Source organism: Shewanella sp. FDAARGOS_354 (genome assembly GCF_002209245.2).
GTDB lineage: Bacteria > Pseudomonadota > Gammaproteobacteria > Enterobacterales > Shewanellaceae > Shewanella > Shewanella xiamenensis.
In genome coordinates this window covers 4,007,843-4,123,185 of sequence record NZ_CP022089.2, presented here as the reverse complement: position 1 = coordinate 4,123,185, position 115,343 = coordinate 4,007,843, and the positions used below count along the sequence as shown (strand labels likewise).

At 47.4% G+C, this 115,343-nt stretch carries 99 protein-coding genes, 4 tRNA genes and 3 pseudogenes (2 of these 106 running past the window's edge); 64 read left to right on the top strand and 42 right to left on the bottom strand.

What is annotated here, in order from left to right; genetic code table 11:
• Nucleotides 1-1,188, bottom strand: partial view of a 2-isopropylmalate synthase gene (gene leuA / locus CEQ32_RS18605; protein WP_055647674.1) — the 5' portion only. Its footprint begins 381 nt before the window's first position; the window shows 1,188 of its 1,569 coding nt (coding positions 1-1,188); it begins with the start codon at nt 1,186-1,188; the stop codon falls past the left edge of the window.
• A gap of 495 nt (nt 1,189-1,683) precedes the next feature.
• Between leuA and CEQ32_RS18595 the strand changes: the two genes are divergently transcribed.
• Entirely contained in the window at nt 1,684-3,462 is a 1,779-nt protein-coding gene (locus CEQ32_RS18595) for a diguanylate cyclase domain-containing protein (protein ID WP_088586581.1), read from the top strand.
• Here CEQ32_RS18595 and recQ read toward each other — a convergent pair.
• Entirely contained in the window at nt 3,444-5,267 is a 1,824-nt protein-coding gene (gene recQ / locus CEQ32_RS18590; protein WP_037428886.1) for a DNA helicase RecQ, read from the bottom strand. The two genes, CEQ32_RS18595 and recQ, sit on opposite strands and share 19 nt — an antisense overlap.
• 275 nt (nt 5,268-5,542) lie before the next feature.
• Between recQ and CEQ32_RS18585 the strand changes: the two genes are divergently transcribed.
• Nucleotides 5,543-6,007: a thioesterase family protein gene (locus CEQ32_RS18585; protein ID WP_011718513.1), complete on the top strand. Its 465-nt coding sequence runs from the start codon at nt 5,543-5,545 to the stop codon at nt 6,005-6,007.
• On the opposite strand, the gene CEQ32_RS23235 is transcribed toward CEQ32_RS18585, so the two are convergent.
• Nucleotides 6,004-6,126 carry a hypothetical protein gene (locus CEQ32_RS23235; RefSeq protein WP_258195979.1) on the bottom strand — a complete coding sequence of 41 codons (123 nt, stop codon included), beginning with the start codon at nt 6,124-6,126 and terminating at the stop codon, nt 6,004-6,006. The two genes, CEQ32_RS18585 and CEQ32_RS23235, sit on opposite strands and share 4 nt — an antisense overlap.
• A gap of 98 nt (nt 6,127-6,224) precedes the next feature.
• Between CEQ32_RS23235 and rarD the strand changes: the two genes are divergently transcribed.
• The gene (gene rarD, locus CEQ32_RS18580) at nt 6,225-7,112 is read left to right on the top strand and encodes an EamA family transporter RarD (protein WP_088586580.1); all 888 of its coding nucleotides are present in this window, start codon (nt 6,225-6,227) and stop codon (nt 7,110-7,112) included.
• 52 nt (nt 7,113-7,164) lie between these two features.
• Here rarD and CEQ32_RS18575 read toward each other — a convergent pair whose 3' ends face one another.
• The 5 genes from CEQ32_RS18575 to radC all read right to left on the bottom strand — a co-directional run bounded on the left by CEQ32_RS18575 (nt 7,165) and on the right by radC (nt 10,634).
• On the bottom strand, nt 7,165-7,683 hold the full coding sequence (locus CEQ32_RS18575) for a PH domain-containing protein (RefSeq protein WP_088586579.1): 519 nt from the start codon (nt 7,681-7,683) through the stop codon (nt 7,165-7,167).
• Nucleotides 7,684-7,786: 103 nt separating this feature from the next.
• Nucleotides 7,787-9,106 (bottom strand): amino-acid N-acetyltransferase, encoded by a 1,320-nt coding sequence (gene argA, locus CEQ32_RS18570; protein ID WP_055647679.1) that lies wholly within the window; start codon nt 9,104-9,106, stop codon nt 7,787-7,789.
• 312 nt (nt 9,107-9,418) lie between these two features.
• Nucleotides 9,419-9,592 (bottom strand): 50S ribosomal protein L33, encoded by a 174-nt coding sequence (rpmG, locus tag CEQ32_RS18565; RefSeq protein ID WP_006079871.1) that lies wholly within the window; start codon nt 9,590-9,592, stop codon nt 9,419-9,421.
• 6 nt (nt 9,593-9,598) lie between these two features.
• Nucleotides 9,599-9,835: a 50S ribosomal protein L28 gene (gene rpmB, locus CEQ32_RS18560; protein WP_006079870.1), complete on the bottom strand. Its 237-nt coding sequence runs from the start codon at nt 9,833-9,835 to the stop codon at nt 9,599-9,601.
• A gap of 121 nt (nt 9,836-9,956) precedes the next feature.
• Entirely contained in the window at nt 9,957-10,634 is a 678-nt protein-coding gene (gene radC / locus CEQ32_RS18555) for a RadC family protein (protein ID WP_088586577.1), read from the bottom strand.
• Nucleotides 10,635-10,753: 119 nt separating this feature from the next.
• Here radC and coaBC point away from each other — a divergent pair, with 119 nt between their 5' ends.
• From coaBC to folE, 5 genes are all read left to right on the top strand, one after another.
• Nucleotides 10,754-11,986, top strand: a complete 1,233-nt coding sequence (gene coaBC, locus CEQ32_RS18550; protein ID WP_088586576.1) for a bifunctional phosphopantothenoylcysteine decarboxylase/phosphopantothenate--cysteine ligase CoaBC — start codon at nt 10,754-10,756, stop codon at nt 11,984-11,986.
• On the top strand, nt 11,983-12,441 hold the full coding sequence (gene dut / locus CEQ32_RS18545; protein WP_011624324.1) for a dUTP diphosphatase: 459 nt from the start codon (nt 11,983-11,985) through the stop codon (nt 12,439-12,441). The genes coaBC and dut overlap by 4 nt, the downstream gene beginning before the upstream one ends.
• 31 nt (nt 12,442-12,472) lie before the next feature.
• Nucleotides 12,473-13,066, top strand: coding sequence for a nucleoid occlusion factor SlmA (gene slmA, locus CEQ32_RS18540; protein WP_011073926.1), 594 nt, complete (start codon nt 12,473-12,475; stop codon nt 13,064-13,066).
• Between the two features lie 135 nt (nt 13,067-13,201).
• The gene (locus CEQ32_RS18535; RefSeq protein ID WP_055647680.1) at nt 13,202-15,187 is read left to right on the top strand and encodes an alpha/beta hydrolase family protein; all 1,986 of its coding nucleotides are present in this window, start codon (nt 13,202-13,204) and stop codon (nt 15,185-15,187) included.
• Nucleotides 15,188-15,736: 549 nt separating this feature from the next.
• Complete coding sequence (gene folE / locus CEQ32_RS18530) at nt 15,737-16,387, top strand: GTP cyclohydrolase I FolE (RefSeq protein ID WP_037422910.1); 651 nt, start codon at nt 15,737-15,739, stop codon at nt 16,385-16,387.
• A 93-nt stretch (nt 16,388-16,480) separates the two neighbouring features.
• Here folE and pyrE read toward each other — a convergent pair whose 3' ends face one another.
• Together pyrE and rph are read right to left on the bottom strand one after the other, a co-directional pair.
• Nucleotides 16,481-17,128 (bottom strand): orotate phosphoribosyltransferase, encoded by a 648-nt coding sequence (gene pyrE / locus CEQ32_RS18525; protein ID WP_037422911.1) that lies wholly within the window; start codon nt 17,126-17,128, stop codon nt 16,481-16,483.
• Nucleotides 17,129-17,224: 96 nt separating this feature from the next.
• Nucleotides 17,225-17,938: a ribonuclease PH gene (gene rph / locus CEQ32_RS18520; RefSeq protein ID WP_011073930.1), complete on the bottom strand. Its 714-nt coding sequence runs from the start codon at nt 17,936-17,938 to the stop codon at nt 17,225-17,227.
• A gap of 209 nt (nt 17,939-18,147) precedes the next feature.
• Between rph and CEQ32_RS18515 the strand changes: the two genes are divergently transcribed.
• The 3 genes from CEQ32_RS18515 to CEQ32_RS18505 all read left to right on the top strand — a co-directional run bounded on the left by CEQ32_RS18515 (nt 18,148) and on the right by CEQ32_RS18505 (nt 20,701).
• Nucleotides 18,148-19,011, top strand: a complete 864-nt coding sequence (locus tag CEQ32_RS18515) for a YicC/YloC family endoribonuclease (RefSeq protein ID WP_037422912.1) — start codon at nt 18,148-18,150, stop codon at nt 19,009-19,011.
• A gap of 341 nt (nt 19,012-19,352) precedes the next feature.
• Nucleotides 19,353-20,099: an iron-sulfur cluster repair di-iron protein gene (gene ric, locus CEQ32_RS18510; RefSeq protein ID WP_088586575.1), complete on the top strand. Its 747-nt coding sequence runs from the start codon at nt 19,353-19,355 to the stop codon at nt 20,097-20,099.
• A gap of 98 nt (nt 20,100-20,197) precedes the next feature.
• Nucleotides 20,198-20,701, top strand: coding sequence for a helix-turn-helix domain-containing protein (locus CEQ32_RS18505; protein WP_047537623.1), 504 nt, complete (start codon nt 20,198-20,200; stop codon nt 20,699-20,701).
• 8 nt (nt 20,702-20,709) lie between these two features.
• On the opposite strand, the gene CEQ32_RS18500 is transcribed toward CEQ32_RS18505, so the two are convergent.
• From CEQ32_RS18500 to lptM, 7 genes are all read right to left on the bottom strand, one after another.
• Nucleotides 20,710-21,288 (bottom strand): HupE/UreJ family protein, encoded by a 579-nt coding sequence (locus tag CEQ32_RS18500; RefSeq protein WP_023266363.1) that lies wholly within the window; start codon nt 21,286-21,288, stop codon nt 20,710-20,712.
• 115 nt (nt 21,289-21,403) lie between these two features.
• Nucleotides 21,404-22,126: an HAD-IA family hydrolase gene (locus tag CEQ32_RS18495; RefSeq protein ID WP_088586574.1), complete on the bottom strand. Its 723-nt coding sequence runs from the start codon at nt 22,124-22,126 to the stop codon at nt 21,404-21,406.
• Nucleotides 22,126-23,025 carry a tyrosine recombinase XerC gene (gene xerC / locus CEQ32_RS18490; RefSeq protein ID WP_172590938.1) on the bottom strand — a complete coding sequence of 300 codons (900 nt, stop codon included), beginning with the start codon at nt 23,023-23,025 and terminating at the stop codon, nt 22,126-22,128. The genes CEQ32_RS18495 and xerC overlap by 1 nt, the downstream gene beginning before the upstream one ends.
• 41 nt (nt 23,026-23,066) lie before the next feature.
• Nucleotides 23,067-23,702 (bottom strand): DUF484 family protein, encoded by a 636-nt coding sequence (locus CEQ32_RS18485; protein WP_037430216.1) that lies wholly within the window; start codon nt 23,700-23,702, stop codon nt 23,067-23,069.
• A complete protein-coding gene (gene dapF, locus CEQ32_RS18480; protein ID WP_037430212.1) occupies nt 23,699-24,526 on the bottom strand; it encodes a diaminopimelate epimerase in 828 nt (275 codons plus the stop codon). The genes CEQ32_RS18485 and dapF overlap by 4 nt, the downstream gene beginning before the upstream one ends.
• 69 nt (nt 24,527-24,595) lie before the next feature.
• On the bottom strand, nt 24,596-25,840 hold the full coding sequence (gene lysA, locus CEQ32_RS18475) for a diaminopimelate decarboxylase (RefSeq protein ID WP_088586573.1): 1,245 nt from the start codon (nt 25,838-25,840) through the stop codon (nt 24,596-24,598).
• A gap of 42 nt (nt 25,841-25,882) precedes the next feature.
• Nucleotides 25,883-26,077: an LPS translocon maturation chaperone LptM gene (gene lptM / locus CEQ32_RS18470; protein ID WP_037422991.1), complete on the bottom strand. Its 195-nt coding sequence runs from the start codon at nt 26,075-26,077 to the stop codon at nt 25,883-25,885.
• A 67-nt stretch (nt 26,078-26,144) separates the two neighbouring features.
• Here lptM and cyaY point away from each other — a divergent pair, with 67 nt between their 5' ends.
• Nucleotides 26,145-26,477 carry an iron donor protein CyaY gene (cyaY, locus tag CEQ32_RS18465; RefSeq protein WP_088586572.1) on the top strand — a complete coding sequence of 111 codons (333 nt, stop codon included), beginning with the start codon at nt 26,145-26,147 and terminating at the stop codon, nt 26,475-26,477.
• A 36-nt stretch (nt 26,478-26,513) separates the two neighbouring features.
• Here the strand turns inward: cyaY and CEQ32_RS18460 are convergent, their stop codons facing one another.
• Complete coding sequence (locus CEQ32_RS18460; RefSeq protein ID WP_047537602.1) at nt 26,514-28,928, bottom strand: class I adenylate cyclase; 2,415 nt, start codon at nt 28,926-28,928, stop codon at nt 26,514-26,516.
• A 202-nt stretch (nt 28,929-29,130) separates the two neighbouring features.
• Between CEQ32_RS18460 and hemC the strand changes: the two genes are divergently transcribed.
• From hemC to CEQ32_RS18440, 4 genes are read left to right on the top strand one after another with little or no spacing between them, the layout of a single operon-like run.
• On the top strand, nt 29,131-30,063 hold the full coding sequence (hemC, locus tag CEQ32_RS18455) for a hydroxymethylbilane synthase (protein WP_037430190.1): 933 nt from the start codon (nt 29,131-29,133) through the stop codon (nt 30,061-30,063).
• Nucleotides 30,064-30,067: 4 nt separating this feature from the next.
• Nucleotides 30,068-30,808 carry a uroporphyrinogen-III synthase gene (locus CEQ32_RS18450; RefSeq protein WP_088586571.1) on the top strand — a complete coding sequence of 247 codons (741 nt, stop codon included), beginning with the start codon at nt 30,068-30,070 and terminating at the stop codon, nt 30,806-30,808.
• A gap of 60 nt (nt 30,809-30,868) precedes the next feature.
• Nucleotides 30,869-32,098, top strand: a complete 1,230-nt coding sequence (locus CEQ32_RS18445; protein ID WP_088586570.1) for a uroporphyrinogen-III C-methyltransferase — start codon at nt 30,869-30,871, stop codon at nt 32,096-32,098.
• Nucleotides 32,095-33,261 (top strand): heme biosynthesis HemY N-terminal domain-containing protein, encoded by a 1,167-nt coding sequence (locus tag CEQ32_RS18440; RefSeq protein ID WP_088586569.1) that lies wholly within the window; start codon nt 32,095-32,097, stop codon nt 33,259-33,261. Before CEQ32_RS18445 ends, CEQ32_RS18440 begins: the two co-directional genes overlap by 4 nt.
• A gap of 419 nt (nt 33,262-33,680) precedes the next feature.
• Here CEQ32_RS18440 and CEQ32_RS18435 read toward each other — a convergent pair whose 3' ends face one another.
• Complete coding sequence (locus tag CEQ32_RS18435) at nt 33,681-35,291, bottom strand: IS1634-like element ISSpu7 family transposase (RefSeq protein ID WP_011787758.1); 1,611 nt, start codon at nt 35,289-35,291, stop codon at nt 33,681-33,683.
• Between the two features lie 127 nt (nt 35,292-35,418).
• Here CEQ32_RS18435 and CEQ32_RS18430 point away from each other — a divergent pair.
• From CEQ32_RS18430 to CEQ32_RS18400, 7 genes and pseudogenes are all read left to right on the top strand, one after another.
• A pseudogene (locus CEQ32_RS18430) lies at nt 35,419-36,048 on the top strand (ATP-binding cassette domain-containing protein); the annotation flags it as partial.
• The gene (locus tag CEQ32_RS18425) at nt 36,045-37,427 is read left to right on the top strand and encodes an HlyD family type I secretion periplasmic adaptor subunit (RefSeq protein WP_088586568.1); all 1,383 of its coding nucleotides are present in this window, start codon (nt 36,045-36,047) and stop codon (nt 37,425-37,427) included. The pseudogene CEQ32_RS18430 and the gene CEQ32_RS18425, both read left to right, overlap by 4 nt.
• A 159-nt stretch (nt 37,428-37,586) precedes the next feature.
• Nucleotides 37,587-38,510, top strand: a complete 924-nt coding sequence (locus CEQ32_RS18420; protein WP_069455281.1) for an IS5-like element ISSpu11 family transposase — start codon at nt 37,587-37,589, stop codon at nt 38,508-38,510.
• Nucleotides 38,511-38,569: 59 nt separating this feature from the next.
• The gene (gene aggA / locus CEQ32_RS18415) at nt 38,570-39,937 is read left to right on the top strand and encodes a type I protein secretion system protein AggA (RefSeq protein ID WP_122040774.1); all 1,368 of its coding nucleotides are present in this window, start codon (nt 38,570-38,572) and stop codon (nt 39,935-39,937) included.
• Nucleotides 39,934-40,539 (top strand): OmpA family protein, encoded by a 606-nt coding sequence (locus CEQ32_RS18410; RefSeq protein ID WP_023265410.1) that lies wholly within the window; start codon nt 39,934-39,936, stop codon nt 40,537-40,539. The genes aggA and CEQ32_RS18410 overlap by 4 nt, the downstream gene beginning before the upstream one ends.
• An 18-nt stretch (nt 40,540-40,557) precedes the next feature.
• Nucleotides 40,558-41,265: a transglutaminase-like cysteine peptidase gene (locus CEQ32_RS18405; RefSeq protein ID WP_023265411.1), complete on the top strand. Its 708-nt coding sequence runs from the start codon at nt 40,558-40,560 to the stop codon at nt 41,263-41,265.
• A gap of 8 nt (nt 41,266-41,273) precedes the next feature.
• On the top strand, nt 41,274-43,193 hold the full coding sequence (locus CEQ32_RS18400; RefSeq protein ID WP_088586566.1) for an EAL domain-containing protein: 1,920 nt from the start codon (nt 41,274-41,276) through the stop codon (nt 43,191-43,193).
• Between the two features lie 193 nt (nt 43,194-43,386).
• Here CEQ32_RS18400 and CEQ32_RS18395 read toward each other — a convergent pair.
• The 4 genes from CEQ32_RS18395 to CEQ32_RS18380 all read right to left on the bottom strand — a co-directional run bounded on the left by CEQ32_RS18395 (nt 43,387) and on the right by CEQ32_RS18380 (nt 43,900).
• Nucleotides 43,387-43,463 (bottom strand) — tRNA-Pro (locus CEQ32_RS18395).
• A 53-nt stretch (nt 43,464-43,516) separates the two neighbouring features.
• Nucleotides 43,517-43,593, bottom strand: a tRNA-Pro gene (locus CEQ32_RS18390).
• Between the two features lie 102 nt (nt 43,594-43,695).
• Nucleotides 43,696-43,771: transfer RNA gene (locus CEQ32_RS18385), tRNA-His, on the bottom strand.
• 52 nt (nt 43,772-43,823) lie between these two features.
• Nucleotides 43,824-43,900 (bottom strand) — tRNA-Arg (locus CEQ32_RS18380).
• Nucleotides 43,901-44,107: 207 nt separating this feature from the next.
• Here CEQ32_RS18380 and CEQ32_RS18375 point away from each other — a divergent pair.
• The gene (locus CEQ32_RS18375) at nt 44,108-46,738 is read left to right on the top strand and encodes a diguanylate cyclase domain-containing protein (RefSeq protein WP_037427718.1); all 2,631 of its coding nucleotides are present in this window, start codon (nt 44,108-44,110) and stop codon (nt 46,736-46,738) included.
• A 20-nt stretch (nt 46,739-46,758) separates the two neighbouring features.
• Here the strand turns inward: CEQ32_RS18375 and rep are convergent, their stop codons facing one another.
• Complete coding sequence (gene rep / locus CEQ32_RS18370; RefSeq protein ID WP_037423389.1) at nt 46,759-48,774, bottom strand: DNA helicase Rep; 2,016 nt, start codon at nt 48,772-48,774, stop codon at nt 46,759-46,761.
• Nucleotides 48,775-49,099: 325 nt separating this feature from the next.
• On the opposite strand from rep, the gene CEQ32_RS18365 reads away from it, so the two are divergent.
• The 6 genes from CEQ32_RS18365 (at nt 49,100) to CEQ32_RS18340 (ending at nt 55,135) form a co-directional block, all read left to right on the top strand.
• Nucleotides 49,100-49,672 carry a TetR/AcrR family transcriptional regulator gene (locus tag CEQ32_RS18365; protein ID WP_037423387.1) on the top strand — a complete coding sequence of 191 codons (573 nt, stop codon included), beginning with the start codon at nt 49,100-49,102 and terminating at the stop codon, nt 49,670-49,672.
• Nucleotides 49,673-49,692: 20 nt separating this feature from the next.
• A complete protein-coding gene (locus CEQ32_RS18360; protein ID WP_037427715.1) occupies nt 49,693-50,811 on the top strand; it encodes an efflux RND transporter periplasmic adaptor subunit in 1,119 nt (372 codons plus the stop codon).
• 13 nt (nt 50,812-50,824) lie between these two features.
• On the top strand, nt 50,825-53,914 hold the full coding sequence (locus CEQ32_RS18355) for a multidrug efflux RND transporter permease subunit (protein WP_088586565.1): 3,090 nt from the start codon (nt 50,825-50,827) through the stop codon (nt 53,912-53,914).
• A 116-nt stretch (nt 53,915-54,030) separates the two neighbouring features.
• Nucleotides 54,031-54,285 (top strand): ubiquinone biosynthesis accessory factor UbiK, encoded by a 255-nt coding sequence (ubiK, locus tag CEQ32_RS18350; RefSeq protein ID WP_023266071.1) that lies wholly within the window; start codon nt 54,031-54,033, stop codon nt 54,283-54,285.
• Between the two features lie 93 nt (nt 54,286-54,378).
• Nucleotides 54,379-54,711 carry a hypothetical protein gene (locus CEQ32_RS18345; protein ID WP_069454098.1) on the top strand — a complete coding sequence of 111 codons (333 nt, stop codon included), beginning with the start codon at nt 54,379-54,381 and terminating at the stop codon, nt 54,709-54,711.
• 58 nt (nt 54,712-54,769) lie between these two features.
• Nucleotides 54,770-55,135, top strand: coding sequence for a hypothetical protein (locus CEQ32_RS18340; RefSeq protein WP_088586564.1), 366 nt, complete (start codon nt 54,770-54,772; stop codon nt 55,133-55,135).
• Here the strand turns inward: CEQ32_RS18340 and CEQ32_RS18335 are convergent.
• Entirely contained in the window at nt 55,132-56,298 is a 1,167-nt protein-coding gene (locus CEQ32_RS18335; protein WP_088586563.1) for a winged helix-turn-helix domain-containing protein, read from the bottom strand. The two genes, CEQ32_RS18340 and CEQ32_RS18335, sit on opposite strands and share 4 nt — an antisense overlap.
• A 235-nt stretch (nt 56,299-56,533) precedes the next feature.
• Here CEQ32_RS18335 and CEQ32_RS18330 point away from each other — a divergent pair, with 235 nt between their 5' ends.
• From CEQ32_RS18330 to CEQ32_RS18310, 5 genes are all read left to right on the top strand, one after another.
• A complete protein-coding gene (locus CEQ32_RS18330; protein WP_088586562.1) occupies nt 56,534-57,061 on the top strand; it encodes a hypothetical protein in 528 nt (175 codons plus the stop codon).
• 162 nt (nt 57,062-57,223) lie between these two features.
• The gene (gene creD, locus CEQ32_RS18325) at nt 57,224-58,702 is read left to right on the top strand and encodes a cell envelope integrity protein CreD (RefSeq protein ID WP_088586561.1); all 1,479 of its coding nucleotides are present in this window, start codon (nt 57,224-57,226) and stop codon (nt 58,700-58,702) included.
• A 117-nt stretch (nt 58,703-58,819) separates the two neighbouring features.
• The gene (locus CEQ32_RS18320) at nt 58,820-59,602 is read left to right on the top strand and encodes a phosphatase PAP2 family protein (RefSeq protein ID WP_069454095.1); all 783 of its coding nucleotides are present in this window, start codon (nt 58,820-58,822) and stop codon (nt 59,600-59,602) included.
• Nucleotides 59,603-59,784: 182 nt separating this feature from the next.
• Nucleotides 59,785-60,285: an Lrp/AsnC family transcriptional regulator gene (locus tag CEQ32_RS18315; RefSeq protein WP_037427707.1), complete on the top strand. Its 501-nt coding sequence runs from the start codon at nt 59,785-59,787 to the stop codon at nt 60,283-60,285.
• Between the two features lie 336 nt (nt 60,286-60,621).
• A complete protein-coding gene (locus tag CEQ32_RS18310; protein WP_088586560.1) occupies nt 60,622-61,986 on the top strand; it encodes a sodium-dependent transporter in 1,365 nt (454 codons plus the stop codon).
• A gap of 87 nt (nt 61,987-62,073) precedes the next feature.
• Here CEQ32_RS18310 and CEQ32_RS18305 read toward each other — a convergent pair whose 3' ends face one another.
• Nucleotides 62,074-62,949: a Tim44 domain-containing protein gene (locus tag CEQ32_RS18305; protein ID WP_069454093.1), complete on the bottom strand. Its 876-nt coding sequence runs from the start codon at nt 62,947-62,949 to the stop codon at nt 62,074-62,076.
• A gap of 184 nt (nt 62,950-63,133) precedes the next feature.
• Between CEQ32_RS18305 and CEQ32_RS18300 the strand changes: the two genes are divergently transcribed.
• Complete coding sequence (locus CEQ32_RS18300) at nt 63,134-64,165, top strand: IS630 family transposase (RefSeq protein WP_069453395.1); 1,032 nt, start codon at nt 63,134-63,136, stop codon at nt 64,163-64,165.
• 269 nt (nt 64,166-64,434) lie between these two features.
• Here the strand turns inward: CEQ32_RS18300 and CEQ32_RS18295 are convergent, their stop codons facing one another.
• Together CEQ32_RS18295 and CEQ32_RS18285 are read right to left on the bottom strand one after the other, a co-directional pair.
• Entirely contained in the window at nt 64,435-65,643 is a 1,209-nt protein-coding gene (locus tag CEQ32_RS18295; protein ID WP_001206290.1) for an IS4-like element IS10A family transposase, read from the bottom strand.
• 1,373 nt (nt 65,644-67,016) lie between these two features.
• Nucleotides 67,017-67,292, bottom strand: coding sequence for a DUF6980 family protein (locus tag CEQ32_RS18285; protein WP_226871845.1), 276 nt, complete (start codon nt 67,290-67,292; stop codon nt 67,017-67,019).
• A 142-nt stretch (nt 67,293-67,434) separates the two neighbouring features.
• On the opposite strand from CEQ32_RS18285, the gene CEQ32_RS18280 reads away from it, so the two are divergent.
• A complete protein-coding gene (locus tag CEQ32_RS18280; RefSeq protein ID WP_088586559.1) occupies nt 67,435-67,617 on the top strand; it encodes a hypothetical protein in 183 nt (60 codons plus the stop codon).
• Between the two features lies 1 nt (nt 67,618).
• Here the strand turns inward: CEQ32_RS18280 and CEQ32_RS18275 are convergent, their stop codons facing one another.
• From CEQ32_RS18275 to ilvC, 7 genes are all read right to left on the bottom strand, one after another.
• Entirely contained in the window at nt 67,619-67,879 is a 261-nt protein-coding gene (locus CEQ32_RS18275; protein ID WP_088587011.1) for a hypothetical protein, read from the bottom strand.
• Nucleotides 67,880-67,913: 34 nt separating this feature from the next.
• The gene (locus tag CEQ32_RS18270; RefSeq protein ID WP_088586558.1) at nt 67,914-69,047 is read right to left on the bottom strand and encodes a pyridoxal-phosphate-dependent aminotransferase family protein; all 1,134 of its coding nucleotides are present in this window, start codon (nt 69,045-69,047) and stop codon (nt 67,914-67,916) included.
• Between the two features lie 137 nt (nt 69,048-69,184).
• Entirely contained in the window at nt 69,185-70,843 is a 1,659-nt protein-coding gene (gene ilvA / locus CEQ32_RS18265; protein WP_088586557.1) for a threonine ammonia-lyase, biosynthetic, read from the bottom strand.
• A gap of 1 nt (nt 70,844) precedes the next feature.
• Complete coding sequence (gene ilvD, locus CEQ32_RS18260) at nt 70,845-72,704, bottom strand: dihydroxy-acid dehydratase (RefSeq protein ID WP_088586556.1); 1,860 nt, start codon at nt 72,702-72,704, stop codon at nt 70,845-70,847.
• An 81-nt stretch (nt 72,705-72,785) separates the two neighbouring features.
• Nucleotides 72,786-73,046: an acetolactate synthase 2 small subunit gene (gene ilvM / locus CEQ32_RS18255; RefSeq protein WP_037423344.1), complete on the bottom strand. Its 261-nt coding sequence runs from the start codon at nt 73,044-73,046 to the stop codon at nt 72,786-72,788.
• The gene (gene ilvG / locus CEQ32_RS18250; RefSeq protein WP_069454087.1) at nt 73,043-74,716 is read right to left on the bottom strand and encodes an acetolactate synthase 2 catalytic subunit; all 1,674 of its coding nucleotides are present in this window, start codon (nt 74,714-74,716) and stop codon (nt 73,043-73,045) included. The genes ilvM and ilvG overlap by 4 nt, the downstream gene beginning before the upstream one ends.
• A 578-nt stretch (nt 74,717-75,294) precedes the next feature.
• Nucleotides 75,295-76,773, bottom strand: a complete 1,479-nt coding sequence (gene ilvC / locus CEQ32_RS18235; protein ID WP_047533967.1) for a ketol-acid reductoisomerase — start codon at nt 76,771-76,773, stop codon at nt 75,295-75,297.
• Between the two features lie 196 nt (nt 76,774-76,969).
• Between ilvC and ilvY the strand changes: the two genes are divergently transcribed.
• Nucleotides 76,970-77,842, top strand: a complete 873-nt coding sequence (ilvY, locus tag CEQ32_RS18230; RefSeq protein WP_069454085.1) for an HTH-type transcriptional activator IlvY — start codon at nt 76,970-76,972, stop codon at nt 77,840-77,842.
• A 56-nt stretch (nt 77,843-77,898) separates the two neighbouring features.
• Here ilvY and CEQ32_RS18225 read toward each other — a convergent pair whose 3' ends face one another.
• Nucleotides 77,899-79,215 carry a hemolysin family protein gene (locus CEQ32_RS18225; RefSeq protein WP_088586553.1) on the bottom strand — a complete coding sequence of 439 codons (1,317 nt, stop codon included), beginning with the start codon at nt 79,213-79,215 and terminating at the stop codon, nt 77,899-77,901.
• A gap of 167 nt (nt 79,216-79,382) precedes the next feature.
• Here CEQ32_RS18225 and CEQ32_RS18220 point away from each other — a divergent pair, with 167 nt between their 5' ends.
• Complete coding sequence (locus CEQ32_RS18220) at nt 79,383-80,222, top strand: substrate-binding periplasmic protein (RefSeq protein ID WP_069454083.1); 840 nt, start codon at nt 79,383-79,385, stop codon at nt 80,220-80,222.
• Here CEQ32_RS18220 and CEQ32_RS18215 read toward each other — a convergent pair.
• From CEQ32_RS18215 to CEQ32_RS23230, 3 genes are all read right to left on the bottom strand, one after another.
• Nucleotides 80,185-80,598: a YkgJ family cysteine cluster protein gene (locus CEQ32_RS18215; RefSeq protein ID WP_037423422.1), complete on the bottom strand. Its 414-nt coding sequence runs from the start codon at nt 80,596-80,598 to the stop codon at nt 80,185-80,187. The genes CEQ32_RS18220 and CEQ32_RS18215 overlap by 38 nt on opposite strands.
• Before the next feature lie 103 nt (nt 80,599-80,701).
• Nucleotides 80,702-82,540, bottom strand: a complete 1,839-nt coding sequence (locus tag CEQ32_RS18210; protein WP_226871844.1) for a sensor domain-containing diguanylate cyclase — start codon at nt 82,538-82,540, stop codon at nt 80,702-80,704.
• A 13-nt stretch (nt 82,541-82,553) separates the two neighbouring features.
• Nucleotides 82,554-82,676 (bottom strand): hypothetical protein, encoded by a 123-nt coding sequence (locus tag CEQ32_RS23230; RefSeq protein WP_264291145.1) that lies wholly within the window; start codon nt 82,674-82,676, stop codon nt 82,554-82,556.
• Nucleotides 82,677-82,757: 81 nt separating this feature from the next.
• On the opposite strand from CEQ32_RS23230, the gene CEQ32_RS18200 reads away from it, so the two are divergent.
• Entirely contained in the window at nt 82,758-84,371 is a 1,614-nt protein-coding gene (locus tag CEQ32_RS18200) for an IS1634-like element ISShes12 family transposase (protein ID WP_011715680.1), read from the top strand.
• Here CEQ32_RS18200 and CEQ32_RS18195 read toward each other — a convergent pair.
• Nucleotides 84,368-85,339: an ABC transporter substrate-binding protein gene (locus tag CEQ32_RS18195; RefSeq protein ID WP_088586552.1), complete on the bottom strand. Its 972-nt coding sequence runs from the start codon at nt 85,337-85,339 to the stop codon at nt 84,368-84,370. The genes CEQ32_RS18200 and CEQ32_RS18195 overlap by 4 nt on opposite strands.
• Before the next feature lie 355 nt (nt 85,340-85,694).
• Here CEQ32_RS18195 and recG point away from each other — a divergent pair, with 355 nt between their 5' ends.
• The 8 genes and pseudogenes from recG to CEQ32_RS18155 all read left to right on the top strand — a co-directional run.
• A complete protein-coding gene (gene recG / locus CEQ32_RS18190; RefSeq protein ID WP_069454081.1) occupies nt 85,695-87,770 on the top strand; it encodes an ATP-dependent DNA helicase RecG in 2,076 nt (691 codons plus the stop codon).
• Nucleotides 87,771-87,945: 175 nt separating this feature from the next.
• Nucleotides 87,946-88,839 (top strand): DUF3014 domain-containing protein, encoded by an 894-nt coding sequence (locus CEQ32_RS18185; RefSeq protein ID WP_088586551.1) that lies wholly within the window; start codon nt 87,946-87,948, stop codon nt 88,837-88,839.
• Nucleotides 88,840-89,205: 366 nt separating this feature from the next.
• Nucleotides 89,206-89,946 carry a beta-ketoacyl synthase chain length factor gene (locus CEQ32_RS18180; RefSeq protein WP_088586550.1) on the top strand — a complete coding sequence of 247 codons (741 nt, stop codon included), beginning with the start codon at nt 89,206-89,208 and terminating at the stop codon, nt 89,944-89,946.
• Entirely contained in the window at nt 89,939-90,796 is an 858-nt protein-coding gene (locus CEQ32_RS18175) for a lysophospholipid acyltransferase family protein (RefSeq protein WP_037427684.1), read from the top strand. Before CEQ32_RS18180 ends, CEQ32_RS18175 begins: the two co-directional genes overlap by 8 nt.
• The gene (locus CEQ32_RS18170; protein ID WP_011074022.1) at nt 90,774-91,028 is read left to right on the top strand and encodes a phosphopantetheine-binding protein; all 255 of its coding nucleotides are present in this window, start codon (nt 90,774-90,776) and stop codon (nt 91,026-91,028) included. Before CEQ32_RS18175 ends, CEQ32_RS18170 begins: the two co-directional genes overlap by 23 nt.
• Before the next feature lie 9 nt (nt 91,029-91,037).
• Nucleotides 91,038-91,286: an acyl carrier protein gene (locus CEQ32_RS18165; protein WP_011074023.1), complete on the top strand. Its 249-nt coding sequence runs from the start codon at nt 91,038-91,040 to the stop codon at nt 91,284-91,286.
• Nucleotides 91,286-91,834: a hypothetical protein gene (locus tag CEQ32_RS18160; protein ID WP_088586549.1), complete on the top strand. Its 549-nt coding sequence runs from the start codon at nt 91,286-91,288 to the stop codon at nt 91,832-91,834. The genes CEQ32_RS18165 and CEQ32_RS18160 overlap by 1 nt, the downstream gene beginning before the upstream one ends.
• A pseudogene (locus CEQ32_RS18155) lies at nt 91,831-93,021 on the top strand (AMP-binding protein); the annotation flags it as partial. The gene CEQ32_RS18160 and the pseudogene CEQ32_RS18155, both read left to right, overlap by 4 nt.
• 14 nt (nt 93,022-93,035) lie before the next feature.
• Here CEQ32_RS18155 and CEQ32_RS18150 read toward each other — a convergent pair.
• On the bottom strand, nt 93,036-94,244 hold the full coding sequence (locus tag CEQ32_RS18150; protein ID WP_001206290.1) for an IS4-like element IS10A family transposase: 1,209 nt from the start codon (nt 94,242-94,244) through the stop codon (nt 93,036-93,038).
• 105 nt (nt 94,245-94,349) lie between these two features.
• Here CEQ32_RS18150 and CEQ32_RS18145 point away from each other — a divergent pair.
• The 16 genes and pseudogenes from CEQ32_RS18145 to CEQ32_RS18070 form a co-directional block, all read left to right on the top strand.
• A pseudogene (locus tag CEQ32_RS18145) lies at nt 94,350-94,532 on the top strand (aconitate hydratase); the annotation flags it as partial.
• Nucleotides 94,525-94,899: a thioester dehydrase gene (locus tag CEQ32_RS18140; RefSeq protein WP_088586548.1), complete on the top strand. Its 375-nt coding sequence runs from the start codon at nt 94,525-94,527 to the stop codon at nt 94,897-94,899. The pseudogene CEQ32_RS18145 and the gene CEQ32_RS18140, both read left to right, overlap by 8 nt.
• 20 nt (nt 94,900-94,919) lie before the next feature.
• Entirely contained in the window at nt 94,920-96,728 is a 1,809-nt protein-coding gene (locus CEQ32_RS18135) for a glycosyltransferase family 2 protein (protein WP_181159777.1), read from the top strand.
• A complete protein-coding gene (locus CEQ32_RS18130) occupies nt 96,725-98,290 on the top strand; it encodes an HAL/PAL/TAL family ammonia-lyase (RefSeq protein WP_088586547.1) in 1,566 nt (521 codons plus the stop codon). Before CEQ32_RS18135 ends, CEQ32_RS18130 begins: the two co-directional genes overlap by 4 nt.
• Nucleotides 98,287-98,721, top strand: a complete 435-nt coding sequence (locus CEQ32_RS18125) for an acyl-CoA thioesterase (RefSeq protein WP_088586546.1) — start codon at nt 98,287-98,289, stop codon at nt 98,719-98,721. The genes CEQ32_RS18130 and CEQ32_RS18125 overlap by 4 nt, the downstream gene beginning before the upstream one ends.
• Nucleotides 98,718-99,539, top strand: a complete 822-nt coding sequence (locus CEQ32_RS18120) for an outer membrane lipoprotein carrier protein LolA (RefSeq protein WP_088586545.1) — start codon at nt 98,718-98,720, stop codon at nt 99,537-99,539. The genes CEQ32_RS18125 and CEQ32_RS18120 overlap by 4 nt, the downstream gene beginning before the upstream one ends.
• Nucleotides 99,539-102,043, top strand: a complete 2,505-nt coding sequence (locus CEQ32_RS18115) for an MMPL family transporter (RefSeq protein ID WP_088586544.1) — start codon at nt 99,539-99,541, stop codon at nt 102,041-102,043. Before CEQ32_RS18120 ends, CEQ32_RS18115 begins: the two co-directional genes overlap by 1 nt.
• The gene (locus CEQ32_RS18110) at nt 102,044-103,369 is read left to right on the top strand and encodes an NAD(P)/FAD-dependent oxidoreductase (RefSeq protein WP_088586543.1); all 1,326 of its coding nucleotides are present in this window, start codon (nt 102,044-102,046) and stop codon (nt 103,367-103,369) included.
• 4 nt (nt 103,370-103,373) lie between these two features.
• Nucleotides 103,374-104,135 (top strand): DUF3261 domain-containing protein, encoded by a 762-nt coding sequence (locus CEQ32_RS18105; RefSeq protein WP_088586542.1) that lies wholly within the window; start codon nt 103,374-103,376, stop codon nt 104,133-104,135.
• A 103-nt stretch (nt 104,136-104,238) separates the two neighbouring features.
• On the top strand, nt 104,239-105,456 hold the full coding sequence (locus CEQ32_RS18100) for a beta-ketoacyl-[acyl-carrier-protein] synthase family protein (protein WP_055647373.1): 1,218 nt from the start codon (nt 104,239-104,241) through the stop codon (nt 105,454-105,456).
• 5 nt (nt 105,457-105,461) lie between these two features.
• Nucleotides 105,462-106,004: a hotdog family protein gene (locus CEQ32_RS18095; RefSeq protein WP_055647372.1), complete on the top strand. Its 543-nt coding sequence runs from the start codon at nt 105,462-105,464 to the stop codon at nt 106,002-106,004.
• A 100-nt stretch (nt 106,005-106,104) separates the two neighbouring features.
• The gene (locus tag CEQ32_RS18090) at nt 106,105-106,830 is read left to right on the top strand and encodes a 3-ketoacyl-ACP reductase FabG2 (RefSeq protein WP_055647371.1); all 726 of its coding nucleotides are present in this window, start codon (nt 106,105-106,107) and stop codon (nt 106,828-106,830) included.
• Nucleotides 106,831-108,093: a beta-ketoacyl-ACP synthase gene (locus CEQ32_RS18085; protein ID WP_055647370.1), complete on the top strand. Its 1,263-nt coding sequence runs from the start codon at nt 106,831-106,833 to the stop codon at nt 108,091-108,093.
• A 10-nt stretch (nt 108,094-108,103) separates the two neighbouring features.
• Complete coding sequence (locus CEQ32_RS18080) at nt 108,104-108,847, top strand: hypothetical protein (RefSeq protein ID WP_088586541.1); 744 nt, start codon at nt 108,104-108,106, stop codon at nt 108,845-108,847.
• Nucleotides 108,848-109,041: 194 nt separating this feature from the next.
• Nucleotides 109,042-109,284, top strand: coding sequence for a type II toxin-antitoxin system Phd/YefM family antitoxin (locus CEQ32_RS18075; RefSeq protein WP_011621139.1), 243 nt, complete (start codon nt 109,042-109,044; stop codon nt 109,282-109,284).
• An 8-nt stretch (nt 109,285-109,292) separates the two neighbouring features.
• Nucleotides 109,293-109,592: a type II toxin-antitoxin system RelE/ParE family toxin gene (locus CEQ32_RS18070; RefSeq protein WP_088586540.1), complete on the top strand. Its 300-nt coding sequence runs from the start codon at nt 109,293-109,295 to the stop codon at nt 109,590-109,592.
• A 397-nt stretch (nt 109,593-109,989) separates the two neighbouring features.
• On the opposite strand, the gene hhe is transcribed toward CEQ32_RS18070, so the two are convergent.
• A protein-coding gene (gene hhe, locus CEQ32_RS18065; protein WP_088586539.1) for a DUF4011 domain-containing anti-phage protein Hhe crosses the window boundary here: on the bottom strand, nt 109,990-115,343 show its 3' portion. The gene runs 358 nt beyond the window's last position; 5,354 of the gene's 5,712 nt are visible here — the last part of the coding sequence; its start codon lies beyond the right edge, outside the window; the stop codon is at nt 109,990-109,992.

Sequence of the window (115,343 nt, the reverse complement as noted above, 5' to 3'; positions counted from 1 at the left end):
TAACTGCTGTAATTGATAAAAGTTATCTTCTGCGGCTTGTGTCTCCATGAAGGCTAAGGCTTCTAAGTCATAATCGAAGACTTGGCCCTTTTTATCCGCCAATTTTAAAAACTGTTCATACAGGGCATCCAAGTTGTAATCCTGCTCGCTGTAGCCCATTTCCTCCATGCGATGCTTAATCACATGACGGCCGGAGCGCGAGGTCATATTCAGATTGTTACGATTCAGGCCGATGCTCTCTGGCGTCATAATTTCATAAGTGTTTTGCGCTTTTAACATGCCATCTTGGTGAATCCCCGACGAATGGGTAAAGGCATTAGCGCCAACAATCGCCTTATTCGACTGGATTGGCATATTGCACAACTGGCTGACTAAATTTGAGGTTCGGTGAATTTCCTTCGCATTGATCCCCGTTTCAAACCCTAGCAGGTTCTTACGGGTCGCTAAGATCATGGCGATCTCTTCTAAAGAGCAGTTACCCGCACGCTCACCAATCCCATTCATGGTACATTCGATTTGGCGCGCGCCATGCTGCACAGCAGTAATCGAATTGGCGACCGACAGACCTAAGTCATCGTGGCAGTGAACCGAAATAATGGCTTGGTCGATATTCGGTACGCGATTAAACAAAGTTTGAATAATGCTGCCAAACTCGCTTGGCACTGTGTAGCCCACAGTATCTGGGATATTGATGGTGCGAGCCCCCGCGTGAATCGCCGCTTCCACCATACGGCACAAATTATCAATCGGCGTACGCCCCGCATCTTCGCATGAAAATTCAACATCATCGGTAAAACGACGGGCATATTTCACTGCACCGACCGCCATTTCCAACACTTGCTCGAATGAACGTTTTAATTTGCTCTCAACATGGATGGTCGAGGTGGAGATAAACGTATGAATGCGGAACTGATCAGCCACCGATAATGCTTGAGCGGCAGCATCAATATCTTTTTCCAAGGCGCGGGATAATGCGCACACTCGGCTATTTTTAATGGTGCGAGCAATGGTTTGCACCGACTCAAAATCACCGGGGGAAGATACGGGAAAACCGACTTCCATCACATCGACACCGAGACGTTCCAACGCCATGGCGATCTGTAACTTTTCTTTGACCGACAAGCTTGCCGCTAACGCCTGCTCGCCATCACGTAAGGTGGTATCAAATATAATGACTCTGTTAGACATCGGGTTTCTCCATGGAACGTCACCGTTCATTATTTAACTTTTGCCGTATTCAGATACAAAAAACCCCGCAACATTGGTGCGGGGTTTTTGAGTGTTTTGCCTATCTATCGAGCGAGCAACACTAAGACCTCCGCGTTTGTGGCGCGAGAGAGAGAAGGAGGAGGTCGAGTTTGCTGCTAATTCTATTCATTTAAATTAAATATTTATTCTGTTGATTGAATATTGCTTTGGTTAATATTTAACTTGCTTGACTAAATGTGTCAACCCCAATTTTTTTCATGTTACTTAATATATCTGCTGCAAAATGGCAGAAACAGATATGTTTGTCTCAAGGTTGTATTGTTAATCCCTTGCAATACAAGATAAATAAATTAAATGCTGCACCTCAAACTTTTAACAAAAAAATCATTTTTTATGCAAAAATAACCTGATACACGTTATAATCCTCGCCCGAAGTTACGGATACTAGAATAAATGCACGGTATGGAGCAAAAAATGGATTTTCGCGTCTTAGCGCTGAGCCTATTATTGTGGCTTGTGCCATTATGGGCTTGCGCTAATGAGCAGTTAGATAAATTGACATCGGAAGTTTATCAGTATCCAACCAAGGCTTTGGCACAAATTACCGCATTAGAAAAGCAGCAACAAACTGATAATACCAGCAATATTGATAAGCTTCGCCTCAGTATATTGAAGTGTCAAAACCTGTTACAACTCGGTGAAAATGAAGCGGCGATTAATCTTGCGCAAATGGGTGAAGCCCATGCTAAACAGCTTAAGTTAGATCAAGCGCGCCCCTATTTTTTGAATTGTCAGGCCGATGCCTATCTAAATTACGACAATATTAAAGATGCATTACCCATACTGGACTCCGCAATTACTCTTGCTAGACGCTACCAGCAGCCACAAGCCCTTATCGATGCACTCCGCTTAAGAGGGCAACTGGATACCAATACGGAGAATTTTTCCTCCGCAATTGAAGATTTACGCATCGCTATTGATATCTATCCCGATATCCATACTCAAACGCAAAATTGGGTCTGGCCGCCAGAGGGTTATGTCTATGCTGCGATGGGGAGTTTACTCTATGCCACCGAAGATTTACCCCAAGCCATGTATTACACTAGATTGGCATTAAAAAGTGCTGATGCCCAAGGAAAAGTCCGGCATGTACTGCTGAGCAATGCCGCGCGGATTGCACTAGATAATGGTGAGCGTGAATATAGTGATCAACTAGAAAAACAAGCCAAAACTTTACTACCAGAAATAGGCTCCCCACTTGAACTCGCCTACAGCTATGCCATTCTGGCTTCAATTTCTCTTGATAAAGGCAAAATTGATACGGCCGAAGAGTATATCTCCATTGCAATGAACACTTTTAAGCAGCAAAAGCAACAGGTTGCCATGATGCGTTCGACTCGTTTACTCGCTCAAGTACGATTTGCACAACATAGGGATGAAGCAGCGCTAACACTCATGCACTCTGCCATTGAACAAGGCGAAACGCTTAAGCAATACACTGATCTTAAATGGTTTTATGGTATATTGAGTGATTATTACCACACTCAAGATAACTACAAACTCGCCTACGAATTTTTACAAAAGCGCTTCGATGCCGCAGAACTGGCTAACGAATCAATAAACAACATGCGAATTTTGCAGTTTAAAGCCAGATTAAATCAGCAGGGATTACAGCAACTCAGCGCAGATGATCCACAGAGCAATCCCACCTTACTGGATGAGCTGAATGTAGATTGGGCCTTTAGCACCTTGTTTTTAGTGAGCATGACACTCTTAGGTGGCGCCATTTGGTACTTTATTGATAAGCAAAATAAACACGCCCCATCACCTGACACCAAATCCAAGCGCCTTGCACCTATTCAGCAGCTTGAGCTCACCCTGCATAGTGCCAAACAGGGCGCTTATCCACTGACATTATTACTTTTTAATGCTAGCCAAATTCGCCAAGTCGATCTGCCAACCTTGATCGATAAATTACAAGATAAACTCCGTGAGCAAGACATACTATTACGGTATTCGATGGATGAAATTGTGATAGTGCTACCTTACACCTCCGCCCGCGGCGCACAACGAGTCGTCAACCAATTAACGCCCACAATTCAAACATCACAAGGATCAAGCAAGGTCAATATCGGGATTGCAGTGATGCAACAGTTTGATACGTTGGATTCTTTAGTGAAACGTGCCAACATCAATCAACTCAGCAAACTCAAGGTGACCGATACACAAAACGACTACTCCCCCGCTAAATAAGCGGCTATTTCGTCGAGGAACTCACCGCCAAATCGACTGAGTTTACGTTCCCCCACGCCATTAACTGCCAGCATTTCCCCAGGGCTTGTCGGCATCATAGCCGCCATTTCCGCTAAAGTAGCATCGTTAAACACCAGATAAGGCGGCACATCCTGCTCTTCGGCAATGGTGCGGCGCAGTGTTTTAAGGCGGGCAAATAACTTGCGATCATAGTTAAGCGGCACTCTCGACTGTGTCGTTTTACGCTTTATGCTGGTGAGTTGGATACGCGGCTCTGCCAACATCAGCGCCACCTCGCCCTTAAGGATCGGTCTTGCCGAAGGATTTAAAGTAATGGACGAGCCTCGAGTAATATCTTGACTCGCTAAGCCCAAATGGATCAGTTGGCGAATAACACTCAGCCAATATTCATGGCTCTTATCTTTACCAATCCCCCAAGTGCTGAGCTTATCGTGGCCACGATCAACAATCGCGGCGCCCTTGGAGCCACGCAATACTTCAATCAAATGATTAATACCAAAGCGTTGTCCGAGTCGATAAATACAAGAAAGCACCTTCTGCGCATCCTCGGTGCCGTTATAACGCTTAGGCGGGTCAAGACAAATATCGCAGTTCCCGCAGGGCTCTAACGCGCTCTCATCGAAGTAATGCAACAGCACTTGGCGCCGACAGGTTTGTGCCTCGGCAAAGGCGGCCATGGTATTGAGTTTATGGAAATCCACCTGCTGCTGCGGTCCTGGCTCAGACTGCTCGATAAGATGGCGCACTCGCCCAATATCGGCAGGATCGAACAGCATAAAGGCTTCGGCCTCGAGTCCATCACGGCCCGCTCGGCCAGTTTCTTGATAATAGGCTTCGATACTCTTAGGGATATCGTAATGCACCACAAAGCGCACGTTCGATTTATTAATCCCCATACCAAAGGCAACGGTCGCAACAACAATATCTATTTGATCTTTAAGGAAGCTATCCTGCACTTCGCCGCGCTCTTCTGCCGTCATGCCCGCATGGTAAGCCTTAGCATGAAACCCTTGCAGGGTGAGCCTTTCTGCCACCTCATCCACACGGCGACGACTGCTGCAGTAGACAATGCCGCTACTGCCATTTTGTTGCAGTAAAAACTGTCGTAATTGATTCGCGGCATTGAGCTTTTCGGCAACCGTATAGCGAATATTGGGCCGATCGAAACTCGATAGTAATCTAAAGGGATTAATCCCTAGGCGCTCACAAATATTTTGTCGCGTCGCCTGATCCGCGGTGGCGGTGAGCGCCATCATTGGCACATGGGGAAAGAGCTGCTTTAACTGCCCAAGGGCGGCATATTCGGGTCGAAAATCATGTCCCCACTGGCTGATGCAGTGCGCCTCGTCAATAGCAAACATCGACAGCGGCAGTGACTGCATGCGCTCGATAAAATCAGCCGTCAGCAACCGCTCAGGGGACACATACAGCAGTTTTAGCTCGCCTCGATGCAACTGCCTAAGCACCTCTACACTCTGCTCCCGCGGCTGCGATGAGTTTAAATAGGCGGCATTGACCCCCGTCTGCAACAGGCTGTCGACCTGATCTTTCATCAATGAAATCAGCGGTGATACCACGATAGTGATGCCAGGCATCAGCAGTGCTGGCAACTGGTAACACAGACTCTTACCGCCGCCGGTGGGCATGATCACCAGGCAGTCCTCACCACTGCATACACGTTCGATAACCTCGCGCTGACCGTCCCTAAAGTCACGGTAACCAAACACCTGCGCCAGGCGTTGAGACAGCGGATCATCATGTATGTCGAGTAACTGAGTTTCCATGGATCTTCTAGCTAAAAAGTAAGGGCGCCTATTCTAAAGGACAGAATCGCTCCTGTCTTGCGCCATCTTGCCCAAACTGGCCCACGCCAACAATCAGATAATAGGTTTAGCCTACATCCACAGCTCATCACAACACCTAAGACGATTTGCCTGCACAGCGGCTTAAGTTGCATTAGACATAGGCTTAGCGGTAGATTAATTGCTCTAAGTCGAATGCCATTGCGCCCGCTTCGACCCTATTCTAAGAAGCCCTACAGCCTACAAGGACGAACTGCATGACAAACCCAATTCAAGCCGAAGTACTCAAACGTGTTGCCGAAGTGTTTGACCAGCACGTACCGTTTCATAATTTATTGGGTCTGGATATCAAGCGATACGACATAGATGGCGTTGAAGTGGTGATCAATATGAAGCCAGAGCTCATTGGCAATATTCATCAACAAATTCTCCACGGTGGTGTCACCGCCACAGTGCTTGATGTCGTAGGAGGGCTCACCGCCTTTGCAGGACTGGTCGCTAGCCGTGATGATTGGACGGTTGAAGAGTTACAGCAACGGCTGCAAACCTTAGGCACTATTGATATGCGTGTCGATTATCTGCGCCCCGGGCGTGGACAGATTTTCACAGGCACCGGCAGTGTGATCCGAGCCGGCAATCGCGTCTCGGTCTGCCGAATGGAGTTACACAATGAGCAAGGAACCCATATCGCCTTCGGCACTGGCACTTATATGGTGGGCTAGTCCGTTGTCACCCATCGTTTTTTCAAGATTGATTTACCGCATTCAACATCAATAAACAAAAGGGAAACACCTTGATTCTTCAGCTGTTTCCCCTCTTCTTTTTGTTGAGCACTCGCCATTAGAGACATCCTGTAACGAAAAAGGCGGCTGTACACACCTTGAGTCAATTCCCATAGCCTCCTACAATCGCCGTCCTGTTATCCTTCGAAGATGTCTCATGCCTGATACCGAATACCGCAAAGGGATCCTACTTGCCGTCAGTGCTTACTGTATGTGGGGATTTGCGCCCTTATATTTCAAACTACTCCACCATGTTTCGGCGACCGAAATTTTACTGCATCGGGTGATCTGGTCATTTGTATTTATGGTGATCATCATGCTGTTTATTGGCGGTTTTGAAAAACTGCGCCAGCTGTTTAAACAGCCAAAACAACTGCTTGTACTGACAATCACCTCTCTGTTAATTGCAGGTAACTGGTTGATTTTTATCTGGGCAGTGAATAATGATCATATGCTCGATGCTAGCCTAGGCTATTTTATTAACCCATTACTCAATGTACTGCTCGGCATGCTGTTTTTAGGGGAAAGATTACGCAAGTTGCAATGGTTTGCCGTCGCGCTGGCGAGTACTGGCGTGCTGATCCAATTAGTCTCATTCGGCTCGATCCCTATTGTCTCCCTCGCCTTAGCGGGCACCTTCGGGGTATATGCGCTGCTGCGTAAAAAGGTCAACGTGGATGCTAAATCGGGTCTGCTAGTCGAAACCGCCATCCTACTACCGGTCGCATTGGTTTATCTGGTCGCAACCTTAGATAGCGCCACGGCGAATATGCTCACCAACGATTGGCACCTTAATTTATTGTTGATAGCAGCCGGGATTGTTACCACGATTCCACTATTGTGTTTTGCCGGTGCAGCGGTACGTATTCCATTGTCTATGCTCGGCTTTTTCCAATATATCGGCCCGAGTATTATGTTTATCCTCGCGGTAACCTTATTCAATGAACCCTTCGATGCCGAGAAGAGCATCACCTTTGGTTTTATCTGGAGCGCCCTGCTGGTGTTCACCTTCGATATGGTCTATAAACGCAAAACGGCGCGATAATATCGCGCTGTAGCCAATGGTTACAAAAGTAGTGGTAAGTATACTGAATCTGCTACTTTTGTAGTTGGGCTAAAAATTTCTCGCCCTCGGGCACAGACAAGAGCAGATTGTAGCCTCGTGTCGTTGGCACTAACACTAGCTCGGATTTATCCGTCACTGCCACAAATGCCTTGCCCTTCCCCTTCAAATTAAACCAGCCAAGTTGATACCCAGGCATACCGATACCATTGGTTTTAAAGCTGGGCGCTAAATCCGCCTCCTGCTTCAAGTCGATAAGACGCGCCTGCTCGACTAACAGTTCGGAACGCGCTAATTGCACTTTATAGAAGGGAATATCGAGTTTTAGTTCGGTGTCGGTTAACGCGATTTCAGCATTATGGGATTGATAAAACACCCAAGAAAATCCGCCAATCATTACTAACAAGATGCCTAAGCTCGCCGATTTAGCCACTTTCGGCATAGGTTTAACCCACAACATCCACAGTACGCCTGCTAAACCTAACAACAAGATAATAAAGCTTAAAATTGAAGTTTGAGTCAGAGGCGCGAGGGAGAAAAACTGAGTCACCATGGTGGGCAGTCCTTAAGGAAGAAAAGCTTAATCTGCCAACAAAGACATATTATGTCAACAAAAATGCCAGCGTTAGGCTGGCATCTTATCAAGCGTAAAAAGCTTACAGATCAAGGGCGAGAATTTTAGAGCGGCGCTGATAGTTATACAACTGCTTTTTCTTCTGCGGCAATGCATCCACATCTTCAATCACAAAGCCATGTTCTAAGAACCAGTGAATGCTGCGGGTAGTCAAGGCAAACAAACGGGAATAACCCCGATGACGCGCCTGACCTATGATGTTTTTCAGCAGCAGACTGCCCCTATCCGCATCGCGATAATCTGGATGCACCACTAAACAGGCAAACTCACCGGCGTTATCCTCCTCGAACGGATACAGGGCCGCGCAGCCAATCACTAAGCCGTCTCGCTCAATCAACATAAACTGCTCGATCTCAATCTCAAGCTGCTCACGGCTTCGGCGCACCAAAATCCCTTGCTCTTCCAGAGGACGGATTAAATTCAATATGCCGCCAATATCGCTAATCGATGCGCGGCGCAGGCGCTCAGCGCTTTCTGTCACGATTTGCGTGCCTATGCCTTCGCGGGAGAACAACTCCTGCAGCAAGGCACCATCATCAAGATAGCTAACCAAATGACAACGGGGTACCCCATTACGGCACGCATCAATACTCGCCTTGAGGAAAGCCATCGTGCCCACACAGGCAGAACCTTGCTCAGCAAGCTTAGTCAGAATATTTTGCGCATCATTTGGCATTAATTCGGCAATCACATCGCCATTGCGATCGAGGATGCCATTTTGCGAACTAAAGCCAATCATCTTGTCGGCCTTAAGCTTGATAGCAACCTGAGTGGCAATCTCTTCGGCCGTGAGGTTAAAGCTTTCGCCAGTGACGGATGCAGCAATCGGCCCCATCAACACGATACAGTGGTTATCGAGCTGACGCTTAAGCCCTTGAGTATCGATACGGCGCACTTTGCCGCTTAGACAAAAATCCACACCATTATCGACGCCCAGTGGCTGAGCAATCACAAAGTTACCGCTGACTAAGTTAATTTGCGCACCTTGCATCGGCGTATTGCTTAAACTCATCGATAAACGCGCGGTAATATCAAACTGTAATGCACCCGCGACTTGCTTAATGACTTTGAGTGAGTCTTCATCCGTGATACGTACACCTTCGTGGTAGGCGGGTTCAATCCCATTGGCGGCTAACGCTGCATCGATTTGCGGCCTCGCGCCATACACCAACACCACTTTAATACCCAAACTGTGTAACAACGCCACGTCATTCAAAATGCCGCGAAATTGATTTTGTGCTAAAGCCTCGCCACCCAACATCACCACAAAGGTTTTCCCTCTATGGGCATTAACGTAAGGGGCAGAATGACGAAATCCATCAACCAGTTCAGTGGTACGCACGCGTTGTTTACACCTCATATTTAAGCTGGTACCCCCAAAATGGCTTACCAGGAGTGAATAACGAAAACCCGCGTATAGTATTGCATTTTAATTCACCAATAAAGAATTTATTCTCATTAAAATGCAGTTTTAATACAACAAAGTGCTTATATTTTCAAAAAATTGCACTTTTGATAAATGATTACATTTTTTTAACCAAATATGATTTAGTCGCAATCGCCAAATATGGGACAGATTTATCTCATCTTGATGACGAAAAGCCAAAAAAAAGCCCCTTAGATAAGGGGCTTTTCTCGAAACACTAAACAAGGATTACTTGATTTTTGCTTCTTTGTAGATAACGTGCTGACGAATAACTGGATCAAATTTTTTGATTTCCATTTTTTCTGGCATGTTACGCTTGTTTTTTTCAGTTGTGTAGAAGTGACCAGTTTTAGCTGTAGAAACTAATTTGATCTTCTCACGATTACCTTTAGCTTTAGCCATGATCTATTACACCTTCTCGCCACGGGCACGAAGTTCAGCAACAACAACTTCAATACCTTTCTTATCGATCAGACGGATACCTTTAGTAGATACACGTAACTGTACGAAACGTTTTTCTTCTTCTAACCAAAAACGGTGGTTTTGTAGGTTAGGTAAAAAACGACGACGGGTCGCGTTTTTTGCGTGCGAACGGTTGTTACCAACCATCGGCTTCTTGCCAGTAACTTGGCATACTCTTGACATGTCAATCTTCTCCAAAAACAATTTTAACGCTCGAGCATTAATGTGCCTCGTATGGCCGTCGCCCGAGGCACAAAGAGGGCGCATTTTATACACGATCACAGAGTGAAGATCAAGTGTTAGATTAATTAATCCAGCCTCGTTCCGCGAAGGAAACTATCTCTCGATCACCAACAACCATATGATCCAACAGGGATACATCTATGGTTGCCAACGCATTTTTTAATCGCTCAGTTATTCGTCTGTCAGCCTGACTGGGCTCGGCAATACCAGACGGATGATTGTGACACACTATGACGGCAGCAGCCTTTTTCTCCAGCACTAAGCTCACCACTTCACGTGGGTACACTGAGGCTGAATCTATTGTTCCGCGGAATAATTCGACGAACTGAATCACTCTATGCTGGCTATCCAGCAGCAAAATTGCGAACACTTCATAGGAGCGGTCAGCTAATTGTCTCATTAAATAATCCCGAGTTAAATCGGGATTTGTCAAAACCTGACCTCTCTGCAGGTTTTCTTGTGCCACACGCCTCGCTAATTCAGCCGCGGCTTGAAGCTGGGCGTATTTTACAGGTCCCACGCCAGGAAGTCGACACACCTGATGCTTTGGTGCGCAAAGTAAGCTTCTTAAACCACCAAATTCTTGAATAAGTGAGCGGGCAAGGTCTACGGCATTCAGCCCAGACAGGCCATTACGCAACAACACCGCCAGTAATTCGGCATCCGAGAGATGACTAGCGCCTTTTAGCAATAACTTATCCCGCGGCCCTTCTCCCTCTAGCCAATCCTTAATCGCCATGTGACCTCCTGTCGTCGCATATTTTTACTTTAGCAAGTATGGACGAGATTTTTTGAACTGGGACAGTCACGCCAATTCATCGCTTTGTGGTATGGTTGGCGACATTATTTCAATCTCGGATGATGTCTGTGAGCCTGATAACAAAAAACGTCCTACTGGGTATTGGTGGCGGCATTGCGGCCTACAAAAGTGCGGATTTAGTGCGCCGCTTAAAAGAACGCGGCTTTGATGTACGTGTGGTAATGAGCCAAAGTGCGATGGAATTTATTACCCCACTCACACTGCAAGCCTTATCAGGGCATCCTGTATCATCGAGCTTACTCGATCCCGCCGCCGAAGCGGCGATGGGGCATATTGAACTGGCGCGATGGGCCGATTTAGTGATTATCGCCCCTTCTACAGCAAATCTTATCGCCCGAATCAATGCAGGCATGGCTGATGAATTAATCACAACCACTTGTCTTGCCACTGAAGCGCCAATTGCGCTCTGCCCTGCGATGAATCAGCAGATGTATCGTAATCTCGCCACTCAAGCCAATTTAGCCAGTTTACAAAGCCGTGGTTACACCCTGTGGGGACCGGCAAGTGGCAGTCAAGCTTGCGGTGAAGTGGGCCCTGGCCGCATGCTCGAACCGCTCGAAATTGCCGAACTTGCGAGTCGCTTTTTTGCAACAAAAGATGTCTATGCTGAACAGGAGTCACAACCGCTAGCAGGCCAATCGGTACTGATCACCGCAGGCCCAACCCGCGAAGCCATCGATCCTGTACGCTATATCTCTAATCACAGCTCAGGCAAGATGGGCTTTGCCTTAGCGAAGGCCGCGGCCGATATGGGCGCCGATGTGACCTTGGTCGCAGGACCCGTAAATTTAGCCACCCCAGAAGGGGTGACACGAATCAATGTTGAATCGGCACAGAATATGCTCGATGCTGTGATGGAGAATGTTGATAATAAAGATATTTTTATCGGCTGTGCGGCGGTTGCTGACTATCGCGTCAGCGATATTGCCACCAGTAAAATCAAAAAGTCAGCGGAAGAAATGCAACTTGCGCTGGTGAGGAATCCTGATATCTTAGCGACGGTCGCAAGCTTGGCAAACCGTCCTTTTATGGTGGGATTTGCCGCAGAAACCCATGATGTAGAAGCCTACGCCCGCGATAAACTCAAACGTAAAAATTTGAATATGATCGCGGCAAACGATGTATCCGTTGCTGGTCTAGGCTTTAACGCCGATGCCAATGCCCTGCGCGTATTCTGGCCACAGGGTAGTCAAGATTTGCCTGCTACCGATAAACTCACGTTGGCTCGGCAATTACTTTCGTTGATAGTGAAAGAAAAACAACACAAATGAAAACACCGATTGAATTAAAGATCCTCGATTCCCGTATTGGCTCTGAATTCCCGCTGCCTGCCTATGCCACACCAGGCAGCGCAGGCATGGATCTTCGCGCCATGATAGATACCACCATGACGATAGCCCCGGGAGAAACTCAGTTAATCCCAACGGGTATCGCCATCCATGTAGCAGATCCAGGCCTTGCAGCAGTGATTTTACCGCGTTCAGGCCTTGGGCATAAGCACGGTATCGTCCTTGGAAATCTGGTTGGGCTTATCGATTCGGATTATCAGGGGCCCTTAATGGTCTCTTGTTGGAACCGCAGCGATACCCCATTTACCTTAGAAATCGGTGATCGTCTCGCACAACTGGTGTTTGTCCCTGTGGTACAAGCACAATTCAAACTCGTTGATGAGTTCGATAGCTCAGACCGTGGTGAAGGTGGATTTGGCCATTCTGGCACTAAATAACCTGAATCGTTATTGAGCGAAGGATACTGCAATGGCTGTAAGCCCAAAAATTAATCGTCGTGAACACATACTGCAATGCCTAGCACAAATGCTAGAAACCAGCCCAGGACAACGTATTACCACCGCTAAACTCGCCTCAGAAGTCGGCGTATCGGAAGCGGCACTCTATCGCCACTTCCCGAGTAAGGCACGGATGTTCGAAGGGTTAATTGAGTTTATTGAAGAGTCATTACTCTCTCGTATCAACATCATCATGGATGATGAAAAAGACACCATGAAACGCTGTCAACTGGTGCTGCAACTACTGCTGATTTTTGCCGAGCGTAATCCAGGGATCTCGCGCGTCCTCAATGGTGATGCGCTTTTAGGTGAAAATGAGCGTCTGCGTAGCCGCATTAGTACGCTATTTGCAAAAATAGAAACTCAACTTAAGCAAATTTTGCGGGAAAAGACCCTGCGAGAAGGCAAAGGCTTTAATTTAGATGAGGCTATTTTAGCTAATTTGCTGTTAGCCTTCGCAGAGGGGCGAATTGCTCAATTTGTCCGCAGTGAGTTTAAACTAAAACCCACACAACACTTCGATGAACAGTGGCGCTTTATTCAGCATCAGCTGTTGCAAAGCTAATGATTTATCAACATAAAGGACGGTAATCACCGTCCTTTCTTTTATCCCCTACTCCTTGTATCGGTATTTCTTTTGTTTTAATCTCGAGTAAACATTTACAAAACAAAAACCACAATAATATTACAAGGATGTCAGATGAAATCTTTGCCATTTGCTGCATTGGCCGTAATTTGCTTGCCTATTATGCCTTTCAGCACATTAGCGGCCGAAACCTCGGCCACAAATGCCCTGTCACAATCCCAATTATTCAGTCGCGGTAACGAGTACTCTAACGTCAAAATCTCGCCTACCGGCAAATACTTAAGTGCAATCACCAGTGTCGAAGGCAAGAATGTCCTCTTAGTACTCGATGCACAAACCAAAAAATTGCTTAACGCAATTCGCTTCCCGAGCAACGCGCAGGTAGGCACCTATGAATGGGCCAATAGCGAGCGCATAGTACTGGCAAAAGAATACCTTAAGGGCTGGAGCGATGTGCCCCAATACTACGGCGAATTAATGGCGGTTAATGCCGATGGTTCTCGCCCAAAATATTTATTTGGTTATAAAAGTAGCGAGCAACAAACAGGATCGAATCTCAAGAAAAATACTCCTATAAGTGCTACCGCCTTTATTCTCGATCCCCTGCCTGATGACGAGCGTTATATGTTAGTCAATGCGATCCCATGGGGTGGTGCCCCCAACTTTACTGAAACACTTCAGGATGTTTACCGCGTTGACTTATTTAGCGGGGTTCGTAAACGTATAACAGGCTCCCCCATTGGCCGAGCACGCTTTATGACAGACCATGAGGGTGAAGTCCGCTTTGTGGCAGGGGAAGATGGCAAAAACATCACTAAAGTCTTTTACCGCAAAGATGGCGAATGGATAAACACCGACAAACTTAACCTTGGCTTAAGTGATTTTACGCCTATCTCTTTCGCTGATAATAAAAATACCATCTATGCTGCGGGTCGCGTGGGCACTGAAACCTTAGGCGTCTATCGCATCAACCTCGAAACAGGCGAGAAGGCCGAGATCATTCAAGATGAGGTTGTAGATCCGAGCAACTTCTGGATCAATGGCACAAACAAACAGCTCTATGCCGTTGAATTTGAAAATGGCTATCCCAGTTATGCATTTGTCGATAACAACGATAGCCACGCCAAACTACTCAAGGATTTAATTGCAGCTCTACCCGGGCATCAAGTACGGATTGTCAGCGAAACCCGTAATGGCGAGCAACTGGTGGTGATTGCATTTAACGACCGCAATCCCGGTGATTACTATTTGTTTGATACTAAAAAGCTCAAGCTAGAGTATCTAGCCACCGCTCGCAAATGGCTCGACCCAGAGCAAATGGCGGAGGTTAAACCCATTAGCTTCACCAACCGCGATGGCCAGAAAATCCATGGCTACTTAACCTTACCCTTCGGCAAAGAAGCCAAAAATCTCCCTTTGGTCGTCAATCCCCATGGTGGCCCCCATGGTATTCGTGACTGGTGGGGCTTTGACCCTCAAAATCAATTACTCGCCCAAAATGGTATCGCGGTATTACAGGTTAACTTCCGTGGCTCAGGTGGTTATGGCAAGCGTTTCGAGCGAGCTGGCTATCAAAAATGGGGCTCGGATATTCAGCACGATATTATCGATGCGACTCAATATGTGATTGACCAAGGCTTTGCCGATAAAGAACGAGTTTGTATCGCAGGCGGTAGCTTTGGCGGCTATAGCGCCCTACAAAGCGCAGTATTAGCCCCCGATATGTTTAAATGCGCGGTTGGGTTTGCTGGTGTGTATGATCTGGAGTTGATGTTTGATGAAGGTGACGTCGCCAGAACACGTTCAGGCACAAGCTATCTTAAGGACGTACTCGGCCAAGACAAAGCCACCCTAAAAGCCATGTCTCCCTCAGAGAACGTTGCTAAATTAAAAGCGAACCTCTTACTGGTTCACGGTGGTGACGATGAGCGAGCGCCGATTGAACAATTAGAATCACTAGAAAAAGCCCTCAAAGCCCATAATTATCCTTACCAAAAACTGGTGATGGATAACGAAGGCCATGGTTTTTATAACGATGAGCATAGAGCCAAATATTACGATCAGATGCTGAGCTTCTTAAAAACCAACTTAAAACTTTAGTACTCACTAAAATAACTAGGGCGTGTTGACGTTTCGAGATTAAATTTTGTTCGTTCTGGCAAGCACGTGCTCGTGAAACGAGGAATGATGTGTAGTTATTCTACTCAAATGACGAGCGGCTCTTATGACAGAAAGTAAGAGCAAGGGCTTGCCAGACGACCCCTTCGGGCAGCATTTGGCTGGCTTTTCTGCCGCGTTATCGTCCGTTTATGTAGAATAACTACACAGCACGGACTTTGCCTTGCATAAAAGCCAGCCACATTGCTGCAAAAATAATCCTGAAACGTCAACACGCCCTATTATCTTCATCAAGATAATAATGTTTTAACGCCCCGAGGAGCCGATAATCGATAAGGACTATCGGCTTTTTCATCTTCAGCGTGAGCGTTTTTTGGTATGAATTATCCGCAATTCGCGCTATTCTCCCCCACCTTGTTCTTACCCAGATAAGAACCAGTCGATTTGTACCTGAGTTCACCCATTGTACAAACTCAGTTTAGGGTGCTAGGTTTTCAGTGATAGCCGCTACTGAAGTAGTGGAGGATAAAAATGTCATTAAGTGAAGCAGCAGTAAAAGTACAAGCCGCCCTGCAAGAGCGCGGACTTGAAACCCCCATGCTCCCCAGTGTGTTTACTCCTGAAGAGCGTAAGGACAAGATTGAACACCATATGAAGGAAATTCTGACGCTTATGTCACTGGATCTTTCTGATGACAGTCTTGCCGATACCCCACGCCGCATCGCCAAAATGTATGTCGACGAAATCTTCTCCGGTCTAGATTATGCTAACTTCCCGAAGATCACTGTGATTGATAACAAAATGGGCTTTGATGAAATGGTGCGCGTACAGGATATTAGCCTGACCAGTACCTGTGAACATCACCTTGTCACTATTGATGGCACAGCAACCATTGCGTATCTTCCACGTAAAAAAATTATTGGTTTATCAAAGATTAACCGCATTGTACGTTTCTTTGCCCAACGTCCTCAGGTACAAGAGCGTTTGACTCAGCAAGTGTTAGTCGCGCTGCAGACCTTGCTCGAAACTAAAGATGTTGCGGTTAAAATGGATGCGGTGCATTACTGCGTAAAATCCCGCGGCGTAATGGACTCCACTAGCTCCACCACCACTACGGCCTTAGGTGGCATTTTTAAATCCAACCCCGCGACCCGCGCCGAGTTTTTACACCAGTCGAAGTAAGACCTTACTTTGTGTGAGATATAAAAAAACGCTGCCATTCTTATTGAATTGCAGCGTTTCTGTTTTAGCGGTTTATAACACGCTTAAGCCTTATTAGGCCTCGATGCCATACTGCTCACGGTATTGGCTTACCGCTGCTAGTTGCGCTTCCATACCTGGTTTTTCAGATAAATAGCGGATCAGATCCGCAAGCTTGATGATCGCCACAATACCACAGCCAAAATCACGCTCGACCTCTTGGATGGCTGACAATTCGCCCTTGCCCTTTTCTTGCCTATCCAGCGCAATTAATACGCCTGCCAGCTGCGCTTGATGAGCTTCGATGATTTCCATCGACTCACGGATCGCCGTTCCCGCAGTGATCACATCGTCCACCAGCATCACCCGACCTTTAAGCTCGCTACCGACTAAGCTACCGCCCTCACCGTGATCTTTTTTCTCTTTACGGTTAAAGCAGTAGGGAATATCGATATCGTGATGTTCGCACAAAGCCACCGCTGTCGTGGTCGCAATCGGAATACCTTTGTAAGCTGGGCCAAACAACAGATCGTACTCTATGCCAGAATCCACTAACGCCGCCGCATAAAAACGCCCTAAACGGGCTAAATCACGGCCAGTATTGAATAAACCCGCATTAAAGAAATAAGGACTGATACGGCCCGATTTAAGGGTAAACTCGCCGAATCGCAACACCTGACGCTCTAGGGCAAATTCAATAAACTCACGTTGATAGGCTTTCACAATCTCTCCTTACGACTTTAACGTTCTATTTTTATTGGGTTATAGCAAAATTGATTTAATAAAAAGCCCCATAACGGGGCTTTTTATCAATAACAATTAATTTAATGCGGCTTTCTGCACATCGACGATTTCGCGAATACTGTTCTTCGCTAAACCAAGTAGCTCAATCAACTCTTCGTGAGTAAACGGTTCACCTTCGGCAGTACCTTGAATTTCGATAATCTTACCGGTTTCTGTCATTACCACGTTCATATCGGTTTCGGCTGCGCTGTCTTCAACATACTCTAGGTCGCTTATCGCTTCACCGTTGTAGATACCCACGCTGACCGCAGCGATTAAGAACTTAAGCGGGTTAGATTTAATAATGCCTTTACCACGAGCCCAGTTAAGCGCATCCACTAAGGCGACACAAGCACCAGTGATTGACGCGGTGCGAGTACCGCCATCAGCTTGGATCACATCACAATCGATGACAATGGTGTTTTCACCCAGCGCTTTCATATCCACACAGGCACGCAACGCACGGCCGATAAGACGTTGAATTTCTTGCGTGCGGCCAGATTGTTTACCACGAGCGGCTTCACGATCCATACGGCTATGGGTTGAGCGTGGCAACATGCCGTATTCCGCCGTTACCCAGCCTTGGCCCTGACCTTTAAGGAAACGCGGTACACCCTCAGTAAAACTGGCGGTACAAAGCACTTTAGTTTCGCCAAATTCGACTAACACAGAACCTTCGGCATGGGCCGTAAATTGGCGAGTGATAGTAATGGGGCGTGTTTGTGCTGGCGTTCTGTTACTTGGACGCATGCGAAATTCCTGTATTCTGAGTCATTGACCGATTTTGGCTGCATATTATAGGGTTTTGTGCCTATAGATGCCATGCTTAGGGTGATTCTCTAGCAAACTCGTCACACAAACACCTAATCCTCCTCGCGAGTAGTGGTATGCCTTTAATCCTAAAGCCATTGACTCTATAATCGCCTCTCATTATGACGATTAAACCACTAGGACAACCCATGATCCAAAGCATGACAGCCTACGCTCGCATTGAGCACAAAGCACAATGGGGCACTGCCTCTTGGGAAATTCGCTCAGTCAACCAGCGTTATCTCGAAACTTACCTACGTCTGCCAGAACAATTCCGCAGCTTCGAGCCCGTTTTACGCGACCGCCTGCGTAAACGCTTAAGCCGCGGTAAAGTCGAGGTCAATTTACGCTACGAATTAGCCGATAACAGCAATAACGAACTTAAATTAAACCAAGGGTTAGCCAAACAGCTACTCGACGCCGCTAGTTGGCTCAAACAAGAAGCCGGACAAGGCGAAGTCAACCTCACCGATATTTTGCGCTGGCCAGGAGTACTTTCTAGTGCTGAGCAGGATATGGACGCGGTTGGTGCCGATTTAATGACCGCCTTCGACTTAGCTATCGACCAATTCATTGAAGCCCGAGGCCGTGAAGGCGCAGCCATCAAAGACATGCTCTTAAGCCGTTTAGACGGCGTCAGCGAGCAAATCGCCGTTGTACGCGAGCATATGCCTAAAGTCATGGAATATCAGCGCGATAAACTCACCAATCGTCTCGCCGAAATCAAAGGTGAACTCGATCCCGCCCGCATCGAGCAGGAGATGATCTTGTTAGCGCAAAAACAAGATGTGGCAGAGGAAATGGACAGGCTCGAAGCCCATGTTAACGAAGCCCGCCGCATCCTCAAAAAAGGCGGCAGCGAAGGTCGCCGTTTAGATTTTATGATGCAAGAATTTAACCGCGAATCGAACACCCTCGCCTCTAAATCCATCAGCACCGAAATCACCGCCGCCGCCGTCGAGCTCAAAGTGCTCATCGAACAAATGCGCGAGCAGATCCAAAACGTGGAATAACCTCCTCATTTCTTCAGCAATTTGCTTTTAATGCCCTACTCTTAGGGCGTTGAAAGCATCTTTGTAGTTTCATTTATCATCAGATACTTAATATTCGATGAGCCTTAGATGATACGCAAAGAATGGTAAATTCAATACGCCACACAGTTCCAAAAACATACTAATTAGATAAAACATCGACTCATCTTTATCAGCCTCTACACCCTACTCCTTTGGGAATAATTCAGACAATTTAATGTGACAGCCGCAGCAAATCCTGACTAAATTAGTCAGGATTTATTGCATCACAATAAAGCTGCAAATAATATGCATGTAAATTATTTGTGCTTTGGAGTGTTGCAATGTCATCAACTAGCTTTTCGTCAGCGTCTCACGTTGAACAACCATCAGCCCCTTTATCGCCATGGCTTGAGCGTAAAGTTGGCGAGTTGGTCGCGGAGGATTTTCGCCGCGCCCATGTGTTTAGCCAATTTGGTATCGATTTCTGCTGTGGCGGTGGTCGAGCACTGATCAGTGCCTGTGAGCGAGCACAAGCCGACCCAAATAAAGTCGTCGCCGCATTAGAGTACATGACACATTCAGGAGCTAAAGAAGATGAACTTAATCAACTGCCACTTGAGCAACTAATTGATTATATTGAGCGTACTCACCACCAATATGTCCGTGCTAAAGCACCGTTATTGCTGGAATACTCAGAAAAGATGGTACGCGCCCATGGCGAGCATTATGCCGAAATTGTTCCATTTGCAGGTTGGGTTCGTGCGTTGATAGAAGATTTAATGCCGCATTTGATAAAGGAAGAAAATATCCTCTTTCCTGCGATTCGGGCGATGAGTCAAGGCGAGCAAGTGCAGGGTTGTTTTGGTCATATAGGTAACCCGATCAATGCAATGCAACACGAGCACGAAGAAGCAGGATTGATTTTACAAAAGCTACATGAGTTAACCAACGACTTTACGCCTCCCGAATATGCCTGTACTACTTGGCGGGTTTGTTATGCAACGCTCGCAGAATTTGAGGCGGACCTGCATAGGCACATTCATTTAGAAAACAACATTCTCTTCCCTAAGGCGCTGCAACTCGCCTAATAAACAAGATTGATTAACCACCAAGGTCAGCATAACTGCTGGCCTTTGTGATTTTGGCGTGTTACAAAAAGTGGTGTGCTACGCAAGGAGCCGCCGCCATGACATACCCAACATTCGCACTCGATGATATTGCTTCTCTACACGAATCAGCCCAAGTAGAATTTAAACTCGCAAGAGGCCGTGATGGTCAAGGTCAATTACCTGAAGATATTTGGGCAACCTATAGCTCCTTCGCCAACACCTTAGGCGGAGAGATTATTCTTGGGGTACGCGAAGATCGTGGCCATTTCACCATTGAAGGCATCCCTAATCCGCTACCCGTATTACAAGAATTTTGGGAGATCCTCGATGACCCTAGCCGGATAAGCTGTAATATTTTAGCGATTTCTGATGTGCAGCTGATTGAAATTATGAATAAAAAGCTGATAAGGATTCGTGTCCCGCTCGCACCAGAGCACCTAAAGCCAGTATTTATAGGCACCGATGCTTATACGGGGACTTATTTTCGGGTTGGAGATGCCGACATGCATGCCAGCCGGAGACAGGTTACACAGATGCTACGCCGCGCCCATCACTGCAATAAGCTGATAAAGGCGCGGTAGTGCTTTTTCTAAAAACCAGCGAGTAAATAGCCACCCATGGCGGCAATTGCCACGCCAGATACGCGCATTAAGCTGCGTTGCCCAGTGACGCGCTGCATGCCTAGCCCTAGCATAACGCCACCTAAATGGATAACCGCAGTACCAAATAAGAAACCAAAGGCGTAAAGAACTGGGCTGGCAAGTTCAGGCATTTCCATGCCGTGGGCATGACCGTGGAAAATCGCAAACACGCCGACAAATGCCATCGCAAACAACAGCGGTAATTGGCGGTCAAAGGCAATCGCTAACCCAAGCAACAGTACTGACAAAGCAATGCCAATTTCAACAAAGGGCACCGGAATGGCATAAAGCCCCAGTATTCCACCAACCAACATAAAACACACAAAGGCTAAGGGCACAGTCCAAATCGCGCGACCACCGAGCTGCGTACTGAGCATGCCCACACTTAACATGGCAAGGAGATGGTCAAAACCTAAAACGGGATGATTAAAGCCCGCCATAAAACCCCCACCGGAGTGGATTTCGTGCGCCGACGCAGGGGCTATAAACGATAGACTCAAGAGGAGCAACAGACTTAAACGCACCATAGCAGTTCCTTGTTAGTGAAGACGTAACAACTGAGTTAAACAAATGCTAATACTCTACGGCAAAACGATATGCCAATCCTTGATCCCTATCACTTTAAATAGGCTGCTATTCTTTTTAAGGCAATAACATTTCCTGTAATGAATCGAGAGTGGCAATTTCCATATGGGGTAAGAGTGCAGCAATCGGTAACGATGCCACACGGCCAAAACTGGGATTTAACCAGACAGACTGACATCCCGCTAAACGCGCACCGCGAACATCGGCATTCATACTATCGCCAACGTGCAGCAGTTGATCTAAGCCGATATCTAACCTTTCACAGGCCTGTGAAAACATATCTTTAGCAGGCTTCATCCTTACACCACTACCAGGATGCAGCACAAATTCAAACACATTACTTAAGCCGATACGCTGTGCGTCCACATTACCATTAGTGATGCCAATCAGCCTAAAATGGACCGATAAACGCGTGAGCAGCGCCAAGACGTCGTCTGAAACCTGAAAATGGCTTCGATGAAAATAAAAACAAGCTAAACCTTCCTGCGCGCCCCGTTTTGCCTCAGGCTCACTATAACCGAGCAGTAAAAGGCCTTTATGCAGAGTTGCAATTCGCGCCGCCGAGGTGTCATGAGCAAGGGCCGGATTTTGCTGTAGTAGTTGCAACTTGAGCATTCGCCATTGCTGCGGTTGCCAAGCTTGAGTCAGCGGATAAGCCTGATGCAAAAACTGCATTAACTCAGCTTCGGCATTGAGAATGTGGGGTTCGTTATCGTATAGGGTATCGTCGAGATCGAAGCTAATCGCACGAATATTCTGGGGTCTAAGATAACAACGCATTATTTATCCTGTTGTTTTTTCGCTCTAGGATGGGCGTTATCATACACCTTAGCTAAGTGTTGGAAATCTAAACTGGTATAAATTTGCGTGGTAGACAGGTTTTCGTGGCCTAATAATTCCTGCACCGCCCGTAAATCGGCACTGGATTCCAGCATATGTGTGGCGAAAGAATGGCGCAGCTTATGAGGATGCACCCGCATAGAAAGCGCCTGTTCCTGCCCCCATTTGCTCATGCGCGCCTGAATGCTGCGATGGGATAAACGCTTGCCCTTTTCGGTGACAAATAATGCGTTATCTTCACAGGGGATTTGCCTGCGGCACTCAAGCCAAGCGCCTAAGGCATCAATAGCATAACGACCAACGGGGACGATACGCTCCTTGTTGCCCTTACCTAATACCCGCACTTCACGCTGATCATATTGCACACTGGATAAATCGAGCGCTGCGAGTTCTGCTAAACGTAACCCGCTGGAATAGCATAGCTCCATAATGGCTTTATCACGCAGTGTTAGCGGATCATTGCCTTCAATCTCAAGCAAATGAGTGAGGGAATCGACATCGATATTTTTCGGTAAAGGCTTAGCTTGCTTGGGCGCACTCAGCCCCTTGGCAGGATTGAGTTCTATCACGCCTGCGCGCAGTAAAAACCCTCCCCACTGTTTTACTGCCGATAACCATAATGACAGCGAGCGCGGACTCAGTCCCTTGCGGTGTAACTTAGCAAGCACTTGTTGCCAATGCTCACGCCCGACATTGAGCAGGTCAACACCTTCGGGCAGTAACTCGCTTCCCCGCTGCAACTCGTACATATAATTGCGAACCGTATGCGCCGATAACTGACGTTCAGACTGCATATAGGTTTCAAATTGCTGTAAATAGGAGTGACAACGCGCGGGCATATCATTAGCTGGCGAGTTCATATTGGACTCCTCATCAGGGCTTAGAGTTTGGCGAGCATATGTGCCAGCAATCGCCGAAGTTGCTCGAGCAGCATATTGTCCATATCGGGATGAAAATGGGTGGCATCGTGGCTGGCAACTGCAAAAATGACAGGAATATCATCAGCTAGTTTAACTAATGCCACCGAGCCGACCTCACTGCCAAATAAGCGTTTCGCCTCTTGTTGTGTCAGACGACCAAAATAGTAATTCTTGCGTAAACGCTGCGCCCAAATCGCCTTCATCTCAATATCGGCCTCTAACACACTGATAAGACGCACATGGGTAAAATTAAACTGCGCCTTTAAATTATCAGCCAGCACTTCTTTAAGGGATTCTAAGTTAACGCAATTGAGTAGCTTAAAAGACAGTTCAGTATTAAATCGGAATATCTTTTCATTACGTGCAGCCATGGCCAGTAAACTGGTGATTTCTTCTTCGAGTTGCCCAACCCGCAGGCGCAACAACTCTTGACGTCGTTCGACTAAGGAAATCGCACCGCGCTCCAAATGGGGCAAACGCATCGCCAATAACAGCTCGGGATACCGATTAAAAAAGTCAGGATTATCGAGTAGATATTCGCGAATAATCAACTCATCAAAGGGAAGATTGGTCTGCGGCATCAAAGGCTCGGTCATAACTGAATTTGTCCATCATAAACGTGCTGCGCAGGGCCTGTCATCCACAGCGGTTTGCCTTCACCTTCCCAATTGATGGTTAAGCTGCCGCCCGGTAAATCCACTTGTACTTGTTGATCGAGTTTACCTTGAATTTGTCCGACTACTACGGCAGCACAAGCACCTGTGCCGCAGGCTAAAGTCTCAGCCGCACCACGTTCGTAAACTCTAAGCTTGATATGACCCGAGTTCACCACCTGCATAAAACCAACGTTTACTCCGCGCGGGAATCGCTCATGCTTGGTGAGTAACGCACCGATTTCGGCGACATTCGCGCTGGTAACATCTTCCACATCGAGCACGCAATGGGGATTGCCCATGGAGGCCGCACCACACAAAAAGGTTTGTTGCGGCGTTTGCAGCAGATAGGTTTTTTCGGCCTTTTTGGCTTTAAAGGGGATTTGGCTAGGTTCGAGCACGGGCACGCCCATATTCACAGTGACAGTACCATCGCGCTCAAGGCGCAGTGTCATCTTACCCGCAGAGGTACTTACACGAATTTTATTCTTATTCGTCAGCCCCTTATTACGGACAAACCGCGCAAAGCAACGGGCGCCATTGCCGCAGTTTTCGACCTCACCACCGTCGGCATTAAAGATGCGATAGTGAAAGTCGAGGTCGGGATCATAGGGTGGCTCAACCAGCAAGAGTTGGTCGAAACCGATGCCAAAGTTACGGTCAGCTAAACGGCGGATCTGCTCAGGCGAAAAGAACACGTTCTGCGTGACACCATCGACCACCATAAAATCGTTGCCAAGTCCGTGCATCTTAGTGAATTGGATCAAGATACTTATCCTTTAAGCCTAGGCGCCGCGATAACTAGCCAAGCGCCTGAATCAATATAATTTTCTAGTTTACGGCAGGAGCTGCTCACCTTGCCAGAGCTGCGCTAATTTTTCTCGCTCTCGCACCAGATAAGCCTTATCGCCATCCACCATGACCTCGGCCGCACGCGGACGAGTATTATAGTTCGACGCCATGGCAAAACCGTAAGCACCACTGGAGCGCACAACCAGTAAATCCCCCGCCGCAATCGCGAGTTGTCTGTCCTTACCTAAAAAGTCACCGGTTTCGCACACAGGTCCTACAATATCAAATACTTGCGTATCTTCATCCCGTGGATTCACCGGAATGATATTTTGCCATGCACTATAGAGTGCAGGCCGAATTAAGTCGTTCATGGCACCATCAACAATCGCAAAACGTTTGTCACTGTTTTCTTTGAGGTACAGCACCTCAGTCACAAAAATCCCCGCATTGGCAGCAATCGCACGGCCCGGTTCGAAAATCAGTTTGAGCTTGCGATGACCTAAACGCTTTAGCAGTGCAGCGGCGTACACATCAGGATGCGGTGGCGTTTCATCATCATAGGTCACCCCTAAACCGCCACCGACATCAAAGTGCTCAATCACTATCCTTTGCTCGGCTAGGCGGTCAATGAGCGATAGCATTCTGTCCATTGCATCGAGAAACGGCTGAATTTCAGTGAGCTGTGAGCCGATATGGCAATCAACCCCTTTTACCTGCAAATGCGGCAGCGCATGGGCGCGAGCAAATACAACTTCGGCCTCATCCATGGCGATACCGAATTTATTTTCTTTAAGACCCGTCGAAATATAAGGATGCGTACCGGCATCGACATCGGGATTCACCCGCAGTGACACTGGAGCAACTTTACCTAAGCGGCCGGCAACATCGTTAAGTTGTTCAAGCTCAGCACTCGATTCAACGTTAAAGCAGTAGATACCAAGATTTAATGCCTGCTCCATTTCGGCAACGGTTTTACCCACGCCCGAAAACACCACTTTGGCAGGGTCACCACCGGCTTCAATCACCCGCGCTAACTCGCCGCCCGAGACAATATCAAAACCACTACCTAAACGAGCCAATACGTTCAGTACGGCTAAGTTCGAGTTGGCTTTCACCGCGTAACACACTATATGTGGATGGTCGGCAACTGCATTATTAAAGGCATGCCAGTGACGTTCGAGCGTCGCACGGGAATAGATATACAGTGGCGTGCCATACTGCTGGGCTAAATCATTGACCCGACAGCCTTCTGCGTACAGGGTATTATCTTGGTAGAGAAAGTGATCCAATGTCCGATTCCTTACTGCGCTTTGTAGTAATTATGCTGATTATTATTGTGTTTTTTCAGTTTCAGCTTGAGGCTCCGCGGCTTGTACAGGCGTAGCATCACGCTTAGCTGGCTTATTTTTTTTAGACTGAGTCGCCTCTACTGGAGAGGATTTATACAGGGGGCCCTTTTGACCACAGGCTGTAATGAATAGGCTACCAATCAATAACAATAAAAACAGTCTCATTTTTCTCAACATCTGTGCATCTAGTGACTAATCATCTTATAATCGCACCCATCTTGACGAAAGCAAAGGACAGAAATGCATGGCCATGACAGATACAGAATTTCACCAGCTCGCCGATGACATGTTCCAAGCGATAGAGACCGCTATCGAAACCGCAATTGATGAACAAGATGCCGATGTGGATATTGATACCAGTGGTAACGTGTTACAGCTAGAATTTGTCGATGGTTCGAAAATCGTAATCAACAAACAGGAACCTTTGCATGAAATTTGGGTAGCAACGCGTTTTGGTGGCTATCACTTTGGCTATGTAGAGGGGAAATGGCTTGATGGTCGTAATGGCGGCGAGTTTATGCCCTTTGTGCAGGACTCGATTCTACGCCAAAGCGGTATCGAACTCAGCCTCTCCTAAGCCGCGGCTTTATTCCTAAGCGGGAGGTCGCTCCCGCTAAAACTCCACATTGGCGTTATTGATATCCACCCCAAAGGGCATCACGGTTAGCTCACCCGCCACCCGTACTAAATGGAAAAACTGCGGAATATTAAACCGTGCTTTTGATGCATAAAATTCATCAAAAACATAGTGATGACTCACTTTGTTGACCAGTTCGCTCATATCTGAACCAGACTGCACATAATGACTCAGCTGATTTTCCTCATCGAGAATAAACACATCTAAGCTATCGGTGCGTTGCCGCAGAAAGTACTGGATCGCTCCCTTGGCGGCAAAGTTCTGAATGATTTTCGGCATGCTCGAAAAAGGGTCATCCCCCAACTCTGGCCGAGGCAATTGTACTAAATGACTACGAGCAAGTTGCTGATAAAAAGATTTGGCATCACTCAAGTCCTGATAGGCCATCCCCAAAGGATTAAAAAAGATCCCGTAACGGGTATGACTAATCTGCAGCGGCTGCACTAAGGTGCTCGATTGTTGCACCTGTTGACAGAGTCGCACCGTTTGTTTAAGCAAGTTTTTCACCGCTAACTTAAGTTGTGGCCTGAGCTTTTGCGAACAGCTAATCACATCCATATCCACGGGATGAGTCGCTCGCCTTAGCCCTGGTGTGACAAACGCGAGTGCCTGCAATACTGCGGTTTCGCCCTCAAAACGATGACACTGCCACTCCCCCCAACTATTAAGGCAAATAGCATCGAGGGCGCCGAGCATATTTTCCTGCTTACGACCCAATGAAAACACGTTGGCATTCATGACATCGACCATCATCTCTTGCCCTTGCCAATGGATAGTAGGATCACAGTCGAGGTTTAAGATAAAAATGAGTTTTCTAAAATGCCAAGGCTGACATAGGTCAAGCTTTGAGACCCGCCAATCATGATCGATAAAATTAAGTAATCGTTTTGAAGCGTCGGTCAACCTTCGGGATTTAATCTTACTCTGGCCAAACTCATACCATTTGGTTTCTGGCGTCGAAACCCCATTTAAGCAAGCCCAAATCATCAGCGCTGACGGGCTTTTCCCTTTGCAAATAGCAGATTCACCTAACAGATTCTGCGGCTTTGGCCCCTGGCGGTAGAGGTAATATTGATTTTCCTTGTTACTGGACACCATGGTTACTTCAGATTCAGCGACCGAGTGGCTCCAGAGCAAATTCAGCTTGGCGATTTGGTCTTCATCTTGGCTAAAGTAAGTATGTAGTTTGCGAGTGAGCATCCCCAACTCTTCAATCCTGAGTCCTTCGTTTAACTCATGGGTGGAGGCGAAACGCAGCAAGGTTTGATAACTCGCCAGCAGCAATTCATTAAGTTGCTCATTAAACCAATTGAGCTGGCCACTATGCCAATGCTCACAATCATCTAAGGTAGTAATTAAACTGTTGGGCCACTGCCACTCTTGCACCAACTTTTGCATTTTGGCATAGCGCCAATCTTTACCTTGGTCAGACACACTTAAGAACACGCCACATTTTAGATAAAAACAGCGGCGCACAATTTCCAGCCGACGACTATCATTCTGCTTTAATAAATAGGCTTCAATCGCCTCATAAATTGCGTAATAAGCATCGTTAGCAGTAGAAAAATCCCCTGCTAAGGTCTTTTGCCAAAGCCGGTCACACAGTAACTGAGAATGGGGATACTCACTGGCATAAGCCTCAAGCAAAAGTACTTTAATCAACGCTTTATGCGGCTTATTTAAGCCTTTATAAAGCTGCCAAAGCGAGGCACCAAAATACTCGCTTGCCGGTAACTCGTGCACATTACCAAGATATAGCAATTCAGGATTGAGCTTAGCATCAGGCCACCATGCAATAGTTTTACCCGCCAAGCGAATTTGGCTGCGATAAAACTCCTCAAGCAACAGCCAATGCTGCGTACTGCCACTGTGCTCATGAGCCATAGAAGACTGGCAACCGGTACGCTGTGAGATATCACCACAAAATTGCAGTGGATGAACCAAGTAAAAATTCACCTCAAACTGATACTCTGCAAACCAAGCGGTTAGTCGTTCCGTTTTTAATTTAACCAAGGCTAAGTCGTCATCACACAAATCCTCATGATGGACTAGCCACACATCCACATCACTTTTTGCATTCTGACCAAAGCTAGCTGTACTGCCCATGGCATATATCCCTTCGAAGGCATAACAATCCATGTCATTAGGTATAAAAGGCAGCTTAAACACATCACAAGCCTGGGCTTCTATTAAGCCCGCCTTGTAACCATAAATACCGCAAGGCGTATTAGGATCAACGTATCCCGGATACTGAACGCTATTCTGTTGAAGTAAAAAGGGGATCAAACGGAACAAATGCTTTTGCAACGGAGACAACAAGGCTAAGGCCCGTGCAATACGAACCTGATTAAGTCTTTCTGCAATATCAGGAAACTGGCCTTGCTGATCCATCCTAGAACACGACACTTAAGCACAATTGAGAAGTGTGCTCATGTTAACACTTTTGCAAAGCTGAGCAACTAAATGAGATATCCATCACACTTTTATACGATTTAGAACACCGCCGACTTCAAAGAATCGATACGGCTTCCTTACATTCGCGAATAGCCAATGTTAGCATTGGCGCAACTAAGATCTCGGATGGAAACTAGGCATGTCTGAAAACCGCATACGTATCGCTACCCGCAAGAGTCCGCTAGCCATGTGGCAAGCTGAATTTGTTAAAGCAGAATTAGAACGCGTTCACCCAGGTATTGTGGTGGAGCTATTGCCAATGAGCACTAAGGGCGATGTTATCTTAGACACGCCATTAGCGAAAGTTGGTGGTAAAGGCTTGTTCGTCAAAGAACTCGAAGTCGCCATGCTCGAAGACCAAGCCGATATCGCCGTACACTCCATGAAAGACGTGCCAGTAGATTTCCCCGAAGGCTTAGGGCTGGAAGTGATTTGTGAACGCGAAGATCCACGCGATGCCTTTGTGTCTAACCTTTATAAGTCAATCAGTGAGCTGCCACTCGGTGCCACGGTAGGCACCTCAAGCCTACGCCGTCAGTGCCAACTGCGCGCCTCACGCCCAGACCTGATTATCAAAGATCTGCGTGGCAACGTCGGTACTCGCCTCGCGAAACTCGATAACGGCGAATACGATGCGATTATCCTGGCTGCAGCGGGTTTAATTCGCCTGAAATTATCTGAGCGTATTGCCAGCTTTATTTCTGCCGAAGAATCCTTACCCGCAAACGGTCAAGGTGCTGTCGGTATCGAATGTCGTACCAATGATGAGCGCGTTAAAGCATTATTGGCACCATTAGAACACTTAGAAACGCGCTACCGAGTCATCGCCGAGCGCGCCATGAATACTCGCCTCGAAGGTGGTTGCCAAGTTCCTATTGGCGCCTTTGCCGAAATAGATGGTGATGAGATGACACTGCGCGGCCTCGTTGGTAATCCAGATGGTAGCGAAATCATCGAAGGCGTGATCACAGGTCCAAAGACCGAAGCGACGCAACTCGGTGTTGCCCTTGCTGAAGAACTACTAAGCAAAGGCGCCAAAAGCATCCTCGACGCTGTTTACGCCAAAGCCTAAGACGATGAAAGTCTTACTGACGCGCCCCGAGGGGCGCAATCAGTCGATGGTCGATGCCTTGAATGAAAGAGGCATCGACCACTGCGTGACGCCACTGCTCTGCGTTGAGGCCACGCCCCCTCTGCCGCCAGACTCTTCGCATCCACTCGCTAATGTCGATATGGTTATCTGTATCAGCGCCAATGCCGTCAGCTTTGCTGATGCTGCGTTTAAAGTCGATACTGCCCAAGTTAAAGACTGGCCAAGCGTACCTTATTTCGCCGTAGGTCATGCGACTTGGGAAGCGCTGCAAGAGAAGGGAATTGAAGCTCTGGAAGCACCGGATGATTGTCAGCAAACAGAAGGCTTGCTGACATTGCCTGCACTGCAACATATCCAAGGCAAACATATCACTATCATTCGTGGTGTCGGTGGTCGTGAAGCCCTCGCTGAGCAACTGAGTGCCAGAGGCGCGAAGCTGCGCTATTGGGAAGTCTATCAACGCGCTTGCCCACCACTCGATGGCGCCGCGGTTAGCCAACACTGGCGAGACTTAGGGATAGATACTATTGTCGTGACGAGTGGTGAAGTACTAGATAATCTGATTAATCTAGTGCCAAAAGAGTTATTTGCATGGCTGCGCTCATGTCATATCATAGTCCCCAGTAACCGAGTAGAAGCTCAAGCTCATGCCTTTGGTATAACCCAAGTCACCAATGCCAATGCCGCCAACAGCAAAGCCGTGCTAAACGCCCTTAAACTCTAAGTGCTATTTAGCCCGATTTTACTCGAATTTCGGCAGTAGCATGATTTTAAGGACTGTTAAATGGATAACAACAAGCACGACGCCCAAAGCCCAGAGTCACAGGCTATCCCAGTTCTCGCCACATCGGTCAATACCGATGACGCTGCACCACACAACCAAGCTTCTGAGTCACAGGCGAGCAAGCCTGAAGAACAAGAAGTCAAACCTACCGGCACTAAGTCGCAAGCCAGCAAACCCGAATCGACCCAAGCTGCTCGCCAAGTGGTGCAAGTGAATCGTAGCTCATGGGCTATTCGTTTTGGTGTACTACTGGCCTTAGGCTTGACCGTTTGCACCATAGGTGGTGGCTATTTGCTGTATCAACAAATGCAGCAACAACTTCAACTGCAAGAGACGAAAAATCTAGCCCTGCAAGATCAGTTGCAGCAGGCTTTACTCGTCCCAAATCAGCGTCTTGCACAACTTGAGCAACAACAACTCGCAGATGCAAAAACCTTCCAAGAGTTATCTAAGCTTGCCACAGATCAAAACCAGTTACAGGACAGACTAGAGAAACTGGCCCAGCGTAGCCCAACCCACTGGATGGCCTCAGAAGCCGAATATCTAGTAAACATGGCTGGACGTAAGCTTTGGCTCGAAAAAGATCCACGCACGGCAACCGATTTATTAAAATCCGCGGATGAAACTATTGCCGCGATGAACAACCCCGCATTACTGCCAATCCGTAAGGCATTGGCAAAGGATATTGCGGCGACCACCAATATTAAGAGTGTGGATATTGAAGGTGGTGTATTAGCACTCGATGCCTTAATCGACCAACTTGACAAATTGCCGCTAAATCGTGCCGATGCTGAAGCAAGCACGGCTGAAGATACGACCATTTCCGGCGATCTTAACGATTGGCAAAGTAATCTGAGTAAAACCTGGAAGGCGTTGACTCAAGATTTTATTACTATTCGTCATCGCACCGCCGATGCGCCAGCCCTACTTGCTCCAGAGCAACAATGGTATTTGGTTGAGAATATCCGCCATAAACTGCTGCAATCACAACTGGCACTCTATCGCTATGATAGAGCCGCTTATCATCAATCACTGATGATGGCGCGCCAGTGGATCCAAACCTATTTTGATGTTCAAGCGCATCAAACTAGCGAGGCCATTGCCGAAATCGACAAGTTGGCAACACTCGATCTTGACCCTATTACGCTGAAATCCTTTGCCGCTAAACCGCTGTTATTACAATTAACCAGCTATGGTGAACTCACCTCTGCAGAGGAACCGCAGCTATGATTAAGGCATTAATATTTCTTGGTATTATACTTTTAGGCCTGTGTATCAGTCCCTGGATTGTTGGCAATACTGGCTATGTGTATATTGCCGCGGGTGATTACCAGCTTGAGACCAGTTTAGTTTTTGGCATCGTCATGTTAATCGTGTTTTATGCCCTATTCCAAGTGCTGGAATGGTTAGTGATCACTGTGATTAATCTGCTGCTACGTAGCCGTTTTATCCCGCAGCATTGGCGTCGCCGCTCCGCCAAAAAACACACCCTCATCGGCGCACTTGCCATTGCCGAAGAAGATTGGCCTGCGGCAGAGCGCGCCATGATTAAAGGGGCCGACAACGGTGAACTGCCAGCATTAAATTTGTTAGCCGCTGCACGTGCTGCTCAACATCAAAATAAAATTGCCGAACGAGATCAATATCTTGCCCGCGCTGAAGCCCAGCCTATGACGGCCAATGCGGTAGCTACCACTCGTACCCGTTATTTACTCAAACAAGGTGAATTAGCCTTAGCCAGAGCCGAGCTCGATAAGTTAGCCCCAACTAGCAAGAGTAAAGCCCCTGTGCTGAAACTCGCCCTCGAGTTATATCGCGCCCAGGAAGATTGGGAAGCGCTTAAGCTATTGCTCCCAATACTGAAGAAACGTCAGATCTTAGAGGATGCAAAGTTAAATACGCTGAATGTTGAAACCCATTGCGCCCTATTAAAAGCGGCGAGTCTAAAAGGGGAAGAAGCTCTAGAACAATGCTGGCAATGGCTTTCACGCGATGAACGTAACCAGTCTGAGTTTTTAGCGATTTATGCCATGGGCTTGTGCCGCTTCAATCGTAAAGACCAAGCGCTTAAATTACTCTCGAAAAAGCTACGTAGCTCGCCAGAGTCTGCACTGTTAGAAGTTATCCCACAGCTCGTCACCGCCCATGACGAAGAGATCCGCAAACAATTGCTCAAGCATGAAATCACCCATGAGAACAATGCTGATTACCAACGGTGTTTAGCGCTACTCTACCAACAAACCCGGGATATGAAAGAAGCCAAAATCCGCTGGCAGAATGTTTGTCGTCTTGCTCCGAGTAAAGACTCTTGGCTGGCGTTAGCACGTATTCAAGAGCAACTTGGCGAACAAGGTCATGCTAACCAAAGCTATCGTCAGGCAGTAAACCTATAATTTCTATCAACCGCAATCCATTAGGCGGATTGCGGTCCCTCCTCATTCAACCTTGAACATACTTGCCGCACATCATTTATAAAATATTAAACCCGATCTTAAGAATAGTTTGTTATTAATATGTTTATTTTGATAGTTAAGAGACACTAAATGCAGTTTCTTTTGCGTTTTAAGATACTACATCTAGTTCTGTCACTTTTAAGTGCCATTTTTTCGCACTCCACCCCTTAAAATCCAGTTATAGCAAGCCATTCCGGCGCGTCAAAAAATTGACTTACACACGCGACCAAGCTAAAATTTAGCCACTTGTATCACAATTCAGCGTATTTGTTGAATTTGTGCATCTTCGGATTAACACACTTTGGCTGTTGGGAGCTAATTATGGGATCGATCATTACAACCGACATTCCGCAGCTAATTTAGGAATAAACTACCTCATAGAATCTACCGAGTAATTTGAGTAGTTGTGTTTGGTGATCTTGAAGTCCAGTGATGAACCTTTGGCCGTTAATCTCTAGCGTATCTATGCCTTCGAATTGCAAGAAGACCCAACGTGCCGTCGGTCTGGAGGTCGTCTTGTTCTTTACCATACTTGGGAAGAACGCTTCGGTTTGTGCGAGTTGTTCTCTGATTTTGTGTTCTAAACTAGCGTAAACAAGCAAGCTCAACGTCATTATCATTAGCAACGCTTCAATGCGCTCAGGCTTTTTCAAGAAGATGGAAGAGGTTAAAAACTCAGGGCTTTTTAGAAAACGGAAGCCGCGCTCGACTTTTTGTTGCGATTTGTAATGTGCTAGAAGAGCCGCCATGGTGAGTGCTTCATTGTCGGTGTCATTCGTCGCGAGGATAAACATGCCTACTTTGAGCTTAGCCAGTTTTACTTTTTCTAGGTCGGTGAAGGGGGCGGCTTCGATAAAGTATTGGTATCCTGTCGGTGCTTCATCTGTCTTTGGGCGGCCCGAATGAGAGTAAGTCGGCTGTTTGATGAGAGTGCCTTGTTCAAACCCAAGTAAGTCACATTGTTTCTTGAAATCGTTAAACGCTAATTCTGCGTCAACTTCACAAGCGAATGGTTTTTTACTTAGCTTTTCCAACGCTTTGATTTCTTTTGCTATGTTTTTCTCTAAGTTCTTGAAGAAAGTGATTTCTTCCCGCTTGGTGGCCTGTTCACTGTGAACGAGCAACCAACGTTGATTGACCTTTCCGTAATCCGAGTCTATCCAACATCCTGAGTAGCCATGACCGATAGTGCTTAATTGCTCTGGCTCTAGCGCAAGTAGTGCTTGTTTTGCGAGCTTGATGGTCATGGGGACACGGGTAATGAATTTTTGATTTTGCTCATCTAGCGAGGAGATGCTTTCTTCGGTGTACAAAGCGGCATCAGCGATAAAGTAACGACTATTTTGCGCGGCTTTTAGGCAATGTATGTGTCTTTTAGTGACTTCAGCGAATGCCTTGGCATCATTGGTGTTACCACTCAGTGCTTGCATGTAAACAGGAATACCTGCTTGGTTTTCACAGATGAGTTCAAGCACGACTTGGTTAAGCTCTGGCCTATGATCCCGACTATAACCTCTTACAAGCTTAATCACGTTGGTGTTTTCATCTTGTGCATACTCACCATCAACGTGGAAGCTAGTGATATCAAGATGAACAGAATCGGTCGTCAAGCCCAGTTTATCAACAACACGCTCAGCAATAACCTGATAGAGCGCTGAGACATCGGCTTCGTATAGAGCATCTAATGTGCGGCCTAGTACATCATCAGTCAGGTGGTGTGCTTCAATGTCTTTGGCGAGTAGCTTAGATACAGGCTTGGTCTTAAAAAAGTCCGAGAACATGTGCAGTGTTCTGCTATGAAAGCCAAGTCCATTTAGGAGCATGGCCAATACCGCGTCACCATGAGAAACATTGTGGTCAGAATATTTTGGGATAACGGCATCTATCATCCGTGGCAGGCCAATTTCGTGACAAAAGGCGGCAATGAGACCAAGGTGATCTAAGCGTTTAATAACAGGATGGGTAGACATATTTTGAGACCGTCAAATAGCAGTAATAGATCAAAACTGTCGATCGCGGTCAAGATGGTGTCGTAGTTTTTATGAAAAGCTGATCGCCAGATCACACTATTTAAATTCTGGAATTAGCTGCGGAATGACGGTTGCAATTATCGGTCGTAATGGCTCAGGTAAAAGTACCTTGGCCAAACTTCTCGTTGGACTGTTCCAACCCACAACCGGTAGCCTACGCTACGATGGGGTCGATTCGGCGCAAATTCATCCTAGCGATCTGCGCCGTAACTTTGGTTACTTACCGCAGGACGTCACCCTCTTCCACGGTACCATAAGAGATAACATTCTCTTTGGTACTCGCCAAGTGACAGAGCATCAACTTATCCGTGCAGTACAGCTTTCAGGTGTCAGTCAGTTCACCCATTTGGAGGCTGAAGGCCTAGATCAACAAGTTGGCGAAGGCGGTATGTCTCTTAGTCGTGGACAAAGACAAACCGTTGCCCTCGCACGGGCGACTCTTAATGACCCGCCAGTATTGTTAATGGATGAGCCTACAGCGAGTTTAGATGCGAGAGCAGAACAACAGTTTATTCGCTCAATGCAAAATGTCAGCAAGGATCGAACCTTGCTATTAATTACTCATAAAATGCATTTATTACAATTAGTTGACCGTATTATTGTGCTTGAAAGGGGACATGTTGTTGCCGATGGTCCTAAAGCTGAAGTGTTAGAAAAACTCAATTTTGGCCTTGTAAATGGAGGCTCCAGACAATGAGTAAAAATCTAACGGCAAATGATTTAGACATGGTTGATGATGTTTACGGTGCCATGATGACCGATGCCCCAAGTGGACATAGGCTCATCATATGGGCATTAGCTGCCATGGTTGTGTGTTTTCTACTTTGGGCAGGTTTTGCCAAACTGGATAAGGTGACTACCGGGACAGGTAAAGTGATCCCTTCTTCTCAAGTTCAAGTCATTCAAAGTCTTGACGGCGGTATCATGCAAGAACTCTTTGTGAGAGAGGGTGATATTGTCACTAAAGGTCAGCCACTGGTACGGATTGATGATACCCGCTTTCGCTCCGATTTTGCCCAGCAAGAGCAAGAGGTCTTTGGCTTAAAAACCAATGCCATCCGTATGCGCGCAGAATTAGATAGCATTCTTATCTCTGATATGACTTCTGACTGGCGTGAACAAGTTAAAATTACCAAAAAAGCTTTAGTATTTCCCGATAGTATTCATGAGGCAGAACCTGCCCTAGTGAAAAGACAACAGGAAGAATATAACGGTCGCTTAGATAATCTGAGCAACCAATTAGAAATTCTGGTTCGTCAGATACAACAAAGGCAACAAGAAATCGATGACCTTGCCTCAAAAACGACGACCTTAACAACCAATATGCAGTTGATTTCTAGGGAGTTAGAGCTTACGAGGCCTCTGGCTAAAAAAGGGATTGTGCCCGAAGTTGAATTACTTAAACTCGAACGCGCAGTGAACGATGCTCAGGGGGAATTAAACTCATTGAGACTGCTTAGACCGAAACTGAAAGCTGCATTAGATGAAGCAATATTAAAGCGCCGTGAAGCGGTATTTGTTTACGCTGCAGATCTTCGTGCGCAGCTTAACGAAACACAAACCCGTTTATCCAGAATGAACGAAGCACAGGTGGGAGCCCAAGATAAGGTTAGCAAAGCGATTATTACCTCCCCTGTAAACGGCACCATTAAGACAGTGCATATCAACACCTTAGGAGGCGTGGTTCAACCCGGAGTTGATATAGTCGAAATCGTGCCATCTGAAGACCAGTTACTTATAGAAACCAAGATCTTACCTAAGGATATTGCGTTTTTACATACCGGCTTACCTGCAGTAGTTAAGGTGACTGCCTATGACTTTACCCGTTACGGTGGTCTTAAAGGTACAGTAGAGCATATTAGTGCCGATACATCACAGGACGAAGAAGGAAATAGCTTCTACCTTATAAAGGTAAGAACCGAAGAATCGAGTTTAATAAAAGACGATGGCACAGAGATGCCAATTATACCGGGGATGTTAACTAGCGTTGACGTTATCACCGGACAAAGATCCATCCTTGAGTACATTTTAAATCCAATTTTAAGGGCTAAGGACACAGCGCTCAGAGAGCGTTAAGCCTGTTATAAACCGGGAGGTTTGCAATGAAGACTTTAGTAAGACGACAATTTCAATGTTCAAAAATAGCGGTTCTGCTGGCTTTGTTTCCTAAATCAGTTGAACTAAAACCATAGCTGGTGATCTGATCGACATAGCCCATCAACTCGCCCATCAATCGTGTCAAAACCTCAATATAAAACAATCAACTGGAAGCAATACAATCAAGCCCTGATCAATCGTGGCTCACTTACCTTCTGGATTGATGAGGACGCTATCGCCCAGTGGAAAGCTAAGGCCGAGCAACCAAGGAAAGGTCGACCACGCGTATTTAGCGACTTAGCCATTACCACCGCGCTGATGGTTAAACGTGTTTTCTCGATGCCACTACGAGCGTTACAAGGCTTTATCAACTCGGTGTTTAAACTGGCTGATATTCCGCTTTCGTGCCCACATTACACTTGCATCAGCAAACGCGCTAAAACCGTCAAGATTGCTTTTAAAACCAAGACGCGTGGCACCATTGAGCACTTGGCTATCGACTCGACAGGCTTGAAGGTTTATGGCGAAGGTGAGTGGAAAGTGAAGAAACATGGCACAGATGGCAAGCGCCGCGTGTGGCGTAAGCTGCATATCGCTGTCGATACCCATAGCCATGAAATTATTGCAGCGGAACTGAGTTTATCCGGTGTCACTGACGCTGAAGTTATGCCGAATTTGCTCAAGCAAACCCATCGCAAAATCCGCAATATCTCAGGTGATGGTGCTTACGACACAAGAGCCTGTCACGATGCCGTTCGTAGAAAACGGGCTTTAGTACTCATTCCACCGAGGGAAGGTGCCGCGCTCTGGGAACAAGGTCATCCGCGTAACTTAGCGGTCAGTTGGCAACAGCTTCATGGTTCAAATAAACAGTGGAAAAAACGGTATGGTTATCATCGGCGGTCAATCTCAGAAACAGCAATGTACAGAGTGAAGCAACTACTTGGTGGCAGATTGAGCCTGCGAAATTATAACGGTCAGGTAGGAGAAACTTACGCGATGATAAAGGCGTTGAACAAACTCACTGGGCTAGGCATGCCTGAAACTTACCGTGTAGTTTAATATTCAAACGATTATGAGGAGCTTTGCTCGCTGAATCGATTTAGGAAACAAAGCCGGTTCTGCTGTCAGCTATCTTGCTTCCACTATCGGCTCAAAGCCAAACGCTTGAGCAAGCGGTTGCGCACACGCTCGATACCAACCCAGATCTACGAGTGGCGTTTAACCGATTCAAAGCGAGAGAAGAGCAAGTAAATCAGGCAATTGCTGGTTATATGCCAACAGTCGATCTCACTGGTGGCTATGGCTACGAGCAGACGGATAGCGTATCAACGCGTCGACGCAAAAATGTCGGTGATGTTGATAGCAATGGCGTCGCGGAACTCAACCGTGGTGAGTTTGGTATTAGCCTAAAACAAATGCTTTTTGATGGTTTTTATACCAGCAGTGAAGTTGACCGTTATAGCTTTGAAGCCAGTGCAGACCAGTGGGCCTTACTTGCTGCGGCTGAAGATATGGCATTGGATGTCAGCAAAGTCTATCTCAACTACCTTCGTACTGATGAAGTGTTGAAGCTGGCTGAAAAAAATCTTAACAGCCATAAAGAAATTTATGATCAAATCAAGCAACGTACTGATTCAGGTCTAGGCTCAACAGCCGATCTATCACAAATATCAGGACGTCTTGCAAGGGCAAATGCGAATGTGATTTCTGCCCGAAATAATTTGCTCGATGCTAAAGCGCAATTTATCCGAGTCGTGTCTGCCGACCCAGTTGACTTAATTCAACCCGTTCCAGATGCCGATATGTTACCAAAGGATTTAAACAGTAGCTTAGCAGACGCAGATAAAAATCATCCTATCCTTAAATCTGCAGCAAACGATATTCGTGCTGCTGAAAATGAGCGTTCATCCGCCCAAGCCAACTATTATCCGCAAGTTTCGTTAGAGCTAAACGGTAGCTGGAACAATGATGTGGGTGGCGAAGATGGCGTAAGTGAATTAGCGAGCCAAAATGTAGGTGGTTATAGCAATGACATCGTCGCTATGGTGCGAGTCAGATACAACCTATTCGCTGGCGGTAAAGATCTTGCTCGCGAAAAGGAATCTGCTTACAAACTGGGTGAAGCGAAAGAAATCCGTCAACGTGCACAAAGGGAAGTCATTGAAGGGGTAAACCTTGCATGGAACGCCTACGAAATGTTAGCGCCTCAAAAGCAATACATTCGCGACCATGTCATCGCAGCCAAAGACACTCAGTCCGCCTATGCGCAACAATTCAATCTCGGCCAACGCAGCTTGCTCGACTTACTGGATACTGAGAATGAGTTATTCGAAGCTCGCAAGGACTACTTACAGGCTGAATATGATGAAATCATTGCGAAATACCGTGTACTAAATGCGACAGGCCGCTTACTCGACTCACTGAAAGTGACTCGTCCAGAAGCATGGCGTGGCGAACGTAACTACGAAGGAGGAGCTAACCAATGAAAACCACAATCCTTTTCCTTAGCGTGGCGCTTTTAGCAGGTTGTTCCATGCGTGATACTGTCAATATTGATGATATGACAACAACTCAAGCATACGATCTTTCCGATAAGGATGGTGATGGCGTTATCGAAGCCCGTGAGCGCTGTAATGATACAGCCAAAGGAGCGGGCACAGATAACTACGGTTGTGGTCAGATCAAATCAATCAATGAGCGTAAGGAAATTAATGTATTATTTCCTAATAACTCAGCATATATAGCACCAGAGTATTACCCGCAAATCGAAGAAGTTGCTATTTTCTTACGTCAATATCCAACGACTAAAGTGACTATTGAAGGTCACACTAGTCGTACAGGTACTGACGAACGCAATGCGGTATTATCACAAGAGCGGGCAGATGCCGTTACCGCGGTACTGGCCGAACGTTTTGGTATCGACAGAAGTCGATTGACTGCAATAGGATATGGCTCAAGTCGGCCAGTCGTTCTAGAACGAACACCCGAAGCAGAAATTCGTAATCGTCGAGTCGTTGCAGAAGTGACGGGAGACGATACGGCGACAGATATGAAATGGACGATTTATTCCGTCGATAACGCAAAATAAGGTCTAACAGAGTAGGTTATGAACGGCAGGCCAAAGGGTACAAGTGCATTTATTCGAGCCTGCCGCTCTAGCCTTGTTGCATCTGCATTAGGGATTAGCTTTCTATATGCGTCTCCAACCCAAAAACTTGATGAAGCGAAAATCACCTCAACGTTAGAAAAACGCTATGGTGAACGTGCAGGGATGCGAGCACGGGCTTGGTTTAAAGTATTGGCAGAGGCAAGCACGGTTGACGAAAAGGAAAAGCTATTGAAAGTGAACAACTTCTTTAACTTATTCCGTTTTGTTGATGACATAAAATTATGGGGAGAATCAAACTATTGGGCCACTCCGATGGAGTTCATTGGGGTCAATGGTGGAGATTGTGAAGATTTTTCAATCGCCAAGTATTTCACACTGCTTCAGTTAGGTGTTCCCGAAGATAAGATGCGGATCACTATGGTTAAAGCCACAAGCGTGAATCAGTATCATATGGTATTGGCTTACTATGATACGCCTTCATCCATCCCTCTAGTACTCGATAATCTCGACCATGTCATCAAACCCGCAACACAACGTAAAGATCTCATACCCGTTTACAGTTTTAACGGTAAACAGTTATGGCTAAATAAAGAACAGGGACGAGGCGTTTTAGCTGGCTCGTCAACACGACTCGAAAAATGGAATGACCTTAACCATAGGTTAGGGGTTGATCGCCTAAGACAACCCAAATTAAAACTGGAGTAGCACCCAAGATGACACTGTTTAGACAGATTTATTCGCTGCTTTTTAGCCTGTTTTTGTTAGTAGTAGCAAGCCTTGGCTATGTGCAATTCACTGAGACTCAAAGCTTTTTAACCAAGCAAATGGAATCGGATCTAAACAACGCCAGTACTTCGCTTGGATTAATGCTTACTCCTGCACTTGAAGCTGGCGATACTGCGGCTGCCGAAACCTTAGTTAACGTTATTTTTGAAGGCGGCTATTATCAAAATATCAAGTTGACTTGGATGGTTGATGGCAAACAACAGGAATGGAATAACCCGCTAAAAATTGAAGATGTGCCCCAATGGTTCATCAATTTAAAACTATTTAAGACAATCAAAAAAGAAAGCACTATTACCTCTGGATGGTTACAACTGGCTCAACTAGAAATCACTGCGCACCCAGGTTTTGGTTACCATGAATTATGGCGAATTATGTCAAATACCATTATCGCCTTTTCATTGCTGTTTTTAGTCGCAATTTTTACTGCAAGATTAGGATTAACTTGGATCCTAAAACCACTCCACGCTTTATCTGATCATGCTAAAAAGATTGCTGCGCGCCAGTTTGGCCCCGATATGCCCTTGCCTAAGACCACAGAACTCAAAGATCTCGTTACCGCATTCAACAGTATGTCAGCTCAACTTAAACAACTCTTCCAATCGCTCGATGAAGAAGTTGGTACTTTACGTAAAAAGAATCTCACAGACCCCGCCTCTGGACTGCCTAACCGCCAATATGTGGTGAGCCGTCTCAATGGCTGGCTAAGCGAACCAAGTAGCGGTGCCCTATTTTTAGCTAAGCTAGACTGGCTCGAAGAAGTTCACAGTAAATATGGCTATCAGGTTCGCGATGAAACCATTCGCCTATTGGCCGAAAAACTAGTTCAGCAATTAAATGAGATCACACCTTCTGTGATTGCACGAATTGCCGCATTTGAGTTTTCCTTCCTAGTTACCGATGTCGAGCACGATCAAATTAGCAAATACCTGCAAACGCTGATCCGCACCATTAACCAAGAAATTTCTAAAGCGGGCTGTAAACCCAATGAAAACTTCGCCATTGGTGTCGCTGAACGTATTGGCCAAATGAAGGTATCCGATATTCTTGCCCAAGCAGACAACGCCCTGCAAAAAGCACTCAAAGAAAATAAGACCTTCCATTGGTTCGAGACAACCGAACAACAGCTTTTCACCCGAGAACAATGGCGCGATAACCTTAGCCACGCCATTAGCAACAAAAAATTCAAGTTTCGTTGGCAACCGATCCAATTTTGTAATGGCGATGGCGTGAGCCAAAGAGAACTTTATTGCCAACTCGAGTTGGGTGATAAGCTTGCTCATGCAGGCCAGTTTATGCCGTATATCGAGCTACTCTCACTCGGCTCATTACTCGATAAATGCCTCATTGAGACAGTCTACGAGCAAAAACTGCTTGAGCGTAACTATGAGCCACTCGCAATCAACCTAACGCATCAAAGTATTAGTGATCCCCAGTTCCACGACTGGCTTAATCACTTCCTGCGCAGTGCTCCACAGGTTGAACGGATTTGCTTTGAGATCCCTGAAGCGGGAGTTTATAGCGATTTAGAATCCTGTACTCGCCTTTGCAATATCATTAGAGACAATGGTGCAAAATTTGGTATAGACCACTTCGGCCGTCAATTTGGCTCCATGTCTTACCTCCAAGAGCTAAGACCAAGTTACGTTAAACTTGACCAATCTTTCTCTTACTATGACGAAGCATCACATAATAGCGAGCTCTGCCGTGCGATTATCAATGTAGCTAGAGGATTAGATATTCAGGTGATAGTGACAGGAATTCAAGAAAAGGCTCAGCTAGAGCGCTTCAATGAGCTAAAAACGGATGCCTATCAGGGCTTCATTGTCCCGCCAGAAAATATCGACTAAATCGAATACCATTGCATTAAGGCTCCTTCGGGAGCCTTAATTATTTGAGATGTTGCTAACGGCCTTGAATCCTCGCAGCACCATGTCATGCAATCACAACGCGCCAGCAAGATACGAATGGCAAAACAGTACCAAGAGACAAATACAAAAAAGCCTCAGTACTTCTTTCGAAATTCTGAGGCTTCAGTGTAATTGGTCGGTGATAGAGGATTCGAACCTCTGACCCTCTGGTCCCAAACCAGATGCGCTACCGGACTGCGCTAATCACCGTAACTGTTAACTATTTGCTTGAAAACTCAAACGCGCTAGTTATGCGAAGAATGTGGTCGGTGATAGAGGATTCGAACCTCTGACCCTCTGGTCCCAAACCAGATGCGCTACCGGACTGCGCTAATCACCGAAATTTACTTTAGCTAAAGAGAGTAAAACCCTCTGGTCCGCTCTTATCCAAAAATCTGGATGCGCTATCGGACTGCGCTAATCACCGAGATGTTAAATGAAATGGGGTGACTGATGGGGCTCGAACCCACGACAACCGGAATCACAATCCGGGACTCTACCAACTGAGCTACAATCACCACTGAATTTCACTTTACTGCTAACCTCAAGCTCACAACTCATTCGGAGAGATGGTGCGCCCAAAAGGATTCGAACCTTCGGCCTCACCCTCCGGAGGGGTGCGCTCTATCCAGCTGAGCTATGGGCGCTCGCCTTGGTTAGCGCCGCATATAGTATGGACAAATAGCCTTTGAGTCTATAGCTGTTTTGCACTTTTTTTACTGACTGCTCAAGTTTTGATACATTAGCATGCTTTTTCAGCGAAAACACAGTTAAAATATGACTTGGATGTTACGGTATTTCGTGCTAATTATAACGTTTGGCAACAATTAACGCAGAACTGATTAGTGAGTATCATGTTTAGGGATGAAGATGAAACTACCCAACCTCGAGCTCCTGAGCTTGAACGCTTAAAAAAAAGACTTAATCGCCTTAAATATTTGGCGCATAAGTACAAGCGGGCGGAGATCGTTCAAAATGCGTTACTCGAATTATCCCATATTGCCACTCAGGTTCCTTCCCTCGAAGAATTCTATTTAGGGGTTCACCACCACCTAAAAAAGCTTATTTCTGCTGATAATTTTTTTATCGCTACTCTCGATATCAATACCAACACTATTTCGGTTCCCTTCTTTGCCGATGAAAAAGATGCCCATCCTGCCCAGCTTTATCCCGAGCAATCCCTATCAACGCTGTTGCAACAAGGATTAACTGGTTACGTTTTTCGCACAGGAAAAACCCTACTATGCGATGAATCCAAGGTTGAAGAGCTGGTCGAAGCAGAGGAAATCGTCAATTTAGGTTCTCCTTGCCACCTTTGGCTTGGAGTGCCCATCAAGCATGAAGGCATAGTCACTGCCGTACTGGTAGTACAAACCTATGATACTAATGTCAGTTATGGCGATATCGAGGTCGAGTTAATGACCTTTATTTGTCACCATATTGCTGGCGTGATGGAAAGACTTAAGCACCAAGAACAGCTAGAGCAAGCAATACAACAACGAACTAAAGAGCTTAGCCAAGCCTATGACAAGCTCAAGCAAGAAGTGTATGAAAGACGCAGAGCCGAGCGGCTGCAAAAATCCTTATTTGAAATAGCAGAACTAGCAAGCTCTAGTTCAGATAATCCTGAATTTTATGCACAGCTACATAATGTGATTCGGCACCTTATTCCTGCCAATAACTGTTACATCGCACTGCTAAATGAACAAGGTACCCACTTAACCTTCCCGTTTTACGTTTCCCAATTAGGTAACCAACACCCTGGGACTCGGCCATTACAGGATGGGCTTACGGAGTATGTGCTCAAACACAAACGTCCACTACTGCTAGACCAGAATGATATTCATGGTTTGATTGCCTCAAAAGAAATTTACGCTAAGGCACCCGCACTTAATCACACTCAAACAATGCATCAATGGATAGGTATCCCACTGTTTATCCATGATGTAGTACGAGGTGCGCTAACCATTTATAGCTTTAGCATGACCCAAAACTACCAAACGAAAGACTTGGAGTTACTCACCTTTGTGTCACAACATATCGGTGCTGCTATCGAGAAAAAACTCGCTGCAGAGTCATTACGCCGCAGCTATGAAGAACTAGAGGAAAAGGTTGCAGCTCGTACAACTGCACTCGCTGAGCTCAATAAGGACCTAGAGAAAGAGATCCGTCAGCGCCGTAATATGGAAGCTAAACTCGTCCATGATGCCAAACACGATGCGCTCACAGGATTGCCCAATCGTGCGATGTTTATGGAGCGTCTCAATCAGGCTATCAAACATGTTCGCCGCCATAGCCTAGAACAGTTTGCCCTGCTGTTTATCGACCTCGACCGCTTTAAGCAGATTAACGATACTATGGGACATTTGGAGGGCGATAGATTCTTAATTGAAACCGCCACTCGCTTACGCGGCTGCATCCGTAGCAACGATACCTTGGCAAGACTCGGTGGTGATGAGTTTGTTATCCTGCTCGATACCATCAACGGCATCAACGATGCCCGTGATGTGGCCGAACGAGTCATTCAAAAAGTCTCACAATCCTACAAATTAGGGACAATCGAGTTTCACTCAGGTGCCAGTATCGGCATAACCATTAGTGGTAATAAGTTAGATACCAGTGAATCGATGCTACGTAATGCCGACACCGCAATGTACCAAGCCAAGGCGAATGGCAAAGGTTGTTATGTTATTTTTGACGATAGCGCGTCACAGCAAAAAATCCAGGATATTGCCTTCGAGAATGATTTTAAACAGGCGCTGCAAGCAGAGGAGTTACAACTCAATCTTCTCCCAATTGTTGATTTACAGACTCTACAACCCCATGCTTTTGAGTGTCGATTAATTTGGGAGCATCCCGTATGGGGAAGTATTCCGCACGAAGTTTTAAGCCAATTAGCTGAGCAAGCTAACCTCATGGTTGAGTTGGATAAGTATGCAATTAACTTACTGAATAAGCATTATCACCAGCTCGTTGTGAGCCATGGAGATAACCTTGATTTACACCTTATGCTTTCCAGTCAACATCTTAAACACAAGCATGTACTTCGTGGTCTTAAAAATGCGCTCAAACAAACTCAGCTTCCTCTCCCGCAGCTATGGTTATTTTTTAATGAAAAAGCCTTAGTTCAAGAAACAGAGAACCACATAAGCGGCTTTGAATTATTAAATAAGCAGGGGGTTAACTTAGGGATTAGCCACTACGGAAGCGGCCACAGTGCGTTAAACAGTTTGTTATTCCTCCCTGTAAAAGGCTTAAAGCTTGATGCGAATATCACGAAACAACTGCAAGATGAACAACACATAAAGCTGATGTCTGCCTATCAAAAGGCAGCCTCAACCTTAAACTTACAAACCTTTGTTGACGGACTTCATCACCCTGAGCAAATCAATATATTCAATGCACTAGGTTATCGCTTCGGCCAGGGTAGTGCCATAGCCCACCCTTTTACCTTAGTGGAAACCCTGCATCAGGTTTGCGCCTAAAACTGCAATTACATGATTAATTAAGACTTCTTAAACATATCTCTTAAATTCGAGATATGGCTGCGCCCGGTCTGCATTCGCTCTTGCTCTGTTTGCTGTGGCTTACGGTTTTCCCAAATAAGGTCATCCTGCGGTAACTCATGCAGAAAGCGGCTCGGCTCGCAGCGCATAGTTTCACCAAACTGGCGACGCTCACGACAGAGGGTGAACCATAGCTCACGTTGTGCCCGCGTTATCCCCACATAGGCAAGACGACGTTCTTCATCAACATTATCTTCATCTATGCTGGTTTGATGCGGCAGAATGCGCTCCTCAACCCCCACCATAAACACGAAGGGGAATTCCAGCCCTTTAGAGGCATGCAGCGTCATTAATTGCACCTGATCGCCGCCTTCATCTTCGCTGTTACGCTCCATCATATCTCTAAGCGTTAGGCGGTTAACCACTTCGGGCAAGGTCATAGGTTCATCTAATTCATCCCCAGAGAGCATTTCCGTCACCCAGCGATACAACTCGGAGATGTTTTTCATCCGCATTTCGGCGGCCTTCGCACTGGTACTGGTCTCGTATAAATAGTCTTCGTAATTAATCTTACGGATCAATTGTTTTACGGCTTCAACCGGTTCTCCCCGCTCGGCATGCTCGCCCGTATCGACAATAAAGCGGCCAAATTGATACAAGGCTGACATGGCATTAGGTGGTAAATGATGATTCAGCTCAGGATCAAAAATCGCCTCGAACATGGAGATATGTTTCTCGTTGGCAAAGTTACCCAAACGCTCCAAGGTGGATGGACCAATACCCCGTTTAGGTAAGTTAACCACACGTAAAAAGGCGTTATCATCGTCAGGATTTACCACCAGTTTAAGGTAGCCCATGATGTCTTTAATCTCGGCACGGGCGAAAAACGAAGTGCCGCCGCTTAGCTTGTAAGGGATACGGTTCGTCATCAACGCCCGCTCAAGTAGGCGAGACTGGTGGTTACCGCGATACAGAATTGCGTAATCACCAAATTGGGTACGGCCGACAAATTTGTGGCGAATGATTTCGGCGACCACGCGCTCGGCTTCTTGTTCCTCATTGGCAGCAAACAGCACCCGCATCGGCTCGCCGTAGGCTAATTCACTAAATAGTGACTTATCATACACATGGGGATTGTTGGCGATAAGGATGTTAGCCGCCCGCAAAATGCGTTGGCTAGAACGATAATTTTGCTCAAGTTTAATCAACTTAAGCTTTGGGAAGTCTTTGCCCAACAGCACTAAGTTCTGCGGCTTAGCACCACGCCACGAATAGATGGACTGGTCATCGTCCCCCACCACAGTAAAGCGCGCGCGCTCGCCCACCAGTAGCTTGACCATTTCATATTGGGAAGTGTTGGTATCCTGATACTCGTCCACCAGCAGGTATTGGATCTTGGTTTGCCAGCGCGTACGCACTTCTTCATGATGGCGTAACAATAGGGTTGGCAGCAGAATTAAGTCATCAAAATCCAAAGCGTTGTAGGCTTTCATATGCTGGGCATAACGCTGATACAACAGGGCGAACAACTGCTGCTGTTCATCCTTTGCCAGCTTGCGCGCTTGGTCGGGAATAATCAGCCCGCCCTTCCAATTGGAGATGCTGCTTGCCAAGGCTTTGAGTAAATCTTTATCTTCCTGTAATTCTTTTTGAGTCAGCTCTTTAAGGAGCGCAAGCGTATCTTGGTCATCGAATAACGAGAACCCAGGCTTTAAACCCAGCACTTTATGCTCACGTTTTACAATCTCAAGACCTAAGGTATGGAAGGTCGAAATCCATAAACCTCTAGCCTCTTTACGCCCCATAGACTGTGCGACCCGCTCCTTCATCTCGCGCGCCGCTTTGTTGGTAAACGTCACGGCGGCGATATTGCGGGCATTGTAGCCACACTTTTGCACTAGATAGGCAATCTTGTTGATAATTACCCGCGTTTTGCCACTGCCCGCGCCCGCTAATACTAAGCAAGGCCCAGAAACATAATGAACGGCATCATTTTGGGCAGGATTGAGTTTCATCGTCGCGCAATATCCAAACAAGTCTTCAGAAGGGGGATGGGATCATAGCAGAAGCGAAGGTTTTAAGGCCAACAAATCCCCAGATATCAATTGAGCAAACAATAGAAATGACTCGTCTCTTCAAATGAATAAGCATTTGAATATGACATCCTAAAAACCAGTCAAATATGCTGCAATCAGTGTGCAGGCAAGCTTATTACAAAATAACTTTCTTAAATCACACTTTTGCCATTTTTTGAGCTAATTTGTTGCTAAGGTTGATAATGCGCAGTAGAATTCCGCATGGATGAACGTTCATTCATAGATGTCGATATCGGAAAGCAGAATGGATAACAAACGTGACTTAATACTTCGCTCCGCCGAAAAAATCATTGCGACAGCAGGCTTACATAACCTTTCAATGCAAAAACTAGCAGTAGATGCAGGCGTTGCCGCAGGTACGATCTACCGCTACTTCAAAGATAAAGAAGATTTGATCATTGAACTGCGTAAAGACGTATTACAACAAATTGCCAGCAAGTTGCTTGAAAACATTAATGAAGGCAGCTTTGACGAAAAATTTCGCCGCCTATGGTTCAAGATTGTTGAACTGGGTCGTGAACAATCCCATGCAAATTTGAGTTTTGCTCAGTATTCCCACCTCCCAGGGGTAGATGCACCTGAGCACCAAGCATTTGAAAGAGAAATATTTCAACCGCTACACCAATTATTTGAGCAGGCAAAAAACCAAGGAATGATTCAAAAGCTTGATAATACCTTGTTGTTTTCTATCGCCTTTGAGCCGGCTATCGCCATAGGCAAACGCCTACGGCGAGGCCATTTGGAATGTACAGAAAATGAAATCCGGCGGGCATGTGAATTATGCCTAAAGGCCATTTCAATCAATCTTCAACTTTAACTCTAGGAATCTTTAGCACCATGAAAAAATGGACTCTAAGTATGCTAGCGATCGCTGTACTTGCCTTTGGCTCAGTGATCGGCTTTAACCTGATGGTAAAAAATAAAATCGCCGAGGCGATCGCCAATATGCCAGAGGCTGAGTTTCCTGTAACAGCCATGACATTAGATATGCAAAAGTGGCAACCCACAATTGATGCGATTGGCTTTGTTGAGCCGCATCAAGGGGTGACCATCTCCAACGAATTAGCAGGACGCGTCACCAGTATTAATTTTGAAAACGGTAGCCGAGTGGAAAAAGGCCAACTGCTGGCCGAACTCGATGCCAAAGTGGAAAGAGCCAACCTTAAAAGCAAAATGGTACAACTGCCCGCCGCTGAGGCCGACTTCAAACGCCTTTCAAAACTCTATGCGCAAAAGTCAGTCTCTAAACAGGATTTAGATAATAGTGAATCTAAATATCTGGCCTTACAGGCGGATATTGAAAGCTTAAAAGCCACTATCGAGCGCCGTGAAATCAGTGCGCCTTTCAGTGGTTTAGTGGGTATTCGTAACATTAACTTAGGTGAATATCTTCAGCCTGGTACCGATATTGTGCGTCTCGAAGATATCAGCACAATGAAAATCCGCTTCACTATTCCGCAAACCCAATTACCTCGTATTGCCGTAGGCCAAAAAATCCATGTGTTTGTGGACTCTTATCCTGAGCAACCCTTCGAAGGTGAAATTGCCGCGATTGAACCCGCCGTGTTTTACCAAAGCGGTTTGATCCAAGTGCAAGCACGCATTTCTAACGATAACGCCAAACTGCGTAGCGGGATGTTTGCCCGAGTATCCATCCTATTGCCAGAACTGAACGATCAGTTTGTACTGCCACAAACCGCCATCAACTTTACCCTTTATGGTAACTCTATTTACCTCATCAAAGAGGTCGAAGAAAACGGTAAAAAGCTGGCTAGAGTCGAGCAAATCAACCTGACGGTATTAGAGCGTAACGGCAATAACGCGCTGGTGAGTGGAGCGTTAAAAGCGGGAGATCGTATTGTCACCTCAGGGCAAATTCGCCTCAGTAACAACAGTAAAGTGACAGTGGTTGAAGACCAAGCCCTGACCCACTCCGACACTATGCCAAAGCTGTAATAGGAGCAAGATAATGCGCTTTACAGATATCTTTATTAGGCGACCCGTACTCGCCGCCTCAATCAGCTTTCTCTTGCTGCTGTTAGGCTTTAATGCCCTCAATAGCATGCAAGTGCGTGAATATCCGAAGATGACGAATACCGTAGTCACGGTATCGACCAGTTATTACGGCGCGGATGCAAATCTAATCCAAGGTTTTATTACACAACCGTTAGAGCAAGCGCTAGCGCAGGCCGATAACGTTGACTTTATGACCTCAGAGAGCTTTCTCGGCACCTCGAAAATTTCGGTGTATATGAAGCTCAATACCGATCCGAATGGCGCCTTGGCCGATATTCTCGCCAAAGTAAACTCGGTGAGATCGCAATTGCCCAAAGAGGCTGAAGATCCCAGTGTTGAAATGTCCACTGGCTCGCAAACCTCTGTACTGTATATTTCATTTTTTAGTGACCAGATTAACTCAAGCCAGCTAACGGATTACCTTGAGCGTGTCGTCAAACCCCAGCTCTTTACCATTGACGGCGTTGCTAAGGTGAATTTATACGGTGGTATTAAATACGCCATGCGTATTTGGCTCGATCCGGCCAGAATGGGGGCGTTTACCCTCTCCTCCAGCGATGTAATGCAAGTATTGCAGGCGAACAACTACCAGTCAGCGGTGGGTCAAACCAACAGTGTTTACACCCTTTTTAACGGCACCGCAGACACCCAAGTTGCTACCATCGAAGAGTTAAAACGCTTAGTGATCGGCAGTAAGGACGGTTTAGTCGTCCGTCTCGGTGATATTGCCGATGTTAGCCTCGAAAAGAGCCACGATATCTACCGCGCCTTAGCCAATGGCAAAGAAGCCGTGGTCATCGGCCTTGATGTCACGCCAACGGCGAACCCGCTTACCGTCGCGGCAGATACCCGCGCCCTATTACCTGAAATCGAGCGTAACTTACCGCCATCCATTGGTTCGAGCATTCTCTACGACTCCTCACTCGCAATTGATGAATCGATTAAAGAAGTGGTTAAAACCATTGGTGAAGCCGCGATTATTGTTATCGTGGTGATCACCCTCTTCTTAGGTTCGCTTCGCGCCGTGGTGATCCCCATTGTAACCATTCCGCTCTCGCTGATTGGGGTTGCCATCATCATGCAGATGTTTGGTTTTACGCTCAATCTCATGACCCTGCTTGCCATGGTGCTCGCCATTGGTTTGGTGGTTGACGATGCGATTGTGGTGGTCGAAAACGTCGACAGGCATATTAAGCTGGGTGAGTCGCCCTTTAGAGCCGCGATTATCGGTACCCGCGAAATCGCTGTGCCAGTGATCTCCATGACCATAACCCTCGCCGCAGTTTATGCGCCGATTGCCTTAATGGGTGGGATCACCGGCTCATTATTTAAGGAGTTTGCCCTTACACTCGCAGGTTCTGTGTTTATCTCGGGCATAGTGGCACTGACACTGTCACCCATGATGTGTGCCAAAATTCTCAAACCCCATACCGCACCTAATCGGTTCGAAATGGGAGTCGAAAACTTCCTCACGGGCCTGACTCGCCGTTACAGCAACATGCTAGATGCGGTGATGTTACATCGCCCAGTGATCGTCGCCTTTGCGATTATCGTGTTCGCTTCACTGCCTGTGTTGTTTAAGTTTATCCCGTCAGAACTGGCGCCCAACGAAGATAAAGGCGTGGTAATGATGATGGGCACGGCACCTTCGACCGCTAACTTGGACTACATCCAAGCCAATATGGGTTTAGTCACGGATATGATTAAGGCACAGCCTGAATCGGCCGCGTCACTCGCCTTCGTGGGCGTACCAAGTTCCAGCCAAGCCTTCGGGATCGCGCCATTAGTGCCTTGGAGTGAGCGGGATAAGAGCCAAAAACAAATGCAGGAGTTTTTTGCTAAAGAAGTGAAGCACATTCCTGGAATGGCGATTACAACGTTCCAAATGCCTGAGCTGCCTGGGGCGTCGAGTGGTTTACCGATTCAGTTTGTGATTACTACATCAAACTCCTTCGCCAGCCTCTTCCAAATCGGTACCAGCGTACTGGAAAAGGTGCAAAAGAGTCCCTTGTTTGTGTACTCAGAAATCAACCTGAAATTTGATTCAGGCACAATGAAACTGCATATCAAGCGTGACTTAGCCGGGACCTACGGCGTGACCATGCAAGATATCGGGATCACACTCGCCACCATGATGAGTGATGGCTATGTGAATCGCATTAACTTGGATGGTCGCTCCTACGAAGTGATCCCACAGGTGGAGCGTAAACTGCGGGCGAACCCAGAATCGCTGGCTAATTACTATGTCAAAGCCGCCGATGGTAAATCCATTCCGCTATCCAGCTTGGTTGATATTGAAATGGTGGCCGAGCCTCGCTCACTGCCGCACTTTAACCAAATGAATGCCTTGACTGTGGGTGGTGTAGCCGCGCCAGGCGTAGCCATTGGTGATGCCATCAGCTTTTTGCAAAATATTGGCGATAACGAGTTACCTAAGGGTTATAGCTACGACTTCCTCGGTGAAGCGCGCCAGTTTGTCACTGAAGGTTCAGCACTTTATGCCACTTTCTTACTGGCAATTGCGATTATTTTCTTAGTACTCGCCAGCCAATTTGAAAGCCTTAAAGATCCCTTAGTCATCTTGGTATCTGTGCCGCTGGCGATTAGCGGCGCCTTGATTGTACTCGGGTGGACCCATGTGTTTGGCTTAGCCAAAATTAATATCTACACCCAAGTAGGATTAATTACCTTAGTGGGTCTTATCACTAAACACGGGATCTTGATGTGCGAAGTGGCCAAAGAGGAACAACTCCACCGTGGGCTATCTAAACTTGAGGCGATTAAACTGGCGGCAACCATCCGCTTACGCCCGATTTTAATGACCACAGCAGCGATGATTGCGGGTCTGTTACCGCTATTGTTTGCTTCCGGCGCAGGTGCGGTAGCACGCTTTAATATCGGTATTGTGATTGTCGCAGGTTTATCAATTGGGACCATTTTCACCCTGTTTGTATTACCGGTGATTTATACCTATCTTGCTGAAAAACATGAGCCTTTGCCCGTGTTTGACGAAGATACCGACGGGCTAGCCCACAACAGCTAACCGCATCCAAGTAAAACCTACGTCCCTTAAGACGTAGGTTTTGCAAGGCGGTTTTCTTTTGAAAGCCAACGTACTAGGTTACAATCCCCACATTCAGTAAAGAGGCGGACAAGAAGATGATCAATCCAAAGAAAATCGAAGAAATGGCGAAGCAACTGAGCGATAGCCTGCCCAGCGGTCTTAAGCAATTTGCCGGCGAATTTGAAGAGCGCAGCAAGCAAGTGCTGCAAAATCAATTGCTCAAGTTGGATATGGTGTCCCGTGAGGAGTTTGAAGTACAGCAGCATGTATTACTGAAAACCCGCGAGAAATTAGAAGCCCTGCAAGCACAAGTGAATGAGCTTGAGAAAAAGCTAAACGCCGCGGACTAACTTATAATGCGTGTTTGAAAGAGCACAGTTAGCGATGGCGCAGCTGTGCTTTTTTGTTTTAACACTTCAAGCATTAAGTCACTTAGGGAAATAATGCAACAACTCGCCAGCTACATCCTTGCTATTCAAGGCTATCCTAGCCCAGTTTCAGTGGTGAGCCACACCCAAGAGCAGCAAAGTTATCGAGACGATAATGCTGAAATGTGTGAATCTTTGACCTTATATCACTTCGACAACGGGGTTGTGGTCAGTCTGTTAAGCGAGCAAGATAAACAGGCTGATGAGCCAAACGCGATTTGTGAGGATTATTGGTTGAGTTATCGAGTCGTCACCGCCAATATCGCGATTTCGCCGCAGCAAAAGTCCTTTAGCAATCTCTGCCAACAAGGCTTTTGGCTTAAGATGCAGCAAGGGCTTAACGAGTAAGAATAGCCGTCGGCGCCTAGACCTAGCGCCAGAGCTCGAATCGTCAGGGAAGAAGACAATGGATATCGCAAGCACCACTTTTAATCAGGACTATCTGCTTTGGGGATTGTTGCTCCTTGGCGGCCTGCCACTACTCAGTTATCCCTTTGTAGCCCTCGCCAGCCTGATGGGACTTGCCAGCCGAACCACGATTAACGTGCACTGGTTTTACCGGCTGATGAATAAGAGTTTTCTGTGGGGAACCCTTGCCTATCCCTTAGTGTATATTCCCTGCTACTGGCTCGCGCGGGGAACCAAGGATTCATCATCCTTAGCCTATGCCGCACTGCCACTGATCTTTTTGGCCTTGCTGTACCCGTGCTTTCGCTGGATGGATGTACCATCTAAAAACAAATGCCCAGATAACGACAAAGATCCCGATTAGATCTTCTGCTGCCGTGCGTATAGTTGTTTAAATGCCTTATGGTTAGCCTTCACCAGCTTCCAGCGGCTGCAACCATTAAAGCGCGCATACTCAGCAACTGCCGCCTCAAATACCGCACAAAAGCCATCATCGATACCATCGAATCCTTCTTCTAAGGTCAGTTGTTGCAGTAACAATAAACCGCTTTGCCTATCAGCTTTAACATCCACGCGGCCAACGAAGCGATCCCGCCACAAAATAGCGAGGGAATAATAGCCATATTGGCGTTTTTCGGCAGGCACATAGACTTCAATTTGGTAATCAAAATCAAACCATTGCTTTAATCGTTGCCGCTGAATTAATAGATTATCGAAGGGATTGAGTAACCAGACTCGGTTGGGCATTGCAGCGGTTAACTGCAACTCAGGGCGGTAAAAATACCATTGCCCTTCGGCCTTAAAGCTTGTCAACTCACCTTGAGACTGCATAGCGGCTAATTGCTCATTCACATTAGCTTTTATGCCTTTGCGCAGATAAGTGATTTGCGCTGCCGAGCCAAAGGCATGGGCATCGAGATAACGCTCAATCAAGTGGCAAGCAAATTCGCTCTCGCTTGGCGCTTGGGTATTGATATGCTCTGGCAGCACGCGCTCAGTCAAATCATAGCATTTTTGAAATTTATCCCTGCGCACCACCATTAACTCGCCGCGCATAAACAACTGCTCTAGCGCCTTTTTGGCGGGCTTCCAATCCCACCAGGCACCGTTTTTGCCTTCGGCATGTTCAAAGTCACTAGCTTTAAGTGGTCCTTCGGCGCGAATGCGGGCACGCACTTCCTGCATCGCGTTATCGTCTGGCTCAAACCAATGTTTGCCGCCATTTTGCAGCTGTTGTTTACGTTGCAAACTAAAACGGTAGTCGGCAATCGGCAAATAGGCCGCCGCATGGGACCAATATTCAAAAATCTCGCCCTGAGCTAACGCTGTATCTAACATCTGCGGTTGATACTGTGGTATCCGGCTATGCAACACATGGTGGTGCGCCCGCTCGACCACATTAATCGAATCGATTTGCACATACCCGAGACGGCTAATCAGCTCACAGACCGAAGTCTGCGGTTGTAATAAGCCCTGCTGTTGCATATTCAATTGCAACCACTCACGGGGTGAAAAAGGACTCGACATAAATTCTCCCAAAATGCTCAAAAACAATTGCGCCCTAAGGTTGATGCCATGACTGACCGATGATCAAAAGGATAAGCCTCTTACTTTTGTCGGATATTTCGTAAACTTAGCGTGAATTTGTCAGCTCGCGTACAACTTGAGTTAACATATGGCATTTCCTCGCTTAGGGCTATCGCTTACCTCGAGTCAAACAACTCCCTCTTACAAAGGTTAGCCCCTCATTAAGGATTGATGAATGAATATCTATTACCGCGAAGCCAAACTCTGCGGCCGTAAAACCGGCAATGGTACTAAACTGCCATTTTTAATGAATATGCTGTACTCACTCGGTGAAAAGAATGGCGAGTTACAACCTTTCAGCATCGACGATATTAAGGCAGTCCTGTTTAACCAACATCAATCGATTGGCTGCTCCATCAAAGCGCCTTTACCCATAGTCTCTTGGCGCAGTGAAGCCATTTGGTACGAGCTATTCAAAGGTGAAGCGCCCGTGTATCTGCCCCAATGCATCAGCTTTAGCAATGGCGCAATCGACTATGCGATTGTCGTGATTGGCGATGAGTATGAGCTACGTATTTGGCCGGACTGCAATAATCGTGAGCGTGAAAAACACCAATGGTTTTCACACCATGCCGCCGTATACTCCGAAGAAATCGATGTCTTTAAGGAATGTCTTGAGGTGCTACTCAAACATATCCGCAAGGAAGATGACTTTGAGGCTAAACACCCGAAATTTGGCAAACAACGCACCAGTTCAAAATAGGTTTTAGCGCACTTAAAGGCGATTGCCATAATTTTGCCACTATTGATCAGCAACTTGCCCGCAACTTCCGTGGGCAAATCTGCTTTAATACCCGCCGTAATATCGAGTTAGCCCAATAGTATGCAATGGCGACTCGCGCGTATTTCATAGGGAATGAAATCCATGTTTAACATTATTTTCTGGGTGCTCACGTTACTGAGTTTGGCGCTGTTTGGCGGCGCTATCTATTTAGTGGCGCGCGCACTCCTTAAAAAACTCAATCGTGATCAAGGAACCGATATGTCAACACAAGAGCCGTGGGCAGCAACCACTGCAAAGGGAACGGCATTAAAAAACACCACCTTATTAAAAGCCATCACCATTGGCATACTGTCGATTGTGGCCTTGCTACCGCTCGGGATCATTATGGATATGACGTCCGATCGCGAAATGCTTTACAACAGTGTGGTCGATGAAATCGGCCGCTCATGGGGCGAGCAGCAAACCCTCTCGGGCCCAGCGTTGGTAATCCCCTACAGTTATTTTGTGATGCAGGAAGAAGTCAGTAACGACGGCAAAACCCGCCACGAAGTGAAGCGCACCTATCAAGATGAGCTGGTGATTCTGCCGAAAAAGCTCACTCTCGATTTAGACCTAAAACATGATTTCCGTACCCGTGGCATTTATCAATCGCTGGTGTATAACGCGGCGCTTACGGGGCAGGCTGACTTTCGCTTAAATCGTTATGACATTCCTAACCTTATCGCCTTTGATAACAAAAATGCCCGTTTAGTCTTTGGTGTGTCATCAAACCAAGCAATTGATAAAGTGGAAAAGATTGAGGTGACAGGCGATTCAGTCTTACTCTCTGGCTCGCTGATGTCGGGCACTGGCTTGACGACTGGTGGTCTAGAGAAAGGCTTTAACCAAGGGATCCAAGTCGGCGAAGCAAGTGATTTTAGCGTGAACTTTGCCATGACACTGCGCGGCTCTCAGTCGATTAGTGCCCTGCCATTAGGTGAGCAAACCTTGTTGAATATCCATGCCGACTGGCCGCACCCGAGTTTTAAAGGCTTACTCCCAGCAGAGCGCGAAATCACTACCAACGGATTTACCGCCAACTGGAATATCAGTCACTTAACTCGCAACTATCCGCAGGAGTTTATTAAGAGTAATCAGTCGACGCTTACCGAAGTCGTCCCCAATGCCATGCTGTTTGAGCCTGTAACCCATTACGGCAAGATTGAGCGCTCAGTCAAATACGGCCTGCTGTTTATCGTACTGACTTTTATCATGTTATTTATCTTCGAGCTGGGTCAAAAGACCAGCCTAAGCACAGTGCAATATATGCTGGTTGGCAGTGCGATGGCCCTGTTCTACCTGCTGTTACTGTCACTCTCGGAGCATCTTGCCTTCCTGCAAGCCTATCTGATCGCCGCCTGTATTCCTGTGCTGTCGGTATCCGCTTATGTGGGCAGTGCCACCGCTAGCGTTAAACGTGGCGCGATAGTAGGCACTATGCTGGTGAGCTTGTATGCGGTGTTGTACTCAATACTGCAATTAGAAGATTACGCCCTACTGATGGGTACTGGCTTGTTATTAGTGGTTTTACTGATTTTGATGTTCGTAACCCGTCATCAACCCAAGGACACAGTGCAATAGCACCTACCGGTCCACCCTTGAAGACCCCCGACAGCGCACTTTTTGCTGTCGGGATTTTTTTATTGGCAAGACCACATGTGACATGTAGCCTATTGCGTTTACTCGGAGGCGAATATTTTGACTCATCCAGCCTATCTTCTACGTCGTTTGGCGCTTGTATGGTTACTGCTAGCAGCGATTCCAAGCCTACTGTTACTTACGCAAAATCAATTATTTCCGCTGCTCGATCTACAATCGCCCTTAGCCAGAGCCTTGTACTGGCTAACCACAACCGGCACAGCGCCCTATGGTGTTGCGACCGTTTTAGTCGTGTTGGCGCTTGCCTATTGTTATATGCCTAAAGCATTATTTATTAACTTGTTTTTAGCCATCAGCCTAAGCCAAGTATTAAGCCTAAGCACTAGCCATGCCCTTAAAAGCTTTTTTAAAGAGCCAAGGCCCAATCTGGTGTATCTATCTGAGCAAGCACTCCCAGATGATGCACAGTTAACTCCGCAAACCTTCTATCAACTCGCAAAACCAGAACGCTCACAGGCCATTGCTGAGGCGCTGACCGAGCTGCAAACGAGAACCTCAGCGGTAAAACTGTCCCCAAAAATCCACCAACATTGGGAAGATGAAATCGGCTATTCCTTCCCGTCTGGACACACCATTTTTGCCGTAACCTTAGTGCTAACCGCCAGCTACTATCTGCTTTTAGCGGGTTTACCTCTATTCACCAGTGCGTTATTGGTTTGGGGATTATTGATGGGCCTAAGCCGTATGCTACTCGGCATGCACTGGCCGCAGGATGTGCTCTTTTCCACCCTACTGGCCGCTATCATCAGCAGCTTAAGCATATTTTTGGTCAGTAAAATGCGTCTATTCACGCAAAGGTTTGTAAAAGCCACTTCGCAATAACGCCCTAGTTACATTGACTTAAAAGGGAATAACCATTTGTTCGTCAATGCACCTTGGATTGAAATGCCTGTGAGGCTCTGAACTGATTAGATATTTAATGTGATTGCTATTACACAAGATTTTTGGCAAACAGCGCTAACACTGGCAAACTAGGGGTAGAGTCCGCTACCCCTAAACTTTCCATGACTGAAACTCACCCATATAAACTCGACCAACTCGATTTAACCATTTTGCGTTTACTACAAACCCACGGCAGGTTATCGAATCTTGAACTGGCAACGAAAGTCGGCCTGTCGCCGTCCCCTTGCTCACGCCGCGTTAAAGCCCTAGAAGAAGCGGGTTATATTGCCGATTATGTCACGCGTCTGTCAGCGGATAAATTCAACCTACATTTGACTGCGTATATCCATGTAAGGATGGAAAAACACACGCCTGCAATCCTCAACCAATTTGAAGCCAATATACTGGGCTACGAAGAAGTCCAAGAATGCGCGCTGATCACCGGTTCTGAAGCCGACTATCAACTCAAAGTGTTAGTCCAAGATATGGCGCACTTTCGTACTTTTCTGTTAGATAAACTCACCACCAATGTGCATATCGCAGGTGTGCATTCCAGCTTCGTGTTGAAAAAGGTCAAAGAGCACACGGCCATCCCCTTAAGCCATATCACCATTGAACCCTAAGCGCAGTAAAAGTGACGGCCGCTGCGATAGCGTGAGACCAATGCAGCTATGGTTGCAGCGTCGCTACCCCAAGCAGCTCATCCTGCGAAAGGTATTTTTGGCGATAAGATCACAATTTATTAGGTTTTTACCATCGCAATTAATCGCTAAAGCGAGGCTGCCAGCCACCGCCACGAGCAACATAATCTCGAACCTCACCACAAATCAAAATTTAACACCAAAATCAAAGCAAAATACGAACAATAATTGCCGATTAACATCAATTTAACGCACAAAAATTGCGTTGAACTTCTTATTTATCCGCCTAAGATACGCCTTCTTTTTACGGGAGGCACAATGCAATCGGCCAATACAAATTCGACTAACCATTTCAGCTCACGCTTAGGTTTTATTATGGCGGCAGCCGGCAGTGCCGTTGGTGTCGGCAACATTTGGGGATTCCCCACCCAAGCGGCAACCCATGGCGGCGGGGCCTTTTTGCTGGTGTACCTAGTACTGATTTTTATCCTAGGCATTCCCATGCTGATGGCCGAACTGATGATTGGTCGCCACGGACAAACCAACCCCGCCGATGCCATGGGTAAACTCGGTTGCAACTCGCTCACCCGTAATTTAGGCAAGACAATAGGGTTGATTTCTATCGTAACAGCAGGGTTGATCTACACCTTCTACAGCATTCTTTCTGGCTGGTTTGTGAGCTACGCTATCGCCCCAATTGCCACGGCTATGGGCTCGCACGATACCGCTGCTTGGCTAATGGATTTCTCGCTGTCGCGCAATCTGGTATTCACGCTAATTTTTAGCGCGCTGGTATTTTTGGTATTGCTGCAGGGCGTACAAGAAGGTATCGAAAAATGGTCTAAACGCTTAATGCCGCTATTGTTGATCATGCTGATCGCGGGAGTGGCCTATATCTTCACCCTCAATGGCGCAAGTGAAGGTATTACCGCACTATTAACGCCTAACGTTGCCAAGGCTATCGCGCCAGATACCTTGATCAACGCACTCGGACAGACCTTTTTCTCACTCACCATAGGCACTGGTGCCATGATGGTTTATGGCAGCTATTTGAGCCAAAAAGAGAATATTGCCAAATTAACCATCTGGGTTGCCTTTACCGATAGCGGCATCGCCTTTCTCGCCGCCTTTTTAATCATCCCAGCCATGTATGTAGCCCAGCATAATGGCGTGCAGATTTTTAGCGCTGAAGGCAAGTTAATCGATTCGGATGCATTGGTCTTTACTGTTTTACCCGCCTTATTCTCAACCCTAGGCGACACGGCCAACCTCATTATTAGCGTGGTGTTCTTTATGCTGCTGATCATCGCCGGCCTGACATCAGCCATTTCCATCGCCGAGGTGCCAACGAGTTATGTGATGCAAAAATGTGGATTCAGCCGCCAACGTGCTACCTTGATCATCGGCCTATTGTTGACCTCATTATCCTTATTACTGGCGGTATTTTTTGAGACGCTATTTAGTTTCACTATCATGCTAACCACGCAAATGGCCCAACCGCTGGTCGCCCTCGGTATCGCGATTTACTTAGGTTGGATTTGGCGCCAAAGCCAGTTACTCAAGGCGATAAGTGGACAAGAGGGTGTCGATGCCACGGGGCTTTTCTGGCGCATTTGGCCAAGGTACGTGAAGTATGTTTGCCCAGTACTAATCATCGCGATCGCGATCAGGCAATTTGTGTAACTCTTTAAAAAAACAAAATCCCCGCTTAATGCGGGGATTTTTTATTGAACAATTAACAGATATAGGCTGCTTTTGAAGGTGGAAAGATTACTGCTCGATACCCACGATTAACCAAGGCGCGTTGGCTTGTGTAAGGTTACGCTCTAAATGCCAGATTTCCTTAATGTCTTCTTCGACACCTTCAACCGTATCACGGTAGCGGCCGCTAAACTTAACACTCACTTCCGCCAGATTAGCATTGTGTGTCGCGCGGACCAGTTCAGCATCTAAGAACATCACTTCTGTATGCTGTTCGCCAACGAGCTCACGGCGTTGGTTGCTGAGCTCATTAAAAAGCTCAATCGAAACATACTCTTGAATTTTGCTTAAATCGTTTTCGTTCCATGCTACTTGCAGGGTTTTGTAATGACTACGCGCGCCTTCTAAAAAGCTAGGTAAATCAAACCCCACAGGCAAATGGAAAGGCACTGTGCTCGCCGCTTGAGCAAAACCATTGCTGCCACTGTTTGCACTGCTGGCAAAACCGGTTTGTTCCGCTTGCTGGCGTTGCAGATTCGGATTAGGTTGACCCGCACCTGCGTAGGCAGGTCTTGGCTGGGTACTGGCTTTTGAAGCCATCAGAGTACGGACAATTTTAAACAGCACGAATGCCAACAGAGCGATAATCAAAATATCCATAAATTGAATATTTTCAAAACCTTCGCCCATAAATAGCGCAGCCAATAAGCCACCCGCTAATAAACCGCCTAACATGCCGCCCATCATACCTTTCTTGCCCGCAGCAGGTGCTGGCGCAGCGGTAGGCGGGGTTGTGGGAGTATTAGTTGCCGCAGGCTGAGCCGGCGCCGTTTGATGACTTTTGCCAATAGACTTATTACTGCCGAATTTTTTTGCTTCTGCGACGGGACTAGCAGCCAAGCTAACCGCAAAAATCATCGCCAGCATAATAAATAACTTTTTCATTTATAAGATCTTTGTATGTATAACCAGAGGTGCAGGCATCATAGCGGGATGACATTATATGTCAACTATCAAAAGAGGGGCCTAAATAGCTGTTCCAAATAGTAGATCAAAGGAAGGGAACTCAGTCCTGTTTGAGCGATCTGATCTATCGCCAAACAAACCCACCACTCGCCGAGGACTGAGAATGGCCATCTTACCACCACTTTGTCGCGCAGAGCGCAAACAACTACAGAAATTGATCCATAAAACCAAGGATAAACACTTCGCTCGACGTCTTATCGCTATGCTGATGCTGCATCAAGGGCTGTCGATTACTGACGTTCATCATGCTACTGGTGCAGCACGCTCCAGTATTGGTCGTTGGTTAGGCTGGTATACCGAAAGCGGCGTTGATGGGCTTAAATCTCTGCAGCTGGGACGGCCGGCAAGCTTGCCCATAGACCCCATATTGCTCTGTCTATCTTTGCTTATTCAGCTATGCCCACAGGACTTTGGTTACCAACGTAGCCGCTGGAGCAGTGAACTGCTTGCCATGGTGATTAATGCACAGCTTAAGCTCAGCATCGCTGCATCCACCGTCCGCCGATTACTACCCAAAGCAGGAATGGTCTGGCGCCGCTCGGCTCCGACATTGCGTATCAAAGACCCACACAAAGAGGAGAAAATGGCCGCGATAAATCAGGCACTTGAGCAGTGTTGCGTCGAGCATCCGGTTTTCTATGAAGATGAAGTAGACATCGACTTGAACCCAAAAATCGGGGCAGATTGGATGCCAAAAGGACAACAAAAACGCGTTGTCACCCCAGGCAACAACCGTAAGCATTACATAGCTGGAGCCCTGCATGCCAGCACCGGGAAAGTGCTTTATGTAAGCCACGATAGCAAAGCGTCAGAGCTGTTTATTGCCATGTTGGAGAAGCTTAAGCGTCATTACCGCAAAGCCAAAACCATCACGCTCATCCTGGACAATTACATTATTCATAAGAGCCGTAAGACCGTAGCTTGGCTCAAGCATAATCCCAAATTCAGATTACTATTTCAGCCGGTATACTCGCCGTGGGTCAACAAGATAGAACGCTTATGGCTCGCACTGCATGAAACGGTAACCCGCAATCACGCTTGCAGGAACATACGGGAACTGCTTGGCATGGTATGGCATTTTATGGGAACCGTTTCCCCATTTCCTGGCAGTGGGCATGGCACGGCGAAAATGTAGCAGTATTCGGATCAGCTATTTAGGCTTACAAACTTCGTTTGTTCTTCTAAATCAAAATCAAAGTCGTGTGGACTTCCTCACTGCTTGTTCAACTTGACTCAACTAAGAATGCTTCTAACGATATGATTATTCGGCTATGAATGACGTGAGAATCGATTAAGCACTGTCATTCCAGTGACACGCAGCAAGCACATCCCTGTGTGCTCGACCGTGACATCCCTGTCACGAACGGTCACTTACATGCCAGTGCTTAATCCTGAAGGATCCCCTCATAAATCAGCCATAGCATAGCCATATTTGAGCAACTGATTGGCGAATAATACCCAGGCCGCCAGCAATTCTTTCTCCGTGATTTGATAATCAGGCCGCCTGAGTACCTCCAATCCCAAGCGAATCGTTGAGAGTACCGTTCGATGCCCAATGGTATTGGCCTGAAAATGCTTATCCCAGCCCTGTTGCTGTGCGTGTAAACCAACTAGCCACAACAGGCATTGAACCATCAACGCTATCAGTAGGATGATGTCGAATCGCTCTGGACTGTTGGTACGACTTTGGCGTAAGCCAAAGCCGTATGCCGGGCTTTTGAGGTCACGAAAGGTTTCCTCTATTTGCATACGTTTGGCGTACAGGTTTACCAGCTGCTTTGGGCTCCGAGATTCTGGTGGTAAATTGCTGGCTAACACCCAAGGCTCTTTCGCCGATGTTGAGTACGTTTTTGCCGATGGATGGTGGCAATTAGTCCTCGTTGAACGCTGATTTGTACGCCCCTTAGGTTTGCTACGATAAAGCGTGAGATGGCAATTGATAGGGTTAGTTTTGGTCAAGGTCTTACAACCCAGGCTCTTCGCTTGACCGTTGGCCAAGTCATGTGTACTGCGAACTGCACGCCAATTTTCAGCGCCAATATCTGCAAATTGAACTGTACCGCGAATACGGCTTAGCCAAAACCAACCATGCGCCTCAACCTCTTTGTACCAAGGCACTTTGAACCCCGCGTCAGTCACGATGAGAGGGGTAACATGCAAAGGTAAAATCTTGGCTAAGTCCGCTAAAAAACCGTTGTGGGAGGCCTTAGAGCATTGTTCTGATAGGGGATAGGACTTCTCATACAGGGTAATAGAGCGGCCATTGAAGGCTATTGAGGCGCGCAGAGCCATGATGCGTTTATGCTCTCGGATGTCTGACCAATCGACGAGCACAATCGGCATAGGGTTACCAGAACAGATGAGGCTGGCATGCCATTGGTAGACAGCTAACCGTTCTTGATGCAGATGCGTGTTGCCGAGCAAACGATCAATGCGCTTGATGTTGTGCTTGGTTCGGGCCGTGGTTGGTAAATTTCGACCTAACTCAGTCAAGGTCAGTGTCTTACATTCAATCAGTGCCTTAGAGGCCAGCATCAAGCTGTTTAATCGTTTTAGGTGAAGTTCTGGGCAGTATTGGTGTAAAGAATGTTGTAGGATATTGGCTTCGCGCATCTTGTTGTCCAAGTGTAGTTTTTAGCGAAACCATTTGATCATGCAACAAGATGCGCTTCCACTCTAATTTGATGATTTATTTGTAAATCATCAGGGGATTCTTCAGTGCTTAATCCCGTTAACTTCCGTGTATCCTGATAGCCAGAACTCCGAAACCCGAAGCCAAGATCTAAGTACCATCTAAGCAGATATAGCTTTGGAAGAGCCATTAACACAGTCGCCATAGTGAAAAAAATGCATGTCCTATCTTTTAGGTCATTCCAGTAACTCACAGGCTTTAGTTATAAAAAGATTCGACGAAGAGTACCTAAAAAGATGTGTATGTTCTGACTCTGCGACGTAAGAAGTGATTAAGCACTGTCATTCCCAACAGTAATCTGTCCCCCCTCTTACAAATATACACTCTGTAAATTTAACAATGGTTAGCTCGTTAATTAAATTGTTAACTAACGGCCAGCGAATAAATAAAACAAGTGAAAATTACAAAAGTTGATAACGAGCAGGTTAATTTAAAGTTGTTCGATAACGTCTTCCAGTTATAACCAAGAATCAGAATGTATGGTATCCACACGACAGCTGAGTATAGCCACATTAATCCAATTACTAGATTTCCTTCATGGCTTCTTGTATTTGCTGTATTAAGAGTAACCCAAATACCTTGCAAGCAATAATATGTAGGGAAAAGCAGAATAAAGCTTAAAATTATCATCCATACTTTAGCACTAATCATCAGTATCAATCTCCATTTGCAACCTAATGCCCACTTAATATCCTTACTACTTACTAACAGTCAACCCACTTTATAGAAGCTTAACAAGGCACATATTGTAAATTTTTCACATATCAAAACTTAAAATATCCCAAAGCTAGATTTCCACTTAAACACATTGCGGGAATGAAGAAAAAATATCTTTCACCATAAAAACCTTATAAACCAAACCTTATCATAGAGGCAAAGCGTTTGCGGTATGGTGTTCGTTCATATCTGATCCTCTAGCCTAAAAAATACCGCACATAGGAATATAGGGAGTGTCACTTTGATAGCAGAAGCATTATTGGCCATGCACTACATGATACAAATAAAAATTGCTATTGGTGTTATGCAACCAAGTACGTAAGTGATAATACTTACTCTAATACCCTCTAGGTCTTCATCATTTGGACCGTATAACGGGTATTTACCAATAGTTACAACTCTCAGTACAAACCACCCAATCCAATACCAAGGCCGTGTAATTATGCCCTGCTCAAGCAATAATACTAACAATCTAAATATCCATATGAAAGGCTTAACAATTAATTCAAAAATATCCATTTATTATTGGTAACCTTAGATTATAAGCAGTATTAAGCCACCCCAAATGAGCACATCATTAGACACGATACCAATCACTGCTTTTGTACTTTTCAGGAATATCTTGTTCAAACGGTTCGCTATAGCCAAGTTTACCTAGCTCATCAAACCATTGTTCACGTCTTGATGTAGGTAACCTAGAGCCACACCATGGGCAAAAATTTATCGTGATTGATGATGTGCCGCCGTCATGAATAATCAATCCGTACTCATCGAATTTATCAGAATAATTAATAAGATGAACGGCGCATTCCTCCACGTGGTGGTCGCATTTGTTGTTTATAAAACTTTTCATTTGTTCACAGCAGTGATTCATAAGGTACCTGCATAATAGTAAAAAATTTAACGAGCCGCCCATTGTTAAACTCTTGAAATGCCCTAGTTGTAAATAACAGACTATCAGGTATAGCAAAGCCTTAACCGGATTAAGCACTGTCATGAAAGTGACCGTTGGCGGCATGGATGCCGCCATCGAGCCTATAGGGACATATTCACGGCGTGTCACTGAAATGGCAGTGCTTAATCAATATACCCCCGCACTAAAGAACGGTACTGTCTCTATAAAAAATCCCCGCATTACGGGGATTTATAAACTATCAAAGACAGCTAAAACTAACTAAGTTACAAACACTTATTATCCGATTTATCATCGGAAGAAAGTGCTCGGCTAATACTGCCGAAGATTGCAGTTAAAATCCCGATGCCCACATCCATCTGCCGGGCATTGCTATCATCACCGCTAGCCTCACGTTGACTCTGATTGCCAGCAGTGCCTCGCACAAAATCACAACTGGCATTGCTCGTATTGGTGGAGGCACAACCACTTAAGAACAGAATCAAACCGCCAATCACTATACGTGAGCTAACTAAACGCAAACTCACTCTGCGTAACATCCCTATACGCGAAACAGACTTATTAATTCAGCACCTCTTCTAGGGCGCGCAAACAGAGCGCGACATTCTCACGACGGGCACCAAAGCCCATTAAACCGATGCGCCACGCTTTACCTGCAAGTGCACCAAGACCAGCACCTATTTCAAGGTTGTAATCTTTAAGGAGACGCGCACGCACAGAGGCATCGTCAACACCTTCGGGGATATAAATGGCATTAAGCTGTGGCAAGCGCGAATCTTCGGCAACCACAAATTTCAGGCCGAGTTTTTCAAGGCCGGCACGCAGCACTAAATGCATGTCTTGATGACGTTTCCATTCATTTTCTAAACCTTCGGCCGCCAATAAACGCAGCGATTCGTGCAGGGCATAAAGCGCATTAACGGGCGCGGTATGGTGATAGCTGCGCTTACCACCCGCGCTGGTCCAATAGGCCATTACTAGGCTTTGATCAAGGAACCAACTCTGCACCGGCGTTTTACGGTTTTTTAGCTTTTCTACCGCAGCAGGCGAGAAAGACACAGGCGATAAGCCCGGTACGCAGGAGAGACATTTCTGGCTGCCAGAATAAATGGCATCGATGCCCCATTCATCGACTCTTAATTCCACGCCGCCGAGGGATGTGACCGCATCGACAATCGATAAACAGCCGTATTGTTTAGCTAATGCGCATAGGGTTTTGGCGTCACTTAACGCGCCTGTTGAGGTTTCGGCGTGCACAAAAGCAAGGAATTTAGCATCGGGGTTGGCCTTAAGCGCCGCTTCAACGGCAGCAGGGTCGACCGGCGTACCCCATTCGTTATCCACCAGCACCGCAATCGCACCAACGCGCTCGACGTTTTGGCGCATACGCTCACCAAACACACCATTGCGGCACACAATCACCTTTTCGCCGGGTTCGACTAGGTTCACAAAGCAGGTTTCCATGCCCGCACTGCCGGGGGCCGACACTGCCATCGTCATTTCATTTTTGGTCTGAAACGCATATTGGATCAGGCTTTTAAGCTCATCCATCATAGCGACAAACAATGGGTCGAGGTGACCGACGGTCGGTCTTGCCTGTGCGGCTAACACTTCAGGATAAACATCCGATGGACCTGGGCCCATCAAAATGCGGCGAGGGGGATTAAAGGCAGAAAAATGCGGTGCAGGTAACATCATGTCTCCTTAATGCGTAGGGTCGAGGTCTGACTATTATTAGAGCATTCACTCTTGATTTGTTAAACCAAATTACCACAAAAAGGGGCGCCTGTGCGCCCTTCCTTTAGCCTAAGTTGTAACCTAACGCTAAGTGACTACACAGGCAGGTTGTTTTTCCCTTTTCCGGCATTCAAAAACAGCTGATAAGCAGGGCTTTGCGTCTCTTCTTGATAGACAAATCCCAGCTCAGTTAAAAACTGCTGAAACGGCAAGGCATCGCCCTCGGGCACTTCAAACCCCGCCAGCACTCGGCCAAAGGCTGCGCCGTGATTACGGTAATGGAATAAACTGATATTCCACTTGCTCTGCAAGGTGGTTAAAAACTTCAGCAGCGCACCGGGATGCTCGGGAAACTCGAAGCTAAATAGGCGCTCCTCTAATGGCTCTGGCGGATGACCACCGACCATATAACGCACATGCAATTTCGCGGTTTCGTCACCGGATAAGTCCTGCACTTCAAAGCCATGGTCTTCTAAGGTATTGATAATTTGCTCTAGCTCCCCCTGACCTTTGGTTAGGCGAATACCCGCAAACACCACCGCCATATCGCGGCTGCTAAAGCGATAATTAAATTCAGTCATCACCCGCTTTTCGAGCAGCTCACAAAAACGCAGGAAGCTACCCGGACGCTCGGGCACTTTAACCGCCAGCACAGCTTCTTTTTGCTCACCCAGCTCGCAGCGCTCCGACACATACCGCAGGCTGTGGAAGTTCACATTCGCGCCACTTAAAATCGCCGCGACCTTCTCACCGCGACCACTCTCACCTGTAACATTGGTGCTGACATATTTTTTAAGCCCAGCTAAAGATAAGGCGCCCGCAGGTTCAGCAATGGCGCGGGTATCTTCAAAAATATCTTTCACTGCTGCGCAGATTTCGTCAGAGGTGACCGTCACCACGGCATCTACACACAGCTTGGCGACACGAAATGGCTCTGTGCCGATACGCTTAACCGCCACACCATCGGCAAACAGGCCCACTTGCGCCAGCGTCACCGGCTCGCCCGCTTCCATCGCCGCCTTTAAGCAGGCCGCATCTTCAGGCTCAACGCCAACGATTTTAACCTGTGGCATCACAGCCTTGTAATAAGCAGCAATCCCAGCAATTAAACCGCCACCGCCCACGGGCACAAAAACCACTTCAAGGTCGCGCTGCTGTTGCAGCATTTCTTGGGCAATGGTGCCTTGACCAGCGATAACGGCTTCGTCATCGAAGGGGGCGATATAGACTCGGCCCTCTTCTTTGGCCAGCGCCATCGCAAAACCATTGGCTTGATCGAAAGCTTGGCCGTGCAATACCACGTTGCCACCTAAGCGGCGCACCGCATCGACTTTAATATCCGGCGTGGTTTCGGGCATCACAATCACCGCATCCACACCACGACTGGCAGCTGACATTGCCACGCCTTGAGCATGATTGCCCGCCGAGGCACACACCACGCCGCGTTGGCATTCAGCTTGGCTCAACTGAGCAATGCGGTTATAGGCGCCGCGCAGCTTAAAGGAATGCACAGGCTGCATATCTTCGCGCTTTAAAAACACTTGGCAGCCTAAACGCGCCGAGAGTTTATTGAGGCTCGAGAGTGGTGTCACTTTCGCAACATCATAAACCGACGACAGCAGGATTTTTTGCAGGTAGCTTTGCGCAAGCTGACTCTTTTCTAAGGCAGAAGTGACCGATTGCGCCTTATCGGACTGAACTTGAGAAGCCTGGGCTTCAGCCTGCTCCGTTTGCGACGATGCGAGAGATAACATATCAGTCCTCCAACTTACTGCGATCGCGCACCGCGCCCTTATCGGCACTGGTGGCAAGCATGGCGTAGGCTTTAAGTGCCATCGACACATAACGCTGACGCGAAAGCGGTTTCCACTCCATTGGACCACGGCCGAGCATGGTTTCACGGCGCGCAGCCAATTCGGCATCACTTACAGCGAGCTTGATACTGCGCTTAGGAATATCGATTTCAATGCGATCGCCGTTTTCAATCAAGGCAATCGTGCCGCCCGCCGCCGCCTCAGGCGACACATGGCCGATGGATAAGCCGGATGTCCCACCAGAGAAGCGGCCGTCGGTAATTAGCGCGCAAGCCTTGCCTAAGCCGCGGGATTTTAAGTAACTGGTGGGGTACAACATTTCTTGCATACCCGGACCGCCTTTTGGCCCTTCGTAACGAATCACCACCACATCGCCCGCCACCACTTCGCCACCTAAGATGCCAGCGACTGCGTCGTCTTGACTTTCGTACACCCGAGCGCTGCCGATAAAGGTCAGATTCGATTCATCCACACCCGCCGTTTTAACGATACAGCCGTTGTCCGCCAGATTGCCCGATAACACGGCCAAACCGCCCTCTTGGCTAAAGGCAAATTCGCGGCTACGGATACAACCTTCACGCCTGTCATCATCCAGCGATGGCCAGCGGCAGTCTTGGCTAAAGGCTTTAGTGGTGGGAATGCCCGCAGGTCCCGCCATAAAGAATTGTTTTACTTTGTCATCTTGGGTTTGCATCACATCGTACTTGGCGAGCACCGACTTGAGATTGCCGCCCGCATCGGCAGCAACATGTGGCACATCGGTATGAAGCAATCCGGCGCGGTCTAACTCGCCTAAGATGCCCATCACGCCACCGGCGCGGTGCACATCTTCCATATGGTATTTAGCGGTCGACGGCGCCACCTTGCACAGATGCGGCACTTGGCGCGACATACGGTCGATATCGTCCATAGTGAATGCCACGTCTGCCTCCTGCGCCGCAGCCAATAAGTGCAACACAGTATTGGACGAACCGCCCATGGCAATATCCAGCGCCATGGCGTTTTCAAAGGCTTTAAAGCTGGCGATGTTGCGCGGCAGTGCCGAGGCATCATCTTGTTCGTAGTAACGTTTGGTCAGTGCCATCACGCGGCGACCCGCTTCTAAAAACAGTTCGCGGCGGTCGCTATGGGTCGCGAGCATGGAGCCGTTGCCCGGCAACGACAGGCCTAGGGCCTCGGTTAAACAGTTCATCGAGTTGGCGGTAAACATCCCAGAACAGGAACCACATGTAGGGCAAGCGCTGCGTTCGATTTTAGCGCTATCTTCATCGCTCACACTCGAGTCGGCTGCCGCCACCATGGCATCGACTAAATCGAGCTTGATAAGCTTGTCCGACAGTTTAGTTTTACCCGCTTCCATCGGCCCGCCCGAAACAAATACTACGGGGATATTGAGGCGCAGCGCCGCCATCAACATGCCGGGGGTGATTTTGTCGCAGTTAGAGATACAAACCAGCGCATCGGCGCAGTGGGCATTGACCATATACTCGACGCTATCGGCGATAAGCTCCCGCGAAGGCAGACTGTAGAGCATGCCACCGTGGCCCATGGCGATACCATCATCGACGGCGATGGTGTTGAATTCCTTGGCGATACCGCCCGCCTCTTCGATGGCGCCCGCCACCAGAGAGCCCATATCTTTTAAGTGCACATGGCCGGGAACAAACTGAGTAAAGGAGTTGGCAATCGCAATAATCGGCTTACCAAAATCATTGTCTTTCACCCCTGTGGCGCGCCATAGCGCACGGGCACCCGCCATATTGCGGCCTTCGGTACTGGTTGCTGAACGTAACTTTGGCATTGACTCTATCCCTTATCTCAAATCGAAAATCGTGCCCTTAGGGCCTTACTACGGAGCCGATGCGCCGCAGCCACCGGATGCTTATGCGTGTACTTTTTGTTGCTGCAAGTTTAGCGGTAACAAGACCTTGCATTGAGTGACATCAATCAATTTATTTAATTGATTGCTGAGCAGCTCAATGGCGCGCTCGCTATCTACTTCCATATCCAGTGACAGACTCGCATCGTCGTTCATCCGCATTTGCATTTGGGTGACCGTAAAACCACGATGGCGAGTCACGCGCAAAACACGCTCAAGCACTTCGGGGCGTTGTTGAACCGTTAATTCTAGGGAGTGGATCATGTTTGTTTCTCCATTTCGTCCATCATATCGCTGTTTGATGCGCCAGGGGGCACCAGTGGCCAAACGTTAAAAGCATCGTCAATTGCAACGTGTAACAAATACGGGCCCTTAGCCGCTAACATTTCGGTTAAGGCCTCTTCCACCTCATCGGAAGAGAAAATCGTGCGGCCGGGAATATCGAAGGCCGAAGCGAGTTGCACAAAATCGGGGTTGTCTGACAGATCGGTTTCGCTGTAGCGCTCTTCAAAAAATAGCTGTTGCCACTGTTTCACCATCCCCAGTTTTTGGTTGTCGATCAGCAGGATCTTCACCGGTAATTTGCGGCGCTTGATGGTGGTAAGCTCCTGCACGTTCATCATAAAAGAGCCATCGCCAGACACTGTGACCACAGTTGCATCAGGGCGAGCCACTTGAGCACCGATAGCTGCGGGCAACCCAAATCCCATAGTGCCTAAACCTGCGCTAGATAAATGATCTTCAGGGCGACGGAACCACATATGCTGGGCGACCCACATTTGATGCTGGCCCACATCGCAGCAAACCACGCTGTCTTCGGGCAGTTTATTGGCTAAACGGCGCAGCATAGCGGGGGCGTAGATTAAGCTGCCGGGATGTTGATAATCCCATTGATGTTTACGGGCAAGATGTTCAACCTCTGCTTGCCAAGGCGTGATATCCAGCGACATAGCAAGGGCGGGGAAAATCTGGCGTAAATCCCCGGCGATAGCCACATCCGGCTGGCGTAATTTACCCAGCTCGGCGGCGTCGATATCTAAATGAATGACTTTGGCCTTGTTGGCAAAAGTCGCTAAACGACCTGTTACTCGGTCATCAAAGCGCGCACCGGCAACCACTAATAAATCACAATCCTGCACCGCTAGGTTGGCCGCCTTACCGCCGTGCATACCTAACATGCCTAAATAACCCGGGGTGCCATGGGCAATACTGCCCAAGCCCTTTAACGTGGCGACCGATGGCATACCCGTGGCTTTGATAAAATCCCGCAACTGATCGACCGCCCCCGCCATCCCCACACCGCCGCCCACGTACAGCATAGGTTGCTTTGCTTGCGCCAACAGCGCACGGGCAGCGTCGATATCACTCATCTCAGCTTGGGGTTCATTGGTCACAGCCAGTAACGGTGTACGGTATTCAAGGTGAGCGATTTGGATATCCTTAGGGATATCCACCAGCACTGGGCCAGGGCGACCCGATGCGGCGATTTCAAAAGCTTGGTACAAGGTTGGGATAAGATCGTTGACATCCGTCACCATAAAACTGTGCTTGGTACAGCTTAGCGACATCCCCAACACATCAATCTCTTGAAACGCATCTGTGCCAATCACGGCGGTTGAAACCTGACCTGTGATAGCGACAACAGGCACAGAATCCAATAACGCATCGGCAAGCGAAGTGATTAAGTTGGTCGCACCTGGGCCAGAGGTGGCAAAGCACACGCCGGTTTTACCACTGGCTCTGGCGTAACCTACGGCGGCAAAGGCGGCGCCTTGTTCGTGGCGGCTTAAGAGATGTTCGACAGGGCTTCCATAGAGGGCATCGTAGATTGGCATAATGGCACCACCTGGGTAACCAAATACTGTGGTAACACCATGTGCTGCCAACACTTTTATAACCGCGTCTGCGCCTCTTATCATCTGCCCTGGTTCCATATTTTCTCTCGCTACCTTAATTCTGAATTGTCGAAAATCGACTCGTAATCTGTGCTGGTTCGAAATGTAAGTCCCAAAACCTGGGGCCTGAAAACGAAGAACCCCCCGGTCCTTTCGGAGCGGGGGGTTCTTTCGAAACTTTTAACCTTTAGGTCTACCAGTTTGCCATGCGCCGCCCCCGCTGTGATTTAATAATCACGACGGTAATAATCACGAGAATGAGCTTGGCAGCTTGGTTAAACATCAATATGGATTCCTAATCGGTATTCTATATGAGTATCGCGTTAATTCTTGCGTCCCTGACTGAGACGGCTTACGGCAGGAGGCTTACCCCGCCGCGAGCTATTAGCTTTACCATAAAGCGACAGCCAAACACAATAAAAAATTTTCTAATGTCAAAAAAATTCAGCTTCCCTGCCGAGACAATGCAAAACAACAAAGTAAAACGTTAACAAAATCGCGTTAGTGGCGAAAAACGCCGACTAACCCATGTCAGTTTTGCCCGCTCGACAACCAACGAAGCAGGAATCAATTTGTCACGCCAAGCCCCACATCCTTAGGGGCTCGGCTTTTATCCATTAAGCTCCAACAATACTTTTCATATCAGTCATATAGCCACGAAGTTCGGCACCAATATATTCCACAGGTGTGTGGCGAATCGCATCGTTAATCGCGATTAATTGCAGATTATCAACACTATTAGAACTGTCCTTCAGACCCGCACCTAAATACTCTGGCGACATGGCATTCACATAGTCACGCAGCAGTGGTACTGCGGCATGGTTGAACAGATAACAACCGTATTCTGCGGTATCGGAGATCACCACGTTCATCTCATACAGACGTTTGCGGGCAATGGTGTTAGCGATCAGCGGTGTTTCATGCAGTGACTCATAGTAAGCCGACTCTTCAACAATCCCCGCAGACACCATAGTGTCGAACGCCAGTTCCACACCCGCTTTGATCATCGCAACCAGGAAAATACCCTTATCGAAATAAGTTTGTTCGTCGATATGTTCGCTCGAAACAGGCGCATTTTCGAAGCCCGTTTCGGCGGTTTCGGCGCGCCAACGCAGTAGGTTCGCATCATCGTTAGCCCAGTCTTGCATCATAGTGCGAGAGAACTCACCGCTGATGATGTCATCCATGTGCTTTTCAAATAATGGTTGCAGGATTTCTTTTAAATCTTCTGCAATTTCAAACGCTTTAATCTTGGCAGGGTTAGACAGTCTGTCCATCATGTTGGTGATACCGCCGTGCTTAAGCGCCTCGGTCACGGTTTCCCAACCTTGTTGGATTAACTTAGCGGCATAGCCAGGCTCAACACCATCGGCCACCATTTTTTCATAACCTAGGATGGCACCCGTCTGCAACATACCGCAGAGGATCGTTTGCTCACCCATCAGATCCGATTTTACTTCAGCGATAAAAGAGGATTGCAACACGCCAGCACGGTCGCCGCCTGTGGCGCTCGCATAGGCTTTCGCGATGTCTAAACCATCGCCATTCGGGTCGTTTTCGGGGTGCACTGCAATCAAGGTCGGCACACCAAAACCGCGTTTGTATTCTTCACGCACTTCGGTGCCTGGGCACTTAGGCGCAACCATGATCACTGTAATATCGGGGCGGATCTGCATGCCTTCTTCAACGATATTGAAACCATGGGAGTAAGACAGAGTCGCGCCTTGCTTCATCAGCGGCATCACTGCACTCACTACATTGGAATGCTGCTTATCGGGTGTTAGGTTCAGCACTAAATCGGCGGTCGGGATTAGCTCTTCAAAGGTGCCGACTTTAAAGCCGTTGTCTGTGGCTTTTTGCCATGAGGCACGTTTTTGGGCAATGGCTTCAGGGCGCAGTGCGTAAGCGATATTCAGCCCAGAGTCACGCATGTTCAGACCTTGGTTAAGGCCCTGAGCACCACAGCCTAAAATCACAATATTCCAATCTTTGATGTAATTGCAGCCATCACTAAACTCAGAGCGGTCCATAAAACGGCACTGGCCAAGTTGTGCTAATTGTTGACGCAAATTCAGAGAGTTAAAATAGTTAGCCATCTGAGATACCACCTTTCAGTCGGGAATTGGGGACTCAACCAATATCAACCTATTGTTAACGATTGGTTGTGATTGAAATCACTATAACCTATGGCTATCGTTGCTTAAAATGATATATTCGAAACCTCATATTGCGTTTTTTGCAATGTCATTTTCAGTTTCAATACCCCAGATAAGCGGCCAATAGGACGAGGTTATGGACATACGCACCCTCAAATTGTACCTACACTTATGTGACAGTTTGCACTTTGCCAAGACGGCGGAGCAGATGCATGTCAGTCCCTCGACCTTAAGCCGCGCATTGCAGCGGCTCGAAGATGAAGTGAACGCAAAGCTGTTTGAGCGGGATAACCGCAGCGTGACCTTAACCCATGCGGGACGTGAGTTTAAATTGTTCGCCGAGCAGACGCTGCACCATTGGCGCGACCTGCGGCATAGTATTGATCTTAAGCAGGACGTACTGCGCGGCACCTTAAATCTCTATTGCTCAGTCACCGCAGCCTATAGCCATTTGCCGCAATTATTGGAACGTTTTCGCCAAGAGCATCCCTTTGTCGAAATTGCGCTTACCACGGGAGATGCGGCTAATGCACTGGCCGAGGTACAACAAAATCGTGCCGATATTGCCATTGCCGCGCTGCCGGATCCTTTTCCTGCCACACTGCATTTTGCCAAGATTGATGATGTGCCGCTTTCATTAATCGCTCCCACTATGCGCTGTGCGGTGCAGCAACAGATTAACCAAGCTCAGATAGACTGGTCACGAGTACCTTTTATCATTCCTGACCATGGACCGGGGCGGCGACGAGCCGATAATTGGTTCAAACAGATGGGGATTAGTCCGAATATTTATGCCCAAGTGTCGGGACAGGAAGCCATAGCATCTATGGTGGCACTCGGCTGCGGCGTGAGCATTAGCCCTGAGGTGGTGATCAATAACAGTCCAGTACGGGATCGTATTCAGTTGTTACCTTCGCCAGTCAGTATTGCTCCCTTCGAACTAGGCTGTTGCTGTAAGGTCAAACGCTTGGACGATCCGATTGTCAATGCGTTTTTAGAGGCGATTTAAGCTTACAGGAGATAAAACGGGACTGAGTCCCGTTTTCCCTACTTTATTACGCTAGATTAGGTATCTGGCGACTGTAATTTATCATTCGCCTCAATACGCGTCACCAGCAATTGGTCGACCTTGTAGGCGTCAATATCCACCACTTCAAACTTATAACCGCCGTAATTTACAAAGTCAGTTCGCTTAGGGATCTTACGCAGCATATACATCATAAACCCGGCAATGGTTTCGTAGTTTTGGCTGTGAGGAAACTCTTCAATACCAAAGGCGCGCATGACGTCGGTAATCGGTGTCACCCCATCCACTAACCAAGAATTACCATCGCGGGCAATAATTTGCTCTTCACTTTCGTGTAGCGACCAAGCGCCCATCACCGCACGTTGTAAATCGTTGGTGGTCACAATCCCAACCACAAGGGCGTATTCATTCATCACCACGGCGAAATCGGCGCGGCTATTTTTGAAGTATTCCATCGCCTCAGAAAGACTTAAAGTGTCGGGAATAATCAACGAAGTATGAACAAGGCTGGTGTCTTTTAAGGTAATTTTTTCGCCGTTAATCACACGGATCAACAGCTCCTTTGCGTCAACAAAACCTTTGACCATATCCAATTGGCCATCGCAGACCAAAAACTTAGTATGGGGATCTTCAGCAATTTTACGCTTGATATCCTCCTCGCTATCTTGCAGCAAGAAATACACTAAGCTCTCTCGAGCTGTCATGGCTGAAGTGACTGAAACGGTCTGCATTTCAAACACATTTTCCATCATTTGTTGCTCGCCCTTGTCGAGCACCCCCGCTTCAGCACCAGCGTTCATTACCGCATAAATATCATCGGAGGTGATTTCATCATTTCGAGCCGTTGGAATTTGTAGCAGCTTAAAAATCGCGCTGGCCATACCATTAAAAAACCAAACTAATGGTCTTAACACGGTAATACAAAAACTCATCGGGCCAACAACGGCCAAAGCAACCTGCTCTGGCATCGCCATCGCGATACGCTTAGGCATTAAATCCGCGACCAAAATAAAAGCACTGGTAACAAGTACAAATGACATCACAAAGCTCACCTGACTCAGCCAAGGATCTGCCAACCAAGGTGAAAGGAATTGATAAAAATAGGGGCGAAATGCTGACTCACCCACAATACCACCCATGATTGCAACAGCATTCAAGCCTATTTGAACCACAGTAAAAAAGCTGCCGGGATACGACTGTAAATGCAGCACTTTTTCAGCTCTGGCATCGCCTTCATCGGCTAACTGACGTAAACGGATTTTCCGTGATGCGGCCAAAGCAATTTCCGACATGGAAAAGAAACAACTTGCACCAATTAAACACAATATAATCATCACGTTATCTAAGAGACTCATGTAACACCTTTTATTTCACACTTGACTTACTTGCACCAACCCGCGCAGTGATTTTCGCGTGCCAGTTAAATATTACCCAGATACAGGGTTGGAATATCGCGATAAAGAGCCAGTACAGCAAATAACCCTTTGCTACACTTTAATAATCGCCATTGAGCTTAAAGAGTATGATGCGTTCATTATATCCGCTAATCGCTTTACTATGCGTGATTCTGCTCTCGCCTGTTACCTATGGCGCCGATGAGCTTTCCCCATTTAGGTTACGCTTTTGTGTCGAAGAGACTGAATATCCACCATTTAATTACTTTGTTCGACAAGATGGTATTAAGACTTCCACGCTTAGCGGCTACGACATTGACCTGCTAGAGCGCACCTTTAAACCGATTGGAATTGATTATGAAGTACTGGCTTTGCCTTGGCTCCGCTGTTTAAAAGACGTCCAAAATGGCAGCATAGATGCTGCGATGAGCGCATCGCTCAACCGACAAAGAGCGACTGATTATATCCCATCTATCGCTTATTATTACCTCACTCCAAGTTATTTTTATTTAAAAGCTGAATTGGACCCGCAGTTTCATATCCATGATATCAATCAATTAGCTCACTTTGGCAAGGTTTGCGGCATTAAAGGATTTAACTACGATAATTTTGGCTGGCGTAAAGAGACTCCGCTTAGCGAAATACATTCCCTAGGACATTTACCGGAAATGCTACTAAAACAAAGATGTAAGTTCTTTCTCGCCCGCAAAGAAATACTGGCGGGCACGCTAGCTTTGGCGCATGCAGCACAACTCCCTCAAGCACTAGCATCAAAGATTTCTCCTAATGCTCAGCAAGAAGCGTTTTACATGCTGATTTCTAAACATTCAGCACATAAGGAGCTCATTGCTCATGAGTTTAATCGGCAGGTGAAAACGATGCAGGAGAGTCATCAACTCGAAACCCTCTATCAGTTTCATATTCAAAAACTTACTCACGGGGACGATAAGGGCAGTAATTCGCTTTAGGGCCGATTTGTGGGTGGTTACGACAGGTTTCAGGGCGTTGGTGATATATAGTACAGCGGCGAGTTTTACCATCTAGATACAGGCAATCATCATTCGCCATACGGGCAAGGGTAAAAATCGCCGTTTTATGGTTATAGTTGTCAATAATACGCGCTTTTTGCAGGCGCTTGGCAATCGCCTTAAGATCGCCTTCAGCTTCAAAGTCATCCACCAAACCCATGCGCACTAAGTCACTTACGGTCACTTCAACGGGCAAAGTACAACAGGTTGCATGGCAGGTATCACACAGGCCTTTGCGATATTTTTGCCAAGTTGATAAATCATCAATATTAAAAATCGATACCGAATTTACCGTATTTTTGCTCCGTTTTGACACACCAAAACCTTCAGATAAACAATAAAGGGCGGCAATTATAACAGGCCCCAAATAGAAATAAATCTGTGGTCACAGACGGAACCAAGGCTTGACTAATACAAGCTCAAGAATGAGCTAGCGCTGTTTGAGGCGACTCCATCACCACTGTATTGCGACCACGCTCTTTAGCGCGATACAGGCAGATATCGGCACGGCGTAATACATTCGAAATGGTGAGTTCATTTAATGCATCCGGCGGTAAATACACTCCACCAATACTAAGAGTAATCTTACCGGTAGGTGCACCCAAGTGTGGAATATTCAATGCAGCGACTTGATTGCACAGTTGGGTAGCAATGGCTTCCAATTGGATTGGTGTGATTTTCGCTAAAACAACTGCAAACTCTTCGCCACCAATGCGCGCCAGCAGCGCATTGGGTGGTAAAATTTCACAGCCTTTTAAATCCTGAGCCACTCGCCTAAGTACAGCATCGCCTTCAATATGCCCGTAGTTGTCGTTGTAACTCTTAAAATAATCAATATCCAACATCAACACACCGACTGCTGTGTTGCCATGGAGTAATGTGTCGAGTGTTTGTGTAAAGGGGCGTCGATTGCTCAGCCCAGTTAATTCATCGGTTTCAGCCATGACTCTGAGTTGCGTATTCACCGTTACCAGTGCTTGCTGTAAGTTAAGCATCTGTCGCTCTTTTTCTTCACGCAGCAATAACTCGTTCAGCGCTGCGGAAAACTGAGTCAACATCACTTTTTTTTGTTTAGTCCAATTTAGTGGTCGAGAAACCATTGAGAGCGATAATAGCCCGACAATTTCATCGGCATTTTTCATGGCAAATGCGGCAATAGAGCAAATACCAATACCTCGAAGTAACCCGTATTCTTCAGGCGATGTTTGCTTCAATGAGTCGACATTCTCGATAACTAATGTCGATTCCTGCTCAAATTTTTGTGCCAGCAAAGTAACAATATCCGCAGAAATGCTAATAATTTCAGATACATTAGGTTCACTAGACCAAACGCAACGGTAGTTTACCTGTCGTTGGTTAAACTCTATTAGGCTTACCCTTTCGACATCAAATAATCGCCCGATTTTACGGCAAACCTCAGTAAGGTTGTTGTCTAAGTTAAGGGTCTCCACTGTTAAAAATTGCAATGATATTTCAGCTAACAGTTGGCTAGCTTGGGACTGCCAATTGAGCGCTTGAGTCCGCTCATCAACTAAACGTGCTAACTGACTTTGCTGTTGCTGCAATGCACGCTTTTGGCGTTTATTAACCGCGAGATCGTTGCGAATTCTTTGATACATAGCCTGAAGCGATTGAGCAACATGACCAATTTCATCAGGATTTCTCACCACACTATCGGGTACGGTTAACTTAGGTAATGCATTCAAATTTATCTGGTTAGCAAACCGCTCCAATTCCGATAAACGATTGGTCACCAATAAACGCACCAGCGTAAGGATAAGATAAATCATCAGTAAGGTTTTAAGCCCATTGCCTAAGACAATAATGATCAATTGTTGCCATAATTCGTAATAGAGTTTGTCCGTATCCAGCCCGACGGTCAGCATACCAATCTGTTGTTCCTGATACATAATCGGGTAACGAAACAGGGTTTGTCGGTAATCCTTAGCGTGAATCGCCTTGCCCAACTGCATGGCTACGCCATCGATACTCTCTAAATTGACACTCGACACCATCGGCATCATGCCCAAGCCTGAAAGCAAATCAGATAACAGACCATGGTCCACATCCCAAAGTGACTTAGCAATAGTGGGTAAGATCGATTCGGAATATTCACGAATATCGGCAGTTGTATTATCAATGCTTTCTTGATAATTCCAGACTAACTGCACCAGCATGGTCAGGACAGCAAAAAACGAGCTCACCCCAATAATAGTGAGCGTCATTCTATGACTGATGGAATGATTACGATGCTTCATGAATACCTATTAATTACTGTTGTGATAACTTATCCACTATTTGTGTCTTAAAAATCCCAGCCCAATCCCTTGCAACTAACTTCTGATAAAAAGCTGAATCGGGATTAAGTACCCTAAAGAGTTCTATATCCGTCATTCCGCACCTAATTTTCGATTTAAAAAACTTGACGGCGATCGGTCATTCTGATCTATTACTCTCTTTTGCAGGTAATTCATCATGGCCGCTCCCGCTATCTCTATCCGTAACCTCGACCACCTTGGTTTGGTCGCTGCACTTTGCCAAGAACTCGGCATTGCTCGCATGATTGATGCGGTGCTACCCAAAACGCCGCCCTACAAAGTCTCACATGGTGAAGCGTTGGTGGCGATGATACTGAACGGTCTTGGCTTTCATAGTTCGACCTTGCACATGTTCCCGCAATTCTTTGCCAACAAGCCTGTAGAACGCCTGATTGGCCCGGGGATCTGTGCCGATGACCTCAATGATGATGTGCTCGGCCGCTGCCTTGATGCCCTCTTTGAGGCCGATGTCAGCACGCTTTATCAGGTGATGGCGGAGCAGGTCGTTGAACGATTGGGGCTCAAAAGTACTGCAGTACACCTCGATATCACCAGCTTCCACGTCGATGGCGCCTATGACCAAGCCGATGGCGAGCAGCTCGGTAAGTTGCAATTGGTACGGGGCTATAGCCGCGACCATCGGCCAGAGCTAAACCAGGTTATCCTGGAGCTTATCTGTGAAAATCAGGCCGGCCTGCCCATCTACATGCAAGCCTTGAGTGGTAATATTAATGATACCAAGGCCTTTGCCCAGACGGTACGGCGCCACTTGAGCAGTCTCAAGGCCGCGCAGGAGAGTCGTTATCTGGTCGGCGATGCGGCGCTGTATTGCGCCGACACCTTGCAACTACTGGCACAACAGCAACAGTTGTTCGTGACTCGTGTGCCTGTCACCCTCAATGAAGCCAAGCGAGCCGTGGCAACCATTGGCACCCAGTCGCTGGTTGCGCTGGGCAATGGCTATCATGGCTGTTGGCAAAGCGCCAATTATGCCGACGTCGCGCAGCGTTGGTTGCTGGTGCGCAGCGAACAGGCCAGCCACCGTGAGCAGCAAACATTAGCCAAAAACCTACTGAAAGACAGCACGCGTGAACTGAAAGCCTTCAACAAATTATGTGCCCAGCGTTTTGCCTGCGAGACCGATGCGCAGGCTGAATTAGCCCGTTTTGCTGTCAGCTTAAATCTGCTGCAACTAGAAGCAGAAGTCGTGAGTGAACCTATCTATGCAGGGCGCGGAAGGCCCCAAAAGGGTGAAATGCCGGTGAACTACCAATTTCACATCAAGGGGTTAGCCGCAAGTAGCTTGGCGCGGGTGGCTGAGGCGCGCAACCAGACAGGGGTGTTCATCCTCGCGACCAATGATCACAGTGAAACGCTCACCATGGCTGAGCTGTTGGCTACCTATAAAGCCCAGCAGAATGTCGAGCGTGGTTTTAGGTTTCTGAAAAGTCCCGAATTTTTAACCTCCTCGTTATATCTTAAAAAACCGGAACGTATCGAAGCGTTGCTGATGGTGATGACCTGTAGCCTGATGATTTATGCGGCGCTGGAGCACCGGATCCGGCAGGGCTTAGTAGAGCAGAACCGGAGTGTGGCGGACATGAAAAAGAAACCCACGCAAAAACCGACTGCGCGGTGGATTTTTTTACGCTTTGGCGGGGTGCACGAGTACCAGTTGGGAGAGGCGCCACCTCAAGTCACAGGACTCACAGTGGACCAGCAGATCATTCTCGACGTGTTAGGCGAACGGTATCGGCAAATTTATTCCTAAATCAGGTGCGGAAAGTCGGCTATATCCTCATAGGAGGAATAACGTTGGGTCTCTTGGTATTGTTTGAGCTGAATTAACCCTAAAGCACCCGCTAAAAAATGCCCACCTCCCAGAGCACTCACTTTACGTTCTTGGCAGAGCGACAAAATCTCAGGGGAAGTATTAATCGAACTGACCAGTACATCACGTCCAGGTTCAAGGCCCTTTTCGCGGAGTGCTTTTACCACTCCGATAGCCATTTTATCGTTCGCCGTCCAGATTAAGGTTAAATCCGGATAACGGCTGAGCAAGGTTAATGTTTGATCATAAGCAATATCTTCACGCCATTGACCATATACCGTTTGAGTAACAATAACATTGGGTTGCATAAAGAAATAATCATTAGCGCCTTGAGTTCTTAACACTGATGCGGGCGTAGATTTATCGCCCGAGATTAATAAAACCTTAGCCTTTTTATTTTCTAAACGACTTAGCAAATTTTTAGCGGTATCAGCACCAATAGCATAGTTATCTGGGATAAGCGCTGGTAATAAATAAGTTTGCCAATGTGGATCTGCCAATAAGTGTTCTCGCTCGGCGACAGAAATATCATTTAAAATCAATTGAACATATATGGGATATTGATAAAGCATCTGCAACATTTTTATCGCAGACTGCTTCTCATTCACTAAAATAATATGAGTAGGAAGTGATGGCTGAGATTTTAGTAACGTTTCTAATTGAGCAATCATTTTAAAGTGATTGCGATCTGAATGTATGATTTGCAAATTAATATCAAGCTTTGATGAAGCCACCTGCATTAATTTATCGACATCACCCCAAAAGCTATCCGTAACCGCGCCTGGATTAAAAAAAACCACATCCAATTTAGCCCACGCAGGCAAAGCAAAACACAGTATGCCTATCCATAAACAACGTAAACATAATAGATGCAAAGGCGAGTACTCCTCGACCGTGTTTCCCCGCATGTGATCCATCACAGAGGTCACTTTATTATTATCGATTCACAACCTTGTTACCGCATAATTACCAAAACAACCCAATGGCAACCAACACTTCGATTAAACCACAAAATAACAAAAAGTGTACTTTATAATAAAGAATATTAATTTTTGCTCCTGTTTTAGGCTCGAAATTGTAGAATATTCATTTAATATTAATAAGATAACTCGACGTATAAGATAAGAGGCTATTTTTAATTCCAATATTGCTCATTCAGCCTCTTTACATAGCGCACTTAACCGCAGTCGATCCCCCAAGATTGCCTTACGTTTATTCTCTGTTAGTATATGTATAAATTCACAGTGATTGAGTGCTAACGACTTGCAGCAATTGGATCTTGTTCCGATCACCGAACTCAAGGGCGTCGCCAAAAGAGTCGCGGAAAAACTCGCCAAACTCGGCATCACAACAGTACAAGATCTGCTGTTTCACTTGCCCCTGCGCTACGAAGACCGCACTCAAATCTATCCCATCGCCGCACTCATGCCCGGAAATTACGGCACCATTGAGGCCGAAATCCAGTCGACTCAAATCCTTCAGGGCCGTAAACGCATGCTCGTCTGCAATGTGCGTGACAATACTGGCAGCATGAGCCTGCGCTTTTTTAACTTTTCAATGGCGCAGCGCAATGCGATGCAAAATGGATTAATGATCCGTGCCTATGGCGAAATTCGTCGCGGAAGCCATCAAGCGGAAATCGTGCATCCCGAATATAAAATCGTCTATCCGGGTGAGGATATTCACCTAAGCGATACACTTACGCCGATTTATCCCACCACCGAGGGCTTAAAACAGGCGAGTTGGATTAAGCTCACCGAACAGGCACTTGAATTATTAGAAGATGGCGGCTTGACCGAGTTATTACCCGCCCATTTGCAGCCAAACAACATGAGCCTAAAACAGGCGCTGCAAACCCTGCATCGCCCCCATGCGGGGATTTCACAATTTGATTTAGAGCTTGGTCAACACCCCGCGCAGCAGCGACTGGTGCAGGAAGAATTACTCGCCCACAACCTGAGTATGCTACGCCTTAGACAACGCAGTAACCTCGACGCCGCCGTAACCATGCATGCCACGGGGCAATTACTAAACCCTTTTCTCGCCTCACTGCCCTTTAAACCCACAGGCGCGCAGCAACGTGTCGTTGCCGAGATAGGTAAAGATTTAGCACAACCGCACCCCATGATGCGCTTAGTGCAAGGGGATGTCGGCTCAGGCAAAACCTTAGTCGCCGCCCTCGCCGCCCTTCAAGCGATTGAAAACGGCTATCAAGTGGCCATGATGGCGCCCACCGAATTACTCGCCGAGCAGCATGCAGCTAACTTTGCCGCGTGGTTTGAACCACTAGGATTAAAAGTCGGTTGGCTTGCGGGTAAGCTTAAAGGCAAGGCGCGGGCGCAATCTTTAGCCGATATTGAATCTGGCGCATCGCAAATGGTGATCGGTACCCACGCCATTTTTCAGCAACAGGTTATCTTCCATAGGCTCGCTTTAATTATCATCGACGAGCAGCACCGATTTGGTGTCCACCAGCGGATGGGACTCAGGGAAAAAGGTATCAATCAAGGGTTTCATCCCCATCAGTTGATTATGACGGCAACCCCGATCCCACGGACGTTAGCCATGACAGCCTACGCCGATCTCGACACCTCGATTATCGATGAGTTACCCCCAGGGCGCACACCCGTCACCACAGTCGCCATACCCGATTCGCGCCGTAATGAAGTACTCGAGCGCGTCCGCAACAGCGTGATCACGGACAAACGCCAAGCCTATTGGGTCTGTACCTTGATTGAAGAGTCCGAAGTCCTCGAGTGCCAGGCCGCCGAAGATACCGCTGAAGAATTGCGCCAAGCACTGCCGGAGCTGACCATAGGTTTAGTACACGGCAGGATGAAAAGTGCTGAAAAGCAACAAATTATGACGGACTTTAAAGCGGGAACCATCAACTTATTGGTGGCAACCACAGTAATTGAGGTCGGCGTCGATGTCCCTAACTCTAGCCTGATGATAATCGAAAACCCCGAACGATTGGGACTTGCACAGTTGCATCAACTGCGAGGACGAGTAGGGCGCGGTGCCGTAGCCAGTCATTGTGTGTTACTCTACAAGGCGCCACTGAGTCAAACCGCAAGTCAGCGGTTGAATGTCCTACGGCAGAGTAATGATGGTTTTGTTATCGCACAGAAAGACCTAGAGATACGTGGTCCCGGTGAAGTGTTAGGCACTAAACAGACAGGGCTAGCCGAACTTAAGATAGCTGATTTAGTTAGAGATCAAGCGCTTATACCACATATCCAAAAGCTTGCGAATCATGTGATGTCGCAAGCACCCGATGCGGTTGATGCCATTATTCATCGTTGGCTTGGGCATAGGCAACAATATGTCCAAGCGTAAACCTTAAGCTAACCCCTTCAAGGTAAAATAAATTCAACCTGTTCAGCTAACCGCTATGGACAAGCGCGTGTAAACTTGCAAAATGAACTTGCAACCTAAAAGGCGGCACTTGCACTTTAATGTTAGCTGCATGATATTCACCACATTACCTTGACACTGAAGCGAAGGATGTAAAATGCAAGTTAATCAAGATGATAGAATTACACCTCAAGAGACCTCGTCTAGCAGCAATCGCTTTGCATTGATTGCGATTGTGCTCGTCATCCTGCTCTCTGCGGCAGGTTATTACTACTATAGTAAAGATGACTCACCCAAACTCATTCCTAATGCACCGATAGTACTACCAGAGCCACCATCGTCAGAACCGCTTACTCTGGAAACAAACCCGGAGCCTGAAACCACTCCAGTGGAAAACGTAACACCACAAACGACCACGACGGAAACTGACTCAACCACTACCGTTGAGCCTCAAGCGCCCGTAGAAACGGTGCCAAACTTGCCTGAGAGTGATGCTTTTGTGCATCAAAAAGCACTGGCACTTATCAGCAATAATGTCGTAGGTTCATCCTTAGTCAGACAAGATTTGATCCGTCAGTTTGTAGTCTTCGTGGATAACTTGGCGCAGGGCGAATTGACCCGCAAAGTCAGCCCAATTAAGGGCCCTGAAAAACTCTTTACCGTGGCGGAAATCACTAACAAAGTGTATTTAAATCCAGAGAGTTACCACAGATATGATGCCTACGCGACCGTCATTGCCAATATGGATGAGCAAAGCTTAATGCACACCTACAAGCAACTCACGCCGCTATTTGATGAAGCCTTCGCTGAACTGGGTTATAGCAACGCCAAATTCAATGACAGAATGCTACAAGCAATTAAGGTAATGCTCGCAGCGCCAATTATTGAAGAGCCCATTGAGCTGAGTTCAATTAGCGTCAACTATCGCTTCGTTGATCCCAATTTGGAAGCCTTACCCAGTGCCCAAAAACTGCTTGTTCGTATGGGACCAGAGAACACTCGTAAAGTGAAAACTGCACTGCGTAAAATGGAAAGCCAACTCGCACAATAGATTGATATTCAATCAATAGTGGCATTATTAATAATAAACAGGCGCCTCGAGCGTCTGTTTACTATTGATATCAGAGCCTGTTCAACTGAGGTTAAGCCACTTAGTCTACACTCCCTGTCTTTATCCCGTTCTGAAAACTATGTTAGCCAACAGTGACAAAGCAAAATCTCATTGCATTTTATTAACCTTGCATATGCAAATGACTTCATTAAAACTAAGGACTTAGTGTAGAATGTGCCGTTCAATAAATGGGGGAATTGTGTTCGTTCATCCAACGAGCAAATAGCGATAAGCCAGTCAATTCATTAATGTTTTCGCTTAGTTAGGGATAACTAAGACAGCTTTAAATAGTGTCGAGGCAAAGTAGTGCAACTCAGATTCAGCATCCTCTCTTGGGGGGCGTGGGCTCCAAACTATCAGCAGCATGATGACTGGCAAACTTGGTGCAAGCACTCGGCTGAAACGACCAAAGAGGCTTCACCCACTGACAGCATATCTCCGGCACTTCCCCAAGTGCCAGCCATGCAGCGTAGACGCTTTAGCCGTTTAACAAAAATGATGCTGGATGTCAGTTTTCAATGTGATACGCCACCAAACTGCCGTTCGATATTTGCTTCCCGCCACGGCGAACTGCATCGCACAATTGGCTTACTCGAAGATATTATCGCTAAGCAACCGCTTTCTCCCTTAGGTTTTAGTCAATCCGTGCATAACACCGGCAGTGGTATTTTGGGCATTTTACACAATAACACCGCCCCTTCTACCTCAATTGCCGCAGGCACTGAAACCCTTTCCCAAGCCATGGTGGAAGCTTTCGCCCAGCTACATCAATCAGCAGAGCCGTTATTACTGATCTTTGGCGATGATCCTGTGCCACCGGTATACGATGAGTTTACCCAAGAGTATGAACTCCCCTTAGCCTTAGGTTTTACCCTCGCGCCTGCTTGTCATCGCTCGTCCGTAAAGCTCACGCTAAGCCAACTGACTCAAGCACAGCAACAAGTCACTCCTGCGCTGTCCTACGGCATGTTGATCCATGCTCTAGCGACCTCACAAAACATTGCTGGCTGTTTATCCCATTGGCACTGGAGCGTAGAACATGGCTAATCCCGCTCCACAGGGGGCACAGTTCAATGTCGCTTATACGCTGCCCGAAAAACGCCGCACGGGAATCAACTATATTCCCCGTTGGCTCGGTGGCGTCAGTTGCTATATTGCCTTTGGTTTAGGTGGACTGTTAAGTTCGCTCACTATATTGCCGTTACTGCGTTTTTGGCCCGGCACACCTGAGGCGAGGATTATCCGCGTGCAAAAAGCCGTGCACACTATGTTTAAAGGCTTTGTCGCTATGTTGACGTGGGCTGGGGTGATCAACGTTAGCACCCATAATGCCGAGCAGTTACATAGCGCCAAAGGGGTGATCGTCATCGCCAATCACCCGAGTCTCGTCGATGTGGTGGTGTTGATCAGCCTCATGCCCAATGCGGGTTGTATCGTTAAACAAGGCCTTTGGCGTAATCCGTTTTTACGTGGTGTGGTTTCCTGCGCAGGTTATATCCCGAATCGCGGCGCAGAGTTGATGCTCGAAGATTGCCGCGAAGTGCTCGCCAGAGGCACTAATTTAATTATCTTCCCTGAAGGTACGCGCACAGTATTTGGCTCAATAATTAATGAATTTGCCCGGGGCGCCGCCAATATTGCCATTCGTACCCAAGCCGATATTTTACCTGTGGTTTTGCGCACTAATGTGCGAGGTTTGACAAAGGAACAGCCTTGGTATGAGATCCCAAGGCAGACCATGGGGATGGCCGTCGAAATCGGCAATCCAATTCCTCACCAAGCCTATCAAGCCCCTTTGGGTGAGCATGCGAAAATGGCCCGACAATTAACTCGGGACCTTGAACAATATTATCAACAACAACTCGAAAATAATTATGACTTTACACAACGAAATTAAACAGTTAATTATCGACTGCCTCGACCTAGAAGATGTCAGTATTGATGATATTGAAACCGATGCGCCCCTATTTGGTGACGGACTCGGACTCGATTCTATCGACGCCCTCGAGTTAGGTTTAGCCATCAAGAAAAAGTTTGATGTCAAAATCGAAGCCAACTCGGATAGCACTAAGGCGCATTTTTACAGTGTGGCCAGCCTCGCTAAATTTATCGAATCACAGCGCCCATAGGAGAGGAAAATGCAAAACCGTGAACAAATCCTCGCTATGCTGACCACGATTTTAGTGGATGAGTTTGAAATCGATGCCGATGCGATTACCCCCGACGCCAATCTTTACGAAGAGTTAGATCTGGACAGTATTGATGCCGTCGATCTGGTGATTAAGCTGCAACAACTGACAGGCAAAAAAATTCAACCCGATGAATTTAAATCAGTTCGTACCGTCAATGATGTGGTCAACGCCATTGAAGGCCTAGTAAAAGACTAATGCGCGTCCTGCTACAGGTGCTCACCGCACTCGCGCTGATCGCCTACCCAGTTGCCGTGTATTTGGGGCTAAACTATCTACCCGCAGGCACAATCGCCCTAGTGCTTTGCCTGTTGTTAGTAGTGCGTTTAATGCTGCAAAAGCAAAAGGTTAAAACCTTAGTCTTGCCTTTGATTGTGGGGATTGCCCTCACTGCTGGCAGTTTTGTGGCAAAACGCAGCGACTGGCTGTTGTATTACCCCGTGGTGATTAATCTCACCATGTTAGCCCTGTTTAGCTACTCGCTATACCAAGCCCCAAGCATGATAGAGCGGCTCGCGCGGTTAAAAGAACCCGACTTGCCGGATGAAGCCATAGGCTACCTTAAAAAAGTCACCCTACTTTGGTGCGGCTTATTTATCCTTAATGGCTCAATGGCGGCCTATACCGCCGCATTTACCAGCCTAGCAACTTGGACCTTGTACAACGGTTTGATTGCATACGTACTCATGGGACTGCTCCTCGGTGGGGAATGGTTATATCGCAGCTTTTGGTTGAAGAAGACATGACACAACTACTCAAAAACTGGTTAACCCAAGGGCCATTCGCCCAACAACTGATCAGCTTTAATCACCATGACATAGTCACAGGTGCCCTGTTTACCAATCAGGTGGCCCATTTTTACGAGCAGCTGCGCCAAGCGCCTGAGCAAAAATGGCTACTGGCGAGTGATACCAGCGATCTGTTTGCCGTTGGCCTGTGTGCCGCACTCTTGGCGGGTAAAGAAATTATTTTGCCGCCCAACACCCAAACCGGCACCTTGAGCGAATTAACACACCAATTTGAAGGCATATTGTCTGACAAACCATTGTGCGAGAGTCATGCCTTTATCCTTTTGAATAAAGAGTTGAGCCTGCCCAGCAAACCTTGGCCCAAGAGCGACAGCTTTGGTGAACTGGTGCTGTTTACCTCGGGCAGCAGTGGCGAGCCTAAGGCCATTCGCAAGAGCTTAAGGCAGCTCGATGCCGAAGTGACTGTGCTCGAGCATACCTTCGCCGAACATTTACCCCATTGCAGTGTGGTCTCAACCGTTTCCCATCAGCATATCTATGGCTTGCTGTTTAAAATCCTCTGGCCCTTAGCCGCCAGTCGCCCCTTTTTAAGCGAGCAAATTGAATACCCAGAGACCTTAAGCTACTACACCGCACTGTTGCCGAATTTGTGCCTCATCAGTAGCCCAGCGCAATTATCCCGTTTGCCTAAGGCGCTAGAGCACGAACGCCAACTGCGCTCACCCAGCTTAGTCTTCAGCTCCGGTGGCCCCTTAAGTTTCACCGCCGCCCAAGGGGTTGCCCAGTGCTATGGCCATTTACCCATAGAGATATTCGGCAGCACCGAAACCGGCGGTATCGCCTATCGTCGCCAACAAGAGGCCGACGAACCATGGCAAGTGTTTGAACAAATTACCATAGACCAAGACGCTGACGATGGTGCCCTGCTGCTGAAGTCACCCTACTTGGCCGACGATCAATGGTTACGTTGCGAAGATAAAATAGAACCGACAGCCAATGGCCAATTTAGACTCAAAGGCAGGCTCGATCGCATCGTTAAGATTGAAGAAAAACGCCTGTCGCTGGCGCAAATGGAGACCTTGCTCTGTAGCCACGCCTATGTCGAACAGGCCGCCTTGGTCGTATTGCCCCAGTTTAAATCCCAGTTAGGAGCCGTCATTACCCTGTCACCATTGGGCCGTAGCGCTGAAGGATCCCCTCATAAATCAGCCATAGCATAGCCATATTTGAGCAACTGATTGGCGAATAATACCCAGGCCGCCAGCAATTCTTTCTCCGTGATTTGATAATCAGGCCGCCTGAGCACCTCCAATCCCAAGCGAATCGTTGAGAGTACCGTTCGATGCCCAATGGTATTGGCCTGAAAATGCTTATCCCAGCCCTGTTGCTGTGCGTGTAAACCAACTAGCCACAACAGGCATTGAACCATCAACGCTATCAGTAGGATGATGTCGAATCGCTCTGGACTGTTGGTACGACTTTGGCGTAAGCCAAAGCCGTATGCCGGGCTTTTGAGGTCACGAAAGGTTTCCTCTATTTGCATACGTTTGGCGTACAGGTTTACCAGCTGCTTTGGGCTCCGAGATTCTGGTGGTAAATTGCTGGCTAACACCCAAGGCTCTTTCGCCGATGTTGAGTACGTTTTTGCCGATGGATGGTGGCAATTAGTCCTCGTTGAACGCTGATTTGTACGCCCCTTAGGTTTGCTACGATAAAGCGTGAGATGGCAATTGATAGGGTTAGTTTTGGTCAAGGTCTTACAACCCAGGCTCTTCGCTTGACCGTTGGCCAAGTCATGTGTACTGCGAACTGCACGCCAATTTTCAGCGCCAATATCTGCAAATTGAACTGTACCGCGAATACGGCTTAGCCAAAACCAACCATGCGCCTCAACCTCTTTGTACCAAGGCACTTTGAACCCCGCGTCAGTCACGATGAGAGGGGTAACATGCAAAGGTAAAATCTTGGCTAAGTCCGCTAAAAAACCGTTGTGGGAGGCCTTAGAGCATTGTTCTGATAGGGGATAGGACTTCTCATACAGGGTAATAGAGCGGCCATTGAAGGCTATTGAGGCGCGCAGAGCCATGATGCGTTTATGCTCTCGGATGTCTGACCAATCGACGAGCACAATCGGCATAGGGTTACCAGAACAGATGAGGCTGGCATGCCATTGGTAGACAGCTAACCGTTCTTGATGCAGATGCGTGTTGCCGAGCAAACGATCAATGCGCTTGATGTTGTGCTTGGTTCGGGCCGTGGTTGGTAAATTTCGACCTAACTCAGTCAAGGTCAGTGTCTTACATTCAATCAGTGCCTTAGAGGCCAGCATCAAGCTGTTTAATCGTTTTAGGTGAAGTTCTGGGCAGTATTGGTGTAAAGAATGTTGTAGGATATTGGCTTCGCGCATCTTGTTGTCCAAGTGTAGTTTTTAGCGAAACCATTTGATCATGCAACAAGATGCGCTTCCACTCTAATTTGATGATTTATTTGTAAATCATCAGGGGATTCTTCAGGCCGTAGCGTGCATCAAGAGCAGGGAAAACTCAGTATCAACAATGCCTTAAAAGCGCATCTGCTGACCCAGTTTGAACGAGTAACCCTACCGCGCCGCTGGCGTTACCCCGACACCCTACCGTTAAACACTCAGGGTAAGCGTGTCGCCGCCCAGCTAGTTGAGTTATTTGACCATGATTAAGTCGAGTTTACCGCCGATACTCACGTCGCAGATCGGCCCTGATAGCATCGAATTGCGCCTGCTGGTCGCCGCCGATCTCGAATATTTTAACGGCCACTTCCCTGAGCAAGCCGTACTCCCCGGCGTGACCCAACTCGATTGGGCCGTGCGCTTAGGTTGCGAGCATTTTGGTTACAACGCTGCGGTCGCTAATTTAGAAGTACTAAAGTTTCAACAGCTTATTCTGCCAGGGCAAGAAGTGACCTTAGTTATTAGTCACAATGCCGCCAAGGAAAAACTCACCTTTGCCTACAGCGACGGCGACCACCGCTATGCCTCAGGCCGTATCAGCTTTGCCAGCAAGCAAGGTGATGGAGCGGCGCAGTGAGCGACGGTATGAACGACATAATGTTAGCCCCGCCAAGTGATTTAATGGGCCCAATCCCAATCAAGCTGGCACTGGTGATCCCCAATTACAATCACAGCGCCGCGATCGCCCAGACCTTGGACGAGCTCGCCACTCTTAATCTGCCCTGCTATTTGATTGACGATGGCAGTAATGATGAGACCCGCTATCTGCTGCAATCCTTGGCGGAGCAACACGATTGGGTGACCTTGCTGCAACACCCCTACAACCGAGGTAAAGGTGCGGCAGTGATGACAGGGCTTCGCCGCGCCTATCGCGATGGCTTTACCCATGCGCTACAGGTCGATGCCGACGGCCAGCATAATTTAAGTGATATCCCCGCGATGCTCGCCAAAGCCCAGGCTAAGCCGGATACGCTGATCTCGGGTAAGCCCGAGTACGACGAGTCCGTCCCAAAGGGGCGACTCTATGGCCGTTACCTCACCCACTTTTGGGTATGGGTCGAAACCTTAAGCTTTGATATTCAAGATTCTATGTGCGGATTTAGGGTGTATCCATTAGCCGCCACTGAGCGCCTCTTCAGCCAACAAGCACTAACAGAGCGGATGGATTTCGATATCGAAATCCTAGTAAAACTCTACTGGCAAGGGGTAGAAATTCTGTTTCACCCCACCAAGGTCATTTATCCCGAAAACGGCGTCAGCCACTTTCAAGGTGTGGCCGACAATGTGCGTATCACTAAACTGCACACGCGGCTATTTTTTGGCATGTTAAAACGTCTGCCGCAGTTGCTGCGCCGTAAACAAGCGGCGAAATCGACGTCGTCTGCTCATACTGCGACCCATTGGTCAGCCATGAAGGAGCGCGGCAGTTATTGGGGCATCAAACTGTTAGTCGAAAGCTACCGCTTTGGTGGCCATTGGCTGTGCCGCGCCATTATGTATCCCGTGATTTGCTACTTCTTCCTGACTGGCAAAGTCAGCCGCGAAGCCTCATTAGATTTTCTGCGCCGCGTACAGCACCTCGAGCCACGGCATCCCCAGTTAAATCAGCCCGTTGGCTGGCGCGACAGCTTAAGCCACTTTATCGCCTTTGGTAATGCGGCGCTCGATAGAATCGATGCTTGGTGCGATCGCATTCAATTAAGCCAAGTGGATTTTCCCGACCGCCAAGTGCTCGCCGATCAGCTAGAAAGCGGCCAAGGTGCCGTGCTGCTGGTGTCCCACTTAGGCAATCTCGAGCTGTGCCGCGCGATTTCAATCCACCAGCGTAAGGTCAAAGTCAATGTCATGGTGTTAACCAGCCATGCCGAAAACTTTAATAATGTACTCAAACAGTTAAATCCCGATAGCACGCTGAATTTGATCCAAGTGACCGAGCTAAATCCCGCCACATCCATGCTATTACAACAAAAAATTGAAGACGGCGAGTTAGTGGTGATTGCAGGAGATAGAACCTCATCCCACGCCCAAGGGCGAGTCGTGTACGCGCCATTTATGGGCCAAGAAGCCGCCTTCCCACAGGGGCCATTTATTTTGGCCGGACTCTTAGATTGCCCTGTGTATCTGATGTTTTGCCTGCGCGAGCAAGGGCGTTATCGAGTGCATTTAGAACGCTTCGCCGAGACACTTAAAGGCCCACGAGCGGGCAGAATGGAACGACTCCAACAGGCCGTTTCTCGCTACAGCGAACGCCTCGAACACTACGCAAGGCGTGAGCCCTTGCAATGGTTTAACTTCTTTGATTTTTGGCGGGACGATAGCAAGGTTAACCGCGCGACATCCGCCCACAAAACGACAGCAGCACTCCCGGAGCAGGAGCGCACTACAGACAGGACAGAGCATTTATGATCCACGCAGTTACTCACACGACAACCGTTGAGTCGCCAATCAAATTTGGCCGTCAGTTACTCACATTAGAGCAAGTCGTTGCCGTGGCAAAGGGCGCCAAGGTCAAACTCTGTGATGATGGCGATTATCAGGAATATATCCAAAAAGGCGCCCGCTTTATCGATAGTTTGCTGCACGAAGAAGGCGTGGTCTATGGCGTCACCACCGGCTATGGCGACTCTTGCACAGTCAACGTGAGTCTCGATTTAGTCCACGAACTGCCGCTGCACTTATCCCGTTTTCATGGTTGTGGCCTTGGCGAAGTCTTAAGCGTAATGCAGGCGCGCGCCGTGATGGCTTGCCGTTTAAACTCCCTCGCCATTGGCAAATCCGGCGTGACATATGAGCTATTAAAGCGCATCGAAACTTTGCTTAATCTCAATATCGTGCCAGTGATCCCAGAGGAAGGTTCAGTCGGTGCCAGTGGCGATTTAACGCCACTGTCTTACCTTGCCGCTGTACTGGTTGGTGAGCGTGAGGTGATTTACCAAGGCGAGCGCAGAGCCACCCAAGAGGTTTACCGCGAGCTGAACATCACGCCCCATGTGCTGCGCCCCAAAGAAGGCTTAGCCCTGATGAATGGCACGGCAGTGATGACAGCGTTAGCCTGTTTGGCCTTTGATCGCGCACAATATTTAGCGCGTTTAGCCAGCCGCATTACCGCCATGGCGTCGTTAACCCTCAAAGGCAACTCGAACCATTTCGACGATATTTTGTTTGCTGCCAAACCCCATCCAGGGCAAAACCAAATCGCCACTTGGATACGGGAAGATTTGAACCACCATGTTCACCCGCGCAATTCCGACAGATTGCAGGACAGATATTCCATCCGCTGCGCGCCGCACATTATTGGCGTGTTGCAGGATGCGCTGCCCTTTATGCGCCAATTTATCGAGACCGAAGTCAACAGCGCCAACGACAACCCGATTGTCGATGCTGAAGGCGAGCATATTCTCCATGGCGGCCATTTTTACGGCGGGCATATCGCCTTTGCGATGGACTCCTTAAAAAATACTGTGGCCAATATCGCCGATCTGATCGATCGCCAAATGGCATTAGTGATGGACCCTAAATTTAACAACGGTTTACCCGCTAACCTTTCGGGTTCGACTGGTGCACGTCGCGCCATCAACCATGGCTTTAAGGCGGTGCAAATCGGCGTTTCCGCTTGGACGGCGGAAGCACTGAAACACACTATGCCCGCGAGCGTTTTCTCACGCTCAACCGAATGCCATAACCAAGATAAAGTCAGCATGGGCACTATCGCCGCCCGTGACTGTATGCGCGTATTACAGCTGACAGAACAAGTCGCCGCCGCAGCCCTGCTCGCCATGACCCAAGGCATTGGTCTGCGTATCAACCAAAACGAGTTAGACGAAGCCTCACTGACGCCATCGCTTGCGACCACGCTCGCCCAAGTGCGCGCTGACTTTGAGCCATTAGTCGAAGACCGACCACTGGAAGCCGTGCTGCGCCAAACCGTTGCAAAAATCCAAGCGGGCGAATGGGAAGTGTGCCGATGAAAGCCTTGCTCTGCATAGAAATGGACATGCAGGTCCCCTTCCACGATGTGGATTCGATGGGGATCACTTGGCATGGTAATTACCTGCGTTATTTCGAAATTGCCCGTTGCAAATTGCTCGACGAATTAGGCTACAACTATCGCCAAATGCAGGCCTCGAACTACGCTTGGCCGATTATTGATGTGCAGATCAAATACGTTAAGGCCAGCACCTTCGAGCAACACATTACCGTGCACGCCGAGTTGGTCGAGTGGGAAAATCGCCTAAAAATCAATTATCAAATCCGTGATACAGCAACGGGTGAGCGCATTACCAAGGGTTATACCATTCAGGCTGCGGTGGATATGACGAGCCAAGAAATGTGCTTTGTGACACCAGAGATATTTCGCAGCAAAATCGCCCCGCTGCTTGTAAAGGCGGATAGCGAATGAATGTCCTCCTCAAAACCTGGTCGCGAGCTAAGTGGGTGCAATGGTTCTGCCAAGGCGCACTGTTAAGCTGGATGCTGCTTGGCTCTGTGCAGGCGCAAGACCTTGCTACTCCTAACCTTACAGAAGCGAGCCAATATCAGCCCCTATTTAACCAAGGAGCCGATAACGCCGCATTACTCGCCCTCAGCCAAAAGCTTAACCTTGGCGAGACAGTACGCGGCCACTTTGTGCAATCCCGCCAACTTAAAGTGTTAAAAAAGCCCCTCATTAGCCAAGGTCAGTTTGTATTCGACAAAGACCAAGGGCTGATTTGGCAGCAGCTTACGCCCTTTGAGTCCTTGCTCATTTTAAAAGATAAGCAACTTATTCAGCGAGATAGCCAAGGACGAGTGCAAGTCAGCAGCGCCGATGCTTCGGCAAATGCAGCAGCCATGGGGGATTTATTACCAAGTCTGGTGAGTGCCATGCTGGGCGGTGATATTTCAGGATTAAGCAATCATTTTGAACTGCACGTCTTAGCTCAAAAAACCTTAACGAACGAATTAGCTAAGGAAAACTGGCAGCTCGGATTAACCCCTAAAGATCCACTGATGAAAAAAGCCATCGCTAACATGGTGCTCGAAGGCAGCGATACTCTTCATGCCTTAGTGTTGCTCAGCGCCGCACCCAGCGTGAGTCCGCAGGATATCACCCGTATCGATTTTCGCGAGCTGCGCCAAGGTAAACTGAGCGACGCCGAATTAGCCCAGTTCTCTATCGCGCTAACTCAAAAAGTTTCTCCACGGGAGACTGACCCTCAAGAGAGCAAGGCAAAATAATGGCGACCAAGATTGCCACGCGCATAGGTCACAGGCTGATGCACACCTCAAGCAAATTACGCCTTGCGATTTGGCTGTGTCTGATGCTGGCGGCGAGCCTATGGACGCTGCAACTGTGGCAAAATGGGGCAAAGGTTCAAAGCGATATTCTCGCCATGTTGCCACATCTGCAGCAGGATGCGCTCACAGCCCGCGCCCTCGAGCAAGTGGAGTCAACACTCGCCGATCAAGTGTATCTTGCCCTGATTGCCAAGGATGAAACGCAAGCAATTGCGGCGGCGACGCTCCTGATGGAGCAGCTTAAGACTCAAAATACCGCCTTTACCGATATTCGCAGTGCCGACATGCAAATGGGTGAAGCCCTAGGCCAATATTATTTTCCCCATCGATTTAAGCTATTAACCTCAGAGCAAGCCGATGCGTTAACCCATAATGGCCTCGATAGCTTAGTTGCCTCGGCCACACAACAGCTCTACAACGCCTTTAGTTACGCCAATAGCCAACTGCTCACTCAAGATCCTTTGCTGTTATTTCCCGCCAATTTGCTCGCCCTCGCACCCAGCTCGAAACTGAGCGCCAAGCAAGGGATTTTACTTGCTCACCCCAACCAAGGTGTTGATAACAGTGAAGGCGTGGCCGCTATTGTGATGGCAAAGGGTAAAGACAGCGCCTTTAATCCTAATGCCCAACTCATTCAGCAAGCAGCGTTAACACAAGCACTTACCACAGTGACTGGGCAATATGCCAGCATACAAGTATTACAGGCGGGCGCACTGTTTCATGCTTTAGAGGCAACTAATACCGCTAAGAGCGAAATCTCTATCCTTGGCCTCGCCTCTCTGCTTGGGGTGGTGTTATTAGTCTGGCTGGCGTTTCGCTCCGTGATGCCGCTATTGCTGGCGATAATGACAATATCCAGTGGCTTACTGCTGGCGGTGACCTTTACCCTAAGCGTGTTCGGGGAGCTGCATTTGCTCACCCTCGTCTTTGGCACCAGCCTAATTGGGATAGCCATCGACTACAGTTTCCACTTTTACTGCGAGCGGTTAAGCAATCATCAGCGTAGCGCGCAGGCGACCGTGGCCTATATCTTCCCCACTGTGTCTCTCGCCTTTATCACCAGCGCCTTGGCCTATGTCGGCATTGGCCTCGCGCCGTTTCCCGGCATGCAGCAGGTGGCGATTTTCTGCGCCTCTGGCTTACTCGGCGCCTACCTGACGTTAGTGCTGGCTTACCCACTCTTAGCGGGCAGCAAGTTACCTTCGGGAGAGCGTCCGCTGAATCTTGCACAAGCTTATCTTGCGAAACTCACCGGATTCTCAAACAAACTGGTGTCGCCATGGGGATTGAGTCTATTCACCTTACTGCTCGTAGGCGTTTGTCTGCTGGGTATCAGCCAACTTAAGGTGGATGATGATATTCGCCATTTACAACAAAGCCCTGCGAGCGTGACAGAGCCTGAAGATAAGCTCAGAAAACTCCTCAGTGGCGGTACCGATAACCAGTTTTTATTGGTGCGCGCATCGAGTGAAGAAACCTTATTGCAACGGCTCGAAGCCCTAGGCCCACAACTCGATACAGCCATAAAACAGCAAGAGCTGGGCAATTATGTCAGCCTCAGCCGTTACCTACCGAGCAAGCAAAAGCAAGATGCGGCGTATCAATTACAGGGCGAGATTTATCAATCGCAACTCTCCGCAGTGCTCAGTAGCATAGGGCTAGATGACAGCCTAGCGCCAAGCCTTTCTGCCGCCTATCTTGGCGCCAAGGATAGCTATATCACCCCGGCGGATTTTTTCGAACTGGGCTTTGGTAAACAGCTAGCGACACTTTGGCTTGCACCACTGGGATTAGCGCCGCTTGAACACTCAACGGAGCCAACGGCCAATCCAGATAATACACAGCGAGGAAGCGACAGCCATGGCGCCATAGTGTTGCTCGGTGGTATTGAAGATATTGCGGCTCTCAAAGCGCGCTTTGCCAAAGATCCGCAAGTGCAACTTATCGATAAAGTCGCGGATATCTCCACCGTGATGGGGCATTATCGCCTGCTCACCCTTAAATTATTGGGGCTAGCACTGGTTATCGCACTCTTGCTATTTAGCCTAAGTTTTGGACTCAAAAAGGCCACTGTGGTTGTCGCCGTGCCGGCATTGGCCGCGGTACTTACCTTAGCCATTTTAGGCTTAGTCGGCTCCCCCTTAAGCTTATTCCATGCGCTGGCGCTGATTTTAGTCTTCGGGATTGGGATAGATTACAGCTTGTTTTTTGCCTCCGCAGAGCAACATGGCAAGGCGGTGATGATGGCGGTGTTTATGTCTGCCTGCTCGACTCTATTGGCCTTTGGCTTACTCGCCTTTAGCCAAACCCAAGCCATTCATTACTTTGGATTAACCCTATCCCTCGGCATAGGCTTTACCTTTGTACTTTCGCCATTGATTTTGACCACAAGTCAGGTTTTAACCACCAACAAGGTCTCGATACCTACAAGGAATGTTATTTAAATGTCTACCTCTACTGCGGCTAGCGCCACACAGTCTCACACCCTTTGCGTCGATGTCGCCATTATTGGTGCGGGCCCATCCGGCTCGATTGCCGCCAGCTTGTTACATAAGCAAGGTAAACGTGTCGTCGTGCTTGAAAGACAACACTTTCCGCGCTTTTCGATCGGTGAGAGCTTGCTGCCCTGCTGTATGCAATTTATTGAAGAAGCGGGCATGTTAGAGGCGCTGAATGCCGCGGGATTCCAATATAAAAATGGCGCGGCCTTCCGCCGTAACGGGGTGTATACCACCTTCGACTTTACCGACAAATTTACCCCAGGGCCGGGGACAACCTTCCAAGTGCAACGGGGAAACTTCGATAAATTACTCGCCGATACTGCGGCAAGCTTTGGGGTGGAGATCCGTTACGGTGAAACCGTTGAGGCGATAGATTTAACTGCCGCACCTCGTTTAACTGTGCGTAACGAGCAGGGTGAACTTTATCAAGTCGAGGCCAAATATGTGCTCGATGCCAGCGGTTTTGGCCGCGTATTACCACGACTGCTCGACCTCGAAACGCCGTCCTCACTGCCGACCCGCAGCGCCATCTTCACCCATGTGGAAGATAACATCAGCGATCCCAACTTCGACCGGAATAAGATTTTAATTAGCGTGCACCCGCAGCATCAGGATATTTGGTACTGGTTAATTCCCTTCAGCAATGGCCGTTGCTCGCTCGGCGTCGTGGCAGAGCCGCAATTGCTCGCGCGCCTCAAAGGCGATTTAGAGCAGCAGTTAATGACCATAGTCAAGGAAGAGCCCGGCCTTAACGCACTGCTTGCCAATGCCAAAGTCGCCCAGCCCTGTGCGACACTCAAGGGCTATTCCGCCAACGTGTCGCGCCTCGCCACCGATAAGTTTGCGTTGCTGGGCAATGCCGGCGAGTTCCTCGACCCGGTGTTTTCATCAGGCGTAACTATCGCCATGCAGTCGGCATCTATGGCAGCAAAATGCGTGACCAAACAACTTAATGGTGACACAGTGGATTGGCCTACCGAGTACTCAGCGCCGTTAATGCAAGGGGTGAACTCCTTCCGCACCTACGTGCAAGCTTGGTACGATGGCCGCTTCCAAGATGTGATTTTTTATGAAGATCCGAATCCTAAAATCAAGCAAATGATTTGCTCGATTTTGGCGGGCTATGCTTGGGATGTGCAAAATCCCTTTGTTAAAGAATCCGAGCGACGTCTAAACATGGTGGTCGAGCTATGTCGGCAGGATGCTGAACTCATAACAGGCAAACCCGCAATCAGCGAACTCACAATCAACGAATTAGCCGAGGTGTAATTCGATGCGCCTAAGCCCTAACGCCAAAGGTCGCACAAAAGCGATAGTGACAGTAACCCTAATGCTCTCAAGCCTCGGCTTGATGGGCTGCAGTGAGCTGCTCTATCGGCAAACCTGCGTCGGATTCACAAAAGATATGCGTTATTGCTTAGCGCCACTGCCACAGCATTTTGGCCCTGCAACGGCTAAACCGCCCGCTAAACCAAGCAGCAATCAGCCAGCCGCAACCCCAGCTGGCACAGACTCTTCTAACCAGAGTCAAAGTCAGCAAAACGACAGCAAAACTAGGGTATCTTCGCCCCAGTCCTTTAGTCAGAAGGTGAGCATAAAAGTGGGCGATAACACCCATGAGCTGCTCACCCAGCTTGAACTTGAAGGGGAACGCATGACGCTGGTTGGGCTCGCTCCGCTAGGGCAAGCGTTGTTTACCTTGGTTTACGATGGGAATACACTCAGCAGTGAGCAGAGTCAGCTACTCGGGAATGAGTTTAAAGCCGAATATCTGATGGCGATGATGCAACTTATCTATTGGCCAGAACAGAGTATTCGTAGTCATTTAGAAGGTGGAAGTTTAGTGACAGGGCTATGTGACGCCATCCCCTGCCGCCAGTTTTATAGCCAAGACACGCTTATCAGTTACAACGATAACCAAACCCAAGTGATACAAATTCGTTATCAGCACCAAACCGACGATACCCTTTGGCAGGCACATATTAATTTAACCATGCCGCAGGCAAAGTTTGAGTTAGAGATACAACCCATTTAAGCGTCACGTTATAGGCAGCCAATCAAAGATAAAACTTTAAAACTAATCATATTAGCCACTTATATTTACCACCCAGATTCGGTAATAGGTATAGCAAGCAACAATGAATAACAGAGTCGCCATTACACAGATTGGATTGTGTACCCCGTTAGGGCAAACGCCCGAGCAGGTGTTAGCCCGCTTGATTGCAGGCGATACCAGTGCCATGCAAACCAATGACACCCTATTATTTGGGGAGTCGACACTGGTTGCGCCCGTCACTGAGCCATTACCGACGATACCTGCCGCACTGGCGCAATTCGATTGTCGCAATAATCAGTTACTCCTTGCTGCCGCACAGCACATTACCGACACGGTCGAACAGGCGAAACAGACATATGGCGCCGACCGCATCGGCGTGGTCTTAGGCACCAGCACCTCGGGGATTTCGAAGGGCGAAGCTGCCTTGGCCTATCGCAATCAACACGGCCACTTCCCCGCCGATTACCATTACTTTCAACAGGAATTAGGCAGTACCAGCGATTTTTTACGCCAGTTATTTGCGCTCCAAGGTCCCTGCTACACCATTTCGACCGCCTGCTCCTCTAGCGCTAAAGTGTTTGCCAGCGCCAAACGCCTACTTGAGGCCAAGCTGTGCGATATGGTGATTGTCGGCGGTATCGACAGCCTGTGCCAACTCACAGTTAACGGGTTTCACGCCTTAGAGTCGGTTTCCAAAGGACATTGCAATCCCTTCAGCGCCAATCGTGATGGCATCAATATCGGTGAAGGCGCCGCGCTATTTACCCTGACCTTAGCGACAGACAACACAGCAAATGAAGCCTGCGTATTGCTCGCAGGTATCGGCGAGTCGAGCGATGCGCACCATATGTCAGCACCGCATCCTGAAGGCGCAGGGGCGATTGCCGCCATGCAGGCCGCGCTTGATGATGCACAAATATCTGCGCAAGATATTGATTATATAAACTTACATGGCACAGCAACGCCTAAAAATGATGCAATGGAAAGCCGCGCCGTACTCTCGGTATTTGGCGACACGCCGCCCCCTGCAAGCTCAACCAAACCGCTGGTCGGCCATACCTTAGGCGCTGCGGGCGCGATTGAAGCCGCATTTTGTTACCTGTTGCTGTCACCGCATAATCACAGCTTTGCCCTGCCGCCCCATAGGTTTGATGGGCAGCAAGATCCGCAGGACCCTAGCATTGCGCTAGTCGCGGCCATGCAATGCGCCGAGCATGGCAAGCTTAACTATGTGATGAGCAACTCCTTCGCCTTTGGCGGCAGCAATGCCAGCCTGATTTTTTGCCGTAAAGGGGCTTAAGATTGATGTCCAGTTCTATCAATACCGCAATGTCAGCCGCCGAGCCGATTTGGCTGCAACACTTAGCCGAGCAGAATATTGCCGATTTTATTCCGCATCGTGCGCCAATGATCTTGATTGATAAGATTATTAGCCATCAGCAGGATGCGCTCGAAACCGAAGTGCTGATCACTCCGCAGAGCGCTTATTTTGACGAGCAACGTCAGGCCGTCCCCAATTATGTGGGTATCGAATATATGGCGCAGAGCATTGCCGCTTTAGCGGGCGTTGAGGCTAAACTGCGTCACGATAAAATCCGCGTGGGATTTTTATTGGGATCGCGTAAATTAGCCTTACACACGGCGCAATACGAACTCAATCGCTGCTACCGCACTCAGGTTAAACGCCTCTATCAGGAAGAGTCGGGACTGGCGGTATTTGATTGCCAGATTTATCTATTGCCCGAAGCGGGAGCGCAGCAAACACCACTGTTAGTGGCCGAGGCCAATGTGAATGTGTTCCAACCCCAGGACACCCAAGCGTATATCGCCTCAAGCCAGCAGGCTTAATGCCAAGAGTCATGCTTGGCAGCAACAAGTCTTATCACAAAAGGATTTAGCCCTTTGATGCACAAACAACTCATCGAGCATCAAGGGTGGAGAAATAAAGATGAATAACAGAGTATTAGTCACAGGTTCGAGCCGCGGTATTGGCAAAGCAATCGCCCTTAAACTGGCTGCGGCAGGTTATGATATCGCGCTGCATTATCACAGCAATCAGGCCGCAGCCGATACCAGCGCCGCAGAGCTTCGCGCCCTTGGGGTTAACGTCAGCCTACTAAAGTTTGATGTTGCCGACCGCGTTGCCGTCAAAGCCGCCCTTGAGGCCGATATCGAGGCAAATGGCGCTTATTATGGCGTGATACTCAATGCGGGCATCAACCGTGACAATGCTTTTCCGGCAATGAGTGAAGCTGAATGGGATAGCGTAATCCACACTAATCTCGATGGTTTTTACAATGTCATTCACCCCTGCGTTATGCCTATGGTACAAGCGCGCAAGGGCGGACGAATTATCACCTTGGCTTCCGTTTCCGGTATCGCGGGTAACCGTGGTCAGGTCAATTACAGCGCTTCTAAGGCCGGATTGATTGGCGCGACTAAGGCGCTGTCCTTAGAGCTGGCCAAACGTAAGATCACCGTAAACTGTATCGCCCCAGGTTTAATCGAAACCGATATGGTGGCGGATATTCCTAAGGATATGGTCGAGCAGTTAGTGCCGATGCGCCGCATGGGCAAACCCAATGAAATCGCCGCCTTAGCAGCCTTTTTAATGTCGGACGATGCTGCTTATATCACGCGCCAAGTGATTTCGGTGAATGGAGGCATGATCTAAATGACTGAGCCGACAAACCCGCCCCGCTTGGGTAGACGAGTTGTTGTCACCGGCATTGGTGGCATTACCGCCTTAGGTCACGACTGGCCGAGTATCTCAAACCGCCTTAAGGCACAAAAAAACTGTGTAGTGACGATGGCGGAATGGGACAAATATGACGGGCTAAACACTCGCCTTGCCGCCCCCGTGACCGACTTTGAAGTGCCAAGCCATTATTCGCGTAAAAAAATCCGCTCCATGGGACGAGTCTCGATTATGGCGACTCGTGCCAGCGAACTTGCACTTATCGATGCGGGACTCTTGGACGACCCTATCGTCACTTCGGGAGAGATGGGCATTGCCTATGGATCTTCCACGGGCAGTACCGATCCCATTACCGCCTTTGGCGATATGCTGAAAACTGGCGATATGTCAGGCGTTACCGCCACCAGTTATATCCGCATGATGGCCCACACCACAGCGGTAAACGTGGGGGTTTTCTTTGGCCTTAAAGGGCGCATTCACACCACCAGCAGCGCCTGCACCTCAGGTAGCCAAGGCATAGGTTACGCCTATGAAGCGATTAAATATGGTCAGCAAACCTTAATGCTCGCGGGTGGTGGCGAAGAACTCTGCCCCACGGAGGCCGTAGTCTTTGATACGCTGTTTGCGACCAGCACGAAAAACACCACGCCAGAATTATCGCCACGCCCTTTTGATGCCCAGCGGGATGGCTTAGTGATTGGCGAAGGCGCTTGTACGCTAGTACTTGAAGAGTTAGAACACGCCAAAGCGCGCGGCGCGAAGATTTACGCCGAGATCGTCGGCTTTGGCACTAACTCCGATGGCCAGCATGTGACTCAGCCCAATAGCGATACCATGGAAATCGCCATTCGTTTAGCCCTTAAGGATGCGGCGCTCACGCCCGACGCCATTGGTTATGTCAATGCCCACGGCACCGCCACCGACCGCGGTGATATTGCCGAAAGCCATGCGACCCACGCGGTATTCGGTGCGGATATGCCGATTTCATCCCTTAAAAGCTACACCGGCCATACCTTAGGCGCCTGCGGTGCGCTAGAGGCTTGGGTCAGCATTGAGATGATGAATGCGGGCTGGTTTGCCCCCACACTCAATCTCGACAATATCGACCCAGAATGTGCCGCACTCGATTACATTCGTGGCGAGCCACGTGCGCTCGACACCGACTATGTGATGAGCAATAACTTCGCCTTTGGCGGTATCAACACCTCACTGATTTTTAAACGCTGGAAAACGACATAAGGACATATCAATGAAACCATTAGTTGCAAGCATTTTACTCGGTATCAGTTTACTGGCCTCGCCGGTGTGGGCGCAGGATTATACGGTTGAAACCTATCAAGAAATTTTTAAAGGCGACAACCAATTTAAGCAAAAACAAGCCATCGAAGCCCTGACGTTTGCCGGATTATCCGATCCCGCCATTTACGATGTGTTAGAGGCCAAACTTATCGCATCGCTGCCACAAGCCACCGAGAAAAATGCTATCGACTACAGTGCATGGTTAGTCAAAGGTTTAGCTTATTCAGGGAACGATAAATACAGCGGCACCATCAACAATATTATCAATGGCGACTACCATAAGAAGCTGAAGAAGTACGCTACCCAAGCCCTTGAAAATCTTGACCAGTATAAAAAATGGAATGCTATTTTAGGCGATAAAAGCCAATATGTGGCCGAGCAAAGTACTAAAAATAATGCCTATGCCAACGCCTTTAAAAGCAATGATTTAGAGCTGATGCGCCTCGCAGCCAAACGCATGATGGACGATCAAAACTACGATGATTTTCTATTAGAACGCCTGAGCGTTGAGCTGAAAAATCCACGTTTGATGAGTAACGACAAGTTAGCCATCGACACCTACGCCAATATGGCGAAAGCGCTTGCGGCATCGGGTAATACCCAATACCGCGAAGTGATTGAAAATATTGCCAACAACAACCCAAACAAAAAGCTGAAAAGCTACGCCGAGAGCTATTTGAAGAAGTACTACTAAATCGCTTTTGAGCTAGCAAAAGCGTTAACAACAAGCCGATAATCATCTCGGCTTGTTGATCTCATTTGTAGGCAAGTCCTCATCAAGCGAATCAAGATAACCCATCATTAGCACAAATCGCACGATTTAATCATTTTGACCATTTCGCTCAATAAACTATACTGCCACTGTATTTCCAAAACGGGGCTTAACTCATGCAAACATTAACCGCCAATGACGCCAAACGAAATTTCGGTGAGTTGCTGCTAAACGCTCAACGTGAACCCATCAAGATCAGCAAAAACAGTAAAGATGCGGTTGTGGTTATGTCTATCCACGATTACGAACAGCTTGAGGCGATGAAAGCCGACTATCTGAAGCACTGTTTCAACGCAGCCAAAGAAGATTTAGCGAAGGGCAATGTGGTAGATGGCGAAGATTTTCTTAACGCCCTGTAGCTACTCACATGAATAATAAACGCTATAAACTGAGTAGGTTAGCTCAGGCTCACCTACTAAAGATTAAAGACTACACCCTTCAACACTTTTCTGAGTCGCAGTGGCACAAATACAAACAAAGCCTAATATCCGGCTTGCAAATGTTAGCCAATCACCCCGGATTAGGCAGAAGCTGCAACGATATTTACCCCAACGGTTTCTACTTTCCTATCGGTAAACACACAGCCTACTTCACCAAAGAAGACGACTTTATCCTTATCGTTGCCCTGTTAGGTCAACCACAACTACCCCAACATCATCTGAAATAGCCCCACCTCTTTCATAGATCTGAAGTATTTGCAGTAGGCGTGAGGCCAACTACTGTACTGGCTCGACGACACGCTGAATAGAAACCTAGGTTTTCTAAGCTTATGAACGAGAGCCATGGACGGCGAACTGGCCGTTAGACACGGATGTTGTTCAAGTCCATCCTTAGATACAGGGTCGCCACATCTGATGTGAAAGGATTCACAAATGCCACGATGGCATGAATGCCAAAAAGCGGCCATGGGGCGGACGTTCGTCTCGCCAATCACCATGCATCGGTAACTTCTTCGACTTAAAAGAGTCCTCTACATAAATACCAATACAAGGTGTAAGGAAGCAACACATGCTAGCACCTCAACTCACCCAAATTAGATTTTCAACTCACGATTCATAATTTCATTAAACAGTTATAGTACTGGGTACTGAATCTGAACCATCTATTAATGCTAGAACATGGTCAAGGTACCTTTGCGCCTCCGACGAATCAGTTGACTGTCTTAAATATTGTGGAATCCGCTCGACAAATTCAGAACGAGATAAAGGCTGATGTTCCAAAAGCGCTTCAATCATTGCAGGTCGCAGCAATCGGCAATCATCCTCTGTATGAGGACTGCCCAACTCGATAACATGCTGCGCAAAATGTCTTAGTTTTTCCTTTAAACTCAACTCTGCTGCAGGTTGATTCAAGACTACTGATGCAACTGCAGGTTGAACTACGGTTTCTTCTGTTTCATCAACATCCAAATTCGGCACAGTCACTTTTATTGCTGACTTCAGTTCATGAAGTTCTCGAATAATTGGTGCTAACACCTCTTCTGGGTTGCCAAACCAATCAGTTGACCAAATACGGTTGATCTTCCAGCCTAAACGCTCCAATACTTCCTGTCTTAATCTGTCGCGATCCCGAGCAGACTTCGCCGAATGATAAGCGGCTCCATCACATTCAATCCCCATTAAATAGCGTCCAGGACTACCAGGGTCCTTAACAGCTATATCAATAAAAAATCCTGCAACCCCCACCTGAGGCTCACATTCAAATCCTTCTTTTGTTAAAGCTTCAATTACCGCAATTTCAAAATCACTATCCGGCCCTTTCCCTGTAGAAGTCGAAATTGAATCCAACATGCCTTTTTCAGCAAATTGCAGGAAACCTTTAAGCGCGATAACACCTCGCTTACTAGTCTCACTCGTTAGCACATCTTCAGCACGCATAGAGCTAAACACATGCATCCGCTTTTTGGAGCGAGTAAACAGTACGTTTAATCGTCTCCAGCCCACATCCGAGTTTATCGGTCCAAAGCGTTGATAAACTTTACCTCCGACCTCGGCAGGGCCATATGTGAAAGAGATATAAATGACATCACGTTCATCCCCCTGCACGTTTTCTAAGTTTTTGATAAACAGAGGCTCATCATGGACACGAAGCTTACTAATTGCCGCTTCTGCTGAAGCATCTGAGCGGCAAAGCTCATCCAAAGCACGTTCAATTTGGTCCCGCTGTTTAGAACTCATCGCTACGATGCCAATTGATTCTTCAGGACGAGTTTGTGCGTGCTTTACTACTGCCCGCGCAACAACATTTGCCTCTTCGATATTGTGTTGATTCGTAAACCGTCCACCAGCCACATAGCTAAATTTGATACCGTAGTCGGGGGAATCCGCATTTGGAGAGGGGAAAATAACCAAATCGCTGTTGTAGAAATGACGGTTAGAATAAGCGATTAACTTTTCATGTTGAGAGCGATAATGCCAACGTAAACGACGCATCGGAAATAGGGGCAGTGAAGCATCTAGAATACTGTCGGTATCCCCTAATGCTGCAACTTCCTCGTCATCATCACTTTCAATTGAACGATCGAAAAAGCTCGTGGGCGGTAACTGTTTGGGGTCACCCACTACAACAATTTGCTTGCCTCTAGCAATCACACCAAGCGCATCTTCGGGTTTGACCTGCGAAGCTTCATCCATCACTACTAAGTCAAACTCTAATCTGCCAGGTGCAAGGTAATGAGCAGCAGACATTGGCCCCATCATAAAACAAGGTTTCAACGCTAACAGTGCTTCTCCTGCACGGTTAACCAATTGCCGAATTGGGATATGCTTAGTCTTCTTACCCAACTCATTTCTTATCAGAGCAAAGTCGGTATATTCACTTTTACGGCCACCGGAGTTACCTTCAGGCACTGAGCGAGATGCAATTTTGGCTGCAATACGTTCTCGTTGTAGCTTGAATAGCTTTTTATCGTAGATTTTAAATTTGGTTTGGATCGCGTTACGTTGCGTACCTGAAACTCTAGCCAAATCTGGATGTTGATTGATAATCTCCCTCGACAACTGGTCATTCAACGCCAAATCCAAGGCCAAATCAGCTTGCTCGATATCCAAAGCACCATTAAATACCGCTTCCCAGATCCGCTCTAATCCAAGCTCATGCATCTGCATTCGATTACGAGTGAAATTAACCCAACCATTCAACCATCGAGGCTGCGAAATTGCGCGCTGATTACGAATGATCAATCCTTTAAGTGAATCATCAACAGGTCTAAACCACATCTCGACATCTAGCTCGGTTTCAGACTCAAACACCGACAATTTGTCAGCCTGATTGTTTCTTAGTTCCTTAAGTCTTGCTCCTTCTCCAAGCAATTCTTCATAATTTTGTGCATTCTCAAGCTGCCTTACACAAGCAGCAAAAGAAGTACTGCTCACTTGCTTTAAAAGATGCTCAGCTAAATCTAAGGTGGAGCTGATAACACCAATAGACGAACTATTATCTTTATGCACCCCAAAAGACAATGGCATAGTCTTATCTGCAAATGGTTCTAATAGGGGCCGCTTGTCAGCTAACTCTTGATGCCATTGCTGCATTTGCTTAATAGCATTAACTAATTTTCCTGCTTCACTGAGCAAAGTGTCATCACTCAAGTACCAGCTTTGCAGTTGTTCTAAAGCTTGCCTCACTTCCAGACTGAGACTATCCAGCAAAGAACCTTCACCAACCCATACAAGTTGTTGCTGCTGATTTAGATTTACAGATTTTTTGGGTAGACGCTGTAATAAACTATCGATCATAGATATTGTTTCAAGCAATACCGATGAAAGCTTTTGCTTTTCTAGCTGGTGGACACCCTTAATTAATGTTGAATCCAACCCTAAAACGCTCGTACCAATAGCGACTTTGGGACCAAAACCTACACCGTAGGTTTCTCTTACTCTGATATACCACTGACGTAAGGCGGTTAGCTGTTCATAGTCAGTCTCAATACCTCTAAAAGCATTGCCTAACGAACGAGCATGATCGCATGCATCAAATTGTTTCAGCTCGGAGCGATATTTAACTAACTCGTCAAATTGATTCTTGGCTTTAGCGAATTTAATGGCTGGATTAATGACTGACTTGAGTAATGTGCGTGCTTGTCGCCAATTGCTGTTAAACCAAGACAGTATTCCACCCTGTTGTAACACCAAAACGGCCTGACTGAGCTCTTCGGCTGTGGGTAATTGTTCCAGTAAAAAGGTTTTAGAAAGGCTTTCTTTTAAAGGCCTAAGTACGGCACATTGTTTAGATAGCGTTTTTAACGTGGTATCAACAACATCGTCATCAAATACCGAATCACGAAGAGGTATTAATTCTGTCGGTAAACCAGCAATAACCTGAAGTAACTGAGCCGTAAATTGCAAGCCATTACGACTATCATCCATTGCATTAGAAATCGCCGAAGGGAGAGCTTGCTTAAAGTCACTTAACTCATTAGTCAGCATACCAAGTGTAAGTGAGGCCTTATTTAACGACTCGTACCACTTCACTAGGTCGCGAATCGTTATCCCATTTGGAATAACGAAAGTATCTAATCCCGTTTTAGGCATATCCTGCGGTTGGATGTGTTCAATTGAATTGAGTTTGTCAGGATGAATCTTCTCGCTTAATTGCTGATAATGTTTTTGTAAGTCCTCAAAAACCGAAAGATAACTTCTTACACTCTCGATAGCACCTTCAGCTTCAAAAGAACGTAGAGCTTCAAATACCTCTCCACCAGCGAGAGGCTTTAAAGAATTAAGGTCCTGTAATACCGTATTTATCAGTTTAAGAGAGTCCATACCATCAACATCAATATTCCAATCACTAATAAATAGCTGGTACTCTTGAGCAAAAATCTCAAGTGACTGTTGCCACTGAACTAAACATTCGACAATACGATCACTATCAAATATCTGAATCTCAGTATTTCTGACACCACTCCAAGGGTGTTGGTAGATTTCAACTTCATGCCCAAGTTGCTCCCGAATTTCACGGTATATCTGCTGGAATGTCGCAACCTGATCTTGTAAACGTAACTGCTTCACTTTATTCAGAGATTGACCACTAACATCTTTGAGATGAAGTGAAGTTGCATCTATCTCAAGTTTGCTTCGATAACGGGTCGCAGCACTCAAAATTTGGTGGATACTTTTGCCCGTCTGCTCCCACTCTTTATTGATTAAAGCGGCATACTCGTTCAGTTGCTGCTTGAGCTCTTCGTAACGCAAAATTTGCGCATTGATTTCCATCTGACTCGGCATCGTTGCATTTAAAGTCACACGCGCCTGAATATCGTCCAGCACTTTACGCTTATGTGTTTTATGGCTATGCAGCTCTAAACAAAACTCACCAAGGCCAGCCCTATCGAGACGGCTTTTAACCACTTCTAGCGCCGCCATCTTTTCAGCAACAAACAGTACCTTTTGACCATTCATTAAAGCTGCTGCGATTAGGTTAGTAATCGTCTGAGACTTACCACTGCCTGGGGGACCTTCAATCACTAAATCACGGCCCTGAATAGCGTCAATTAAAGCACTGTGCTGGGAACTATCGGCATCATCAATAAGCGGCACTTTATTATGAATATCAGTGTAAGCATCAATATCATGTTCACCAGAACTATCCCCACCAGCTGGGACTGACTCCCCTTTTTGGCTAACAAAGAAACGACGAATTACGTTATGGGAAGTGATGTTTCTATCTCCCTGTGGCCATCGCTCAGGGTCTAGATCCAGATACATCATCATTTTGCCAAAGTTCAACAATCCCAAGCATCCAAAACGCTGTAGGGACCAGTTAGGCTTATTCTTTTTGATAAGCTTGTTAACTGCTGAAAAGTAACCATCGGGAGTTTGATCGTCTTCGAAATCAGGCAGAGCCAACGCAAAGTCAGTTTGTAGCTTTGCCTTCAAAGAAAGGTTAGGCAGAATATCTTCGCCGGTATAAACCAGCTGATATTTATATAGGCCATCTTTGGGATCTAACTTACCGCGCTCAAGACGGACGGGAATGCTAAACAAGGGCGCAAGGCGAGCTTTATCTGAAATATCGGCTTCATACCACTCTAGGAAGCCTAGAGCGAGATACAAGATATTCGCGCCACTTTCTTCTAACGCAGTCTGGGCTTTATTATAAATGGCTCTTAGTCTGGCCTCTAATTCACCAGGGAATAGCAATACTTGGATCTTATTATCAGTATGCTTCGAATGTACTTGGGCAATTTGAACACCATTACCCGATTTGATTTGGCGTTCAAAATCCCCAAGGTCTTTGTATCCAGCTTGGTGACAAGCGGCGGTTAATAGTGCTAGATCAACTCCATATTCAGCATAATGAGAGCGGATACCCGTTAGTTTATCGTTATGCGCTAATGCATACTCAGTGATAAATTCACTGGCTTTTTCTAATAGTTGCTTATTAACTGCTGGAGATTCATCTCCCAGATCACCGCCAG

Coding starts and splice junctions, on each gene's coding strand:
- coaBC (WP_088586576.1), top strand. CDS start 10,754: ATGATGTCTGTGAGCCTGATAACAAAAAACGTCCTACTGGGTATTGGT.
- CEQ32_RS18460 (WP_047537602.1), bottom strand. CDS start 28,928: ATGGATCAGCAAGGCCAGTTTCCTGATATTGCAGAAAGACTTAATCAG.
- ilvC (WP_047533967.1), bottom strand. CDS start 76,773: ATGGCTAACTATTTTAACTCTCTGAATTTGCGTCAACAATTAGCACAA.
- CEQ32_RS18175 (WP_037427684.1), top strand. CDS start 89,939: ATGGCTAATCCCGCTCCACAGGGGGCACAGTTCAATGTCGCTTATACG.
- CEQ32_RS18535 (WP_055647680.1), top strand. CDS start 13,202: ATGAAATCTTTGCCATTTGCTGCATTGGCCGTAATTTGCTTGCCTATT.
- CEQ32_RS18585 (WP_011718513.1), top strand. CDS start 5,543: ATGACAAACCCAATTCAAGCCGAAGTACTCAAACGTGTTGCCGAAGTG.
- rep (WP_037423389.1), bottom strand. CDS start 48,774: ATGAAACTCAATCCTGCCCAAAATGATGCCGTTCATTATGTTTCTGGG.
- CEQ32_RS18170 (WP_011074022.1), top strand. CDS start 90,774: ATGACTTTACACAACGAAATTAAACAGTTAATTATCGACTGCCTCGAC.
- ubiK (WP_023266071.1), top strand. CDS start 54,031: ATGATCAATCCAAAGAAAATCGAAGAAATGGCGAAGCAACTGAGCGAT.
- CEQ32_RS18150 (WP_001206290.1), bottom strand. CDS start 94,244: ATGCGCGAAGCCAATATCCTACAACATTCTTTACACCAATACTGCCCA.
- CEQ32_RS18285 (WP_226871845.1), bottom strand. CDS start 67,292: ATGAAAAGTTTTATAAACAACAAATGCGACCACCACGTGGAGGAATGC.
- CEQ32_RS18280 (WP_088586559.1), top strand. CDS start 67,435: ATGAAAGTGACCGTTGGCGGCATGGATGCCGCCATCGAGCCTATAGGG.
- lptM (WP_037422991.1), bottom strand. CDS start 26,077: ATGTTGAGAAAAATGAGACTGTTTTTATTGTTATTGATTGGTAGCCTA.
- ilvY (WP_069454085.1), top strand. CDS start 76,970: ATGGACATACGCACCCTCAAATTGTACCTACACTTATGTGACAGTTTG.
- CEQ32_RS18085 (WP_055647370.1), top strand. CDS start 106,831: ATGACTGAGCCGACAAACCCGCCCCGCTTGGGTAGACGAGTTGTTGTC.
- CEQ32_RS18345 (WP_069454098.1), top strand. CDS start 54,379: ATGCAACAACTCGCCAGCTACATCCTTGCTATTCAAGGCTATCCTAGC.
- cyaY (WP_088586572.1), top strand. CDS start 26,145: ATGGCCATGACAGATACAGAATTTCACCAGCTCGCCGATGACATGTTC.
- CEQ32_RS18110 (WP_088586543.1), top strand. CDS start 102,044: ATGTCTACCTCTACTGCGGCTAGCGCCACACAGTCTCACACCCTTTGC.
- CEQ32_RS18105 (WP_088586542.1), top strand. CDS start 103,374: ATGCGCCTAAGCCCTAACGCCAAAGGTCGCACAAAAGCGATAGTGACA.
- rpmG (WP_006079871.1), bottom strand. CDS start 9,592: ATGGCTAAAGCTAAAGGTAATCGTGAGAAGATCAAATTAGTTTCTACA.
- CEQ32_RS18300 (WP_069453395.1), top strand. CDS start 63,134: ATGGCCATCTTACCACCACTTTGTCGCGCAGAGCGCAAACAACTACAG.
- CEQ32_RS18575 (WP_088586579.1), bottom strand. CDS start 7,683: ATGGTGACTCAGTTTTTCTCCCTCGCGCCTCTGACTCAAACTTCAATT.
- CEQ32_RS18440 (WP_088586569.1), top strand. CDS start 32,095: ATGATTAAGGCATTAATATTTCTTGGTATTATACTTTTAGGCCTGTGT.
- CEQ32_RS18330 (WP_088586562.1), top strand. CDS start 56,534: ATGAATATCTATTACCGCGAAGCCAAACTCTGCGGCCGTAAAACCGGC.
- ilvA (WP_088586557.1), bottom strand. CDS start 70,843: ATGTTATCTCTCGCATCGTCGCAAACGGAGCAGGCTGAAGCCCAGGCT.
- ilvD (WP_088586556.1), bottom strand. CDS start 72,704: ATGCCAAAGTTACGTTCAGCAACCAGTACCGAAGGCCGCAATATGGCG.
- CEQ32_RS18185 (WP_088586551.1), top strand. CDS start 87,946: ATGCAAGTTAATCAAGATGATAGAATTACACCTCAAGAGACCTCGTCT.
- CEQ32_RS18435 (WP_011787758.1), bottom strand. CDS start 35,291: ATGTCTACCCATCCTGTTATTAAACGCTTAGATCACCTTGGTCTCATT.
- CEQ32_RS18270 (WP_088586558.1), bottom strand. CDS start 69,047: ATGTTACCTGCACCGCATTTTTCTGCCTTTAATCCCCCTCGCCGCATT.
- CEQ32_RS18125 (WP_088586546.1), top strand. CDS start 98,287: ATGAAAGCCTTGCTCTGCATAGAAATGGACATGCAGGTCCCCTTCCAC.
- CEQ32_RS18360 (WP_037427715.1), top strand. CDS start 49,693: ATGAAAAAATGGACTCTAAGTATGCTAGCGATCGCTGTACTTGCCTTT.
- CEQ32_RS18485 (WP_037430216.1), bottom strand. CDS start 23,702: ATGACCGAGCCTTTGATGCCGCAGACCAATCTTCCCTTTGATGAGTTG.
- CEQ32_RS18195 (WP_088586552.1), bottom strand. CDS start 85,339: ATGCGGGGAAACACGGTCGAGGAGTACTCGCCTTTGCATCTATTATGT.
- ilvG (WP_069454087.1), bottom strand. CDS start 74,716: ATGGAACCAGGGCAGATGATAAGAGGCGCAGACGCGGTTATAAAAGTG.
- CEQ32_RS18120 (WP_088586545.1), top strand. CDS start 98,718: ATGAATGTCCTCCTCAAAACCTGGTCGCGAGCTAAGTGGGTGCAATGG.
- CEQ32_RS18090 (WP_055647371.1), top strand. CDS start 106,105: ATGAATAACAGAGTATTAGTCACAGGTTCGAGCCGCGGTATTGGCAAA.
- CEQ32_RS18100 (WP_055647373.1), top strand. CDS start 104,239: ATGAATAACAGAGTCGCCATTACACAGATTGGATTGTGTACCCCGTTA.
- CEQ32_RS18400 (WP_088586566.1), top strand. CDS start 41,274: ATGACACTGTTTAGACAGATTTATTCGCTGCTTTTTAGCCTGTTTTTG.
- CEQ32_RS18295 (WP_001206290.1), bottom strand. CDS start 65,643: ATGCGCGAAGCCAATATCCTACAACATTCTTTACACCAATACTGCCCA.
- CEQ32_RS18340 (WP_088586564.1), top strand. CDS start 54,770: ATGGATATCGCAAGCACCACTTTTAATCAGGACTATCTGCTTTGGGGA.
- CEQ32_RS18505 (WP_047537623.1), top strand. CDS start 20,198: ATGACATACCCAACATTCGCACTCGATGATATTGCTTCTCTACACGAA.
- CEQ32_RS18365 (WP_037423387.1), top strand. CDS start 49,100: ATGGATAACAAACGTGACTTAATACTTCGCTCCGCCGAAAAAATCATT.
- CEQ32_RS18070 (WP_088586540.1), top strand. CDS start 109,293: ATGAATAATAAACGCTATAAACTGAGTAGGTTAGCTCAGGCTCACCTA.
- CEQ32_RS18220 (WP_069454083.1), top strand. CDS start 79,383: ATGATGCGTTCATTATATCCGCTAATCGCTTTACTATGCGTGATTCTG.
- CEQ32_RS18160 (WP_088586549.1), top strand. CDS start 91,286: ATGCGCGTCCTGCTACAGGTGCTCACCGCACTCGCGCTGATCGCCTAC.
- CEQ32_RS18410 (WP_023265410.1), top strand. CDS start 39,934: ATGAAAACCACAATCCTTTTCCTTAGCGTGGCGCTTTTAGCAGGTTGT.
- CEQ32_RS18165 (WP_011074023.1), top strand. CDS start 91,038: ATGCAAAACCGTGAACAAATCCTCGCTATGCTGACCACGATTTTAGTG.
- CEQ32_RS18500 (WP_023266363.1), bottom strand. CDS start 21,288: ATGGTGCGTTTAAGTCTGTTGCTCCTCTTGAGTCTATCGTTTATAGCC.
- rarD (WP_088586580.1), top strand. CDS start 6,225: ATGCCTGATACCGAATACCGCAAAGGGATCCTACTTGCCGTCAGTGCT.
- rph (WP_011073930.1), bottom strand. CDS start 17,938: ATGCGTCCAAGTAACAGAACGCCAGCACAAACACGCCCCATTACTATC.
- CEQ32_RS18115 (WP_088586544.1), top strand. CDS start 99,539: ATGGCGACCAAGATTGCCACGCGCATAGGTCACAGGCTGATGCACACC.
- CEQ32_RS18595 (WP_088586581.1), top strand. CDS start 1,684: ATGGATTTTCGCGTCTTAGCGCTGAGCCTATTATTGTGGCTTGTGCCA.
- CEQ32_RS18495 (WP_088586574.1), bottom strand. CDS start 22,126: ATGCGTTGTTATCTTAGACCCCAGAATATTCGTGCGATTAGCTTCGAT.
- CEQ32_RS18515 (WP_037422912.1), top strand. CDS start 18,148: ATGATCCAAAGCATGACAGCCTACGCTCGCATTGAGCACAAAGCACAA.
- CEQ32_RS18080 (WP_088586541.1), top strand. CDS start 108,104: ATGAAACCATTAGTTGCAAGCATTTTACTCGGTATCAGTTTACTGGCC.
- CEQ32_RS18335 (WP_088586563.1), bottom strand. CDS start 56,298: ATGTCGAGTCCTTTTTCACCCCGTGAGTGGTTGCAATTGAATATGCAA.
- CEQ32_RS18140 (WP_088586548.1), top strand. CDS start 94,525: ATGATTAAGTCGAGTTTACCGCCGATACTCACGTCGCAGATCGGCCCT.
- CEQ32_RS23230 (WP_264291145.1), bottom strand. CDS start 82,676: ATGACGGATATAGAACTCTTTAGGGTACTTAATCCCGATTCAGCTTTT.
- CEQ32_RS18405 (WP_023265411.1), top strand. CDS start 40,558: ATGAACGGCAGGCCAAAGGGTACAAGTGCATTTATTCGAGCCTGCCGC.
- folE (WP_037422910.1), top strand. CDS start 15,737: ATGTCATTAAGTGAAGCAGCAGTAAAAGTACAAGCCGCCCTGCAAGAG.
- CEQ32_RS18200 (WP_011715680.1), top strand. CDS start 82,758: ATGGCCGCTCCCGCTATCTCTATCCGTAACCTCGACCACCTTGGTTTG.
- CEQ32_RS18355 (WP_088586565.1), top strand. CDS start 50,825: ATGCGCTTTACAGATATCTTTATTAGGCGACCCGTACTCGCCGCCTCA.
- CEQ32_RS18135 (WP_181159777.1), top strand. CDS start 94,920: ATGTTAGCCCCGCCAAGTGATTTAATGGGCCCAATCCCAATCAAGCTG.
- xerC (WP_172590938.1), bottom strand. CDS start 23,025: ATGCCCGCGCGTTGTCACTCCTATTTACAGCAATTTGAAACCTATATG.
- recQ (WP_037428886.1), bottom strand. CDS start 5,267: ATGGAAACTCAGTTACTCGACATACATGATGATCCGCTGTCTCAACGC.
- dut (WP_011624324.1), top strand. CDS start 11,983: ATGAAAACACCGATTGAATTAAAGATCCTCGATTCCCGTATTGGCTCT.
- CEQ32_RS18095 (WP_055647372.1), top strand. CDS start 105,462: ATGTCCAGTTCTATCAATACCGCAATGTCAGCCGCCGAGCCGATTTGG.
- hemC (WP_037430190.1), top strand. CDS start 29,131: ATGTCTGAAAACCGCATACGTATCGCTACCCGCAAGAGTCCGCTAGCC.
- slmA (WP_011073926.1), top strand. CDS start 12,473: ATGGCTGTAAGCCCAAAAATTAATCGTCGTGAACACATACTGCAATGC.
- CEQ32_RS18130 (WP_088586547.1), top strand. CDS start 96,725: ATGATCCACGCAGTTACTCACACGACAACCGTTGAGTCGCCAATCAAA.
- ric (WP_088586575.1), top strand. CDS start 19,353: ATGTCATCAACTAGCTTTTCGTCAGCGTCTCACGTTGAACAACCATCA.
- CEQ32_RS18210 (WP_226871844.1), bottom strand. CDS start 82,540: ATGAAGCATCGTAATCATTCCATCAGTCATAGAATGACGCTCACTATT.
- CEQ32_RS18305 (WP_069454093.1), bottom strand. CDS start 62,949: ATGAAAAAGTTATTTATTATGCTGGCGATGATTTTTGCGGTTAGCTTG.
- CEQ32_RS18075 (WP_011621139.1), top strand. CDS start 109,042: ATGCAAACATTAACCGCCAATGACGCCAAACGAAATTTCGGTGAGTTG.
- creD (WP_088586561.1), top strand. CDS start 57,224: ATGTTTAACATTATTTTCTGGGTGCTCACGTTACTGAGTTTGGCGCTG.
- CEQ32_RS18425 (WP_088586568.1), top strand. CDS start 36,045: ATGAGTAAAAATCTAACGGCAAATGATTTAGACATGGTTGATGATGTT.
- CEQ32_RS18375 (WP_037427718.1), top strand. CDS start 44,108: ATGTTTAGGGATGAAGATGAAACTACCCAACCTCGAGCTCCTGAGCTT.
- rpmB (WP_006079870.1), bottom strand. CDS start 9,835: ATGTCAAGAGTATGCCAAGTTACTGGCAAGAAGCCGATGGTTGGTAAC.
- ilvM (WP_037423344.1), bottom strand. CDS start 73,046: ATGATCCACTCCCTAGAATTAACGGTTCAACAACGCCCCGAAGTGCTT.
- CEQ32_RS18225 (WP_088586553.1), bottom strand. CDS start 79,215: ATGAGTCTCTTAGATAACGTGATGATTATATTGTGTTTAATTGGTGCA.
- CEQ32_RS18445 (WP_088586570.1), top strand. CDS start 30,869: ATGGATAACAACAAGCACGACGCCCAAAGCCCAGAGTCACAGGCTATC.
- radC (WP_088586577.1), bottom strand. CDS start 10,634: ATGGCGATTAAGGATTGGCTAGAGGGAGAAGGGCCGCGGGATAAGTTA.
- CEQ32_RS18310 (WP_088586560.1), top strand. CDS start 60,622: ATGCAATCGGCCAATACAAATTCGACTAACCATTTCAGCTCACGCTTA.
- CEQ32_RS18450 (WP_088586571.1), top strand. CDS start 30,068: ATGAAAGTCTTACTGACGCGCCCCGAGGGGCGCAATCAGTCGATGGTC.
- CEQ32_RS23235 (WP_258195979.1), bottom strand. CDS start 6,126: ATGGCGAGTGCTCAACAAAAAGAAGAGGGGAAACAGCTGAAGAATCAA.
- CEQ32_RS18315 (WP_037427707.1), top strand. CDS start 59,785: ATGACTGAAACTCACCCATATAAACTCGACCAACTCGATTTAACCATT.